The organism is Streptomyces sp. NPDC038213, from assembly GCF_055600495.1.
On the sequence record NZ_JBVJYM010000008.1, the window covers coordinates 113325 to 226234 of the forward strand.

Here is a 112910-nt window from a genome sequence, read left to right on the forward strand (position 1 = left end):
CGGTGCGCTCAAGGCTCACCGGACGGAACTCCCCCGCACCGTCGGCGAACTCCATCCGGAAGTCACCGGCCCGCAGCGCGTGCGCACTGTCGCTGAACACGACGACGGGGTGGACCGCCGTGCAGGTACCGCCGGTGGAGTTGGTCAGGTCGAGGTACCAGGTCTGCGGCCCGCCCCCGGTCCGGTACACGGCGGGCCCGCCCCGGATCCGCGCACCGAGCGGGAACTCGGCCCCTTCCCCGTCCCCACAGCGCGGCTGCACCCGGGAGGGCCGTGCGGGCGCGGGCTTCGCCCCGCCGCCCTCGCCGATGTCGGCGGGGGTCCGGGGGGCGACGACGGAAAGGGGGGAGCGGAGGGCCTGGGCGACGACGGAGGAGCCGGAGACGAGGGGGCCGACGGGAGCGGAAACGGCGAAGCCGACCGAAGCGGAACCGCCGGCAGCGGACGGCACCGCGGCGGCAGCGGCAGGCACTCCGGACCCGAGTGTGGCGACGGACGGCATCGTAGCCGCGGCGGCGGACACCGAACCGGAGGCGAAGGCGGGCGGGGCCGCGGCCACCACGGGCGCGAGCGCGGCCACGGCGGCGGAGACGGCCAGTGCTGTGCGCAGTCGCATGGAGGGCCTTCGCTGCTCGCCGGACATCGGTCGGACGAGGTGACCAGGTGACAATCACCCCGCCGTCCCCCGCACCCTCCCACGCGCGCGGACCCGCCTGTCCACACACGCCGCGGGATGACCCGGTTTACGCCCATTCGGCGGGCGGGGGTGGGGGGCGGCGGAGGTCGGGGGCGCGGCGGGCGGAGGCCGGGGGGCGGCGGAGGCCGGAGGGGGCGGCGCACGCAGGCCGGGCCTCGGCAGAGGCCGCGGCACGCCGCAGGCCCCGGCTCGGCGGTGGCCTGGGCCCGGCAGACCGAGCGGGGCACGGCGGACCGAGCGGGGTCGGGCTACGCACGGGGCAGGTTGCGCACGGGTGGGGAGCCCGGTACCCGGACTGCCGCGGCCGACCCCGGGGCTCCCCGCCCCGGTCCCCCCTGGGCGTTCCTTTTCGAGGGGCGTCCCGACAGGCAGTCATGCCGTCCGGGGCGGGGTGCCCTGTCCAGGGTGGAGCGCAGCGGAATCGCGCAGCGACGCGACGACGGAGGAGGAGCGCCCTTGACAGGGCACCCCGCCCCGGAAACACCGTCACGCATGGCGGGACGCCCCCAACCGGCCACGCAGCCGACCCGGCTACGGACAACGGCTCAGCCCCGACCCCGGCGGCTGACCCCACCCCGATCCCGGCACTGGCCCCGCCCCCAGCCCGATCCCGCCCCACAGGAACGGCTACACCGCCCGCCGCCCCGCCCCGAACACCCCGGCGAGGACGAGTTCCGCCGCCCCCGCGGCCACCGCCCCTCCGGGCGCTGCGGCCACCTGGACGGCGTACTCACCCAGGGCCCGTACGGCGAGCACCTCGCCGACACCCCGTACGAACTCCGCGGGCGCCCGCTCGACCACCCGCCCCCCGAGCACCACCCGGTCCACGTCGAGCAGCGCGACCAGGTTCGCGGTGGCCTCGCCGAGGATCCGGGCCGCGGCTGCCAGGTCCCCGCGGGCCACGGCGTCCAGGCACAGCACCTCCGCGCAGCCGCGCGCCCCGCACCGGCACCCGGGCCCGTCGAGCACCAGCACCTGGTGCCCGAACTCCCCCGCCCCGGTACGCGGCCCCCGGTGCGGCCCGCCCGCGAGGAAGATCCCGGCCCCGAGGCCCGTACCGAAGTGCACGTAGGCGAACGAACCCGCGTCGCCCCCAGCGAACCCGGCCCCCGCCGGATGGGCGGCCAGCCCCACGGCGGCAGCATTGGTGTCCTTGTCGAGCACCACGGGCACGGCACCGCCCGCCGCGGCGACACCGAGCCCGGACCCGACACCGAGCCCAGAAGAGAGCCCGAGCCCGGACGCGACACCGGGCCCAGACGCGAACCCGGACTCGGAAGCGAACCCGGATGCCGGGGCGACAGCACCCCCCACCGCCCCGAGCCGCCGCGCCAGCGCCGCGCGCAGCGGAAACCCGTCCCAGTCGGGAAACCCGGTGACGCGCCCCATCACCCCAGTCCGATGATCAAGCGGCCCGGGCGCAGCACACCCCACACCCACGAGCTGCTTGAGCACAGCCCCTGCTCCACCACCCTCACCCTCGATCCCTGCCCCTGCCCCTGCCCCAAGGAAATCGGAGACCAGCCGCCCAAGCTCAAGAGCGGCCGCGTCCACGACCGCCTCCGCTCCCCTCCCGAAGTCGATCGCGGCGCGCCGTTCGGCGACCGTGCGCCCAGCCAGGTCCACGAGTACGGCGCGCAGTTCGTCGCGGTCCAGGTGCAGCCCGGCGGCGTACCCCGCCTCCGGGACCAGCCGCAGGACGGTCCGCGGCTTGCCCCCGGTGGAGGCCTGCCGACCCGCCTCCGCCACCAGGCCCGCGGCCCGCAGGCGCGCGGTGATCTTGCTGACGGCCTGCGGGGTGAGCCCCGTACCCCCGGCGAGCTCGGGCCGGCTGGCCCCCGCGGCGCCCGCGGCACGCAGGAGCCCGAGGACGAGCCCGGAATTGTGGCTGCGTACGGCGGCCAGGCCAATCCCGGGCCCTACACCGACACCCGAACCCGAACCGGCACCCGCACCCGCACCCAGCTCGCCACCACTGCCGCTACCACCACTACCGCTACTCCTGTCCACCCACCCATCATCCCCACCACTTGCACTTACGCAACAGCGTTGCTTAAGTAATTGCATGGCCTCTACCACTCCTCCCGCCTCCACAGCCCCCACCGCAGCCCCCTCCCCGGCCCCCCTCCGCGTAGGGCTGATCGGCTACGGACTCGCCGGTTCGGTCTTCCACGCCCCGCTCGTGGCCGCCACCGAAGGCCTGGCCCTGGACACGGTCGTCACGGCCAACGAGGAGCGGCAGGCCCAGGCCCGCGCCGAGTTCCCCGACGTACGCATCGCCACGACCGCCGAGGACCTGCTCGCCCGGGCCGACGAACTCGACCTGGTCGTCATCGCCTCCCCCAATCGCACGCACGTCCCATTGGCCACCGCCGCCCTCGAAGCCGGTCTGGCCACGGTCGTGGACAAGCCGATCGCGGCCACGGCGGCGCAGGCCGGCGCCCTGGCCGCCCTCGCGGAGCGCACGGGAACCCTGCTCTCCGTCTTCCAGAACCGCCGCTGGGACAACGACTTCCTGACCCTGCGCAGCATCCTGGCCGGCGGGGAGCTGGGCGAGGTACAGCGGTTCGAGTCCCGCTACGAGCGCTGGCGGCCGCAGCTGAAGGGCGGCTGGCGCGAGTCCGGGGACCCTGACGAGGTCGGCGGACTGCTGTACGACCTGGGCAGCCACGTGGTCGACCAGGCCCTGACCCTCTTCGGCCCGGCGGTGCGCGTGTACGCGGAGGCGGACCGGCGCCGCGCCGGGGCCGAGACGGACGACGACACGTTCATCGCGCTCACGCACGCGAACGGCGTCCGCTCCCACCTGCACGTGAGCGCGACCGCCGCACAGCTCGGCCCCCGGATGCGGGTGCTGGGCTCCGCGGCCGGCTGGGTGAAGTACGGGCTGGACCCGCAGGAGGGCCACCTGCGGGAGGGCCGGCGCCCGGCGGCCGGTACGCCCTGGGGCACCGAGCCCGAGCACCTGTGGGGCCGGATCGGCTCCGGGGAGTCCCCGCTGACGGGCGGCGGGCGGCCCGTACCGACCCTGCCGGGGGACTACCCGGCGTACTACGCGGCAGTGGCGGAGGCCCTGCGCACGGGCGGGCGGCCGCCGGTGACGGCGGAGGAGGCCGCGGCCTGCCTGGAGGTCCTGGAGGCGGCGGTGCACTCCTCGCGCACGGGCAGCACGGTGGACCTGCCCACCGCCTGAAGCGCGTCCGCCCCGCGGAGGGGCGGGCCTCCATCCGGCCCGCCCCTCCCGGCCGCGAAACGACCCGCCCTCAGGCGTCCTTGAGCTGCTGCCTCTGCCGCCCCAGCCCGTCGATCTCGAGCTCGACCACATCGCCGGCCCGCAGGTACGGCTTCGGCTCCGGCTGGCCCATCGCCACACCCGCCGGCGTACCCGTGACGATCACGTCGCCGGGGTACAGGGTCATGAACTGGCTCAGGTACCGCACGACCTCGCCGACCGGGAAGATCTGGTCGGAGGTCGAACCGTCCTGCTTCTGCTCCCCGTTCACCCACAGCCGCACACCGAGCACCTGCGGGTCCGGTACCTCGTCGGCCGTGACCAGCCAGGGGCCGAGGGGGGTGAAGGTCTCGCAGTTCTTGCCCTTGTCCCAGGTGCCGCCGCGCTCGATCTGGAACTCCCGCTCCGAGATGTCGTTGACGAGGACGTACCCGCCGACGTGCGCGAGCCCCTCCTCGGCCGAGCCCAGGTAGCGGGCCGTGCTGCCGATGACGACGCCGAGCTCCGCCTCCCAGTCCGTCTTCACGCTGCCGCGCGGCACGAGGACGGTGTCGTCCGGGCCGACCACGGTGTCGGGGGCCTTCAGGAACATGATCGGCTCTTCGGGGATGGCCGCGCCGATCTCCGCCGCGTGCCCGTGGTAGTTCAGCCCGATGCCGACGACCTTGCCGATGCGGCCCACGGCCGCCCCGGTCCGCAGTCCCTCGGCGTCGAGCACGGGGAGCGACCCGGCCGCCGCGGCCTCCCGTACGCGGGACAGGGCGGTCTCGTCGGCGAGCAGCGCACCGTCGATGTCGGGGACGAGTCCGGACAGGTCCCGCAGGACACCGTCCTGGTCGAGCAGCGCGGGGCGCTCCGCCCCCACCGGTCCGACGCGCAGCAGCTTCATGGGCATTCTCCCGTGGTCGTGGCTGGTCGACCCGCGGGCATGAGGCGCACCCGGGGCCGGCCGATGGGTTGCGGCCATCGGAGGATTGGTCGATCCTCCAAGAACCTCGTCCAATCTGCAAGACCCTGTTCACAACCCGGACCACTACACAGAGCAACCCCCCACCCCTCCCCTTGCTCCCCGCCTCCTCCCCGCCCCATCCCCCCTCTTCCCGTGCCTCCCCCCTACCGCAGCGCCTCGCTCCGCTCCCAGCGCCGCTGCAGCCAGGCCCGCTCGGCAGCCGCCGAAGCCGTGGTGGCCAACAGGTACAGCCCGGCGGCGAGCGGTACGAACGCAGCGGTCACCAGGGTCCCGAAGGCCATCAACGGAGCCACCTTCATCACCCGACGCATGACCTCCTCCTCCGGCCCGGCCACCGCACCCCCCGCAGAACCACCCCGGGCCCCACCCCGCGCACCCCGGCCCCGACCCCCACCCTCAACCGCAGCGGCGGCAGAAGCAGCAGCGGCAGCCAGCGCAGCCGCCCGCCGGGCCCGGACCACCGTCCACCCGGCCACGACCGCGATCGCCGCAAACAGCCCGAGGAACACCCAGCCCTGGGCACCGAACACCCCGTCCTCCCCCAAGGCGTCGGCCCAACGCGAACCGAGCGGGGCCGCGAACAGCCGGTGCCCCAGCAGCCCGTTCACCTCGCCGCCCACGCGCCCCGAGGAGAACACCTGGTACATCACGAAGAACACCGGCAGCTGCACGAGCATCGGCAGGATGCCGGCCAGCGGCCCCACCCCCGTCTCGGCGTACAGCCGCTGCGCGGCCTCCTGAAGCCGCTGCGCGTTCCTCGGACCGGGGTACGCGCGCCTGAGCTCGGCCAGCCGCGGCGCCAGAGCCGCCCGGGCCCGCTCCCCGCGGAACGCGGCCCGGGTGAGCGGATGCAGGGCGAGCCGTACGAGGAAGGTGAACAGCACGATGGCCGCCGCGGTGGCAGAGGCCTGGAACGCCGGCTCCAGTAGCCCGGCGAGGTGGGAAACGAACATGGCGAACAGCGAAAGAACGGACACGGGGGTCCCTCCGGGCGTCTCGTCGAATCAGGTGTCTGATATCGGCGTGACGGCCCGCAAAGGGCGCACTGCTACGACGACCGGAGCGCACGAAATCTCGGCACGACACCGGCGACGAAGGAAGGCGAACGACAAGGAGCAGCAAGCAGCGGGAAGAAGAGTGCGCCCTACGCGGCCGTCGGGAGGGACCGCCCCGGCGCCCGCGGCCGCGACCGGCCGGACGCATCGGGATCGCGCTGCGGCAGGAACGCCGTGCGCTGCTCGCGGTCGCGTATCGCCGTGCGTATGAGCGTCGGCGGTACGGGCCGGGCACTGCGCGAGACGAAGACCGCACACGCCACGGCGGCGACGCCGGCGGAGGCGGTGGCAGCGAAGGCGACGGCAGCGGCGAGGCCGAGCCCCAGACCGCCCTCGCCGAGGAAGGGCTCCAGCAGCCCGAGCAGCCCGAGGAAGCCGAGCAGCAGCAGAAGCCGCGACCAAGCCTGCTTGCTCATGCCCCCACCCCCGCCCTTTCCCTCTCCTGGCCACCCAGACATCACCACCGGGGCCGGTCAACCTTCAGCCCCACCCCAGCCGTTCGCTGCTGCGTTCGATCCTAATCGCCCCCACCGACAGCGTCGTCAGACCCAAGGATGATCCAGCCGTCCACCACTGCCCCTCCCACCCGGCCCTACCTCACCGCACTGGACCGCAGCGTGCCCCACACCACCAGCCGGTACTTCGAAGTGAACTCGGGCGTGCACGTGGTCAGCGTGATGTAGGAACCCGGCTCGGAGTACCCGTACTGCGGCTTCACCACACTTCGCGGCACCGGCGCGATCACCCCGCCGTCCCGGGCCGAGGTCTGGTCCAGCCGCTTCCCGACCACGTACGTGTACCGGCGCCCGCGTACGTCGACGATCAACTCGTCGCCCGCGCGCAGCCGGTTGACGTAACGGAAGGGCTCGCCGTGGGTGTTGCGGTGGCCGGCGAGGGCGAAGTTCCCGCGCTGCCCCGGCTGTGCCGTACCGCCGTAGTGGCCGACGTACCCCTTGTCGAGCACGCCCTTCTTCGAGACCCCTTCGGCCACCGGCGCGACCACCCCGAGCCGCGGTATCCGCAACACGGCATACGCCTGGTCCCACCGAGGCCCGGACGCACTCCCGCCACCACTCCCGCCACTGCCCCGGCCCCCAGCCCGACCGTCCCCGGCGCCCTGCACCGACCGCCCCGCATCCCCCTCTTCAGCCTCCAAAACCACCCCGCCCGAGCCCACTCCCCCGTCGCCCGGACCCCCAGCCCCTCCCCCTTCGCCCAACCCCTCCCCCGGAACCACGCCCTCCGCCACTCCCCCTCCCCCCTCATCAGCCCAGCGCCGCTCCAACTCCCGTACCTCGGCCCGAGCCCCCGCCTGGGCCTCCCGGTTGGTCCACCACAACTGATGCACCACCAGCAACAGCAGCAGCACCCCCACCGTCACCGCACCCTCGGCCGCCACCCACAACCCCCGCAGCGCCCAAGGCAGCCGCCCCCGACCCCGCCGCTGCCCCTGCACCACAACCCGAGCCCGCACCGACACCCACCCCACCCACCCGCGCCCGCTCACGCCACCCACGCACCCGCACACCCACGCACGCACGCACGCACGCACGCGCCCGCACCCTAAGACCTCCCCCGCCAACTGACCAGCAGCAGTACGGTGTGGACCATGCGCCCCGACACGCCTGCCGAGCACATCGACGAAGCCGAGCGCCTCATCCGCACGGCGAACCGCTACCCCGAGGACAAGGAGCCCCTGCTCCTCCAGGCCGCGGCCCACCTCGAACTCGCCGAAGAGCGCGAACGGGCCAGCGCGCTCTACGACCAGCTCCTCGCGGGCGAGCCCGCAAGCCCGCACCTCATCAAGGCCCTCCAGGCGGCCAACCTCTGGGAGTACGGCCACGAGCCCGAGGCCCGCGCCCTGATCGACGGCATCCGGGCCGCCGCCCCCCTCGACGCCGCGCCCTGGGAGGTCGTCTCGGAGACCCTCGAGGCCCACGACGAACTCGACGCGGCCCTGGCCTCCTTCACCGAGGCGGCCCGCCTGCTCATCCCGGACGACGAGGCCCCCCTCACCACGGCCACCATCGCCCTGCTCACCGGCCGCCACCGGGTCCGCCGGCTGCTGGGTCTGCCGCACGACGACTGGGACATGGTGGCCGACACCCGCCACACCGGCCCGGTCCCCCTGGACGAGCTCCACGACCCCAAGCGCATCTGGGCCCTCGGCTCCGACGACCCGGCCGAACTGCGCGCCGAGATCGCCCGCCTGCGCGCCGAACTCGGCGACCGCCGGGCCGCGCTCTCCCGCCCGTTCCCGGTGGCGGTCCTCCACTGGCCGGCCGAGGAGCTGACCGAACTCCTCGCCTCCTATCCGGCCCTGGCCCCGGAGTACCCCTCCCACCCGGTCCACCTGGCCGCCATCGAATCGGCCCTGCGCTCCCTGTCGGCCTCGGGCACGAAGAACCTGGGCATCGTCACGGGCACGGTCCCCTCGTACGAGGCCTTCGCCGCCTCGGAGCGCACCAGCCCCGCCTCCCCGCCCCTCCTCGCCGAATACGCCACCACCCTGGCCGCCCGAGGCAAAGCCACCCCCTGGCCCCCCACCCCCACCTCCCCCTGCTGGTGCACCTCGGGCAACCCCTACGGGGACTGCCACGGCCAGTCCTGAACCTGCCCGGCCCGGTCGGACCGGCCGACCGGCCGGGCCCCGGACTCAGGCCTTCCCGGCTCGGCGCGAGGTGACCGCCGTCCACACCCGCGCGGCGCACTCCGCCGCGCCTTCGTGCTCCCAAAACCGCATGACGAGCCAGCCCTCCGCTGCGAGCCTGGCGTCCGTGTCTCGGTCCCGCTGGATGTTCCCGTTGATCTTCTCTCTCCAGAAGTCCGCATTGGTCTTCGGTGCTACGAAGTGCTGGGGGCAGCCGTGCCAGAAGCAGCCGTCGACGAAGACTGCGACCTTCGTCGGGCGGAACAGCAGGTCCGCTGTCCGGCGCATGCCGGGCAGCGGTTTGGCGGAGACCCGGTAGCGGAGTCCGCGGGCGTGGAGGAGGGACCGCAGCGCCCGCTCCGGCGACGTGTCGCGGCTGCGGTTGCCGACCATGCTCCGCCTGTTGCCGGGGGACGACGCCCAGGAGCCGGGTGGCGGAGTCCACGACTCCTCGCGCGGTGAGTTGCTACTGCCCATGGGTGCGGGAGTGTAGCCGCGCGACGGCGCTCCCCCGGCAGCCCCGCCGGCCTGCGCCACCCCGCCTAGAGCGGCAGCTCCAGTTGGGCGTGGCCCCGGACGTGGACCGGTGGGGGTGTGGGGCGGGTGGTGGCGAGGGTGAGGAGGGTGTGGAGGGCTTCGGTGACCTCCGTGGGGGTGGTGCGGATGATCGACGGGGTGGTGCTGGCGACCAGGATTCCGTGGGCCTCCAGGCGGAGGCGGCGGCGGAGGGTGGCGTGCCAGGAGTCGCGCGTGAAGTGGTACTCCGCCGAGTCGATCTCCAGGGCCACGCCCTCGTCGGGCCAGTAGGCGTCCGGGGAGGCCAGGAAGGTGCCGTCGGGGGTGTAGAGGCGGGCGTTCCAGAGCGGGGGCGGGAGGTCGGCCGGGGCCAGGGCCTCGCGGGCGTGGGCCTCCGCGATCGAGCGGACACCGACGAGGAGTTCGCGGGCCGCCGCGCGGGCGGCGGGGCGGTTCAGGGTGCGGGCCGCGCGGAGTTCCTCGTACAGGTCCTGGGGGTGGCACCAGCCGGACTGGACGGTGTTGGCGAGGACCGAGCGCACGAGGTCCGGGTCCTCGGTGCGGGCCGCGAAGTCGGCGGCGGCGCGGACCGGGCGGGCGCTGGGTACGCCGGAGAGGGCGATGGTGGAGGGCCAGCGGGAGGTGGGGAGGGGGCACACCCCGGGTGCGGGGGCGAGGCGGCGGGGGCTGCGGACCAGGACGTGGGCCGGTTCCGGTGGGGCCTCGCGGATGCCGAGGAGGGCCAGGGCCGCGCCGCCGGTGAGGGCCGCGGTGGCCCCGGAGAGGGGGTCGGAGTCGGGCCGGGCGGCGTAGAGGACTGCGGACAGGGCCCGTTGGCGGTGGTCCGGGGGCCCGGTCTGGAGCAGGTGGACGCGGGGCAGCAGCCGCTGCCAGGGGCCGCCGGGGCGGGAGCGGCGGGCGATGGTCGCGGCGGGGATGCCGGCCTGTTTGAGCTGGTGGGTGGTGGCCAGGCGGTGCTGGCGGTGGAGAGGAGGGGGAGGGGAGCTAGGGGGCTGAGGCGTTGGGGGGTGGGGGTAGGGGTGGGAGTTGGTGTGCGGGTGCGGGTGCTGGTTCCGGGGAGTGATCATGCCGGGGGTATGCCCGGGGGTGCAGGGGCGACTCCGGTGGGTGCGGGTGAATTCCGGGGTGTGCGGTTCTGGGGCTGGTGGTTCCGGGGTGCGGTGGGTGCGGGGCCGCGGCGCGGAGTCAGGCCGACGGGTGGTTCGGGGAGAGGAAGACCACCACGCCGTTCTCCGTGCCGGGGAGCGGGGGCTGTTCGTGCCAGCCCAGGCGGCGGTAGGTGGCGACCGTGTCGGTGGCGCGGCGGGCCGTGAGGAGCCAGGCGCGGGAGTCGGGGGCGTCGGCCGCGATCTCGGCGAGCAGGGCCCGGCCGGTGCCGTGGCCCCGGGCGTGGGGGCGTACGGCCAGTTCGTCTATCTCCAGGGCGCCCGCGAGGCATTCGGTGACCCGGTTGCGGCCGAGCTGGGCGAGCACGTGCCCGTAGGAGCGGCCCCTGGGGAGGGTGCTGCCGGTGAGCCAGGCCGTCGCGAACCCGTCGATGCCGGCCGGGGACTGGGCGAGTGCGGTGCGGAAGCCGGGGCGCCGGGTGTCGCCCTGGAACCGGGGCCAGAACTGGCGAATGGTTTCTTCGTCCTCGTTCCAAGGCGGGGCGGAGAAGACCTCGGCGTAGGCGTCGACCAGTTCCTCCGCGAGGTCGAGGACGGCCGGTCCGTAACAGATCACGATTGCGGGCTCCTGGGAGGGTTCTGGGGGTTGCGCGTGATTTCACATCAGGAGACCGAATCTACGCCTGGCGGGTTCCCTCGGGGAGCCGGTGCACAGAAGCGGAGGGTGTGCGACAAATCCGGCCACGGCGCAGGCCGTGTCGCCTGTCGGCGGGAGGCGTTGAACGGATGTCCGGGTGCGCGATCCCGGGCCGGCCCGAACACCCTTCCCAGGAGGCCCACTTGTCCAGACTGCTGCTCGGCGCGGGCGGTTGTGCGGTCGCCTTCCTCCTCGTCCTGGGCGTCATGGCCCTGCTGCCGCGCTCCGTGCAGGAGTCGCTCCCCGACGGCGTGGTCGGCGGGGCCGTGCTGCTGCTGGGGCTGGTGGGCTCGGCCCGGCTGGTACGGCGGTCGCGTTAGCCTCGTCGCAGGGATACCGACATACGGACATACGGACATACGGGCAGACAGGCGTACGGGCACATCACCGTATGGGCGTCCGATCAGGACACAGGGATCGCAACACGAGGAGGAGAACATGGCCGGGATTACGGGGACGGCTCGGGTGCCTTCGGCGGCGGTGGCCGCAGCCGGGCTGGTCGGCGGGTACGCCGTCGCCCGCTATACGGGCAAGCGGCCGCTGGGCGGGGTCGTCCTGGGCGCCGCGGGCGCGGTGGCGGTACGGGAGTGGAACCGGCGGGCCGGGGCCCCGGCCGCGGCCGCCCTCGGCGGTCTGTACGTGGCCGGCTTCGCCGGCGCCCACCCGCTGGCGAAGAAGATCGGCGCCTGGCCGGCCGTCCTCGGCATGGCGGGCCTGGTCGCGGGCACGGCGTACGCCGTCTCCGACCGGACCTGAGGGGTCCCCGGGACCGAGGGCCCCGGGGCCCAAGGCCCCGGACCCCTCCCCTCACCCCCCCAGCGCCCGCGACGCCGAGTAGATCGCGAGGCCCGCCAGGGCGCCGACCACCGTGCCGTTGATGCGGATGAACTGGAGGTCGCGGCCGATGTGGGCCTCGATCTTGCGGGAGGTGTGCTCCGCGTCCCAGCCCGCGACCGTTTCCGTGATCAGCGAGGTGATCTCGGCGCGGTACGTCGTGACCACGTACACCACCGCGCCCTCCGTCCAGCCCTCGACCTTCGCCTGGAGCCGGCCGTCCGTCGCCAGGCGGGCGCCCAGCGACATCAGCGAGGAGCGCACCCGCATCCGCAGCTCGCTGCGCTCGTCCTCCGCCGCCGAGAGGATCATCGACCGCACCGCCGACCAGGCCGAGGCGATCACGTCCTGCACCTCCCCGCGCGCGAGGATCTCGGACTTCAGCCGCTCGACCCGCGCCCGCGTCTCCGTGTCGGACTGGAGGTCCGCGGCGAAGTCCGCGAGGAAGCGGTCGACCGCGCCGCGCGCCGGGTGCTCCGGCATGTCCCGCATCTCCGTGACGAAGCGCAGCAGCTCCTTGTAGACCCGCTCGCCGACCTTGCGGTCCACGAACCGCGGGGTCCACCCCGGCGCCCCGCCCTGGACGGCGTCCATCACCGAGTCCCCGTGCAGCACCAGCCAGTCGTGCGCCTTCGTGCACACCAGGTCCACCACGCGGCGGTGCCCGCCGTCCGAGACGATCTTCTCCAGGGCCTTGCCGGCCCCCGGCGCGATCTCGGCCGTCTCGGCCCGCCGCGTGATCGCCTCGCCGACCACGGCCTGCACGTCCGCGTCGCGCAGCACCGTCAGCGCCCCGCGCAGGGCCGTCGCCAGCTCCTCCGTCACCCGGTCCGCGTGCTGCGGCTCCGCGAGCCAGGCGCCCAGCCGGCCGCCGATGCCCAGCGCCCGCAGCCGCGTGCTCACCACGTCCGAGGACAGGAAGTTCTCTCCGACGAACTCCCCGAGGGAGACCCCCAGCTGGTCCTTCTTCGTCGGGATGATCGCCGTGTGCGGAATCGGCAGGCCGAGGGGGCGGCGGAACAGCGCCGTGACCGCGAACCAGTCGGCCAGCGCGCCGACCATGCCGGCCTCCGCCGCGGCCGCCACGTACCCGGCCCAGCCCCCGGCGCCCGACTGCTGCGCCCACTTGGCCAGTACGTACACCACGGCGACCAGGACGAGCAGTCCCGTCGCCGTCGCCTTCATGCGGCGGACGCCCCGACGCCTCTCCTCATCGGCCGCAGAGTACGCAAAAGCACCCACTCCGGCCCTCGCACGGTCCGTTGTACGTCCCACCTGTCCTGCCCTTCCCCCCTGTCACGTAGCGTTCTTGCCACTGTCGCCTACTTGACCGACTCCCGGGACGCGCCACGAGTTCCCGGCGTCCCCCATTCCGGCGAACCGCTACCGGAGGAGAGACTTCCGCCATGACCGCCCGCAGCACCGTGAGCCACCGCCCGCCCGCCAGGAGCCACCGCCCGATCCTCGGCGTCCTGGCGGCCGCGGCCACGCTGCTCACCAGCGGCTGCGCGGCCTCCGAGGCGGACTCGCGCACGGGCGCGGAGCGCCGCCCCAGCGCGGCGCCCGGGGAGGGCAGAACCGGCGGCGCGGACTGGGTCGGCACCTGGGCCGCACCCCCCGTCGACGCCGAACCGGACACCTACCTCCGCGGCCACGCCGGCCGCACCTTCCGCAACGTCGTCCACACCACCGTCGGCGGCACCAAGGTCCGGATCACCCTCTCCAACCTGTACGGCAAGAGCCCGCTGCGCATCGCCCGCACCACCGTCGGCCCCGCCGCCGGCCCCGACGCCGCCCTCTCGCGCGCGGGCTCGGCCACCGGCGCCGCGACCACGCTCGCCGCTGCCATCCCCGGCTCGCTCGTCCCGCTCACCTTCGGCGGCGCGCAGGGGGTCACGATCCCGCCGGGCGACGAGGTCACCAGCGACCCCGCCGAGCTGGCGGTGCCCGCCGGCTCCGACATGCTGGTCAGCACGTACGCCCCGCCCACCGAGGACCCCAGCGGCCCGGTCACCCGCCACCCGCAGGCCCGCCAGACCTCGTACGCGGCCGAGGGCGACAGCACCGACGACGAGACGGGGACCACCTTCACCGAGGAGACCCGCTCCTGGCGGCAGCTGGTCGCCATGGACGTGCTCACCGACACCGTCCGCGGGACGATCGTCACCCTCGGCGACTCCATCACGGACGGCTTCGGCTCCACCCCCGACACCAACCGCCGCTGGCCCGACGTCCTCGCCGCCCGCATCCGCGAGGCCGGCACCCCGCGCCTCGGCGTCGTCAACGCCGGCATCAGCGGCAACCGCCTGCTGCTCGACGGCACGGGGCCCAACGCCCTGGAACGCTTCGAGCGCGACGTCCTCTCCCGCGCGGGCGTCCGCGTGGTCATCGTGCAGCTCGGCACGAACGACATCCTCAAGGCGAACCGCGTCATCGACCCCGACCGCATCACGAACGCCCTGGCCGACCTCCGCAAGCGCGCCGCCGCGCAGGGCATCCGCGTCATCGGCGCCACCCTGCCGCCCTTCCGCGGCCACCGCGGGTACGAAGCCGAGCGCGAATCCGTCCGCCGCACCGTCAACGCCCGCATCCGCGAGGGCGGGGTCTTCGACCACGTCGTCGACTTCGACCGGATCCTGCGCGACCCGGACTCCCCCAGCCGGCTGCGCCCCGCGTACGACTCGGGGGACCACCTCCACCCCAACGACGAGGGCTACGAGGCGATGGGCAGCCGCTTCGAACTCGCCCTGCTCACCGCCCCGGCCTGAGCCGCCTCCGCCGGATCCGGCAGGGACGGCTCAGGGCCACCGCACCGCTACGGCAGCTCCCGGGCCCGCGGCGCCTTCCGCTTGATCTCCACGCCGCCCCAGAAGGCCAGCCCCGTCACCACCACGCGCGGCGCGGCCGGGTCGACCGGTTCGGAGGCGGCCCCCGAGCCGTACCGCTGGTCGAACGCGCCCATGATGCCGACCCCGCGGACCTGGACGTCCACGCCCGGCGGAACGACGATCTCGATCCCGCCCATGACGGCCACGCAGTTGATCACGACCTCGCGCTCCTCGAACTGCGCCTCGCGCAGGTCGAGTGTTCCGCCGCCCCAGAAGGCCACCGCCGTCAGCCGCCGCGCGACCGTCCAGCGGCCCTTCCAGTCGAAGCCGCCCATGACCGCGATCGCCGTCGACGAGGGGCTCCCGGCCCCGGCGGCCCCGATCCGCGCGGGCCAGTCGGGCGCGGAGGCGGCCGGGAGGCGGCCCGCCGCGGGGGCCGGATCCCGCTTGTACAGGGAGACGGGCGCCCCGGCGGAAGCGGACGCGGAGGGTCCGCCCGGGTGCGCGCCGGCGGGTCCCGTCGTGGGCCCGGGGCCGCCGGGCAGGTCGCGGGTGAGCGGGGACAGGTCCGCATACGTACGGGACTTGTACGCCGCGTCCATCCGCTCCTCGAACTCGTCCATGTCAAGCCGGCCCTCGGCCACGGCTTCGCGCAGGCGCTCCACCACCCGCTCCCGGTCGGCATCCGAAGCCCGCAGCTCGGGCAGCTCCTCGCTCATGCCCCCACCCTAGGGACCAGGCGCGCGCACCGACACCCGTTCACGCCCCCTCCCCCGATTCCCCGCCCGCACCGGCACCCGTACCCGCACCGCCACCGCCATCCGCCCCCGCGTACATGCGCGCGATCACGTCCTCGATGTCCGGCTCCCGCACCGACAGGTCCACCAGCGGGTACCGGGCCGCCACCGCCGCCACCAGCGGGGCCGCCGAGGCCGTCGCCGGGAAGGCGATCCACTGCCGCGGCCCCTCCGCCTTCACCACCCGTACGCCCGACAGCCCCGGCCCCGCGCCCGGACCCAGGTCCAGCGGCGGCAGCTCCCGCTCCAGGTCGACCACGAGGATCCGCTCGCCCTCCCCCGCCGCCCTCAGTCCGGCCAGACCCCCGTCGTACACGAGCCGCCCGTGGTCGATGACCATCACCCGCTCGCAGAGCTGCTCGATGTCCTGGAGGTCGTGCGTGGTCAGCAGCACCGTGGTGCCGCGCTCCGCGTTCAGGTCGCGCAGGAAGGTCCGCACCCGCGCCTTGCTGACCACGTCGAGCCCGATCGTCGGCTCGTCCAGGTACAGCACGTCCGGATCGTGCAGCAGCGCCGCCGCGATGTCCCCGCGCATCCGCTGCCCCAGGGACAGCTGCCGCACCGGTACGTCGAGCAGCGCGCCCAGCTCCAGCAGTTCCACGCACCGGTCGAGGTTCTCCGCGTAACGGGCCGCCGGGATGCGGTACATGCGCCGCATCAGCCCGTACGAGTCCTTCAGCGGCAGGTCCCACCACAGCGTCGTGCGCTGCCCGAAGACCACGCCGATCCGCCGGGCCAGCCGGGTCCGCTCCCGCGAGGGGTCGATGCCCGCCACGCGGACCCGGCCCGCGCTCGGGGTCAGGATGCCGGTGAGCATCTTGATCGTGGTGGACTTCCCGGCCCCGTTCGGCCCGATGTAGCCCACCATCTCCCCGCGCGCGACCTCGAACCCGATCCCGTCCACCGCCCGCACCTGGCGGCGCTCGCGGCGCAGCAGCCCGGCCCGCCTGCGCACCTCGAAGACCTTCTCGACCTCTTCCAGAACGATCACGGCACTCTCCCCTCAGCTCCCCGTACTCCGGTACGCCCGCAGCCCGGCCCGCCAGGCCAGGCCCGCCGGCACCAGCAGCGCCGCCGCGACCAGCGGGCTCAGGAACGCCGTCCACCACGGCATCCCGAAGGGCTGCGGCCGCCCCAGGACGTACAGCGCGGGCACCCAGTTCACGAAGGCCAGCGGCACCACGAAGGTCACCCCGCGCACGACCTCCCGCCCGAACACCGACGGCGGGTACTGGAGCATCGTGCAGCCGCCGTACGTGAACGAGTTCTGGACCTCCGCCGCATCGCCCGCCAGGAACTGGAAGGCCGCCCCCGCCAGGAAGACCCCCGCGAAGATCGCCGTACCGGCCAGCACCATCACCGGCACCAGCAGCACCCGCCCCGCCGTCCAGTCCACGTCCACGGCCGCCACCCCCCAGGCCGTCACCGCCAGCCCCTGCACCACCCGCCCCAGCCTGCGCAGCGCGAACCGGTCCGCCGCCACCTGCGCGAACACCGGCACCGGCCGCACCAGCATCGAGTCGAGCGAACCGTCCCGGATCCGCGCGCCCAGCCGGTCGGTGTTGCCGAGCAGCAGGTCGGCCAGGCCGAGGGAGGCGGAGCAGGTGCCGTAGAGCAGGGCGATCTCGGCGAGCGAGAAGCCGCCGAGCTCGTCCACGTGCCGGAACATGATCAGGATCCCGGCGAAGTCCAGGGCGCTGGACGCCGCGCTCATGACCAGGGCCAGCAGGAAGGAGGCCCGGTACGTCATCGTGGACCGGACCCACATCGCCACGATCAGGGCGTACCCGCGCAGACCCTCCCGGGCCCGGCCCCCGGGCCCCGTGCACCCCCCGCGCCCCGCCGGCTCAGCCACCCTGCACCACCAGCCTCCGCGTGGCCGCCGCCTGCACCAGCCGGCCCGCCCCCAGCAGGACGGCCGCCCAGCCCGCCTGGAAGGCCAGCGCCCGGACCGCCGGGCCCGCACCGAGGTGCTCCCCCAGCAGCACGTCCAGCGGGACCTGGAGCATCGCGGCCCACGGCAGGGCGCGTACGAGCTCCCCGAGCTGCCCCGGGAACACGCTGAGCGGCAGCACCACCCCCGAACAGAACATCGAGACCAGCAGCTGCACCATGTTCACCCCCGACCCGTCGAGCAGCCAGAAGGCGCTCAGCGCGACCAGGTAGCGCAGTGCGAAGCCCACCACGAGCCCCAGCCACACCGACACCAGGAACAGCAGCCAGCGCCCCGGACCGGACGGCAGCGCCAGGTCGAAGGCGAGGGCCCCCGCGACCGTCGGCGGGATCCCGCGGGCCAGCAGCTGGTAGGCGGCCCGCCCCAGGTCCGCGGCGAGCCACCACAGCTGGAGGTCGGCCGGCCGGTACAGGTCCACGGCGATGTCGCCCGTGCGGATCCGCTCCTGCACCTCCTCCTGGAAGCCGCCGCCGATCAGCGCGCCCGCGGCCAGCAGGGACTGGCTGATCCACACGAAGGTCAGGGCCTGGGACTGGTCGTACCCGCCGAGCGAGGGGCGCTCGTCCCACAGCGCGATGTACGTGTACGCCACGATGAAGCCGAAGACGGTGTTCGTGAACACCCCCGCGAGCGTCGCCGTGCCGTAGGTCGCGTACCGCCGGAACCCGCTCGCGGCCACCGCCGGATACAGCCGCACGTCCACTCCGCCCCCTCCGTGATCACGAATCGGCGACAAAGTCGGCCGATGGCCTTTCGGAGGGCAACCATTCGCCGCGGTCGCCCGTCTGAACCCGTGCCGCCCACCACCGGTCCCCGGCCGCCCGGAACAGCAGACCGGGCGGGCGATCGGCGACGGAGCCAAAGCGACCGAGCGTAGTGCGGCGGGGGGCCCAGCGCGACCGATTGAGGCCGGAACGGCGCGCTACGGTGTTCCACTGGGTACAGATCAACAGATATCGCCCTATGCGGAGCGAGATCGGCCGGCCGAGGAGTCCCTGGAGAGATGAGCGACGAGTCACCCCAGCAGGGCTGGACCCCCCGGGATCCGGACCGGCAGCCGCCCCACGCGCCCCACCCGTCCCACGAGACCAACCCGAAGGCCGCCGCCAAGCAGGCTCGGCGGGAGGCCAAGCAGGCCCGGAAGCTGGAGCGCAAGCGCCGCCGCCGGGGCTGGCGCCGGCTCGTGCCCACCTGGCGCTTCCTCCTCGGCAGCTTCCTGCTCTGCGCCCTGCTCGTGGCCGGCGCACTGGCCGCCGGGTACGCGATCGTCGAGATCCCCGCCGCGAACAAGGCCGCCGTCGCCCAGAGCAACGTGTACCAGTACGCCGACGGCACCCAGCTCGCGCGCGACGGCGAGGTCAACCGGGTAAACGTTCCGCTCGCCTCCGTGCCCAAGAGCGTGCAGGAAGCCGTGCTGGCCGCCGAGGACCGCGACTTCTACAAGGAGCGGGCCGTCGACCCCAAGGCGATGATCCGCGCCGCTTACAACACCCTCACCGGCAAGGGCAAGCAGTCCGGCTCGACGATCACCCAGCAGTACGTGAAGAACTACTACCTGGGCCAGGAGCAGACCATCGAGCGGAAGGCCAAGGAGTTCTTCATCGCGATCAAGCTCGGTCGCGAGGAGTCCAAGGAGGACATCCTCGAGGGCTATCTGAACACCAGCTACTTCGGCCGCAACGCCTACGGCATCCAGGCCGCCGCCCAGGCCTACTACGGCAAGGACGTCGGCAAGCTGACCACCGGCGAGGGCGCCTACCTCGCCACCCTCCTCAACTCCCCCAGCGCCTTCGACGTGGTCGCCCACCCGCAGTCCCGCGGGCGCGCCCTGGGCCGCTGGAACTACGTGCTCGACGGCATGGTCAAGCAGGGGTGGCTGGACCCGGCCGAGCGGGCGTCCATGAAGTTCCCCGAGCCGGGCAAGGTGCGCACCCCCGCCGGGCTGAGCGGACAGCGCGGCTACCTGGTCGAGGCGGTCAAGGACTACCTGACCAGCAACAAGATCATCGACGAGAAGACCCTCGCCGCCGGCGGGTACAAGATCACCACCACCATCGACAGGAAGCGCCAGAAGGACTTCGTCGACGCCGTACAGGAGGAGGTGACGAGCAAGCTCGACCCGGAGGACAACAAGAAGGACCGCGTGGTCCGCGTCGGCGGCGCGTCCATCGACCCCGCCACCGGCAAGGTCGTCGCCCTCTACGGCGGCATCGACTACACGAAGCAGTACGTCAACAACGCCACCCGCCGCGACTACCAGGTCGGCTCCACCTTCAAGCCGCTCGTGTTCGCCGCGGCCGTGCAGAACACCTCGCACACCCAGGACGGCCGGCTGATCACCCCGAACACCGTCTACAGCGGCCAGAACAAGCGGCCCGTCACCGGCTGGGACGGCGGCTACTACGCCCCCGAGAACGAGGACCAGGTCAACTACGGGAACGTCACCGTCCGCAAGGCCACGGAGAAGTCCGTGAACTCGGTGTACGCGCAGATGGCCGTGGACGTCGGCGCCGACAAGATCCGCGAGACGGCCTTCGCCCTCGGCATCCCGGAGAACACCCCGAACCTCGGCACCGGCCCGGCCATGGCCCTGGGCACCGCCACCGCGAGCGTCCTCGACATGACGCAGGCGTACGCGACCCTGGCGGCGCACGGCGAGTACACCCCGTACACCCTGGTCGCGAAGATCACGAAGAACGGCACCGCCGTCGAGCTGCCCAAGCGCGACCCGCGCCGGGCCATCAGCCGCGAGGCCGCCGACACCACCACCTCCGTGCTGATGAGCACGGTGAACAACGGCACCGCCCGCGCCGCCCTGAACTCGGGCCACGCGGCGGCCGGCAAGACCGGCACCGGCGAGAAGGACAAGTCCGCGCTCTTCGCCGCGTACACCCCGGACCTGGCCACCGTGGTCTCGATCATGGGCCAGGACCCCGACACCGGCACCCACGAGGAGCTGTACGGCGCCCTGGGCGAGAGCCGCATCAACGGCGGCGGCTACCCGGGCCGGATCTGGGCCGAGTACACCCGGGCGGCCCTGGAGGGCAGCGAGCCGGCCGAGTTCGACCTGGAGACCATGACGGGCTCCTGGCAGGCCACCCCGCCGGACCTGGACGACAGCGCCACCGAGGACGGCGACGGGTCCACCGGGGGCGACGGCGCCGACCGGGGCCGCACGGAGGGCGGCCGCACCGAGGGCGGCACCTCCGAGGGCGGCAACCGCGGCGGCAACGGCAACGGCGGCGGTACGAACGGCGGGAACACCAACGGCGGCGGGACGAACGGCGGCGGCACCAACGGGGGCGGTACGAACGGCGGGAACACCGGCGGCACCGACACCGGCGGGAACGCCACGACCGGCGGGAACACCACCGGCGGCACCGACACCTCCGGCGGCGGCACGACGGGCAACACCACGGGCGGGAACACCACCGGGGGCGGCACCGACGGCGGGAACACCGGCGGCACCGACACCGGCGGGAACGCCACGACCGGCGGGAACACCACCGGGGACCCGGACCCCGAGGGCTGACCCCGGGTCCGGCAGCCGGGGTCCGGCAGCCGGCACAGCAGGAGGCGGGGGGCTGTTTGCCCCCCGCCTCCCCGTGTGAGAGCCTCGAAACGAGGCCGGGGAACGGCCTCCGGACGAGGGGCGCCGTACCCGGACATGACAAGACGGTGTCAGAGAGTAATCCCGTGGCCTGGCTCGTTCTCATCATCTCCGGCGTGCTCGAAGCCGTCTGGGCGACCGCACTCGGCAAATCCGAAGGCTTCAGCCGCCTCCTCCCCACCGTCGTCTTCGGCCTCGGCCTGACCCTCAGCATGGCCGGCCTCGCCTTCGCCCTGCGCACCCTGCCCGTCGGCACCGGCTACGCCGTATGGGTGGGCATCGGAGCCGTGCTGACGGTGGCCTACGCGATGGTCTTCGACGGCGAACCGGTCTCCGTGCTCAAACTCCTGCTGCTCGCCGGCATCGTCGGCTGCGTGATCGGCCTCAAGGTCCTGCACTGACCGGCCCAGGCCGGTACGGCGGAGGGCCGACGACCATCCGGTCGCCGGCCCTCCGCACACAGGTGACGCCCTACGGGTACGGCCCTACAGGTACAGCCCGGTGGAGTCCTCGGACCCCTCCAGCCGCTCCGCGGCCACGGCGTGCAGATCGCGCTCGCGCATCAGCACGTACGTCGCACCGCGCACCTCGACCTCCGCGCGGTCCTCGGGGTCGTACAGCACCCGGTCACCGGGCTCCACCGTCCGTACGTTCTGGCCGACCGCGACCACCGCGGCCCAGGCCAGGCGCTTGCCGACCGCCGCGGTCGCCGGAATGAGGATGCCGCCGCCGGAGCGCCGCTCCCCCTCGGGGGAATCGGACCGGACGAGCACGCGGTCGTGCAGCATCCGGATGGGCAGCTTGTCGTGCGTGGGGTTCTCGCTCACGCGAAGAACCTACCTGCCCGCGGCGCGCCGGTCCGCCGGTGGGGCACAACGGGCCCGGAACGCCCGCCCGTACCCCGCCCGGACACCGCCGCCTCAGCCCCGCTTGCGGCGCACCGAGACGGCCAGCAGACCGACCACGCCCACGGCGAGCAGGGCCACCGGCACCACCCGCTCGAGGCGCGGGGCGCCGTCGTCGTCCCGGAGACCCGTCTTGAGGTCCGTGATCCTGCGGTTCACCGCGGCGAAGGCCCGGCCGGCCGTCTCGTCCACGGTGGAGGCCACCCGGGCCCTGGCGTCCCCGATGATCGTCCTGGGGTGCATCCGCACGCCGAGCTCGTCGAGGGTCACCGCAAGCTGCTCGCGCCTGCGGACGATGTCCGCCTCGATCTGCGCAGGGGTCCTGACATCCGACACCGCGCTGCCTCCGTTGGTGATGTGTGTGGGCACGTCCTACGTGATCAGTCTGTCAGCTTACGCTCGTGAGGTACGGCCCCTTCGGGGGCCCGCTACGACAGAAGCGCATCGAGAACGCACTCAAGGAGACTCTGGGACATGAGCGAGCGACTCCAGCCGGGCGACACCGCACCCGCCTTCACCCTCCCCGACGCGGACGGCAACGAGATCTCGCTCGCCGCCCACAAGGGGCGCAAGGTCATCGTGTACTTCTACCCGACCGCCATGACCCCCGGCTGCACCAAGCAGGCCTGCGACTTCACGGACAACCTCGACGTCCTGGCCGGCGCCGGGTACGACGTCATCGGCGTCTCCCCCGACAAGCCGGAGAAGCTCGCGAAGTTCCGCGAGAAGGAGAGCCTGAAGGTCACCCTGGTCAGCGACCCCGAGAAGAAGGTCCTGGAGGCCTACGGCGCGTACGGCGAGAAGAAGCTGTACGGCAAGACGGTGACCGGTGTCATCCGCTCCACGGTCGTGGTGGACGAGGAGGGCCGGGTCGAGCGCGCCTTCTACAACGTCAAGGCCACCGGCCACGTAGCCAAGATCATCAAGGACCTCGGCATCTGAGTCCCCGCCCCACCGGCACCCCGGCGAAGGGCCCGCACCGAACGATCCGGTGCGGGCCCTTCCGCATACCGGGTGCAACCATCCGAAAATCCGCTCGTTACTCCACCCGAGAGCCGCACGCGCGGCCGGGGAGGGAACACGATGCCGGTCAGCCCGTACACGAAACCCCGCCTGACGGACGCGGCGCGCACGTCGCGCACGCTGACGGAGGCCCTGGAGAAACTGGGGGTGGACCCCAAGGGCCCCTCCCGCCGCTACCTGCACGACCGGATGCGGAAGCTGGGGGTGGACACCGCTCATTTCGAGCGGGAGACGGCCACGAAATGGACCCGGGAGATCCTGGCGGAGGCCGTCGCCCGGTCGACGAACATGTGCGAGGTCCTGCGGCGGCTCGGGCTCGACGTCGTGGGCGGCCACCACACGCACATCAGCCGCAGGGTGAGGGCCTTCGGAATCGACACCTCCCACTTCTCCCCGCTGCGTCGCACTCCCGCCATGCGGGACAACCGGCGCCGTCGCTCCGCGGACGAGATCCTCATAAAGAGCTCAGCATCCGATGCACCCCGCGTGAACAGCGCCCTCCTGCGGCGGGCGCTCCTGGAGTCCGGCAGCCAGGAGGAGTGCGGCGGCTGCGGGATCCAGGCCGTCTGGCGCGGCGCACCCCTCCCGCTGGAGGTCGACCACGTCAACGGCGACTGGCGCGACAACCGCCGGGAGAACCTCCGGTTCCTGTGCCCCAACTGCCACTCCACCACGGACACGTACCGCGGCCGCGCAGCGAGGCGTCGATGACCGTCTCATACACCCCCGAGCGGCTCGCCGAGGCAGCAGCCCGGTGCAGCAGCATCGACCAGGTGATCGAGTTCCTCGGCGTGAAGCCGTACGGGCGCCTGGAGAGCTACCTCGTCAGCAGGTTCCGGGCGTTCGGCATCGACATCGCCCACTTCGGCCGCAGAAGGTACCAGCGCCACCCGAAGCCCGAGCGTGAGGTGCTGAGCGCCGCCCTGGCCGCCTCGCACTCGCTGGCCGCAACCCTGCGGCGCCTGGGACTGCCGGTGTCGGGCAGCACCAGCGCCCTGCTCAAGCGGTGGATCCGCGAGGAAGGGCTTCCGACCGGCCACCTGCTCGGCCAGGGCCACCAGCGCGGCAAGCCCGGAACGGTGCCCCGAAAGAGCGCATCGGAGATCCTGGTCAAGCACGACGGACTGCGGCGGACGTCGGCAGGACTCCTGCGTCGCGCGCTGCGGGACTGCGGCGTGCCGGAGCGCTGCGAGCACTGCGGCACGGCAGCGGAGTGGCGCGGCCGGCCCATGACCCTTGAGGTCGACCACGTCAACGGCGACTGGAGCGACGACCGCCTCGAGAACCTGCGGCTGCTGTGCCCCAACTGCCATGCGGTGACGGCTACCTGGTGCCGGGGCGGGGACCGCACCGGGAGGGGCGGGCGGGCGTCGCGGCCGCTGCCCGACGCCCAGTAAGGTAGGGGCCCGAGGGCCCGTATCCCAGCTGGCAAGAGGATGCCGGTTTAGATCCGGTATGTCGTGGGTTCAAGTCCCACCGGGCCCACAGGCAGAAGAGCCCCTCTTCCTTCGATTCGAAGGGAGAGGGGCTCTCGGCTGTCAGCCCAGCAGCTCCCGCACCACCGGGACCAGGGCCCGGAAGGCCTGGCCGCGGTGGGAGATGGCGTTCTTCTCCGGCGCGGTGAGTTCGGCGCAGGTGCGGGTCTCGCCGGCCGGCTGGAGGATCGGGTCGTAGCCGAAGCCGCCGGTGCCGGCGGGGGTGTGGCGGAGGGTGCCGGGGAGGCGGCCCTCGACCACGCGCTCGGTGCCGTCCGGCAGGGCGAGGGCGGCGGCGCAGGCGAAGTGGGCCCCGCGGTGGGGGGCGTCGATGTCGGAGAGCTGGGCGAGCAGGAGGCGGAGGTTCGCCCCGTCGTCGCCGTGGGTGCCGGCCCAGCGGGCGGAGAAGATGCCGGGGGCGCCGTTCAGGACGTCGACGCACAGGCCCGAGTCGTCGGCGACGGCCGGGAGTCCGGTGGCCTGCGCGAGGGCGTGCGCCTTCAGGAGGGCGTTCTCGGCGAAGGTGACGCCGGTTTCCTTGACGTCGGGGATCTCGGGGTACGCGTCCGCGCCGACCAGCTCGTGCGGCAGGCCGGCGTCGGACAGGATGGCGCGCAGCTCGGTGATCTTTCCGGCGTTGCGGGTGGCGAGGATGAGGCGGGTCATGGGCCGATTATCCCGGGGCGGCGGTCCGCCCCGGGCCCGGGCTCCCGGCAGCGGTCAGGCCGGGGAGCAGACCTTGGTCAGCTCGCTGGCGCCGTCGGTGATCGGGGTGATGTCGGGGGTGGCGTCGCCGTTGTCGATCGCGGTGCGGACGTTCGCCACGCCTGCGGTGATCGAGTCGATGGCCTTGCCGAGGTCGGCGTCGTCCGTCTTGTCGCCGATGGACTTGAGGCTCTTGTCGATCTCGTCGAGGGAGGCCTTCGCCTGCGTCGGGTCGTTGGCCGCCGTGCCGATGGCCTGCGAGAGGTCGTTGGCCGCCTCGGTGACGGCGACGGCCGTCTGGGCGCAGCCGAGGGCCGTGTCGACCGCGGAGCAGGCGGCGAGGGCGGGGAAGGCGAGGAGTGCGGCGACTGCGACGGCGGCGGTGCGGCGGTGGCGTACGGCCATGTGGGTCCCCCCAGGGATTCGGGTGCGCGGACGGGCGCACGGCGTCGAACCGTGCGCCCGTACCAGGTGAGACGAACGGGAGTCCCCGGTGGTTTCCGGCGGGGCCGGCGGATCTTCCGGGGGGTGCGGCCCGGTCAGAGTTCGGCGGCGAGGGCGGCGCGCTGGATGGCTTCGAGGTCGGCGCAGCCGCCGGCGGCGAGGTCGAGGAGGGCGTTGAGCTCCTTGCGGTCGAAGGGCTCGCCCTCGGCGGTGCCCTGGACTTCGACGAAGCGGCCGTCGCCGGTGCAGACGACGTTCATGTCGGTCTCGGCGCGGACGTCCTCCTCGTAGCAGAGGTCGAGGAGGGGTTCGCCGTCGACGATGCCGACGCTGACGGCGGCGACGGTGCCGGTGAGGGGCTTGCGGCCGGCCTTGACCAGCTTCTTGGCCTGGCCCCAGCGGACGGCGTCGGCGAGGGCGACGTAGGCGCCGGTGATGGCGGCGGTGCGGGTGCCGCCGTCGGCCTGGAGGACGTCGCAGTCGAGGACGACGGTGTTCTCGCCGAGGGCCTTGTAGTCGATGACGGCGCGCAGGGAGCGGCCGATCAGGCGGGAGATCTCGTGGGTGCGGCCGCCGATCTTGCCGCGGACGGATTCGCGGTCGCCGCGGGTGTTGGTGGAGCGGGGGAGCATGGAGTACTCGGAGGTGACCCAGCCCTCTCCGCTGCCCTTGCGCCAGCGCGGTACGCCTTCGGTGAAGGAGGCGGTGCAGAAGACCTTGGTGTCGCCGAAGGAGACGAGGACGGATCCCTCTGCGTGCTTGCTCCATCCGCGTTCGATGGTGACCGGGCGGAGCTGATCGGGCGTACGGCCGTCAATGCGAGACATGGCTCCGAGCCTAGCCGCTGCGGGGGCGGGCCCCGGCCCGGGCGGCGGAGTGCGGCCGGTGGTGCGGGGACGGCGGAGGGGTGGTGCGGGGACGGCGCGGACCCCGGCCGGGGTGTGTCCGGGCGGGGTCCGTGTCGTGTGCTGCGGGGTGGGCGAGCGCGGGGCTCAGCTCACATCATGTCCTCGATCTCGGCGGCGATCGGGTCCGCGTCGGTGCCGATGACGACCTGGATGGCGGTGCCCATCTTGACGACTCCGTGGGCGCCGGCGGCCTTCAGTGCGGCCTCGTCGACCTTGGCGGGGTCGATGACCTCGGTGCGCAGGCGGGTGATGCAGCCCTCGACCTCTTCGATGTTCTCGATACCGCCGAGCCCGGCGACGATCTTCTCAGCCTTGGTGGCCATGTGTCAGTTCTCCCTGCGTGTCAAGGAACGAGTCTCGGCGGCCCGCCTGGCCGGCGCCGTGCCGGGGGTCCGCTTTGTCAAGGTAACCCACGGTTGGCCCATCTACGCGAGCGCAAGTCCGGCTTCTGCCGAATGATGACGATCAGCAGCAGCCTGCCCGTGAGCGGGTCGGCTGCGACCGCATGCGAGAACTGGTCTACACCAGTGTGCGGCAACCGCCAAAACGGGCCGGCCAGGGAGGACGCCGATGAGCGCGAGCAGCGCGGCAGCAGTACCCCAGCAGAAGTGGTGGAACGGCCTGTTCCAGGGTCTGCAGAAGATGGGCCGGAGCCTCCAGCTGCCGATCGCCGTCCTGCCCGCGGCCGGCATCCTGAACCGGCTCGGCCAGCCGGACGTCTTCGGCGTGGACGGCCTGAACTGGACCAGCGTCGCCAAGGTCATGGCGGGGGCGGGCGGGGCCCCGCTCGACGCCGACCTGGGCCTGCCGCTGCTGTTCTGCATCGGCGTGGCCATCGGCATGGCCAAGAAGGCGGACGGCTCTACGGCCCTGGCGGCGGTGGCCGGCTTCCTGGTCTACCGGGGGGTGCTGCACGCCTTCCCCAAGCCGTGCGCCGACGGCGCGGCCTCGGTCAGCGTCGGCTGCCAGGCCACGGACGGCACGGTCTCGGCCTTCGGCTACCAGAACCCGGGGGTCTTCGGCGGCATCGTGATGGGCCTGCTCGCCGCCTGGTTCTGGCAGCGGTACCACCGCGTGAAGCTGGTGGACTGGCTCGGCTTCTTCAACGGCCGCCGCCTGGTCCCGATCATCATGTCCTTCGTCGCGATCGCGTTCGCGGCCCTGTGCCTGTGGGTCTGGCCGCCGGTGGGCGACGCGCTGGAGAGCTTCTCCGACTGGCTGGTGGGGCTGGGCGCCTGGGGCGCGGGCATCTTCGGTGTGGCGAACCGCGCGCTGCTGGTGATCGGCCTGCACCAGTTCCTGAACGTGCCGGTGTGGTTCCAGTTCGGCAGCTACACGAAGCCGGACGGCACGGTGGTGCACGGCGACATCAACATGTTCCTGGCGGGCGACCCGAACGCCGGGCAGTTCCTGACCGGCTTCTTCCCCATCATGATGTTCGCCCTGCCGGCGGCGGCCCTGGCCATCACGCACTGCGCGAAGCCGCGGCGGCGCAAGGAGGTGGGCGGGCTGATGCTGTCGGTGGGCCTGACCTCCTTCGTCACGGGCATCACCGAACCGCTCGAGTACTCGTTCCTCTTCATCGCGCCGGTGCTGTACGCGATCCACGCGGTGCTGACCGGCGTCTCGATGGCCGTGAGCTGGGCGCTGGGGGCGAAGGACGGGTTCAGCTTCTCGGCCGGTCTGATCGACTACGTCATCAACTGGAGCCTGGCCACCAAGCCGTGGATGATCATCCCGATCGGCCTGGCCTTCGCCGTCGTCTACTACGGCATCTTCCGCTTCGCCATCACGAAGTGGGACCTGAAGACGCCGGGGCGGGAGTCGGACGAGGAGATCGACGAGATGGAGAAGGAGAACCTGAAGGCGTAGCCGGGCCGGGGCGGAGCCCCGGAATTCCGCACCTGTGAGGCACCCCGGGCCATTCGTCCCGTTCTGCAGGGCCCTCGGATCCTTTGATCCGGGGGCCTTCGCCATGCCCCGCGAGCCACGCTGGGCCGGGCTCTCCCCGGGTGCGACGCGGAGGTTCCGCTTGGGCGCGGGGCCGGAGTCCAGGGGCTTTGGACCCCCACCGCGGGATGTGGTGTAGACCACATGAAAACGAAGGTTCCTTATCTAACCCTCACCGTGTTACAACTGGTCTACACCAGCGATTGGTGTAGACCACGCACCCGGGTTCGGGACCGCGTTGACTGCTTGTCCCCCCCGTTTCTGAGACGCCGCCGTCCCCCGTTCTCCTTCCCTGGCGGCGCCTTGCCCACTGGAGGAAGTTGTGACCACGGCGAGCGCTGCCCCGGCGGCCGCGAAGAAGAAGGGCTCCGGACTGTTCCAGGGCCTGCAGAAGGTTGGGCGCAGCCTTCAGCTCCCCATTGCTGTGCTGCCTGCGGCGGGAATCCTGCTGCGCCTCGGCCAGCCCGACGTCTTCGGCAAGGACGGTCTCGGCTGGGACAAGGTGGCGGCCGTGTTCGCCACCGCCGGTGACGCGGTCTTCGCGAACCTCCCGCTGCTGTTCTGCATCGGTGTCGCGATCGGCTTCGCGAAGAAGGCCGACGGCTCGACCGCCCTCGCGGCCCTGGTGGGCTTCCTGGTCTACAAGAACGTGCTGACCGCGTTCCCGGTGACCGAGGCCGTGGTCAACACCACCGCCAACAAGGGCGTCGACGTCGCGGCGACGTACAACAACCCGGGTGTCCTCGGCGGCATCATCATGGGTCTGCTCGCCGCAGTCCTGTGGCAGCGCTACCACCGGACCAAGCTGGTGGACTGGCTCGGCTTCTTCAACGGCCGCCGCCTGGTCCCGATCATCATGGCGTTCGTCGGCGTGATCGTGGGCGTGTTCTTCGGCCTCGTCTGGGAGCCGATCGGTGAGGTCATCTCGAACTTCGGCGAGTGGATGACCGGTCTGGGCTCCATCGGTGCCGGCCTCTTCGGTGTCATCAACCGCGGTCTGATCCCGATCGGCATGCACCAGTTCGTCAACACCGTCGCGTGGTTCCAGATCGGTGACTTCACCAACGCCGCCGGCGAGGTCGTCCACGGCGACCTGAACCGCTTCTTCGCCGGTGACTCGAGCGCCGGACTCTTCATGACCGGCTTCTACCCGATCATGATGTTCGGCCTCCCGGCCGCGGCCCTCGCGATCGCGCACTCGGCCCGTCCCGAGCGCCGCAAGGCCGTCACCGGCATGATGGTCTCCCTCGCCCTGACCTCCTTCGTCACCGGCGTGACCGAGCCCATCGAGTTCTCCTTCATGTTCATCGCGCCGCTGCTGTACGCGATCCACGCGCTGCTGACGGCCGCCTCGATGGCCATCACCTGGGCCCTCGGCGTCCACGGCGGCTTCACCTTCTCGGCCGGCCTGATCGACCTGGGGCTGAGCTGGAGCAAGTCCACGAACCCCTGGATGATCATCCCCATCGGCCTCTGCTTCGCAGCGGTGTACTACGTGCTCTTCCGCTTCGCGATCACCAAGTTCAACCTGCCCACCCCGGGCCGTGAGACCGACGAGGAACTCGCCGAGATGGAAAAGCTCGACGCCAAGTAGGCAGGCCCCGCCCGGCTGACCCGAACGGGCGGCAGCAGGAAGGCCCCCGCGCTCCGGATGGAGTGCGGGGGCCTTCTGCGTTGCCGCGGGGCGGGCGCCGCCGGCCGGACGCCCGTCAGAGCTCGTACACCGCTCCCGGCCTGGCCAGTTCCACCGGACCCGCGTAGACCTCGCGCGCGTCCGCGAGGTTGCGCTCGGCGTCCGTCCACGGCGGGATGTGCGTGAGGACCAGGCGGCGGGCGCCCGCGTCGCGCGCGACCTCCCCCGCCTCGCGCCCGTTGAGGTGCAGGTCGGGGATGTCCTCCTTGCCGTGCGTGAAGGAGGCCTCGCACAGGAAGAGGTCGGTGCCCTCGGCCAGGGAGGACAGCTCCCCGCAGGTACCGGTGTCCCCGGAGTACGTCAGGGAGCGGCCGCCGTGCTCGACGCGGATGCCGAAGGCCTCCACGGGGTGGCGGACCTTCTCCGTGCGGACCCGGAACGGGCCGATCCCGAAGCTGCCGGACTCCAGGGTCCGGAAGTCGAAGACCTCGCTCATGGAGCGCTCGTCGGGGACGTCCTCGTAGGCGGTGGTCAGGCGCTTCTCCGTGCCCTCGGGCCCGTACACCGGGATGGACCCGCAGCGTCCGCCCTCGTGGCGGTAGTACCGGGCGACGAAGTACGCGCACATGTCGATGCAGTGGTCCGCGTGCAGATGGCTCAGGAAGATCGCGTCGAGGTCGTAGAGGCCGCAGTGCCGCTGCAGCTCGCCGAGGGCGCCGTTGCCCATGTCGAGGAGCAGCCGGAAGCCGTCGGCCTCGACGAGGTAGCTCGAGCAGGCCGATTCCGCGGACGGGAACGAACCCGAGCAGCCGACGACGGTGAGCTTCATGGAGCGGGAACCTCCGTGGGCGGAGACGGGCGGCGTGGGCCGTGCGTGAGGGCAGGGGGGCCGTGCGTGCGTCGAGCGTAAGGCGCGAAAGGGGCGGTCGCTCCTCCGCGGCAGGCCGTTGTGGGGGAACTCACCTGCGGAGTCACCCCAGGGGGCGACGGTCCGCACGGGTTGCCGTGCCGGGGGGCCGGTGCGCGGTTACCGTCGAGCCATGGACACGTCCTGGTGGCCCGCCCTGGCCGCGCTCGTGGCGCTGGCGGTGGTGGCGCTGGTGGCGGGGCGCCGTGGTCCGGGCGGGCCCGGGCGGCCCCCCGGGAGGCCGCCCCGCCGGGCGCCCGCCGGAAAGCGGCCCTCCGGTCAGCGGCCGGCGGGGTACGGGACCGGCCGGGCCCCGCAGCCCGCGCCGGGCGAGATCTGGTGGGCGGCGGTGCCGTACGAGGACCAGCCGGGGGCGAAGGACCGGCCCTGCCTGGTGCTGTCGGTGCACGGGTACGGCCCGGGGCACGGGACGGTGCGCGTGGTCAAGATCACCAGCAAGTACCACGGCGAGCGGCCGGGGGTGATCCCGCTGCCGCCCGGGGTGGTGGGCGACGCCCGGGGGCGGCCGAGCTTCCTGGAGACGGACGAGCTGCGCGAGGTCTCGGTGTGGGAGTTCCGGCGGCGCGTGGGGATGGTGGACCCGGTGGTCTGGGACCAGGTCCGCCATCTGGCGGGCTGAGCGGCGGGGCCGGAGGCAGCGGCGCGGTCGCGCCCGCGCGGCGCTGGTGCGCGCCGGGCACGGAAACGGGGTCCGGGGCGGGGCTCCGGTCCGGGAAGGGGCGGGGAAGGGGCGGCCCGGGCCCCCGCTTCCCCGCCCGCCCCCGCAGGGATCCGCTCAGGCCCAGAGCTGGCCTTGGAGGGTCTCGATCGCGGCCTCGGTGGTCGGGGCGGTGTAGACGCCCGTCGACAGGTACTTCCAGCCGCCGTCGGCCACGACGAACGCGATGTCGGCGCTCTCGCCGGCGGCCGCGGCCTTGCGGCCGACGCCGATCGCGGCGTGCAGCGCGGCGCCGGTGGAGACCCCCGCGAAGATGCCCTCCTGCTGGAGCAGCTCGCGGGTGCGGGTGACCGCGTCCGCGGAGCCGACCGAGAAGCGGGTGGTCAGCACCGAGGCGTCGTACAGCTCGGGTACGAAGCCCTCGTCGAGGTTGCGCAGCCCGTAGACGAGGTCGTCGTAGCGCGGCTCGGCGGCGACGATCTTGACCCCGGGCACGTGCTCGCGGAGGTAGCGGCCGACGCCCATGAGGGTGCCGGTGGTGCCGAGGCCCGCGACGAAGTGCGTGATCGACGGCAGGTCGGCGAGGATCTCGGGGCCGGTGGTGGCGTAGTGCGCACCGGCGTTGTCCGGGTTCCCGTACTGGTAGAGCATGACCCAGTCGGGGTGTTCGGCCGCGAGCTCCTTCGCGACGCGGACGGCGGTGTTCGACCCGCCCGCGGCCGGCGAGGAGACGATCTCGGCTCCCCACATGGCCAGCAGGTCCCGGCGCTCCTGGGAGGTGTTCTCCGGCATGACGCACACGATCCGGTAGCCCTTGAGCTTCGCGGCCATGGCCAGCGAGATGCCGGTGTTGCCGGAGGTGGGCTCCAGGATGGTGCAGCCGGGGAAGAGCCGGCCCGCCTTCTCGGCCTGCTCGATCATGTGGAGCGCGGGGCGGTCCTTGACCGAGCCGGTCGGGTTGCGGTCCTCCAGCTTGGCCCAGATGCGGACGTCCTCCGAGGGGGACAGCCGGGGCAGCCGGACCAGCGGGGTGTTGCCGACCGCGGCCAGCGGGGAGTCGTACCGCATTACTTCGAGCCGCCGGCGACCGCCGGGAGGATGGTGACGCTGTCGCCGTCGGTGAGCTTGGTGGCGATGCCGTCGAGGAAGCGGACGTCCTCGTCGTTGAGGTAGACGTTCACGAAGCGGCGGAGCTTGCCCTCGTCGACGATGCGGGCCTCGATGCCCTGGTGGCGGGTCTCCAGGTCCGCGAAGAGGTCCGCGAGGGTGGCGCCCTCGCCGGAGACGGCCTTCTCGCCGTCGGTGTAGGTGCGGAGGATGGTCGGGATGCGGACCTCGATGGCCATGGCGGGCTCCAGTCGTCGGGAAGGGCGTAATGCGTAAGGGGCGCGCGGCTCTGGCCCCCCGCGCGACAGGGGGTGGTACGGGGTCGGTTCGTACCCGGCGGGGCTCAGGCGGCGGTACAGATCGCGCTGGCGAGGCGGCACAGGTCGACGTGCAGGCGCGCGACCAGCAGCGGGCTGCTGTCCGTCTCGTTGCTCACGTCGTGGGAAACCATGCGGGCATCGTAACGATTCCCGGGCGGCCGAATGGAGTGTGATCTCACATATCGGACGCCTGCGGCTCACATGCTGGTCAGTAGGCGGCTACGACCTGCACTTCCTCCTCGGTGATCACGCCTTCGACGATCCGGTAGGACCGGAACTGGAACTCCCCGAGCCCGTCCTCGTCGGCCGTGGAGACGAGCACGTAGTGGGCTCCGGGCTCGTTCGCGTACGTCACGTCGGTGCGCGAGGGGTAGGCCTCGGTCGCCGTGTGCGAGTGGTAGACGATCACGGGCTCCTCGTCCCGGTCGTCCATGTCCCGGTACAGCTTGAGGAGGTCCTTGGAGTCGAACTCGTAGAACGTGGGCGAGCGGGCGGCGTTGAGCATGGGCACGAACCGCTCCGGGCGGCCCGTGCCGGCCGGTCCGGCGACGATCCCGCACGCCTCGTCGGGGTGGTCCTCGCGGGCGTGCGCGACGATCTGGTCGTACAGGGCCTGGGTGAGGGTCAGCATGAGCGACAGGATATGCAGACGGGCCCTCCCGTACCGCTATCTGGTACGGGAGGGCCCGGATGCTGGACTGGTGCCGCCTGGCGCCTGGTGGAGCGCCGGGCTCAGCGCTTGGCGAAGGCCGCGCCCTGCGGGTTGCGGTTCTTGAGGACGAGGTAGGCGACCCCGAGCAGCAGGCCCCACAGCGGGGCGCAGTACAGGGAGACGCGGGCGTCCTTGTCGGCGCCCATCATCACGATGACCATGCCGATGAAGGCGAGGGCGAACCAGCTGGTCCAGGGGGCGCCGGGGGCGCGGAAGGAGGAGGCGGGCAGTTCGCCGCGGTCGGACCTGGCCCGGTAGCGGAGCTGGCAGACCAGGATCATGATCCAGGCCCACATGCCGGAGATGGTGGCGAAGGAGACGACGTAGTCGAAGGCCTTGCCGGGGGCGACGTAGTTGATCCAGACGCCGACGAGCATGAGGGCGGCGGAGAAGGTGGTGCCGACGAGCGGGGTGCCGTTCTTCGTGAGCCTGGTGAAGAAGGCGGGGCCCTGCTGGTTGAGCGCGAGGTCGCGCAGCATCCGGCCGGTGGAGTACATGCCCGAGTTGCAGGAGGACAGGGCGGCCGTCAGGACGACGAAGTTCACGATGGCGGCGCCGACGCCGAGGCCCATCTTCTCGAAGGCGGCCACGAAGGGGCTGACCCCGGGCTGGAACTCGGACCACGGGACCACGGACAGGATCATGATCAGCGCGCCGACGTAGAAGACGGCGATCCGCCACGGCACGGTGTTCACGGCCTTGGGGAGGGTCTTCTCCGGGTCCTTGGACTCGCCGGCGGTGACGCCGACCAGCTCGACGGCGAGGAAGGCGAACATGACGATCTGGAGGGTCATCAGCGTGCCGCCGAGGCCCTTGGGGAAGAACCCGCCGTCGTTCCAGAGGTTGGCGACGGTCGCGGTGTCGCCGGCGTCGGAGAAGCCGATGGTGAGGATGCCGGCGCAGATCAGGATCATGCCGACGATCGCGGTGACCTTGACCATCGAGAACCAGAACTCGAGCTCGCCGAAGAGCTTCACGGAGATCAGGTTCGCGAGGTAGAGCACGGCGGTGAAGACGAGGGCGTAGCCCCACTGCGGGAAGCTGTCGTGCGTCCAGTACGCCATGTACTGGGCGGCGGCGGTGACTTCGGTGATGCCGGTGACCACCCAGAACAGCCAGTACGTCCAGCCGGTGACGAACCCCCAGAAGGGGCCCACGAATTCGCGGGCGTACTCCGAGAAGGAGCCCGACACCGGGCGGTACATGAGCAGTTCGCCCAGGGCCCGCATGATGAAGAAGATGACCAGCCCCGCGATGGCGTAGGCCAGGATGAGGCTGGGGCCGGCCTTGCTGATGGCCTTGCCCGCGCCCAGGAAGAGCCCGGTGCCGATGGCTCCGCCGATCGCGATCATCTGGATCTGGCGGGCGCCGAGTGCCCGGTGGTACCCCTCGCCCGTACCGTCCGCCGCCCCGTCCGGCCGGCCCTTGTCGTTCGTCTCGACCTGCACAGAGGTCATGTGTGGTGCGCCTTTCTCCACGCCGACCCGCGCCGGCGCGGAGCGCGGCTGCGGGTCGGGTTCCTCGATCCCCCCGGATACGGATGGAGTTGCACGCCGGCGGTCGGCCGGTTCAAGCACCGCCGGGAGGACAGGGGTGGCGTCGCGCCGGCGGTCCGGAAGATCTATCACGGAGTACTGGATCACCGACGAACCGGCAGAGAAGCGGAATGTGCGGTGGAGCACATGAAAAGCATGACAAATTGCCCACGGACGAAAAAATCACCGCATGGCGGTGATCTGATCGTTATCCGGATTTGAGCGTCCGCTGAGCGAACGCCCTCGCACAGGCCCGGCTACAGGGTCTCGATCAGGCTCTCCTGGAGCCCGCCGAGCCACAGGTACGCCATCACCAGCGGCTTGCGCGGGTCCTCGTCGGGCAGCCGGTAGAGCTGCTCCGCCCCGTCGTCCTCCTCGATCTCCAGCCGGGCCGCGATGGCCAGCCGCAGGTCGTTGAGGGAGCCGAGCCAGCGCAGGCACTGCTCCGGGGCGAGCTCCAGCACGGCCGCGCCGTCCCCGCCGGGGGTCAGCGCGTCGAGGCTGCGCACGAGCGCGAGGGCGTCCTCGCGCTTGCGGGTGCGCAGGTCGTTCTCGGTGAAGCGGCGGAACTCGGCCGAGCGGGACCGCAGTTCCTCCGGGTCGGTGCCCGCGTCCGTGCCCGGACCGCCGTACGCGTCGGGGAAGAGCCGGGCCAGCGCCGGGTCCGACGGGGGCTCGGTCGGCCCCTCCGCGAACAGGGCGGCGAGCGGGTCCTCGTCCTGGTCCGGCCCCTGGCCGGGGCCGATCAGCTCCAGCAGCTGGACGGCGAGCGAGCGCAGGATGGAGATCTCGACCTCGTCGAGGGGGACCGCGGCGCCCCCGCCCTTCAGGCCCTCGAAGGTGCCGGCCATCAGATGCGGTCCTGCGAGAGGGTCGCCCACAGGCCGTAGCCGTGCATGGCCTGCACGTCGCGCTCCATCTCCTCGCGGCTGCCGCTGGAGACGACCGCCCGCCCCTTGTGGTGGACGTCCAGCATCAGCTTGTGCGCCTTGTCCTTGGAGTAGCCGAAGTACGCCTGGAACACGTACGTCACGTAGCTCATGAGGTTGACCGGGTCGTTGTGCACCAGGGTCACCCAGGGGACGTCCGGTTCGGGGACCGCTTCGGTCTCTTCGGCGGACTCGGTGCGTTCGATCTCAATGGGAGCAACACTCACCCACCCCATGCTGCCACTCCGGAGGCCCTGTCGCACAAACGGCCCCCCACATCTCGTCAATCTGACGAGATGTGCAGTACAGTCGCTGACATGAACCCTGCAGACCTGGGACTGCCGGTGGACGTGCCATCGACAGCGCTCTTCACCGACCACTACGAGCTCACGATGCTCCAGGCCGCGCTGGCCAACGGCACGGCCGACCGCCGCTCGGTCTTCGAGGTCTTCACGCGCCGGCTGCCCGAGGGCCGCCGCTACGGGGTCCTGGCGGGCGTCGGGCGGGTCCTGGACGCCGTGGAGAACTTCCGCTTCGACCCGGCCGTCCTGGAGTTCCTGCGCGAGCGGAACGTGGTCGACGCCCCCACCCTGGAGTGGCTCGCCGGATACCGCTTCTCGGGTGACATCTGGGGCTACCCGGAGGGCGAGGTGTACTTCCCCGGCTCCCCCGTGCTGCGGGTGGAGGGCAGCTTCGCCGAGTGCGTGCTGCTGGAGACCGTGATCCTCTCGATCCTCAACCACGACTCGGCCATCGCCGCCGCGGCCTCCCGGATGGCCTCGGCCGCCGGGGACCGCCCGCTCATCGAGATGGGCGCCCGGCGCACCCACGAACTGGCCGCCGTCGCCGCCTCCCGCGCCGCGTACGTGGGCGGCTTCGCCTCCACCTCCGACCTGGCCGCCGGATTCCGCTACGGGATCCCCACCGTCGGCACCAGCGCCCACGCCTTCACCCTGCTCCACGACAGCGAGCGCGACGCCTTCACGGCCCAGGTGGCCTCCCTGGGCAGCGGGACCACCCTGCTCGTGGACACGTACGACGTGGCCGAGGCGGTGCGCACCGCCGTCGAGGTCGCGGGTACGGACCTGGGCGCCGTACGGATCGACTCGGGCGACCTGCTGCTCGTGGCCCACCGGGTCCGCCAGCAGCTGGACGAGCTCGGGGCCGCCGGTACGAGGATCGTCGTCACCTCCGACCTGGACGAGTACGCCATCGCCTCGCTGGCCGCGGCTCCGGTGGACGCGTACGGGGTCGGTACGCAGCTGGTCACCGGCAGCGGGCACCCGACCTGCTCCATGGTCTACAAGCTCGTCGCGCGGGCCGCCTCGGCGGACCCCAGGGCCCCGCTGGTGCCGGTCGCGAAGAAGTCCCTGGGCGGCAAGGCGTCGGTCGGGGGCCGGAAGTGGGCGGCGCGGCGGCCGGACGCGGACGGGGTCGCGGAGGCGGAGGTCGTCGGCACCGGGCCCGTCCCGGCGGGGCTCGCGGCGCACCAGCTGCTGGTCGAGCTGGTGAAGGGGGGCGAGGTCGTGGCGCGCGAGCCGCTGGAGGCGGCCCGGGCCCGTCACATCGCCGCCCGGGGGCGGCTGCCCCTGTCCGCGACGCAGCTCTCGCGGGGCGAAGCGGTCATCCCGACCGAGTACGCGTAGCCCCTCCGGGGTGGGGGTGGGTGGGTCCGGTCCGGGTCCGGGTACAGCTCCGGGTGCGGCTCCGGGTGCGGCTCCGGGTGCGGGTACGGGTACGGCTCCGGGTCCAGGTGCGGCGGCGGGCCCGGTTACGGGCTGAGTGAGTGGGCGGGCCGCTGCGCGGGGCCTGTTCCCCACCCCGCCCCTTCCCGTTCCTGGGGCTCCGCCCCAGACCCCGCGCCTCAAACTCCCCCAGACTTCGTCCGGGGGGACCCCCTGGCGAGGCTGGATGGTGCCGCGCGAGGCTGGATGTGCCGCGGCGAGGCTGGAAATTGCCGTTGAGCGGCACATTCCAGCGAACCGCAGCACAATCCAGCCCGCGCGGCGTTTGAGCGCACCGGGCGCGGAGCGCACGGAACGGGGTCCGGGGCCTGCCCCGGTTCGGGAAGGGGCGGGTAGGGGAAGGCCCCGCAGGGAAAGGGACACCCGCACCCGGCCCCACCCCCGAACGGCCTACCGCCCGCCCGCCGGCCGGAACCCCGGCCCCGAACCCCGGCCCCTCCTCCGGACCCGAACCCCGGGCCACTCCCCCGGCCCCGAACCACGGACCCGAACCCGGGACCCGAACCCCGGGCCCCTCCCCCGGCTTCGCCGGGCCGACTGTCCGCAGCCACCACTACCGAAGGACCGCACCATGCACCGCGCACTGATCGTCGTGGACGTCCAGAACGACTTCTGCGAGGGCGGCAGCCTTGCGGTCGCCGGCGGGGCGGACGTCGCCGCCGCCATCACCGAGCTGATCGCCCAGGCCACCCCCGGCTACCGGTACGTCGTCGCCACCCGCGACCACCACGTGGACCCGGGCAGCCACTTCGCCCGCCCCCCGGCCGAGCCGGACTACGAGACCTCCTGGCCCGTGCACTGCGTCGCCGGCACCGAGGGCGTCGGGTTCCACCCGAACTTCGCCCCCGCCGTCGCCTCGGGCGCCATCGCCGCGGTCTTCGACAAGGGCGCGTACGAGGCGGCGTACAGCGGTTTCGAGGGCGCCGACGAGAACGGCACCGGCATGACCGCCTGGCTGCGGGACCGCCAGGTCACCGAGGTGGACGTGGTCGGCATCGCCACCGACCACTGCGTCCGGGCCACGGCCCTGGACGCGGCCCGCGAGGGCTTCACCACGCACGTGCTGCTGGACCTGACGGCGGGCGTGGCGGCCCACACCACCGAGCGCGCCCTGACGGAGCTCCGCGCCGCGGGCGTGACCCTCAGCGGCTCCCCAACCGTCCAGGCCTAGACCGGCCCGGGAGGAGGCCCACAGGAGCCTCACAGGGCGTCCACAGGGGCCCCGGGGGCGGGGGGGCTCCCCGGGGGGCTCCGGCGGGGCGGGCGCGCCCCGCGGGGGCCCTCACGCGTTCCTCAGCAGGGCCCGTATCGGGTGCCACAGCTCGTCCGCCGCGTCCGGGGCGCACCGCCACAGCAGCCCGTCCGGGTGGTGCAGTACTGCCGTCACCTCGTCCGGTGTCGGCGGGTGGGCGTTGCCCCGCAGGTAGACGGCGCGCATGCCGAGGTTCCGCAGCCTGGTCAGGGCGCGGGCCCGGTTCGCGGCGTGCACCAGGACGCGTACCTGGCGGCCGTCGCCGCAGGGCCTGGGCAGGGTCAGGGCGACCACGACGGCGCCGTTGGGCAGCTTGACGAAACCTCCGCCGGGCATCGGGTTCATCTCCCCCGTGAGATGTGCTGTCAATAAGAACATGGCACCACGCATCTAAACGCGATCGGCCGCCGCCCGCTAGAGGGCGACGGCCGATCATGCTTTGACCTGCGGTTTTACGTGTTACTTGGTCGACGGACCCACGCGGACGACCATGGTCGAGCCGTCGGTGGCCTCTTCCAGGATCTGGATCCGAGTGTTGGTGTCAGTGACCTTGACGCTGCCGGTCGGGTTCTCGGCGTAGTAGTACTTGCCCTTGCGGTCGTCGAAGGCCGGGACGCCGACCCGCTGGCCGAAGCGCAGCGGCTTGCCGTCCTTGTGGAGGGTGAACGCGTCCGTCGGGAAGTAGCTGAAGGTCGAGTCGTACGCCTGGACCCGGTTGCGGACGAGCGCGCCGTCCGACCACTTGGCCGGCTTGGCGTTGGCGTCGATCGGAAGGATCAGGCCCTGGCCCGGGTGGACCGAGGTGTTGTTGTCCTTCTGCGAGGTGTCCCACAGCCAGACCAGCAGGCCGTTCTGGTACGGGTAGTGCTCGACCCAGTCGGGGCGGGCGGCGCCGAAGCCGAAGTTGTACGGGCCGACCTTGAGGGTCTTGTCGTACGAGACGTACTGGCGGTTCTCGGCCAGGTAGTACTGCTTGTAGTTCTTGGTGAAGCCCGCGCCGATGGCGGCGAAGCCCTTGCGCGTCCAGCCGTTGTCGCCGCTCTCGGCGCCGTCGGTGAAGAGGGCCGCGCCGTTCGCGGTCAGGGTGACGGCGTCGGCGGTGAAGCCCTTGCCGCCCGCGCCGCCGTCCGTCTGGTAGCGGAAGCGGAGGTCGAACTTCTTGCCCGCGTAGGCGTCCAGCGGGAACTTCAGGTCCTGCCAGGACTCGGAGGCGCCGGTCAGGGACGGGCTGTTGGCCGCGTCGACCGGGATGGCCCGGCCGTTGGCGGTGCCGGCCAGCGGCTTCCAGTTGGCGCCGCCGTCGGTGGACACCTCGGTGTAGAGGTAGTCGTAGCCCGACTCGATGTCCCACCAGCCCTTGAGGGTCAGGGCGGCGGAGGTCTTGCCGGTGAGGTCGACCGAGCGGGTCAGGGTGTTCTTGAGGTTGTCACCCATGCCGCTCCACCACTGCTTCGCACCCGCGGCGGGCTTGACGACGGTGGTGGTGACCTTCTTCTTCGGCAGCTCGACCACGAGGGCCTGCTTGTGCTTGGTGTTGTACTCCGACACACCGAGCTTGTGGGTGGACTTCGTGGCGGCCTTGGCCTTGTCGAAGTTCAGCCAGCCGAGCTGGAGCTTGTCCCAGGCGGTCATGTCGCCGGGCAGGTCGCCTATGGAGTCCTTACCGGTGCCGAGCCAGGAGCCGGACGACATCAGGGACCAGTAGCCGGTCGAGTTCTCCGTCGTGCTGGCAGCCGTGTCGTACAGGTCCGGCAGGCCCAGGTCGTGGCCGTACTCGTGGGCGAAGACGCCGAGGCCGCCGTTCTCGGGCTGCATGGTGTAGTCGCCGACCCAGATGCCGGTCTTGCCGATCTGGGTGCCGCCGGCCTTGTTGTGGGCGGGGCCGGTCTTGCCGGCGTCGGTGCCGTACGCGTACCAGCGGTGCGCCCAGAGGGCGTTCTCGCCCTCCTTGCCGCCGCCGGCCGACTCGTCCTCGCCCGCGTGGACGATCTGGAAGTGGTCGATGTACCCGTCGGGCTCGTTGAAGTTGCCGTCGCCGTCGAAGTCGTAGCGGTCCCACAGGTCGTACTTGGCCAGCTGCGCCTTGATCTGCGCGTCGGTCTTGCCGGCCGCCTTCTGCGCCTTCACGTACGCGGTCACACCGTCGCGGACGGTGTCCCACACGTTGTCGCAGTTCTTGTCACCGCAGTAGTTCGAGCCGTAACGGGCCTCGTTGTAGGGGACCTTGACCCAGTCGGTGACCTCGCCCTCGACCGAGTAGCGGCCGGAGGAGGTCTTCTCCATGTAGGTCTTGAGGGAGTGCTTGCCGGCGCCGGTGCCGAAGTACAGCTCCTGGAAGTACTTCTGGTTGAAGTCCTTGCGCCAGACGGTGCTGTTGTTGTTCTTGCGGTCCGGCTGCGGGATCTGGTTCCGCTGCGGGCCGGGCGTGCCGCCGTACTTGACGACCGGAGGCTTCGGGCCCTCGGCGCCGTCGGGGTCGTGCATGGTCGTGCTGTCGACCTTGTTGCCGAACTCCACGAGGATCGTGAAGATCTTGTCGGTCTTCTCGCGGCCGAGCTCGACGTACTTCTTGTCGTCGAGCTTGACGACCTTGGAGGCGCCGCGCTGCTGGACGGCGGCCTTGCCCTCGAGCACCTTCTCAAGAGCGGCCTCGCGGGCCTGCTCCTGCTGCTCGCTGAAGGGGCCCTGGAGGTTGTGCTCCTCGTGGCCCTTGCCCTGGCCGGGCGCCGGGTCGTGCTTGTCGATCGCGATCTTCGCTCCGGCGCCTTCCAGCCCGGTCGCGCCCGTCTGGGCGAAGCTGTAAGCGGAAGCGGTCGCGGCGCACGCCGCCATCGTCACGGTGACGGCTGCGAAACGGATGGCCCGCCTTCTCGGCGAGGTGTTGCTGCTCACTTGATGTCGTTCCCCTCCCGCGGCCGCCAGTACGGACCGGGAGTCAGGGGTTCCGGGGGCAGCGCGCGTCTCAAGTGACGACATTTGACCGGACGCGCGCAAGAAAAGACAGACCTTGACTTGCTCAGGTCAATTGCACTATGCGGTCAGTCCATCCCGTATTCCGGACACCCCGTCAGCCGCCCGGCGCCCGGCGGAAGCCGCCCCGAGGTGCGCCGGGACCCCGCCCCGGCGCGGGCCTTCCGCCCGTGCGCCCCCCATGCTTCGGCACCGTGGGTCAGCTCACGCTTACCGGTTGTTCCTCCGGGGCATCCCCCGTCGTAGAGTCCTTCGAAGGTGCGACCGAGTCGAGCGACTCCCCGACCGATGTCTTGAGGACGGATACCGCCATGCCGCGTCCGACTGCCGCACAGCTCGCCTACGGGTCCGCCACCGTCGTCGTGTCCACCCTCGCCATGCTGCTGCTCTCGCAGACGAGGACCGGCGTCGGGGTGGCCGTCATCACCGCATCGGCCCTCCTCCTCGGACTCCTCGTCGCCGTCACGGCGGGTATGCCGAAGAGGGCGGCCCGCCGGGCCCGTACGAGCCCGGCGCCCGCCCTCGCGCAGGAGGCAGGCGGTGCCCGGACGCCGGAACCCCGGCCGGCCGAGCACCCCGTGCACCACTAGGTACGGCCTGGGACGGTCCGGGCCGCCAGCCGCGTGCGGGTGCGAGTGCGCACCCTCATGTCGCCGTGACCACCACGGTCTTCGCCGCCTTGTCGTGCAGGCCCTGCCGGTACGGCTTGTCGCTGAGGATCGTGATCATCAGGATCAGCGGCCAGATGCAGGCGCAGCACAACAGCGTGGGCAGCCACAGCACGGCCGCGCGGGTCAGCGCCGCATTGCTCGGCGGCACACTGCCGTCGTTCAGCATGGCCACCCTCAGGCCCATCAGCCGCTTGCCGACCGTCTGACCGTCCTTCTTGGTCATGTACCAGTCGTAGCCGACGTACGCGACCACGCCGATGAGCGTCCACAGCAGACCGCCGCCGCTGTACGCCTTGGTGAAGACCTCCGTCGCGTCCTCGCCCTTGTCCGTCTCGATGACGAAGCGGTTGCGACTGGTCAGCCACTGGAGCAGGCCGAGCGGGATGCCGATCAGCAGGGCGTCCACGATGCGGGCGAGCAGGCGCTTGCCGAAGTCGGCGAGCGGCGGCATCCCGGCCAGCGGGTCGGGGGCTCCGTACCCTCCCGAACCGCCGTACGGGTCGCCCCCGTACGGCGGCGGAGGAGGCGGGTATCCGCCACCGCCCCCACCGGCTCCGCCGCCCGCGCCCCCGGCGCCCGCACCACCGTACGGGGAACCGGATCCGGGGTCCCCGTAGGGGGAACCGGAACCGGAACCCGGGCCGGTGCTTCCCCCGTACGGGGAACCGGAACCCGGCGGCGGGGGCGGCGGAGTCGGCTCCTGCGGCTTCTTGAGGAACGGGTCGTCCTCGGGCTGCTGGCCCGGCGGCTGATCGGTGCTCATGGCCGTAGTCGAACCCGGCCCCCGGCACCCCGCAACGGGACCGGGGCCGTACGGGCGAACGGCCCCGGGGAAACCCGCTCAGCGGGCGACGAAGGTACCGGCCGCCTTGTCGTGCCAGCACTGCCGCCAGGGCCGGTCCACCAGGCACCACAGGATGTTCAGGACCCCGATGCCGAGGGCGCCGAGGACCCCGTACACCAGCCAGCGGCGCAGCGCCGCCCCGAACCCGGGGGGCTGCGCGGACTGCATCCGCACCACGCGCACGCCGAAGAGCTTCTTGCCGAGGGTCCGGCCCCACCTGGCGGTCGGGAGCACCTCGTAGAGGAGGCCGAAGAGGACCAGGGCGCCGAGGACCACGGCGAGGTAGCCGCCGGTGGTGCCGTCGATCAGCCAGACGGTCACGGTCCGGCCGGCGAGGCGGGCCTCGTCCACCTTGGCCGCGATGTGCCCGGTTGCCTTCGCGACGAAGGGAACGGCCACGGCGGCCCCGACCGCGGCGGTGAGCGCCCCGTCCACCACCCGGGCGAGGAACCGCCGCCCGAGCCCGGCCGGCCGGGGCGCCTCCCCGGCCAGCCGCGCGATCGCATCGTCGACAGGCGGCTTCCGGGGGGCGGGGTGGGGGGTGGCGGGGGTCGCGGGGGCAGCGGGGGCGCCCTGCGCGGGCTGGGCGGCGGGGGTCGCGGCCGGGGATGCGGCGGCGGGCGCGGGGGCGGCGCCCTGCGCGGGCACGAGGGGGGCGGGCGCCGGGGCCTCGGCACGCGGCAGGGGCGACGCGGACGGCCTGGACGACGGGGGCGGGGAGGCTTCGGGTGCTGCGGGTGCTGCGGGTGACCGTACGGACAGGATGCCCCGACCCGCCTGCCCCTCCGGGGCCACCTGACCGACCGGAACGGGAGCGGGAGCGGGAGCGGGAACGGCAGCGGGGGCGGGAGCCTGAGTCGGCACCGGCGCGGCGGCGGAGGCGGATGCGGCCGCGGGGACGGCTTCGGACTGCTGGGGCCGCTCCTCCCCCCAGGAGACCTTGCGATCGCGATCGCCGCCGAAGCCGGTCTGGCGGGAGGCGTCGGCGCGCCAGGCGGAAGCGGGCTCCGGTTCGGCGGGGGCGGGGACCTCCGCCAGCATCTCCTCCTCCTGCGGGAGTTCGTCGAGGAAGACGGGCCCGGTCTCCTCCGCGCGCGGCGGGGCGGGGGCGGGCGGAGGGGTCGGGGCCGGGGCGGGGGCCGGGGCGGGGCGCTCGAATCCGGGAGGTGCGGGGCGGCTCGTACCGGGGACCCAGGCGGAGCCGTTCCAGTAGCGGACGAAGCCGGGAATGGAGGGGTCGGGGTAGTACCCCTCGCGGGCCGCGTATTCGCCGTCACCTGGAGAGGCCGCCAATGTCCCCAACTCCGATCGTCCGCTTGTGCCCGTTTGTGCAAGCAGACCTTAGCCAAGAGGACCCCCTCCACAGGGCCGGTCACGGCAGAAAGACCGCGTACGAGCGAACCTGCGCTCGATGTCGACTTCCGGTCAACCGACAGGATTTCGGCCAACCCTGCTTTTTCTCGCGGAACCCGCGTCATAACCGGCGCCGCACCCGCTCTCTCCGGGTGCACGCACGTCATGCGCCACGAGAGGAACCGCCATGCACCACACCGTCGTCGAACGCGAACTCGAACTGAAGCTGGTCCTGTCCGCGGACCGCAGCGTGGCCGTTCCGGCCCGTCTGGCCTACCGCACCGAGGACCCCTACGCCGTCCACGTGATCTTCCACGTGGGCTCCAGCACCCCCGTGAACTGGACTTTCGCCCGCGAGCTGCTGGTGGAGGGGGTGTTCCGGCCGTGCGGCCACGGCGATGTGCGGATCTGGCCGACCAAGGTGGAGTCGCGCAGCGTCATCTGCATCGCGCTGAGCTCCCCGGACGGGGACGCGCTGCTGGAGGCCCCGTCCGGCTCGGTCTCGGCCTGGCTGGAGCGGACGCTGCGGGCGGTGCCGCCGGGGTCGGAGAGCGAGATGCTGGGCCTGGACGAGGCCCTCGCGGAACTCCTCGCCCCGACCCCGGCGGACGACCTCTGGCTCCGCGACCCGTGGCCCTCGGACGAGTCCTCGGACGGCGGCGACCTGTGACCCGTACGGGTCCCCGCCCCCGCCCCGCCTCAGCCGCACACCTTCCGGTACGCCATCCCCTCCGGCACGTACGTCTCCCACTCCTGCGGAGTGATGTCCCGGCCGGCCCGCTTGCAGAGGGCGGTGACGAGCGCGCCCGCGTCCGTCTCCAGCGACCGGAAGGGGTGGGAGGAGTCGATGATCCTCAGGGTCCCGCCGTCGAAGGCGAGGGCGTGGATCCGCGCGCCCCCCGTTTCCAGCGGTGCACCGAGGGCGAGTCGGGAACCGACGTCCCAGAGCTGGACGGCGCTGGTCAGGTCCACCGTCCCCCAGCTGCCGGAGAGGGTCGCCGCCAGGAACCTCCCGTCGGCCGAGAAGGACGGGTTGCCGAGGTGCTGACCGAATCTCGGACTGCCCTTCGTCGCACCGCTGGGCAGGGCGCCGAGCCTGCGGGCGACCGCGCCGTCCCAGAGGTCGATCCAGCCGTCGATCTTGGTCACGGCGAGGGTCCGCCCGTCCTGCGAGAAGGCGAGGTCGGTGCCTGAGAGCCGGCCGAAGGCATCCCGCCTGTGCTTGCCGGTGCGCAGGTCGAGCACGTCCCCGGCCGCGGTGACGAGCAGGGTGCCGTCCGGGCTGAAGGCCGTCGGACCCTCCACGGTCTCGAAGCTGTGGAGACGCTTCTTCGCCGCGATGTCCCAGACGTGGACCGTTCCGGGATGGGTGATGTGGCCCGAGTTCCCGATGGACGACTCGCTCCCGCGGAAGAGCGCGAACCGGCGTGCGTCAGGGGAGAGGTACACCCTGACGATGAGCCCCTCCCTCTCACCGGGCGTCTCCGCCTTGCCCCGGAAGAGTTCCCTCTGCGCGCGTATGTCCCAGACGACGACTTCCCCCTCGACGACGAAGGCGACGACCCGCCCGTCCTGCCCCAGCCCGCCTCCGCCGACGAACGTCGACTTCTCCGCGGGCACCCGGGCGTCCAGCGCCTTGCCGGCGCGCAGGTCGGCGATCCGAAGGCCCCGTGCGTCGGGCCAGAAGATCCCGAAGCGGCCGTCCGGCGAGGCCAGCGGCTCGGACGCGTCCTCCGACAGGAGCCCCTCGGCCCCGGCGGAGACCAGGGGGAGCTCGACGGAGTCCAGCGTGCCGGTCTCGGTCCGGTGGAAGAGCAGGCGCCGCCGGGAGTCGTCGAGGGCGACCGTGAGGGCCTGCTCGTGCGCCTTCGTCCCCAGTCCGCGGACCGGGTACTTGAACGGCTCCTCGTACCGGCCGCCCACCCGGAAGACGAGCACGTTGCCGGTGTCGTAGTCGTGCCCGAGCACGTGCCGGCCCTCGCTGCTGAAGGCGACCTGCTCCAGGTCCACGGCCGTGGTGCCCGTGTAGGCGCCGTCGGACGTGTTCCAGAAGTAGAGGGACCGCTCGCCCCCTCCGGCCAGGGTCCTGCCGTCCGGGCTGAACATGAGGCGGTCCGCGGACGAGGTTCCGGTGCAGGAGGGCTGGTTGGTCCCGGGCGGGGTCTCCAGGAACCTCTGCTCCAGGTCCCCCCGGCCCACCGACCACAGGCGGACGGGTCCGCCGGTGGTGCACGTGGCCGCGAGCTTCCCGTCCGGGGAGAGGGCCAGGGACGTCCCCGCCGACCCTTCCACCACCCGCTTGCCGTCGGTGGCCCGCAGGCCCTCGTACCGGTACGGGTGGCCGCCCATCTCTCCGAGGCCCTGCTCGCCGAGGACGATTCCGCTGTCCGTCAGCAGCTGCCGGGAGAACACCCCGCCCCGGAAGGCCCCGCGGGGGCCGACCGGCTTCAGCGTGGCCGCTTCGAAGACCTGGAACCCGCCTCCTCCCGTGCCCAGGACGAGCCGGCCCCGGGGGCTGAGCGCCGAGAGCGACAGCTCGTCGAATTCCGGCTTCCCCTTGGTCGATACCAGCATCCTGCCCTTGCGCACGTCCCAGATCTGGGTCTCCCCGTCCAGTTGCAGGAGCAGCGTCCCCGCGTCGGCGGACAGCTCCCGGGACCTCGCCTCGCCGCTGGCCGTGCCCTCCGGCAGCACCAGGCGGTCCGTCTCCACCTGCATCCGCGCTCCCAGCAGCGCCGCCCTCGAGTCCTCCGTCTCGGCGATGCGCCACGACGCGACCGCGAGCAGCATCGCCGCCTTCGGGTCCGCCGCGCGGAGGCTGGACGCCGCCTGGGCCGTCGTCCGGGCGGCCGCTCTCGCCTGTTCGCGGGCCGCGGCGCGGCTCTGCTGCCAGGCCAGGCCGCCGGCGACCAGGGCCGCGACGAGGAGGACCGCGAGGCCGCCGAGGAGTTGGCGGCGGCGGCGGGCCGTGCGGGCGGCCGTGGCCCGGGCGGCGGACAGGAAGGACAGTTCGAGGGGGTTCGGGCGCAGGTGCGCGGTGGCGGTCGCGGACCAGTCGAGGGCCTCGCGCAGGGCCGTGCCCTGGGTGAGGTCCTCGGGGCGGCGGCCGTGCTGCTCCCAGGCGGCGGCGGCCCGGCCCAGCCGGTGCCGCAGGGCGATCGCCGCGCGGTCGGCCTCCGTCCAGGCCCGCAGGCGGGTCCACGCGCGCAGGAGGGCGGCGCTGACCGGCCGGACCGAGTGGTCCTCGGCGACGATGAGGGCACCGGCCGCGGCGAGGGCGGTGACGGCCGCGTGCCCGTGCTCGCGCTCGGCGTCCGTGCGGCCTTCGTACAGCTCGCGGTAGGAGGCCGTGCGCACCGAGTCCTGGCTGCCGTCGGGGGCCTCGCCGGGGACGACGAGCCGCAGCACCAGCTCGTGCGCCGCCTGGCGGGCGCCGGGGGCGAGGGCCGTGTACGCGGCTTCGGCGCGCTCCCCGAGGGCGGGGAGCTCGGCTTCGGGCCGGTGGTCCGCGGCCCGCTGGGCGCCCGCTTCGAGGAGGGCGCGGCGGGGGTCGGCGGAGGCGGGGGTCTCGCCCACGAGGCCGAGGAGGAGTTCGGCGGCCGTGGGCCGGAGTGCCGGGTCCTTGGCGAGGGCGGCGGCGACGAGGGGGCGGACGCCCGGCGGCAGGGCCGAGAGGTCGGGGTCGACGGCGGCGGTGCGGTGGGCGACCTGGGCGATGTTCTCCCCGCGGAAGGGCTCTTCGCCTGAGGCCGCGTAGAGGACCAGGGCGCCCCAGGCGAAGACGTCGGCGGCGGGGGTGGCGCGCTGGCCGCCGAGGACCTCGGGGGCCATGTAGCCGAAGGTGCCCATGATGGCGCCGTCGGCGGTCATCGACATGTCGGGGGCGCGGGCGATGCCGAAGTCGATGACGCGGGGGCCGTCGGGGCCGAGGAGCACGTTCCCCGGTTTGAGGTCGCGGTGGATGACCCCGGCCTGGTGGATGGCGGCGAGTGCGGTGGCGACGCCGGCGGCGAGGCGGATGACGGGCTCGGCGCCGAAGGTGCCCTGCCCGCGGACGGCGGCGGCCAGGGTGGGGCCGGGGATGTACTCGCTGACGATGTACGGGGCTTCGCCCGAGGCCGCGGCGTCGAGGATGCGGGCGGTGCAGAAGGGGGCGACGGCGCGGGCGGCGTCGACCTCCTTCACGAAGCGGGCGCGGACGAACTCCTGGGCGTCCCGGTGCAGGGCCTTGACCGCTACGCGGGCGCCCGCGGCGTCGTAGGCCTCGTAGACCACGCCCTGGCTGCCCGCGCCCAGCCGCGCGGCCAGCCAGTACCCCCCGAGCCGCTCCGGATCGTCCGGATGCAGCGCTGTGCTCATGTCCCGCCCCCCGTAGTGCAGTTGTCCGTGCCAGCCGACCAGTGTCCCCGATGGTGCGTCAGAAGAGCTTGCCGGGGTTCAGGATCCCCAGCGGGTCGAAGGCCTGCTTGACCGCGCGCTGTATCTCCAGTCCCACCGGGCCCAGTTCGCGGGCCAGCCAGTCCTTCTTCAGGACGCCGACGCCGTGCTCGCCGGTGATGGTTCCGCCGAGGGCGAGGCCGAGGGCCATGATCTCGTCGAAGGAGGCGCGGGCGCGCCGGGTCTCGTCCTCGTCGGCGGGGTCGAAGCAGACCACCGGGTGGGTGTTGCCGTCGCCCGCGTGGGCGCAGACGCCGATCGTCAGCCCGTGCTCCTGCGCGATGGCCGTGGTGCCGTCGAGCATCTCGGCGAGGCGGGAGCGCGGTACGCACACGTCGTCGATCATCGTGGCGGGGCGGAGGGTCTCCAGCGCCGTGAGCGCCATGCGCCGTGCCTGGAGGAGCAGTTCGGACTCGGCGGCGTCCTCTGCGGGTACGACGCGGGTGGCCCCGGCGGCCTCGCACAGGGCGGCCACGGCGGCGAGGTCCTCCGTCGCGTGCGGGGTGTCGAAGGCGGCGAGCAGGAGGGCCTCGGTGGTCTCGGGCAGGCCCATCTTGCCGAGCCGGTTGACCGCGCGGACCGTCGTGCGGTCCATCAGCTCCAGCAGGGAGGGGGTGTGCCCCGCCTCCATGACGGCGCAGACGGCGGCGCAGGCGGCCGCGGCGGAGGGGAACTCGGCGGCGAGGGCGAGCTGCCGGGGCGGCACGGGGCGCAGGGCGAGGACGGCCCGGACGACCACCCCGAGGCTGCCCTCGGAGCCGACGAACAGGCGGGTCAGGTCGTACCCGGCGACCCCCTTCGCCGTGCGGCGGCCGGTCTGCAGGAGCCGGCCGTCGGCGAGGACCACGTCCAGCCCGAGCACGTATTCGGCGGTGACCCCGTATTTGACGCAGCACAGGCCGCCGGAGGCGGTGCCGATGTTCCCCCCGATGGTGCACTGCTCCCAGCTGGAGGGGTCCGGCGGGTAGTACAGCCCCCGCTCGGCGACGGCGCGGGACAGCACGGCGTTGACCACCCCCGGCTCGACGACGGCGATGCGGTCGACCGCGCTGATCTCCAGGATCCGGTCCATCTTGACGAGGGAGAGCACGATGCAGCCGTCGGTGGCGTTGGCCGCGCCGGACAGGCCGGTGCGCGCGCCCTGCGGGACCACGGGGATCCGCAGCTCCGCCGCCGTCCGCATGACGTGCTGGACCTCGGCCGCCGTCCGGGGCAGTACGACGGCCGCCGGTATCCCCGACGCGCAGAAGCTCGCCATGTCCGTGGCGTACGAGGCGGTGGTGTCCGGGTCCGTGAGGACCGCTTCCGCGGGCAGGGCCTCGCGCAGCCGTGCGTACAGGCTGGCGGGTGCGTCCAAGGTGGCCATGGGTTCAGCCTGACAGCCGGGGCCGTTGGTGTGAACCCGGCCGCCCACGCCTGTGGACAACCCCCGATCACTCTTCATATTGACGCACAGTGAGCGCATGGATCGCATGGATCACACGGATCGCACGGAGCGTACGGCCCGCCCGGCCCGTACGGATCTCATGGACCGCATCGACTGCGAGGCGGCGGCGCAGGAGCAGCAGCCGCCCGTCACGTTCTCCGCGCGGCGCACGGCGGTGACCGCCGCGGTGGCCGTGGTCCTGATCGCCGGCGCGCTGGTCATCAGGCCCGCGTCCCCGCGGGAGGACGACGCGCGCCCGCCCGCCCCCGAGCAGCGGGCCATGGCCTCGGTGGGCCTCGGCGCCCCGGCCGCCGCCGTGGACCTCGACGCGCTGATCGCGGACCGCACCCGCTGGGTGGGCACCCACCCCGCCGACGAGGCGGCCTGGTCGGTACTCGGCTCGGCCTACCTCGAACAGGCCCGGCGGACCGCCGACGCGGCCCTCTACCCCCAGGCCGAGCGGGCCCTGAAGCGCTCCCTGGAGATCAAACCCGCCGAGCGGGGGAACCTGGAGGCGATGGTCGGCATGGGGGCCCTGGCCAATGCCCGCCGGGACTTCGCCCTGGGCCGCAAGTGGGGCGAGCTGGTACGGGCCCAGGCCCCCCGGCACTGGACGGCGTACCCCGTCCTCGTCGACGCGTACACCGGCCTCGGCGCGTACAAGCCCGCCGAGCAGGCCATGGAGAAGCTGATGGCGCTGCGCGGCGGGCTCCCCGGCCACCTGCGCGCCTCCCAGGTGTACCGGGACCGCGGCTGGCGCGAGGACGCGGCCGCGGCCATGGAGAACGCGGCGGGGGCGGCCCGCACGCCCGCGGAGAAGGCCTACTGCCTCTACCGTCTCGGCGAGCTGAACTGGGAGCGCGGCGATACGGAGCAGGCCCTGCGCTCGTACGACGGCGCGCTGCGCGCGGACCCCTCCCAGGGCCTGGCCCTGGGCGGTCGCGCCCGCGTCCTCGCGGCCCTCGGCCGCACGGACGAGGCCGTGCGCGACTACCGGACCGCCCTGGAGCGGGTGGCCCTCCCCCGCTTCGCCCTCGAACTCGGCGAGCTGCTCGACTCCCTCGACCGCGGCGAGGAGGCCGAGGAGGCGTACGGGCTGCTGCGCGCGCAGGCGGCGCGGGCGGGCACGTACGGCGTACGGGACGAGGTCACGCTCGCCCTCTACGAGGCCGACCACGCGGACCCGGTCGCCGCCGTCCGGCGGCTGCGCACGGAGTGGACCCGGCACAAGAGCGTGCAGGTCGCCGACGCCCTGGGCTGGGCGCTGTTCCGCTCCGGGGACCCCGTGGAGGCGCTCGAGTACGCGCGCAAGGCGACCGACCTGGGGCTGCGCAGTGCGGAGTTCTCGTACCACCGGGCGGTGGTGGAGGACGACCTCGGCGACGACGCGGCGGCGCGCCGCCACTTCGAGGAGGCGCTGCGCACGAACCCGAAGTTCTCCCCGCTCCACGCGCCCAAGGCCAGGGCGGCGCTGGCCGCCCTGGCCGACCCCCCGCCGGGCGGACCGGAGAACGTGCTCCCGGACACCCCGTGGGTTCCCCCGGTCATGCCGAAGCCGAAGCCGGCGGCGGCCAAGCCGGAGTCGGGTACGGGTACGGGTACGGGCTCACGTACGGGTACGGGTACGGGTACGGGCTCACGTACGGGTACGGGTACAGGTACGGGCTCCGGCACCCGCCCGGCGGCGGGGACCCCCGCCCCGGCGGACCCGAAGCCCCCGGCCCCGGCGAGACCGGCCCCCGCCGCACCGGCCCCGGCCGCGAAGCCCCCCGCGCCCCGCGCCGCACCGGCGGCCCCGGCGGCCCCCGCAGCCGCCCCGCCCCGCCCGGCGAAGCCGACGCAGGCACCGGCCCCCGCACCGCCCCGCCCGCCGGGCTCCTGACCCTTCCCCCCTGCCCCTCGCCCCCACCCCTCACCCGAACACGCGCGGACCCGGCTCCGGGGAAACCCCGGGCCGGGTCCGCGTCGCGTGCAGCGGCAGCGAACCGCCGCCGCCGTCGGCTACAGGTTGCCGCGCTTCTCCTGCTCGCGCTCGATGGCCTCGAACAGGGCCTTGAAGTTGCCCTTGCCGAAGCCCATGGAGCCGTGGCGCTCGATGATCTCGAAGAAGACCGTCGGGCGGTCCTGGACCGGCTTGGTGAAGATCTGGAGCAGGTAGCCGTCCTCGTCGCGGTCCGCGAGGATCTTCAGCTCGCGCAGCTCGTCGATCGGCACGCGGGTGTCGCCGACCCACTCGCCCAGGGTGTCGTAGTACGTGTCCGGGACGCTGAGGAACTGCACGCCCGCGGCGCGCATGGTGCGCACGGTGGCGACGATGTCGTTCGACGCCAGCGCGATGTGCTGGACGCCCGGGCCGTTGTAGAACTCGAGGTACTCGTCGATCTGCGACTTCTTCTTCGCGATCGCCGGCTCGTTGATCGGGAACTTGACCTTCTTGGTGCCGTCCGCGACCACCTTCGACATCAGCGCCGAGTACTCGGTCGCGATGTCGTCGCCCACGAACTCCTTCATGTTCGTGAAGCCCATGACCTTGTTGTAGAAGCCGACCCACTCGTTCATGCGGCCGAGCTCCACGTTGCCGACGCAGTGGTCGACGGCCTGGAAGGTCCGCTTGGCCGGGGGCTCGACGATCGGGGCGGCCGGGGCGAAGCCGGGCAGGTACGGGCCGGTGTAGCGGGAGCGGTCCACGAGGGTGTGGCGGGTCTGGCCGTACGTGGCGATCGAGGCCAGGACGACGGTGCCGTGCTCGTCGGTGATCTCGTACGGCTCCTCCAGCCCGCGCGCGCCCTGCGCGACGGCGTAGGCGTACGCGGCGCGGGCGTCCGGGACCTCGATGGAGAGGTCGACGACCCCGTCGCCGTGCTCCTCCACGTGCTCGGCGAGGAACCGGCCGTGGTCGGTCGTCGCCTTGATGACCGAGGTCAGGACGAAGCGGGCGGAGCCGTTGGTGAGGACGTAGCTCGCGGTCTCGCGGCTGCCGTTCTCCGGTCCGGAGTAGGCCACCAGCTTCATGCCGAAGGCAGTCGAGTAGTAGTGCGCCGCCTGCTTCGCATTGCCGACGGCGAAGACCACCGCGTCCATGCCCTTCACCGGGAAGGGGTCTGCCTCGCGCACGGTGGTGGGGGTGGTGTGATCCAGCGTCTCAGTCATGTGGGCAGACTCGCGCTGTTCCACAAGGTGCGCAATAGTTTCCTCATTCACTGGTCAATCTGTACAGCGGACTGACAGGATCCAGCGAGTACCTGTACAGGATGACCACCACGAGGAGGCCCCGTGGGCATCGACGAACTGGACGGCCGGCTCATCGTCCTGCTGGCCCGGGAGCCGCGCATCGGAGTGCTGGAGGCCTCGCGCCGGCTCGGGGTCGCGCGCGGCACCGTGCAGGCGCGGCTGGACCGGCTCCAGTCGGGCGGCGTGATCCGCGGCTTCGGCCCGCAGGTGGACCCGGCGGCCCTGGGCTATCCGGTCACCGCCTTCGCGACGCTGGAGATCAAGCAGGGCCAGGGCGCGGACGTACGGGCGCACCTGGCGACCGTCCCCGAGGTCCTGGAACTGCACACGACCACCGGGCACGGGGACATGCTCTGCCGGCTGGTGGCCCGGTCGAACGCGGACCTCCAGCGGGTGATCGACCGGGTGGTCGGCTTCGAGGGGATCGTGCGCGCGTCGACGGCGATCGTCATGGAGAACCCGGTGCCGCTGCGGATCATCCCGCTGGTCGAGCAGGCCGCGGAGGACCACGGTCTCTGAGCCCCGGGGGCGCCGTGTCCTGGGGCGCCGTGTCCAAATACTTCGTTGCAAAGGGCTCTTTGCACTCCTAGCCTGACGCCGCTGGTGGCGCGCCGCGCACGACTCCACGCACTTCGACGAGCAGCTCGACGTGAGCGACTACGCGCTCCGCCTGAACCCGGCCCAGCGCCGCGAACTGTCCGCGAAGGTGGACGAGTGATCCGCTCGTACCGCGATGCCGAGCCCCCCGCCGACCGCCCTGCGCACGAGGAGGAGTCCGCCGTGGACCGCCCCGCGGGACCCGCCGCCGACCGACGGCCGCTGTACGCCACGCTTGCCGCCAACACCGTCTCCATAGCCGGGAGTTCGCTGAGCCTCATCGGCGTCCCCTGGTTCGTCCTGCAGACCACCGGCAGCGCCGGCCGGGCCGGGGTCGTGGCCTTCTGCGCCACCCTCCCGGTGGTGGTCGCCGCCCTCGCGGGCGGGCCGGTCATCGACCGGATCGGGCGCCGCCGGGTGTCGGTGGTCTCCGACCTGGTCTGCGCGGCAGCCGTGGGCGCGGTCCCGCTGCTGCACCGCGCCGGGCTGCTGGAGTTCTGGATGCTCTGCGCCCTGATGGCGGTCGGCGGGCTCGTGCACACCCCGGGGATCACGGCCCGCCAGGTGCTCCTGCCGGACCTGGCCGACCGGGCGGGCACCACCCTGGCCCGGGCGGCGAGCCTGTACGACGCGGTGTCGCGGGGCGCGCGGATGGCGGGGGCGGCCCTGGCCGGCGTACTCGTCCTGTTCATGGGCGCGGAGGCGGTCCTGCTGCTGGACGCGGCGAGCTTCGCCGTCTCGGCGGCGCTGATGGCGCTCGGGGTGCGCGGGGTGCGGGCGGCCGAACCGCAGCCGGGGGCGGGGGCGGTGTCCTTCGCCTCGTACCGCAGGGAGCTCGGCGAGGGGTACGCCTTCCTGCTGCGACAGCGGCTGCTGCTCGGCATCACGGTGATGGTGATGCTCACCAACGGGCTCGACCAGGCATGGAACGCCGTCCTGCTGCCCGTACACGCCCGGGAGTCCCTCGGCGGACCGGCCCAACTCGGCCTGCTCGTCTCGCTGTTCGGCGGCTTCGCCCTGCTGGGCGCACTGCTCTACGGGGTCGTCGGCGAGCGCTTCCCGCGCCGGGCGCTGTTCGCCGCCGCCTTCCTCGTCTGCGGGCCCGCCCGCTGGGCGGTGGCGGCCTTCACGGACACCGCGCTGCCGCTCGCGGTGACGATGGCCCTGTCCGGGCTGGGCGCGGGCGTGCTCAACCCGATCCTGACCACCGCCTTCTACGAGCGGGTCCCGGACGCCCTGCGCAGCCGGGTGGCCGGGGTGAGCACGGCGGGCTGCGAGCTGGCGATGCCGGTGGGCGGGCTCGCGGCCGGGCTGCTGGTGCAGGGGTACGGGCTGCGGGCCGCGCTGCTGCTGCTCGGCGGGGTCTACCTGCTGACCGTGCTGGGGCCGCTGGTCTTCCCGGCCTGGCGGACGATGGGCCCGCCGAAACCGGCGCCGGGACGGGGCCCGGACCCGCTTACGGACCCGGCACCTGATACGGCCCCGCATACGGCTGGCGACCCGGACCCGGCCGGGCACCCGGACCCGGTCAGCAGCTCGGGACCTTCCCGCCCATCTCCAGGGCCCGCAGCGAGTCGACGGCGCCCTTCAGGTCCGTGACGGGGATCAGCCGGATCCCGGCCGGCAGGTCGGACTGGGCGTCCGCGCACTCGGCCTTCGGCACGAGGAAGACGCTGGCGCCGTCCCGCTTGGCGGCCTGGGTCTTGAGGGCCACTCCCCCGACGGCGCCGACCTCGCCCTCCGGGGTGATGGTGCCCGTACCGGCGATGGAGCGGCCGCCGGTGAGGTCTCCGCCGCTGCCGTCCCCGTCGAGCTTGTCGATGATGCCGAGGGAGAAGAGCAGTCCGGCGCTCGGGCCGCCAACGTCGGCGAGTTCGAGCCGGACCTTGACGGTCCCCGGGTCCCTGCCGAGGTAGCCGAGGGCGGCCTCGGTCGCCGCGGACTGGGACTTCGCCATCTGCTCCAGATTGTGCCGCTCGATCTCCTTGTCGCTTCCGCCGGAGGGGTAGACCCCCTCCTTCGGGAGGACCGCCCGGTCGGTGCGGAACCAGCTGTCGACCAGTCCGGGCAGCCGGACGGTGGCCGAGGGGCCGGTGGCGAGGATCGTGGTCATGAGCAGCTGCCCCGTCGTCTTGCGGACCGGCGCGCCGGTGACCGTGATGACGGGCTTGCCCTTCTGCGCGCCGAGCACGTCGGCCGTCATACCGGGCCGGGCCAGCGCGAAGGGCAGCGGGGCGAGGGCGGCCACGGCGAGCAGGGCGACGACGGGCGCCGCGCAGAGCCCGAGGGCGGCGGGACGGGACAGGCGTGTGAGGCGTGAGAGCACCCGGCCAATCTAGCTGGCCGGGTGCTCCGGGCGGGATCGGTGTACGGCTTCGGCGGCCTGGCGGATCGGCGAAGCCTGCGGGTCCCGGCTCCCGGCGGACCGGGTGCGCGCCGCTCAGCGCAGGGCGTCGGCGACCTCCCGGGCGGCGTCGACCACGCGCGGGCCGACCCGCTCGGGCACGGCGTCCGCGAGCATGACCACGCCCACGCTGCCCTCCAGGCCGGTGATCCCGACCAGGGGGGCGGCGGCTCCGCTGGCCCCGGCCTCCAGCTCGCCGTGGGTGAGCGTGTAGCCGGGGTCGGTGAGGGATCCCTGGCGGGCGGCGAGGATGGCCCGCCCGGCGGCCCCGCGGTCCAGCGGGTGGCGGAAGCCGGCCCGGTAGGCCACGTGGTAGTCGGTCCACGTCGGCTCGACGACGGCGACCGCGAGGGCCTCCGTGCCGTCGACGAGCGTGAGGTGGGCCGTCGCGCCTATGTCCTCGGCCAGCGAGCGCAGCGCGGGCAGCGCGGCCTCGCGGACCAGCGGGTGGACCTGGCGGCCGAGCCGCAGCACGCCGAGCCCCACGCGGGCGCGCCCGCCGAGGTCGCGGCGGACCAGGGCGTGCTGCTCCAGGGTGGCGAGCAGGCGGTAGACCACGGTGCGGTTCACGCCGAGCCGGTTGGAGAGCTCGGTGACGGTGAGTCCGTGGTCGGTGTCGGCAAGAAGTTTGAGGACGCGCAGTCCCCTGTCGAGCGTCTGGGAGGTTTCCGCGGTCACGACGCCTCTCCCTCTTTCGGTGAGCGGCGGTGTGCTCTCACGGGGGAAGCGCTGCCGGTCCCATCGGCGACGCACGGAGAGGCCGCCGGTAAGGCCAAATGCCCGGCTGCGCTCCGCGGCGGCGCTGCCACGGGGCGTTTCTTTGCGGGGAATGTAGCGAGCGGGTTCGCTCAGCGGAAGCCCTCGTCCAGAATCCGGGCGGTAGCGAGCAATTTGCGCCGCTTCGGGACCTAGGTCGGCACACCGCGGGACCTTTCCCGGCCGAAGCGCCTTTACCTTCTTATTACTGTTGTGCCCGTCCCCCGAACCCCGTCCCCGCGGGAAAAGCGGCGGGGCCCGTGCGTTCCTCCGCACGGGCCCCGCTCCCCTCTCGTACGACCCCACCGCACGCGGCGGCGGTCAGCGCATCCGGGTCGCCCACTCCTGGACCTTCTTGATGCGCTCGCGCAGCTGGCCGGCGGTGGCCTCGGCGCTCGGCGGGCCGCCGCAGACCCGGCGCAGCTCGGTGTGGATCACGCCGTGCGGCTTGCCGCTCTGGTGGACGTACGCGCCGACCATCGTGTTGAGCGACTTGCGCAGTTCGAGCAGTTCCTTGTGCGATACGACGGGCCGGCGCTCGGCGGGCAGCTCCAGCAGGTCGGCCTCGGCGTCCGGCTTGCGGCGGCTGTGCGCGATCTGCCGGGCCTGGCGCTTCTGCAGGAGCATCTGGACCTGGTCGGGCTCCAGCAGTCCGGGGATGCCGAGGTAGTCCTGCTCCTCCTCGCTGCCGGGGTGGGCCTGCATCCCGAATTCGGCGCCGTCGTAGAGGACGCGGTCGAACACGGCGTCGGATTCCAGCGCCTCGAAGGGCAGCATGTCCTGTTCGCCGGTGTCCTCGTCCTCCTGCTTGTTCGCCTCCTCCATCTCCTTCTCGGACTCGGCGTACGGGTCCTCCTCGCCCTGCTTCTTGGGCTTGTCGAGGGCGTGGTCGCGCTCGACCTCCATCTCGGAGGCGAAGCCGAGGAGGTAGGGGATGGTCGGCAGGAAGACGGACGCGGTCTCGCCGCGCCTGCGGGAGCGCACGAAGCGGCCGACGGCCTGGGCGAAGAAGAGCGGGGTCGAGATGGTGGTCGCGTACACGCCCACCGCGAGGCGGGGTACGTCGACCCCCTCGGACACCATCCGGACGGCGACCATCCAGCGGTCGGTACCGGCGCTGAAGTCGTCGATCCTCTTCGAGGCGCCGGTGTCGTCGGAAAGAACGAGGGTGGCCTTGGTGCCCGTGATCTCGCGGATCAGCTTGGCGTAGGCGCGGGCGGAGTCCTGGTCGGAGGCGATGACGAGCCCGCCCGCATCCGGAATGCCCTTGCGCACTTCGGTCAGCCGCTGGTCGGCGGCGCGCAGCACGTTGGGCATCCAGTCGCCGCGCGGGTCGAGGGCCGTGCGCCAGGCCTGGGAGACGGCGTCCTTGGTCATGGGCTCGCCGAGCTTGGCGGCAATCTCGTCGCCCGCCTTTGTCCGCCAGCGCATATTGCCGCTGTAGGACAGAAAAATTACGGGACGAACCACCCCATCGCCCAGAGCATTTCCATAGCCGTACGTGTAATCGGCGGACGACCTCCGGATTCCGTCATTCCCTTCTTCGTACGTGACAAAGGGAATGGGATTCGTGTCGGAGCGGAAGGGGGTGCCGGTGAGGGCCAGGCGCCGGGTCGCCGGGTCGAAGGCCTCCAGGCAGGCCTCGCCCCAGGACTTCGAGTCGCCGGCGTGGTGGATCTCGTCGAGGATCACGAGGGTCTTGCGCTGCTCGCAGCGGTTGCGGTGCAGCATCGGGCGCACGCCGACACCGGCGTACGTCACGGCGACCCCGTTGTACTCCCTGCTCAGCGGGCCGGCCGAGTACTCGGGGTCCAGCCGGATGCCTATCCGGGCGGCGGCCTCGGCCCACTGCTTCTTCAGGTGCTCGGTGGGCGCCACCACCGTGATCTGCTGCACGACGTGGTGGTGCAGCAGCCAGGAGGCGAGGGTGAGCGCGAAGGTCGTCTTGCCGGCGCCGGGCGTGGCCACCGCGAGGAAGTCGCGGGGCTGGCTCTGGATGTACCTGTCCAGCGCCCCCTGCTGCCAGGCGCGCAGCTTGCTGGCGGTGCCCCAGGGGGCGCGGCCGGGGAAGGCGGGTGAGAGGTGGTGGGAGGCGGTAGTACTCACGGTCTCCGGTTCGGGTCTCTCGCCGTACGGATCGTGCGGGTACGGGCGGCAGTCGTACGTAGGACAACCGGGCCACCTTACCGGGAGGGGCCCGGCCCCCGCGGAGGGACAGGCCCGCGACCTGGGGGCGTGCGGTGAGAGTCACATGCGCGGGTCAGCGTGCGAACGTCGGGAGCGTGGTGGCGATCTTGGGTACATCCATGGCCCCCTGGCAGGCGTCCAGGACGAACTGCTCGGCCCTGTCCACGTCGAAGGCGGGATCGAGCGGATGGCCGTTCATGTGGAGAAAGACCCAGGTCGCGTACCAGGCGATGCGCTTGTTTCCATCCACCAGCCCGTGGTTCCGGGCAAGGGACTCCATGAGCGCCGCGGCCTTATGCCACAGGTCCGGGTAGGCGTCCTGACCGAACACGCTCGCCTGCGGGCGCGCAAGGGCCGATTCGAGCAGGCCGTAGTCGCGCACTTCGTCCGCTCCGAGACGCTCCGCGAGGTTCAGCAGCTCGGGAAGCGTGAGGTAGTACGTCAAGCGAGCCTCCGGTTGAGCTCGGCGCTCGCCTTCAGTACGTGCTCCGCAGCCTCGTTGAACAGGCGCGAGTGCTCGTTTATGGCTCTGATCACAGCGTCGTGCGCGAAGGACTGCATGCTTCGGCCCTCCGCCTCGGCACGCTCGCGCAGGGCGGTGAGTTCTTCCTCGGTGAATCTGACGTTGAGAGCAGCCATGCCCCTAAAGTACCGCGTGGTACCACGTGGTGTCACGGAGTTTTCGGCAGGACCCGCAGCGACACCCACGCCCCCGCCAGGGCGACCGCCGCCATGGGGAGGAAGATCGCGACGAAGGCGCCCGGGTGCGAGGCCGCCGCCCCGCCGGCCGCGACCGCCCCGTGCCCGGCCGCGCCCACCGCCCCGCCGCCGAGCGCGGCGAACGCCGCCCCGCCCGCGGCGAGCAGGACCACGTTGGCCAGGGCGTCCGAGATCTGGAGGGCGGCGGAGTTCTGCCCGGCCTCCTCCGGCGCGGACAGCTTCAGCAGCAGCACGCTGGTGGAGGTCACCGCCAGGCCCATGCCGAAGCAGCCCAGCGCCCAGGCCACGGCCACCACCCACACCGGCACCGATTCGATCAGTACGGTCGGCACGGCCGCGATCGACAGGGCCACGAGCAGCATCCCGCCCGCCATCAGCCGCTCCCGGTACGCGTCCAGCCGCGGCCGCGCCTGCACCCAGGAGCCGAAGGCCCAGGTGGCCCCGGCCCCGGCCAGGCTCAGGCCGGCGAAGGTCGGGGTCAGACCGCGCTGGGTGACCAGCATCAGCGGGATGAAGCTCTCGGCGGCGATGAACGCGCCCCCGGCCAGCCCGCGCAGCAGCACCACCGACGGCAGTCCGCGCGCCGCCCGGTAGGTGCCGCGGGGCATCAGGCTGCGGCCGCCGGTGACGGCCGGTACAAGCAGCGCGGCGCCCGCCAGCACCGGCACCAGGGAGAGCCAGCGCAGGTCCTGCGCCCCGTACTGGAGGAGGGCCGCACCCAGCGAGATGCCGAGGGCGAGCCGGATCCGGCGCCGGTCGAAGGGGACGGCCGGGGCCCCGGGGTCGGCGGGCCCGGAGGCGGTCCGGCGGATCGCGGGGAGCGCGAGGGCCAGCGGGAAGACGACCAGCGCGGGGATGCCGACGAAGACCCAGCGCCACCCGATGTGCTCGGTGACGGTACCGGCGACCAGCGGCCCGACCACGGAGGGGACCACCCAGCTGGCGGCGAAGGCGGCCATGATCGCGGGTCGGAGCCGCTCGTCGTACGCCCGGCTGACCACGACGTACAGGGCGACGATGACCAGTCCGCCGCCGAGGCCCTGGACCGCCCGGCCCAGGACGAACATCCACATGAACCCGGCGGTGCCGGACAGCACCAGGCCGGCCGCGAAGCTCACGATGCCGACCGCGAGCGGGCGCAGCGGCCCCCGCCGGTCGGACCACTGCCCGGAGAGCACCATGCCGAACAGGCTGGTGGTGAAGTACGCGGAGAAGGCGAAGGCGTACAGGCCGACGCCGTCGAGCTCGTGCGCGGCGACCGGCATCGCGGTGCCGATGGCGGTGGCCTCGAAGGCGATGAGGAAGACGACCGTGACGATGCCGATGCTGAGCGCGCGGTGCGCCGGCCCCAGGATCCCCGCGGCGCGTTTCCCGCCCGCGGGGGCGGTGGCGGCCGGGGCCGCTGCCGCGGCCGGGTGTGCGGGGTCCTGGCTGGCTCGGTCGCGGGGGTGCGGCTTCAGATCGGTCATCGCCTCAGCGTAAGGGGCCAACTGCGGGAACGACCCTGTCGTGCGGATGATCTGCCCTCGGCCCTTGGGCCTAGGTCTGTGAACGCACCGTGGCGGTCGTGTTGCGGGGTGGCCGGGGGGCTTCCGGGGGCGGGCGGGGCGCCCGTAGCGTCTTCCACGTCACCAGGGAGGGGGCGGCGGGCCGCAGCGGACAGCGGCCCACCTGCCCGGACCCGACAAGCACGGCCGTGTGCCCGAGTGGCCCAGGGACCAGCCTGCAAAGCTGGGCACGCCGGTTCGAATCCGGCCACGGCCTCCACGACGCCGGTGGGGCGGTCTCCGTACGGGAGGCCGCCCCGCCGGCGTTTCCGCGCGCGGGCGGGGAGCCGGGTGCGCCGGTGCGCGCGGCCGGTGCGCGGGCCGCTCAGCCCCGGCCCGGCGGCGGGCGCGTACGCGGGCGGCGTCAGGGCCGGGCCGGGCGGCCTGCGGGCCGCATCCCGCCCGCGGCCGCGGGGACACCGCCCCCGGCGGCAGGCGCTGACGGGGACCGCGTCAGTCGATCACCGGCGGGAGGATGCGGCGGCCCGCCGCCCAGGTCTCCTCGTCCTCGGCCAGGTAGTCCGCGCGCCTGCCGCGGCGCTCCTCGCGCTCGCCGGGCCGGGCCGGGCGGCCCGCGGGCCGCATCCCGCCCGCGGCCGCCGGGACACCGCTGCCTGGAGCGGCGCCGGGGGCGGACGGACGGCCGGGGGCGGACGGACGGTACGCCGCTCCCCCGGCCGGTACGCCGCCGATGAGACCGGAGGAGCCCGGGAAGCCGGGGGCGCGGCCGCCCGCGGCCCGGCCGCGGGCTCCGGTCTCGCCGCCGATGACCGTGCCGCGCGGCAGGCCTGCGGCGGCCGCCGGGCCCGCAAGGATCTGGCGGCCTCCCACGATGCCGGGGTCGCGCGGCGGGACGGACTGCCCGCCGACCCGCCCGCCGGGACTCCCCGGCAGGCCGGGGACACCGGGGACACCCGGACCCCCGGGCATCGCCGGACCGCCCGGCATACCCGGAGCACCCGGCATTCCCGGACCCCCGGGCATCCCCGGACCGCCCGGCATCCCCGGACCGCCCGGCACCGGGGCCGGGGCAGGGGACGGCCGGGCCCCGCCCGCGGGCGGCACGCTGCCGCCGCCCCCGGGCCGGCCCGGGCCGGGCGGCAGCGGCAGGGGCGGGGCGACCCCCACGGGCGGGAGCCCGCCGGGGGGCACCGCGCCCGGTCCGGGACCCCCGCCGGGACCCGGGCCCGGCGCGGGGACGGGCGCGGGCCCGCCCGCGGCCGGGGGTGCGGTCCGCTCCGGCAGGGTGCCGACGGTGTCGATGCCGATCTCCACGTCGAAGTCCGGTACGGGCACGGGCCCGCCGCCCGGGGGCACCCGGCCCGGGGGCTGCGCGCCGGGTCCCGCCGGGCCGCCGCCCGTACCGGGCCCGGTGGAGCCGCCGTCCCCGCCGCCGGACCCGCCGCCCGTACCGGGTGCGTAGCCGCCGATCGCCGCACCGCCGCCGCCACCGGCGGCGCCTCCCCCGGCGCCGGGGCCGTCGGTCGTGCCCGGGTCCGCCGCCGGGGCGTCCGGTACGAACGCCGCCGGGGGCGGCGGGAAGGTGGGCGGCTGCGCGCGGTTCATCTGGAAGCTCGACGCCTCGTAGGACTGGGCCAGCTTCGTCATCTGCTGGACGGCCCGGTCGCGGTCGCCGTTCAGCTTCGCCACGGCCTCGCGCTCCGCCGCTGCCGCGTCCGGGTCGTTGTGCGCCGCGCGGGCCGCGTCGCGGTCGGCGGCCGCCGAGGCGTCGTACGCCGGCATGTTGGCCTTGACTTCGACGATCGTCTGGGCCGCGCGCTGCATCCAGTCCCCGCCGGTCCGGCTGTAGTCGCCCAGCGACAGCGTGGCGTTGCCCGTGCGGTTGACCCACTCCTCGTACGCGTCGGCGGCCTCGCCCTCCCAGCCGTCGACGCGGTAGTGCTTGAGGTCGGCGCCGATCTCGCGGATGGTCTCGGCGGCGTCGAGCAGCTGGGTGGCGCGGTCCCGGACCGTTTCCGGGTTCACCGAAGCGATCATCGCGAGCAGTTCGCGGTGCGAGCGGGCCTCGAAGTCCGTTGCCATCAGAAGGGCCCTCCCGCCGTGCTGCCGCCCCCGCCCGGGCGCTCCCGCCCGTAGGGGTCGCGGTCCGGGGCGTAGCTCTTCTCGGCGTCGGAGTGCAGCCGCCGCATGCGCGCCTTGGCCTCGTCGTCCATGTTCTGGTAGCCGACGCGCGAGGACTCGACGGCGATGCCCAGGGCCTCGATCTGGCCGGCGAGGGCCTTCGAGAGGTTCTTGAGCTCGCCGTGGACGGTGTCGTACGCGCCCGACAGGAGGTCCGCCTCCGCGAATCCGCTGCCGAGGTCCCCGGCGGGCAGCGTGCCGTCCGCGAGCCGCTTCGGGGCGGCCTGGGAGCTCTCCAGCCGCGCCAGCAGCGCGTCCACCCGCCGCTTGTACGTCGCCATGGACTCGGCCTCGACCGCCAGCACCCCGGCGGACGCGCCCCCCACCGCCCCTGTGTCCCCTGCCACTTCGGATCCCCGTCCCCCCGGTGTCCCCGTCGTACACCGGGCGATCACTTTAGCAACGGCAACCGGGGCCGCCGGGTCAGGAGTTGGGCTCGGCTACGGCGGCGGAGGGCCTGATCGGAAGCCTGTTGACGGGTCGTCCGGTCGCGGCGCGCACCGCCGAGGCGATGGCCGCCGGGGAGGTGACCACGGGGACGGCGCTGGCCGCCTTCGCGCCGAACGGGGCGACAACGTCCCGCTCCTCGACCAGTTTGACGATCCGGATGTCCGGGGCGTCGAGGGCGGTCGGCAGGGCGTACCCGGTGAGGTCGGGGTGGCGGACGATGCCGCCCGCGGTGCGGAGGTTCTCGGTGAGGGCCGCGCCGACGCCCTGGCTGATGCCGGCCTCGATGCGGGCGGCCAGCTGGCGGGGGTTGAGGACCCGGCCGACGTCCTGGGCCACCGCCATCTCGACCACGCGCACCGAGCCGAGCTCCACGTCCACGTCCACGATCGCGCGGATGGCGCAGAACGCCAGGCCGACGAAGGCGTCGCCCTGGCCGGCGGCGTCGAGGGGCTCGGTGGGGTGCGGGCGGCACTGGGCGGTCGCCCACAGCTCCTTGCCCGCCACCGCCTCGGCCACGGTGGCCGTGAAGGCCCCGTCGTACGAGGTGACCTTGCCGTCGGCGATCTGGAGGAGCTCGGTGGACATGCCGAGCTTGTGGGCCATGGGCTGGAGCAGCTGGGTGCGGACCATCTTCGCGGCCCGCTCCACGGCCCCGCCCGAGACCCAGGTGTGGCGGCCGTGGGCGGCGGCCCCGGCCGGTGGCTGGTCGGTGTCCGCGGGGGCCACGGTGACCTCGTCGATGCCCAGGACCTCCTGGACGATCTGGCGGGCGAGGGTCGCGAAGCCCTGGCCGGTGTCGACGGCCGCGCAGATGACCGTGGCGGCTCCGCCGTGGACCTTGACGGTGGCGGTGGACACCTCGTCGGTGCCCTCGGCGCCGAGCATGTGGACCATGCCGACGCCGTACCCGACCCCGCGCCGGATGGCGCCCGGTTCGCCCGCGCCCTCGGGTCCGCCGGGCAGCAGCCAGTCCTCCTCGGGGGTGTCCTTGGGGAGTCCGGGCAGCGGGAAGTCCCTTACGGCGCGCAGCAGTTCCGCGACCGGCGCCGGGCAGGTGACGGTCTGCCCGGTGGGCAGCAGGTCGCCGGTGGCGAGCACGTTGCGGAGCCTCAACTCGGCCCCGTCGATACCGAGTCTGGCGGCGAGCTTGTCCATCTGGCCCTCGTACGCGGCGCAGACCTGCATCGCGCCCTCGCCGCGGACGTGTCCGGAGGGCGGGTTGTTGGTGCGGACGGCCCAGCCCTCGACGAAGGCGTGCGGGACGACGTACGGGCCGCAGGCGAAGGCCACGGCGGCGGCGAGGGATTCGGAGGAGGAGTCGGCGTAGGCGCCGGCGTCCATGAGGATCTGCGCCTCGACCTTGACCAGCCGGCCCTCGGCGTCCGCGTGGTGGCGGTAGCGCAGCAGGGTGGGGTGGCGGTGGGAGTGGCCGAGGAAGGACTCCTCGCGGGTGGCGGCGAGTTTGACGGGGCAGCCGGTGCGCAGGGCGAGCAGGCCCAGGGGCAGCTGGAAGCCGGAGTCCTCGCGGTCGCCGGTGGCGCCCGGGACGCCGGTGACGACGACCTTGACCCGCTCGGGTTCGAGGCCGAAGCAGGCGGCGGCGAGGTCGCGGTCGGCGTGCGGGTCGGTGGAGGCGGTGTAGATCTCGACCCCGCCGTCGGGGCGCGGTACGGCGAGCCCGGCCTCGGCGCCGATGGGCGCGGGGTCCTGGCGGCCGATCCGGTAGAGGCCCTCGACGACGATCTCGCCGGTGGCCTCGGGGTCGCCGTAGCTGAGGGGGATGTGGCGGATCAGGTTGCCGTCGGGGTGCAGCGGCGGGGCGCCGAAGGCCTGTTCCGGGTCGGTGACCGGGTCGAGGAGCTCGTAGTCGACGGCGATGGCCGCGGCGGCGAGACGGGCGGTGTCGGGGTGGTCGGCGGCGACGGCGGCGATGGGCTCGCCGTGGTGGCGCACGAGTTCGCGGGCGAAGACGGGCCGGTCGGCGATCCGGCGGCCGTGGGTGGGGGCGCCGGGCACGTCGGCGTGGGTGACCACGGCGCGGACGCCGGGCATGGCGGCGGCCGCGGAGGTGTCGATGGAGCGGATCCGGGCGTGGGCGTGCGGGGAGCGGAGCACGGCGGCCCACAGCAGCCCCTCGGCCCACAGGTCGGCCGCGTAGGGGTAGGTGCCCTCGGTCTTGGCACGGGCGTCGGCGGAGGCGACGGAGACCCCGAGGCCCCGGGGCTCGGCCGCGGCCGTGGCCGATGCCTCGGCCGTCGCGGTGGCGGCGTCGTTGGTCACGCCATGCCTCCCATGCCTCCGTGCTCGTGGTGGACTCCGCCCGCGCCGGGCGGCGCCTGGTGCGGGATGCGGGCCTCGGGTGCGGGGTCCGGGTAGCCGCCGGTCCCCTCCGGGTGGCCCGCGGGCTGGCGGCCGTCCGGGGCGCCCTGCGCGGACTCGCGTTCGGTGACGACCTCGCGGACGGCTTCGAGGACCCCGCGGTAGCCGGAGCAGCGGCAGAGGTTGCCGCACAGGGCCTGGCGGGTCTCCAGCTCGCTGGGGGCGTGGTTGCCCTCCAGCAGGTCGTGGATGGTCATGGCCATGCCGGGTACGCAGAAACCGCACTGGACGGCTCCCGAGCGGCACAGGGCCTGCTGGACGTCGGACAGTTCGCCGTCCGCGGCGAGCCCTTCGACCGTGCGCACCTCGCTGCCGGCCGCGGTGGCCGCGGGCACCAGGCAGGAGGCGACCAGCCGGCCGTCCACCTGGACGGAGCAGGCCCCGCACTCGCCCTGGGAGCAGCCGTCCTTGGCCCCGGCGAGCCCGAGCCGCTCGCGCAGCACGTACAGCAGCGACTCGCCGATCCAGGCCTGGGTGACGGGCCGGTCGGCGCCGTTCACCCGGAGCACGTAGGAGGCGTACGGGCGCTCGTCGTGCGGGTCGGCGACGGTCCGCGCCACCGGTACGGCGGCCTCGCCGGGTCCGGCGTGCACGGGGCCGTCCACGGCCCCGTCGCCGTCCCCGGCCGGATCGGCGGCCGCACCTGACGGTACGGGCGCCTCCGAAGCGCCTTCGCCGCCCTCGGCGTCCTGCGGCCCCCCGGAGGCGGCCGGGGCGCCGGCACCGGGTGCGGACCCTCCCGTGTCCCCGGAGCCGTCGGCCCCGCGCGGGGACACCTCGCCGGCGGGTACGCCGTCGAACCCGCCGGAACCGGGCCCGGAACCACCGTCGGCCGCACCCGGGCCCCCGGCCGAACCGGCCGCCGAACCGTCTGCGCCGCCCGGTACGCCGTCGCCCGAGGCGGCGAAGTCCTGGGACTGCTGGGCCTGCTGGGGCTGCTGAGACGGCTGGGCTTCCTGGGACGCCCCGTCCGGAGCATCCACGCCGACTGCCGCATCCGGCTGACCGCCCGGCTCCGCAACTCCCCGGCCCCCGTCGGCCGCGGTCTCCCGGGCTTCCTCGGCCGGGTCTCCGTGGACCCCGTCCACACCGCCACCGACCCCGGACCCGACCGGGTCCGGAGAAGCCCCGGCACCCCCGTGGTCTCCGTCGGCCCCGTGGTCCGCACCCGCTGCGGCGACAGCCCAGGACGGCGTGCTGCCCTGCACGGCCCCGCCCGCGGACGACGCACCCGGCGGACCGCCGGACTCGCGGTCTCCGCCAGCCCCGTGGTCCGCACCCGCTGCGGCGACGGCCCAGGACGGCGTGCCGGCCCGGGCAGCCCCGTCCGCGGGGCGGGCGTCCAGCGGAGCGGCTGGCGCGGTGGCCGTAGCCGTGGCCGCCGCGGTCGGTCGGCCGGTTTCCGACTCGAAATCTTCGGTGCGGGACGCGGACCGCCCGTCGGCCGGGAGCGTGCCCCCCGGCTCCGCCGGGCCGTCGGCCGCTGCACCGGATGCTCCGGCTCCGCCGTCGCCCGCACCCTCGGCGGGGTCGGCCCCCGTCAGGGCCTGCCCGCCGGGAACCTCGTCCGCGGCCGCGAGCCGGACCCCGGCCGCGCCCCCGGCGCCGAAAGCGTCTTGCGCGCCCCCGGGCGCTTCGGCGGCGAGGGCCTGGGCCCCGCCCCCGTGCCCGGCGCTCCGGGCCTCCCCGGTCTCCTCGGCTGCTTCGGGCCCGCCCGACGCGCCCGACCCGCCGGGTCCCTCGGCAACGTCCGCAGCGGCGCCGCGGCCGGTGGGCAGCCCGCCGTCCTGCGCGTCCCCGGCCCCGCGGGCCCCGGCGCGCGCGGGCTCGGCCGCGGAGTCGGCGTACGGGGTCCCGTCGGTGCCCGGTACCGGTCCGGCACCGGCGAACGCGTCGGGTCCGGGCGGCAGGACGAAGCCGCCGGAGGTGTCGTGTGCGCCCGCGCCGGGCGCCGTCGGCCAGGTGCCGTCCGTCCCGGCCGCGTACGCGGTGCCCGCACCGTCGGTGCCGTGGGGAAGGGTGCCGTGGGGCCCGTCGTGTGCGGGCGCGCCTGCGTAGCCGTCCTGCGGGGCCGCCGGGTCCGCCGGGGCGGGCCAGCCGCGGCCGTCGGAGGCCGGGTAGGCCGCGGGGGCCGGGCCCGCGGGGTCGGTGGGCTCCTGCGGGAGGGCGAAGGCCCCCGAGGCCTCGTGGGCTGCGGGGCCGGCCTGAGCCGCGGGCCAGCCGTGCTCCGCCGGGGCCTGCTGTACGTCCCGGTGCAGGTCCTGGTGCAGGTCCCGGTGGCCGTCGGGGTCCGGGTGGGGGTGGGCCGTCGCGAGGGCCGCGTCCGCCAGGCCCGCGAAGGACCCGGTGAGGTAGTCGGGGGCGGGGCCGGGGTCGGCCACCAGCTCGGCGGGCAGGCGCACCGAGGTGCCGGTGTAGTCGGCGGGCGGGGCCACGTAGCCGCGTACGCCGTCGAATTCCCGGTCCTGCGGCTCCCCGCCGGGCCCGGGGTACTCGGCGTGCTCCGGGCGGTCCGCGGGCGCGGCGTACCCGCCCTCCGCGAGGTGTCCGGGGTAGTCCGGGTAGCCGGTGTAGCCGGCCTGCGCGGCGTACTCCGCCTGTCCGGGGGGCTCCGGCGCGGCCTCGCGCGCGGTCTCGGCATCGGCGGCCAGCGCCTCGGCCCACGGGGCCACGGCCCCGCCGGGCAGGGTGGCCGGCGCCTGGCTGGCCCACTCGGGGCGCAGGGCGGTACGGGCGTACTCCCCCGACTCCTCGGGGAGCTCGCCGCGGGCGACCGGGACGGACCACTCGCCGGTGAGGGCGTGCTCGGCGGTCTCGTCCGCGAAGTTCCACTCGGCGGTGGCGCCGGAATCCCCGCCGCCGCCCGCCGCGCCCACGGCGCCCGCCCCCGCGCCGGCTCCCGCCGGGGCCGCCGCGGCCGCCGCCGGCCAGGCCGCCGCGTCCCCCGTGCCCACGGGGAACGTCCAGGTGCCGGTGGCCGCCGGATCGGTGCTCGCCGCCGCGAGCGGAACGATCACCGGCGGGACGTACCCGTGTCCGGGCGCGGCCAGCGGCTCGCCCGTACCGGTCCCGCCGAGCATCTCGTCGGGGAGCTTCACGAAGGCCGTGACGTCCGAGTCGTACTCGCCGCCGTGCGGCACGGGCTGCCAGCCCCACGCGCCGTTGACCTGGCCGCCGGCCTGGCCCGCGTACCCGGCCTGGCCTGCGTAGCCCGCATCCTCTTCGGGCTGCCCGTTCCCACTCACGTGCCCGTCCCCGCGTCCGGTCAGGTTCTCGTTGCCACTCATGAACTCAGGGCCCTTCCCAGTGCGCGCCGGGCCAGTACGGCCACGGTCCGGCGCAGCTGCAGCACCGCGGGCGGCACCGGGTCCCCCTGGTCGGGTACGCAGGCCATGGCCACGTACTCGCCGAAGGCCTGGAGGGCCTCCGGGGCGAGGGTCCGCTCCCCGTCCCAGTCGATCAGCGAGGCCACCCACTGCTCGGCCTCCAGCGGCCGCAGCGGCATCGGCGCGACCGCGCCCACCGCGCAGCGCACGCCCCGGCGCGCGGGGTCGAGCACCAGGCCCACGGAGGCGGTCGCGCGGCCGGGACCGGTGCGGCCGGTGGCCTTGAGGAAGACCTGCGGGGCGTGCAGCAGCGGCACCCGTACGAAGCCGATCAGCTCGCCGGGGCTCAGCATCTCGCGCCCGGCGAGCAGGTGGGACACCGGGATCTCGCGGCGGGAGCCGCCCGGTCCGGCGATGACGAGGAAGGCTTCGAGGGCGGCCAGCACGGGGAGGGTGTCCCCGCTGGGCGCGGCGGTGGCGATGTTCCCGCCGAGGGTGCCCGCGTTGCGGATCTGCGGGGGCCCGGCGGCGCGCGCGGCGGCGGCCAGGGCCGGGATGAGCGCCGCGAAGTCCGGGCGGCCCATCCGCGCGTGGGTGAGGCCGGCGCCGAGCAGGGCGTGCCCGTCCTGGTACTGCCAGCCGCGGATCTCGCTGATCCGGCCGAGGCCCACGAGGGCGGCGGGTCGCAGCAGTCCGGAGTTCACGGCGGCCATGAGGTCGGTGCCGCCGGCCACGGGCACGGCGGCGGGCATGGCGGCGAGTGCCGCCACGGCCTCGTCGAGCGAGGCAGGCAGCGTCACGGACTGCTCCGCCTGCGGTGCGTGCGTGGTCAACCCAGCTGCCCCTTCCCGATGTCCCGGTCCCGGCGCTCACGCCTGTCCGCCGTACGGTACGTGCTCACCGCCGGGACGTGGCAACTCTGGCACATGTTCCGGGCCGTCCGGCGCGAGGGGCAGCCTGGTCCACTTCGCCCTTGAACTCACGAATCGTCCGGTTCGCCAGATTGGGCGGGTATTACCGTTTGGGCCCCACCAGTGCTCTTGGCCCTGCTTCAGGGCTTATTGACGGTGTTTCGCCGGTGTTCCGCCCGTCCTCCGCGGCGCCCCGGCCGCGTCCTGGCGAAGCCCCGCCGACGTCCTGCCCGCACCCGCACCCGCCCGCCGGGCCGACGGCCCTCCGGCCCGCCCCTCGGGCCCGGCCGTCCGGAACCGGAAGCGGAAGCACCGGACCCCACGCGGTCCGCGGGCGCGCGCCCTTCGGCGCACACCGGCCCCCGCACGCCCGCCGCCCGGGCGGGAGCCGGGCCCACCGGACCGGACCCACCGGACCGGACCCGCAGGCCCCGCCCACTCATCCCGCCGGCGGCACCCCGTCCCTCGGCCGCCCCAGGACCCCCGGCCGCCGCTGCCAGGGCTTCGGCCCGCCGGGCGGCCGGTAGTCGACCCCCAGGGCGTCGAGGCGTCCGTAATGGGCCGTCATACGGGCCTCGAAACCGGCCCAGTCCCGCGCGGCGGGCTCCGGGAGCGCCGACCACACCACCTCCGCGAAGGCGGCCAGCCGCGGGAACACCTGGTAGTCGACGCGGGCCTGGTTCTCCATCACCTCGGTCCAGACGTTGGCCTGGGCGCCGAGCACGTGGGCCGCCGCCTCCTCCCCCAGCTCCGGCGGCACCGGCTCGAAGCGGTAGACGTCCTCCAGCGTGCGCACGTACGCGATCGGCACCGGCTCGTCCGGACCGGCGTCCTGACGGTAGTCCAGGTACACCTGCTGCTCGGGGCACATCACCACGTCGTGCCCGGCCTCGGCGGCCGCGATGCCGCCCGCGTACCCGCGCCAGGAGGACACGGCCGCGCCGGGGGCGAGCCCGCCCTCGAGGATCTCGTCCCAGCCGATGAGCCGGCGGCCGCGGTCGGCGAGCCAGCCGTCGAAGTGCCGGACGAACCAGGACTGGAGGCCGTCCTCGCCGTCGACGCCCAGCTCGCGGATGCGCTCCTGCGCGGCGGGCGACTGCCGCCACTGGTCCTTGGGGCACTCGTCCCCGCCGATGTGCACGAACGGCGAGACGGCGGCGGGGAAGAGCTCCAGCACCTCCTCGAAGACCCCCTCGTAGAAGCGCAGGACGTGCTCGGCGGGGGCGAGGACGTTCGTGCTGACGCCCCAGTCGTCCCAGACCCCGAGGGCGGCGGTGTCGACCGCGTCGGTGTTGCCGAGCTCCGGGTACGCGGCGATGGCGGCCTGCGAGTGGCCGGGGATGTCGATCTCCGGAACGATCCTGATGTGCCGTTCGGCGGCGTAGGCGACGATCTCGCGGATGTCGTCCTGCGTGTAGAAGCCGCCATGGGGGGTCTCGCTCCACAGCGGGGAGGCCCGGTGGCCCCAGCGGCTGCGGGGGCGCCAGGAGCCGACCCCGGTGAGGCGGGGGTGGCGCCGGATCTCGATCCGCCAGCCCTGGTCGTCCGTCAGGTGCAGGTGCAGGACGTTGAGCTTGTGGGCGGCCAGCAGGTCGAGGTGGCGCAGCACCCCGTCCTTGGGGGTGAAGTGCCGGGCCACGTCGAGCATCATGCCGCGCCAGCCGAAGCGGGGGGCGTCCTCGATGACGGTCTGCGGCAGGGTCCAGGTGCGGCCGGGCTCCAGGGGTGCGCGCCGGTGCGCCTGCGGGCCGAGGAGCTGGCGGAGGGTCTGGGCGGCCCAGAACAGGCCCGCGGGGTCGGCCCCGTCCAGGCAGACCTCCTCGGCGCCGACGGTCAGCACGTACGACTCGGGGGGCGCCGCCCGGCCGTCCTCCTGCACACGGGGCCGCCCCTGGCTCAGGAGGACGGCTCCCCGCCCCGGCTCGCGGGGCCCGTCGAGGGGGCGTACGGGCAGCAGCCAGCCGGTGGCAGCGCCGAGTTCGCGCTGGAGCCAGCGGACGGTGGACCCGGTGCCCGGACCGGCGTACAGGTACGGGTCCGCGAGCTCGTGGAGGTGACCGGGTCCGCGGGGGACCACGCGTCGGGGTGCCGGAATCAGATCCATCGGGCCAGCCCTTCACCGCTGAGGACATCGGTGCGTTGCGTTCTGCGCAACGCCCGTTTCGCTAGGTGCTCGTGGCGGTGACCCTACCGGCCCTCCCGGCAAACGGAAGGCCCCCGGGGCACAGCCGATCGCTCGGTGCGCCCCGGGGGCCTCCGGGCGGCTTCCGGGTCCTGCGGACGGGACCCGGGAGCCGCCGGCGGAGCCGGACTACTTGTCCTTGCCGCCCTTGTCCTTGTCGCCGCCCGGTCCCATGGAGTCGTAGATCTCCTTGCACATGGGACAGACGGGGTACTTCTTCGGGTCCCGGCCCGGGACCCACACCTTGCCGCAGAGCGCGACGACGGGGGTGCCGTCGAGCGCGCTCGCCATGATCTTGTCCTTCTGGACGTAGTGGGCGAAGCGCTCGTGGTCGCCATCGCCGTGGGACACCTGAGGCGTCGGCTCTACCAGGGTCCCCGTGCCAGTCCCGCGGTCGGGCTCAAGAGTGCTCATGGAAGCCAGGGTACTGGCCCGCGCGCCGCTCAGTTGAGCGACGGGTCGTCCGGGTAGGTGGCGACCATCGCGAGCTCGCTGCGCTGCCGCCGCAGGACCGCCCGCCAGAGCCGCTCGGGATCGGGCGCGGAGACGTCCCCGGGCTCGGACTCGACGACGTACCAGGCCCCGCCGGTCAGCTCCTCCTCCAGCTGTCCGGGCCCCCAGCCGGCGTAGCCCGCGAAGATGCGGAGGCTGCCGAGGGCGCTGGCGAGCAGCTCGGGCGGGGTCTCCAGGTCGACCAGTCCGATCGCGCCGTGCACCCGGCGCCAGCCCAGGGGGCCGTCCTCGCCGGGGATCACGGCGATGCCGAGGGCGGAGTCGAGGGAGACGGGCCCGCCCTGGAAGACCACCCCGGGCTCGCCGGCGAGGGCGGCCCACGGCAGCAGGACCTCGCCGACCCCGACGGGGGTGGGCCGGTTGAGGACCACGCCGAGGGAGCCCGCCTCGTCGTGGTCGAGCAGCAGGACCACCGCGCGGTCGAAGTTCGGGTCCGCGAGGGCGGGGGTGGCGACGAGCAGCCGCCCTGTGAGCGAGGACACCTCGGTCATGCGGACATGATCCCGCACATTCGCCCTCCGGGGGGAGCGGGGACCCCTTCCGGCCCGTGAGCAGCGCGGGGCGCACGGCAGCAGTGGGGAGCGCGCGACCGGAGTACGCCGTCCGGGGCCGCGGAGGACGACCCTCCGCTATATCACCGGTACACAGGGTGCTGTGGCGAATTCATGACGTTCCCGTGGCCCCGTGAGCCTTACGGAACGCGGGCTCCTGGCGCTTACCCTGTTCCCTGGCCCCTGCCCACCCCTCCTCCGGAACGCGAGATTCATGACCGGCACAGTCAGTGACGACGTATTGCTTGTCCACGGCGGCACCCCGCTCGAGGGCGAGATCCGAGTCCGCGGCGCGAAGAACCTCGTGCCGAAGGCCATGGTCGCCGCGCTGCTCGGCAGTGGACCGAGCCGGCTGCGCAACGTCCCGGACATCCGCGACGTCCGCGTGGTCCGCGGTCTGCTCCAGCTGCACGGGGTGACGGTCCGTCCCGGCGACGAGCCGGGCGAGCTCGTGCTCGACCCGACCCACGTCGAGAGCGCGAACGTCGCCGACATCGATGCGCACGCGGGCTCCTCGCGCATCCCGATCCTCTTCTGCGGCCCCCTGCTGCACCGCCTCGGCCACGCCTTCATCCCGGGTCTGGGCGGCTGCGACATCGGCGGCCGGCCGATCGACTTCCACTTCGACGTGCTCCGCCAGTTCGGCGCGACCATCGAGAAGCGCGAGGGCGGCCAGTACCTGGAGGCCCCGCAGCGCCTGCGCGGCTGCAAGATCCGCCTGCCGTACCCGTCGGTCGGCTCGACCGAGCAGGTGCTCCTGACGGCCGTCCTGGCCGAGGGCGTCACCGAGCTGTCGAACGCCGCGGTGGAGCCGGAGATCGAGGACCTCATCTGCGTGCTGCAGAAGATGGGCGCCATCATCTCCATGGACACCGACCGCACCATCCGGATCACCGGTGTGGAGCGGCTCGGCGGCTACAACCACAAGGCGCTCCCGGACCGCCTGGAGGCGGCCTCCTGGGCCTCCGCGGCCCTGGCGACCGGCGGCAACATCTACGTGCGCGGCGCCCAGCAGCGCTCGATGATGACCTTCCTGAACACGTACCGGAAGGTCGGCGGCGCCTTCGAGATCGACGACGACGGCATCCGCTTCTGGCACCCGGGCGGCCCGCTGAAGGCCATCGCGCTGGAGACGGACGTGCACCCCGGCTTCCAGACCGACTGGCAGCAGCCGCTGGTCGTGGCCCTGACCCAGGCCTCCGGGCTGTCCATCGTCCACGAGACGGTGTACGAGTCCCGGCTGGGCTTCACCTCGGCCCTGAACCAGATGGGCGCGCACATCCAGCTGTACCGCGAGTGCCTGGGCGGCGGCGACTGCCGCTTCGGCCAGCGCAACTTCCTGCACTCGGCGGTCGTCTCCGGCCCCACCAAGCTGCAGGGCGCCGACCTGGTCATCCCCGACCTGCGCGGCGGCTTCTCGTACCTGATCGCGGCCCTGGCGGCCGAGGGGACCTCGCGGGTCCACGGCATCGACCTGATCAACCGCGGCTACGAGAACTTCATGGAGAAGCTCGTGGAGCTCGGCGCCAAGGTCGAGCTGCCCGGCGGGGACCTCGTCTGAGCCGGACCCGCCCGGAGGCGGCCTGACCGCCTCCCTGCACGCCGAAGGGCGGCCGCCCGTGACCGGGTGGCCGCCCTTCGGTTTTCACGGCGCCTGGCGCCGTGCTACGAGGTGCTACGCGGCCCCGGCCGCGGTACGCGACCGCGGCGGGGCCTTGGAGCCGTCGTACAAGGACTTACTTGCCCTTGGCGGCTTCCTTGAGCTTGGAGCCCGCGGAGACCTTCACGCTGTAGCCGGCCGGGATCTGGATGGGGTCGCCGGTCTGCGGGTTACGCGCGGTGCGAGCGGCACGGTGGGTGCGCTCGAAGGTCAGGAAGCCGGGGATGGTGACCTTCTCGTCGCCCTTGGCGACGACCTCGCCGATGGTCTCGGCGAGGGCGGCCAGAACGGCGTCGGCGTCCTTGCGGGTCACCTCGGCGCGCTCGGACAGAGCGGCCACCAGCTCACTGCGGTTCATGTTGTACTCCCGTGTTCAACTTGCCTTTGAGGCGTGAGATCGAAGCCGATGCTGCCAGGGCCCTAGGACAGTCCCCGGACCCGGGTCTGACGTCAGACCCTCTCGCCCGAATACGCATCCTGCCCCCACCAGCGGCGGGAAAGCCAATCCGGCACCCGCCAGGGTCACACGAAAAGCGCCACCGTCACGCCTCGGTGACACTCCGTCCGCGCCCGGCGGGACCCGGGGTCCGGCGCCGGCCGGATCCCCGCCACGGGCCGCGGAACGCGCCCGCGGAGCCCGGGGCGTCCCCGCAAACCCTAGAGGCGGTCCGGCGGGCCCGCATCCCGCGACGCGCCGGGGATCAGGCCGACGCGGGGCCCGCCGCCACGGCTCCGGCGGCCTTGGCGGCCTCGCGGACGGCACCGGCGACGGCGCCCGCGACCTTGTCGTTGAAGACCGAGGGAATGATGTAGTTCGGGTTCAGTTCGCCCTCGGTGACCACGTCGGCCAGCGCGCTCGCGGCCGCCAGCATCATGTCCGTGTTCACCGTCCGGGACTGGGCGTCGAGCAGTCCGCGGAACACGCCCGGGAAGACCAGGACGTTGTTGATCTGGTTCGGGAAGTCCGAGCGCCCGGTGGCCACAACTGCCGCCGTCTGGCGGGCGATCGCGGGCTCCACCTCGGGGTCCGGGTTCGCGAGCGCGAAGACGATGGCGCCCTCGGCCATGGCGGCCACGTCGTCGCCGTTGAGCACGTTCGGGGCCGAGACGCCGATGAACACGTCGGCGCCGACGACGGCCTCCTTGAGGGTGCCGGTGAAGCCCTCGGGGTTGGTGTTGTCGGCGATCCAGCGCAGCGGGGAGTCGGGGGCCGCGTCCACCAGGTCCTCGCGGCCGGCGTGCACGACGCCGTGGATGTCGGCGGAGACCACGTGCTTCACGCCCGCCGCCAGGAGCAGCTTCAGGATGGCCGTACCGGCGGCGCCGGCCCCGGACATGACCACCTTGACGTCCCCGATGCCCTTGCCCACCACGCGCAGGGCGTTGGTGAGGGCGGCCAGGACCACGATGGCGGTGCCGTGCTGGTCGTCGTGGAAGACGGGGATGTCGAGGGCCTCGCGCAGCCGCGCCTCGATCTCGAAGCAGCGGGGTGCGGAGATGTCCTCGAGGTTGATGCCCGCGAAGCCGGGGGCGATGGCCTTGACGATCGCGACGATCTCGTCGCTGTCCTGGGTGTCCAGGCAGATCGGCCAGGCGTCGATGCCCGCGAAGCGCTTGAAGAGGGCCGCCTTGCCCTCCATGACGGGCAGGGCGGCCATCGGGCCGATGTTGCCCAGGCCGAGCACGGCGGAGCCATCCGTCACGACTGCGACGGAGTTGCGCTTGATGGTGAGGCGGCGCGCGTCCTCGGGGTTCTCGGCGATGGCCATGCACACGCGGGCCACGCCCGGGGTGTAGATCATCGAGAGGTCGTCGCGGTTGCGGATGGGGTGCTTGGACGCCATCTCGATCTTGCCGCCGAGGTGCATGAGGAAGGTCCGGTCGGAGACCTTCCCCAGGACGACCCCGTCGATCTCGCGGAGCTGCTGGACGATCTCGTCCGCGTGCGAGGTGGAGGTCGCGGCGATGGTGACGTCGATACGGAGCTTCTCGTGACCGGATGCGGTCACGTCGAGGCCGGTGACCGAGCCACCGGAGGACTCCACGGCGGTGGTGAGCTGGGATACCGCGGTTCCGCTCGCGGGCACCTCCAGGCGGACCGTCATCGAGTACGAGACGCTGGGCGCCGTTGCCATGGCCGTGTTCCTCTTTCCCTGAACTTTTCGCTGCGCACGTTCCGGCGCGGCAGGCGCGGCGGGACGCGTTGTCCGATCGTCCCACCTACCAGCCGGTATTACGTAACCAGCTCCAAATTTCGGAAAGACTCTTCCACCATACGAGATTTCAGGAGGGGGAGGAAGGGTGCGCAGGCACAAAAAAGGTCCGCGCCCCTCCCGGAGGAGGGGCGCGGACCTGTATCAACGCCTATGACACCGACCCGCCATGCTCGCCTCGCGGCAAGTGGTCGCTCTAAGCGACGAAGGTTGGGCCCGGGGGCTTGGATCGAGCCGGTGCCGTAACCAGGCTAACAAAGGTTCGCCGGAAGCGGTCCCGTGTCCCGCCACTCGGCCAGGTCACCAGCCGGTCGGCTCAGTCCCGCAGCAGCTCCGGCACCCCGTCCGCGTCCGGCCGGTCGCGGTCCGCGGAGACCACCGTCAGCTGCTGGGTGGCGCGCGTCAGGGCCACGTACAGCACCCGCAGGCCCGCCGGGGACTCGTCCGCGATCTCCGCCGGGGAGACCACGACCGTGGCGTCGTACTCCAGGCCCTTGGCCTCCAGGCTGCCCAGGGCCACCGCCCGCGCGCCCAGGTCCGCCAGCCAGCCGGCGGCCTCCTCGCGCCGGTCCATGGCCACCACCACGCCGACCGTGCCGTCGACCTGCTCCAGCAGCCGGGCCGTCTCGGCGCGCACGGCCTCGCCGAGTCCGCCCTGCGCCGCCGTGAACCGCGGGCGCAGCCCGGTGGAGCGCACGGCCCGCGGGGACTCGGCGCCCGGCATGGCCAGGGCGAGCACCTTCGCGGCCAGCTCGGCGATCTCGGCGGGGTTGCGGTAGTTCACGGTCAGGGTGAAGCGGCGGCGGGGGCGGGTGCCCAGGGCCTCGTCCCGGGCGGCCGCGGCCTCCTGGGGGTCGGTCCACGAGGACTGGGCGGGGTCGCCCACCACGGTCCAGGTGCCGTGCCGGCCGCGGCGGCCCACCATCCGCCACTGCATCGGGGTGAGGTCCTGGGCCTCGTCCACGATCACGTGCGCGTAGTCCGTGCGCTCCGCCGCCAGCCGCTCGGCGCGCTCCCGGCGGCTCTCCTCGCGCTGCGGCATCAGCTCCTCCAGCCCGGTGAGCTGGTCCAGCGGGTCGAGCTCCCGCTTGCGCTTGGGCCGGGCGGGGGCGCCCAGCAGCATCTGGAGCTCGTCGAGCAGGGCCACGTCGTGCACGGACAGGGGGCCCTCGGCCCGGGGGCCGGCCCGGCGCAGCGAGCGGGCCAGCTGCCGGGTCTCGCGGGGGTTGAGCACCCGGCGGGACCAGCGGCCGAGCCGGCGCTCGTCGGCCATCGCGGCGAGCACCCCGCGCGGGGTGAGCTCGGGCCACCAGGCGTTCAGGAACTCGAGGAAGGAGTCCTCGGTGGAGACGTCCTCGTCGAATCCGGAGCGCAGCTCGGCGGCGAGCTCGGGGTCGGTGTGCCGGTTCGCCCCGCCGGACTTGGCCCACAGGGCGTCCAGGAGCAGCCTGCGGGCGCGCGGGCGCAGCAGGTTCACGGGGGCGGTGCCGCCGAGGACGGTCTGCCGGATCCGGTCGAGCTCGGGGGCCTCCAGCTCCTGGCGGCGGCCGAAGGCGACCACGCGCAGGGTCTCGGGGGCCGCGCCGAGCTCCAGGGCCCCGCGGACGGCCTTGCGCAGGACCTTGAGCATCCGGGAGGAGCCCTTGACGCGGGCCACGGCGGGCTCGTCGTACGCGGTGGCCTCGGCGCCGTCGACCAGGGAGCCGAGGGCGCGGATGGCGACCTGGCCCTCCTCGCCGAGGGAGGGCAGCACGCCCTCGGTGTAGGCGACGAGCAGAGGGGTGGGCGAGACGATCAGGATGCCGCCGGCGTAGCGGCGGCGGTCCTGGTAGAGGAGGTAGGCGGCGCGGTGCAGGGCGACGGCGGTCTTGCCGGTGCCGGGTCCGCCGGAGACCTCGGCGACGGAGGCGGCGGGGGCCCGGATGACGAGGTCCTGCTCGGCCTGGATGGAGGAGACGATGTCGCGCATGGTGTGGGTGCGGGCCCGGCCCAGCGCGGCCATGAGGGCGCCGTCGCCGACGGCGGGCAGCTCGGCGCCGTCGAGGTAGGCGGTGACCTCGGGGCGCATCAGGTCGTCCTCGACACCGAGCACCCTGCGCCCCTTGGAACGGATCACGCGGCGGCGCACGACGCGGCCGGGCTCCTTGGGCGTGGAGCGGTAGAAGGGGGCCGCGGCCGGCGCCCGCCAGTCGATGACGAGCGGGGAGTAGTCGGCGTCGAGGACGCCGATGCGCCCGATGCGCAGGGTCTCGGCGATATCGGCGACCGGTCCGGAGGCGCTCTCGCGGATGGCGTCCTCGGCCGGGGAGACGGAGGTGTACGCGCCGTCGGCGCCGCGCTCGCCGTCCTTGCCGAGGACGAGGTCGATGCGGCCGAAGAGGAAGTCCTCGAACTCGTTGTTGAGGCGGTTGAGGTGGATGCCGGCGCGGAAGACCTGGGCGTCGCGCTCGGCGAGCGCGCCCGGGGTCCCGACCTGGCCCCGCTGGGCCGCGTCGTTCATCAGGAACTCGGCCTCGTGGATCTTCTCCTCGAGACGCCGGTACACCTGGTCCAGATGCGCCTGCTCCACCGCGATCTCGCGATCGCGGACGGAATCTTCCGTATCTGCCGAATCTGCCGTGGTTGCGACCGTGCGATCGACGGCATCCTGCGCGGCCACCGGGGCCCCCTTCTGACGTGCATGGGCGACCGTCAACCGTACGCGACCGGAACCCGTCCCCGCACCCGCCTTACCGGCGGGCCGCGACGGCGCGCCGCCGGTGGCGGGCCACCCGCTCGCGGTTGCCGCACAGCTCGCTGGAGCACCAGCGGCGGCGCCGGCCCCGGGAGGTGTCGAGGTAGACGCGGGTGCAGCCCTCCCCCTCGCAGGAGCGCAGCAGGTCGTACTCGCCCGGGTCGGTGAGGAGTTCGACGGCGTCGCGGGCGACGGCGGCGAGCAGGGCCGCGCAGTCGGGCCCGCCGGGCAGCTCCCGTACGAGGGCCCCGTCGGCGGCCCGTACGGCGCACAGCCGCGGGGGTGCCCCGGCGGCCAGGGCGTTGACACGGGCGAGCGCGGCCTCGGCGGGGACGGCGGCGGGGGCGGTGGCCGCGGCGGGCGGGCCGGGGCGGACGAGGGCGCCGATGTCGGTGCGCAGGGTGTGGAAGCGGGGCAGCCAGCCGCCGTCCACGCGGGTGAGGGGGGTGCCGGCGGGGACGAGTCCGGCGCCGAGGAGCCAGCACCGCAGTTCGCCGGTCCCGCAGAGCCGCTCGCGCGGCCCGCCGGTCGCCAGGAGGTCCAGGCAGATGCGCCCGGAGTCGAACCACAGCCCGTACGAGCCGCTCATGCCCGCCACCGCCTCAGGGGTCCGGAGAGTGCCGTAACGCTTCTCCAGAGTGCCCCCGCGGGGCCGCGACCGGAACCCCGCCGACCGCAAGCCGCGGCGGACCGGCTGCGGATGGGCCCCCTACCGCCCGTACGCGTCCTCCGCCGGCGCGTCCAGGGAGAGCCGGTACCCGCGTTTGACCACGGTCTGGATCAGCCGGGGTGCGCCGAGGGCCGCGCGCAGCCGGGTCATGGCGGTCTCCACGGCGTGCTCGTCGCGGCCCGCGCCGGGCAGGGCCCGCAGCAGTTCGGAGCGGGGCACCACCCAGCCGGGCCGCCGGGCCAGCGCGCGCAGCAGGGCCATCCCGGCGGGCGGTACGGGCCGCAGGGCGCCGTCGACGAGGACGGCGTGCCCGCGGATCTCCATCCGGTGCCCGGCGACCGGCAGCACCCGGGTGCGGCCGGGCAGTTCGGTGCACAGCAGCGAGACCAGCGGTCCGAGCCGGAAGCGCTCCGGCTGGACGGTGGCGATCCCGTGCGCCTGGAGCGGCAGGGCGGTGACCGGGCCGACGCAGGCGGCGAGGACGTCTCCGTGCAGGGCGTCGAGCACGGCCGTCAGCAGGCCGCGCTCCCCGGCGCGGGCGAGCAGGGAGGCGGCGGCGGGGGCGGAGGTGAAGCTGACGGCGTCGAGGGCGCGGCCGGCGACGGCGTCGATCAGCCGGTCCAGCGGGGCCTGGTCCAGCGGCGGCAGCCAGCGGTAGACGGGGACGACGACGACCCCGGCGCCGGCCGCCTCCAGGGCTTCGACGAATCCGGGCAGCGGCTCCCCGTGGAGCTGGAGGGCGATGCGGCGGCCTGCGACGCCGACGGCGAGCAGCCGGTCCAGTACCTCGGCGAGGGATTCGGAGTCGGGGGACCAGGCCTCGACCAGTCCGGCGGCGCGGATGGCGCCCTTCACCTTCGGTCCGCGGGCGAGGAGTTCGGATCCGCGGAGCCGGGCGAGGAGGTCGTCGCCGATGCCCCAGCCGTCGGCGGCCTCGATCCAGCCGCGGAAGCCGATGGCGGTGGTGGCGACGACGGTGTCGGGGGCGCAGTCGATGAGCTCCTTGGTGGCGGCGAGGAGTTCGCTGTCGTCGGCGAGGGGCACGATCCGCAGCGCGGGGGCGTGCTGGACGGCGGCCCCGCGGCGCTGGAGGAGGGTGGCGAGCTCCTCCGCCCGGCGGGCCGCGGTGATGCCGACGGTGAATCCGGCCAGCGGTCCGGTGGCGGGGGCCCCGGCCGGGGCGGTCTGCGGGGCGGGCGTCCGGGCGGCGCTCCCGCCGGTGCCTGCGGTGCCGTCAGTCTCTGCCATCGTGACCTGCCTTGCGCGTGGGGGCGGTACGCCGCAGCCGAGCCTGCCAACGGGGCGTGACAGGCTCGGTTCGGCCGTATTTCGCGGCCGTTACACGTGGTCCCGGCCGGTGCGGGTGCTCACACCTCGGCGTAGCTGAGCTGCGGCTTCGCCGCGCTGTCGGGCCCCTCGGCGGGGGCGGCCACCGGCCGCCGGAGGTATACGGCCCAGGTGACCGCGCAGCAGGCGGCGTAGAAGCCGAGGAAGGTGACGAAGGCGGCGGTTCCGCTGCCGGTGCTGAGGAAGGCCTCGCGGAAGACCAGGTTGATGCCGAGTCCGCCGAGGGCGCCGACGGCCCCGATGAGGCCCATCGCGGCCCCGGACAGCCGCCGCCCGTAGGCCGCCGCGGCCTCGCCGGCCATGCCGCGGGCCACGGCCTTGGCCTGGAAGATGCCGGGGATCATCTTGTACGTGGAGCCGTTGCCGATCCCGCTGAGGACGAAGAGGGCGATGAAGCCGACGAGGAAGACCGGGAGCGACTCGCGCAGGGAGGCGGCGACGACCACGCCGGTGGCGCCCGCCATGGCCGTGAAGGTGCCGAGGGTGATCCTGGCGCCGCCGTACCGGTCGGCGAGCGAGCCGCCGACGGGCCGGATGAGCGAGCCGAGCAGCGGTCCGATGAAGGTGAGCGAGGCGGCCTGCAGCGGGGTGCGCCCGAACTGGGTCTGGAGCACGAGCCCGAAGGCGAAGCTGTAGCCGATGAAGGAGCCGAAGGTGCCGGTGTAGAGGAAGGCCATGATCCAGGTGTGGCCGTCGCGCAGGGCCTCCCTGACGGCTCCGGTGTCGTTGCGGACGGGGGCCAGGTTGTCCATCCGTACGGCGGCCAGGACGGCCGCGACCACGACGAGCGGGATGTAGGCGGCGATCAGGAGCCGCGGGTGGGCGGCGCCCGCGGTGCCGATGACGAGGAGTCCGGCGAGCTGGACCACCGGCACGCCGATGTTGCCGCCGCCTGCGTTGAGTCCGAGGGCCCAGCCCTTCTTCCGCAGCGGGAAGAAGGCGTTGATGTTGGTCATGGAGGAGGCGAAGTTGCCTCCGCCGACCCCGGTGAGGGCCGCGACCAGCAGGAAGGTCGGGTACGAGGTGCCCGGTTCCATGACCGCGAAGGCGGCCAGGCTGGGGGCGAGGAGGAGGACGGCGGCGATGACCGTCCAGTTCCGGCCGCCGAACTTGGCGACGGCGAAGGTGTAGGGGACCCGGACGAGGGCGCCGACGAAGGTCGCCGTGGCGATGAGGGTGAACTTACCGGCCGGGTCGATGCCGTACTCCGGCCCCATGAAGAGGACCATCACGGACCACAGGGACCAGATGGAGAAGCCGATGTGCTCGGAGAAGACCGAGTAGACGAGGTTGCGCCGCGCTGTCTTCGCGCCGGTCTCCGCCCAGAAGGCCTCGTCCTCGGGGTCCCACCGCTCGATCCAGCGGCCCCCCTTGCGCGCTGCGGCGGTGGTGCTCGGGGCAGTCATCTCGCGCCTCCACAGGTGTCGGGTCCGTGGAGCCCGACGCTAGGGAGCGCGCGTTTCCGGCCCGGTCCCCGGCGGGTGACCGGGGCGGAACGGTCCTCTCACCCGCCGCCGGGACCGGCTGTGAGCGGCTCGGGGGTCCAGGAGTCCCCGGGGCGGTCCAGCCAGCCGTGTGCGGCGGCCAGGGCGGCCGCGGCACGGCGCAGGGCGTCGAGCCCGGGGTGGCGCAGTCCGCGGCGCCAGACCATGGACAGCGGGGAGAGCGGGACCGGGCCGATCAGGGGGCGTTTGACGGTGGCGGGCATGTCCAGGAAGCCGACGGCGGCGAGGACGGGCTTGCCGTTCTTGGTCATGACCCGGCGGAACTCCTCCTTGCCGATGGCCAGCGGCTCGGGCGGGGCGATCCGGATGCCCCGGCCCTCGAAGAGCCGGCGGGCCAGGTCGGTCCACTCCAGGGTCCGCGGGTTCCCGGCGCCCGCGTACACGTCCTGCCCGGCGAGGGCGTCCAGGGGCACGGCCGGCTCCGCGGCCAGGGGGTGGCTCTCGGGCAGCAGCACGGCAAGCGGCTCGTACCGTACGGGCTGCCAGTCCAGCCGGGCGCGCAGGGCCGGCGCCAGCCCGCCGACCCGTCCGAAGGACACGTCGAGGCGGCCGGCGGCGATCTCGGCGGCGGCGTGGGTGAGTCCGCTCTCGAAGCGGGCCATCAGCTCCTGGTCGGGGACCAGGGTGCGGGCGTGGTCGAGGACCGTGCGGGCGGTGCCGGGGCCGTCGGTGTTGAGGTCGACGAGCAGGGCGCGGCGGGTGTCGGGGCCGCAGGCGGCGGCGAGTTCCTCGTAGGCGCGCAGCACCCGCAGGGCGTGCGGCAGCAGCCGCTCGCCGTCGGCGGTGAGCTCGACCTGGCGGGTGGTCCGGTTGAACAGCTCGGCGCCCAGCTGCCGTTCGAGGCGGCGCACATCGCGGCTGAGGGCCTGCTGGGCGACGTAGAGGCGGTGGGCGGCCCGGGTGAAGTGCAGTTCCTCGGCGACGGCGACGAACCCGCGCAGCAGGCGGGGTTCGATGTCGGGGTGCACGGAGCGCATCGGGCGAGGCTAGCAGGACTCACAACAGGGGTGCGTGAATGGGGGCGGATCAGGTGTTGGACCGGCCGGGCGGGGCGGGGCGAGGCTGGCCCCATGCCGCCGCTCCTCGCCGTCACCGGCTCCACCCTCGTGATCGCCCACACCTCCCCCGCCCCCTCCGTCTCCCCTGCCCCGCCCGCCGCTTGTCCCGCCGACGACTCCGCCGCACCGGCCGGGCCCGGAGGGCGGAGCGGGCCCTCCGGCGGGCCGGCGCGGGCGGCGCGGGTCCGGGCCCCCGGCCCGTACCGGCGCCTGTTCTCGGTCCCCGGGACCCGGGCCTTCACCGCGGGCAACCTCGTCGCCCGGCTGCCCATGGGCATGTTCGGGGTCGGCGCGGTGATGATGATCGCCGGGCAGCGGGGCTCGTACGCCCTGGCCGGGGCGGTCACCGCCACGGGCCTGGCCGCCACCGCGGTGGCCGCGCCGTGGACCGCGCGGCTGGTGGACCGGTACGGGCAGGCCAGGGTCGCGCTCCCGGCCACCGTGCTGGCGGTGCTCGGCTCCCTCTCTCTGGTGCTGTGCGTACGCACGGGGGCCCCCGACTGGACCCTCTTCGCCTCGTACGCGGCCACGGCGACCACCCCCAACATCGGCGGCCTGTCCCGGGCCCGCTGGGCCCACCTGCTGCGCGGCCGGCCGGCGTCCCTGCACACCGCCAACTCCTTCGAACAGGCCGCCGACGAGCTGTGCTTCATGCTGGGCCCGGTCGTGGCCGCCTTCCTGTGCACGGCGCTCTTCCCCGAGGCCGCCACCCTCGCCGGGGCCGTCCTGCTGCTCACGGGCATGGCCGTGTTCACCGCGCAGCGCGCCACCGAACCGCCGCCCGCACCCGGCGGAGGCCGCGGCCCGGCCCCCCTGCGGGCCCCCGGGATGCCCGGTTTGCTGGTGCTCTTCCTCGCCATGGGCATGATCTTCGGCTCGATGGAGGTGGTCTCCCTCGCCTGGCTCGACTCCCGCGGGCTGGGCGCGGGCGCGGGCCCGGTCCTGGCCCTCCAGGCCTTCGGCTCCTGCCTGGCCGGACTGCTGTACGGCACGCTGCCCCCGGCCGCCGGGCCGCAGCGGCGGCTGCTGCTGTGCGTGGCCGCGATGGCGGGGCTGATGTGCCTGCCGTACGCGGCGGCCGCCTCGGACTCGCTGCCGCTGCTGGCGGCCGCCCTGCTCGCGGCGGGCATGGCCACCGCGCCGACGCTGGTCACCGGCATGGCACTGCTCCAGCGGATGACCCCGGAGGGCCGGCTCAACGAGGGGATGACCCTGGCCGTGACGGCCCTGCTCGCCGGAGTCGCGGCCGGGGCGGCGAGCGGCGGCTGGAGCGTGGAGCACGCCGGGCCCGCGGCCGCGTACGCCCTGCCCGCGGCGGCCGGACTCCTCGCCCTCCTCGCCGCCTGCGCCCGCCTCCTGCCCCGGGGCCGCCGCACCCCGCAGCCCTCGGGCGCGCGGTAGCGCGGACGGACAGGGGTGCGGGCGCACGGACGTACGGCTTCCCGAACGCCCGCACCCCCGGCCCGGCGCACACCTGTCGCAGACACGGACGGCCGTCCGCACTCCTCCGCCCCGGCGGAGCGCACCGCGGCCCCTTCCGCACCTTCTGCTGCGCCGTGCGGACCCCGGTCACCCGCCTGCCGAGTGACCGCCCCGGCGTCGCGCCCGGCACCTCATCCCACGATCCGCTTTAACTGGTGGTGACCACCCCCGCCTTCCTCGTGGAGGAACCCCCTTGTCGTCTTTCCGCTGCGCCCCCGCGGCCCTGGTCGTCGCGGCCGTCACCGCGAGCTTCCTGGTGCCCGCCGCCCCCGCGCTCGCCGACGAGTCCAACATCCGCTTCTCCCAGCCGTACGTCCCCTCCATCGCACCCGGCACGTCCGGCCGCGTGGTGATCGTGGCGGACAACGGCTCGGGCCAGGCCCTGAGCTCCACCTTCCGGATCACCGCCCCGGAGCGGACCACCTTCCCCGAGGCCGGGGTGTCCTGGGACGGGGGCGGTGACCGCTCGGCCGTGCCCTGCACCCTCTCCCCCGACCAGCGCGCCATGACCTGCGAGGCCGCCACCCGCGCCGGGTTCGCCTTCGCCTCGGACACGCGCACCCGGCTCGGCGTGACCGTGCAGGTGGACGCGGCCGCCCCGCAGGGCACGACCCTCGGCGAGGGCGAATGGGAGACGGGGGCGGGCGCTCCGGTCCTCTTCGCGGTGTCCACCCCGGTCACCGGCCCCAAGGGCGAGGACGGCAAGGAGGGCAAGCCGGGCCACCACGGGAAGCCCGGCAAGGACGGCCAGCACGGGAAGCCGGGCAAGGAGGGGAAGCCGGGCAAGCCCGGCAAGCCCGGACCCAAGGGCGACAAGGGCGACAAGGGCGACCGCGGAGACCGCGGCGAGGCCGGGCCCCAGGGCCCGCAGGGACCGCAGGGCGACCGCGGACCGGCCGGACCGCAGGGCGACCGCGGACCGCGCGGACCCGAAGGCCCGTCCGGCGGACCGAAGGGCGACAAGGGCGACACCGGTGACCGCGGACCCGCCGGACCGCAGGGCGACCGGGGTCCGGCCGGCCCCCAGGGCGACCGCGGACCGTCCGGACCGCGCGGACCCGAGGGCCCGCAGGGCCCGGCGGGCGGCCCCAAGGGGGACAAGGGCGACAAGGGGGACAAGGGCGACCGCGGGGACACCGGCCCCCGCGGACCGCAGGGCGACCGCGGACCGCGCGGCCCGGAGGGCCCGAAGGGCCACAAGGGCGACACGGGCCCCAAGGGACACAAGGGTGACAAGGGCGACGCCGGCCCCAAGGGCCCGAAGGGCCACCCCGGTGCGAAGGGACCGAAGGGCGACACCGGCCCGAAGGGCCCGAAGGGGCACCCCGGCCCGCAGGGGCCGAAGGGCCACAAGGGTCCGAAGGGCGACACGGGCCCGCGCGGACCGCAGGGCCCCCAGGGTCCGAAGGGACCGAAGGGCGACACCGGCAAGCCCGGCGTCTGCAAGAAGTGCGGGACGGACCACAAGCCCAAGCCCCCGAAGGACTCCAAGCCGGGCAAGCCGTCGAAGCCGGCGGACAAGGCCCTGAAGGCCCGGATCACCGCCTCCGGCCACGGCCTGAACGTCCGCTCCGGCCCCGGCACCGACCACACCAGCCTGGGCAGGATCGCCCACAACACCGTGGTCCCGGTCCAGTGCAAGATCAACGGTGAGTCCGTCCAGGGCAACACCGTCTGGTACAAGCTCGCCGGCACCTCGGGCTGGATCTCGGCCCGCTACGCCGACAACCTCCACCAGATCCCGTTCTGCTGACCACCCCCCGCACATGACGAAGGCCCCGCCCCCGGAAACCGGGTGGCGGGGCCTTCGCCCACATGGGATGAGTGGAGATGGCGGGAATCGAACCCGCGTCCAACGGTGCGGAAAAAGGACTTCTCCGAGCGCAGTCCGCTATGAGTTTCTCAGCCCCGGAGATCACGCGGACAAGTCTCCGACGGGCTCAGTCACTGTTTGATTTCCCCCCTGCCCCCGTGACCGGGGCAAGGGGTTTAGATCCCTAGATGACGCCAGGATCCGGGTCGGGACCATCCCCGGGCTGACGCTCCTCACAGAGGCTTCTGTTCGTTACCTAAAAATTAGGCAGCGAGGGCGAAGCGGGAGTTATCGCTCTTGGTGTTGGCGATTATTGGTTGCGACACGTGGTTAACGAGATCATTGCCGCTTCCTCGGCTCGCTTCTCCTGTTTCGACAGCCGCTGTCGAAACCGATCATCCCCATGTTGATTTTTCAAGCTGCGCCGCTCACCAGGCGGTGCTGTGCACATCGTACGCGACGCGGACCGTGCGATGCCAAGCCCTTTTACGCGGCGCGCTGCCGGCGCCGGGCCGCGGAGATGGCGCGGTTCGTCTCACGGGTGTCCTGCTTCTCCCGCAGGGCCTGCCGCTTGTCGTACTCCTTCTTGCCCTTCGCCAGCGCGATCTCGACCTTGGCCCGGCCGTCCTTGAAGTACAGGGCGAGGGGCACGATCGTGTGGCCCGACTCCTGCGCCTTGGACTCCAGCTTGTCGATCTCGGCCCGGTGCATGAGCAGCTTGCGCTTGCGCCGCGCGCTGTGGTTCGTCCAGGTGCCCTGGGAGTACTCCGGCACGTGCACCTGGTGCAGCCAGGCCTCGTGCCCGTCGATCTGCACGAAGCCGTCGACCAGCGAGGCCCGGCCCTGCCGCAGCGACTTGACCTCGGTGCCGGTCAGCACGAGCCCGCACTCGTACGTGTCCATGATCGTGTAGTCGTGCCGCGCCTTCTTGTTCTGCGCGATCAGCTTGCGCCCTTTTTCCTTAGCCATAGTGCGGTCATTTTCGCACTACGACCCCGCCCCGAGGCCACTCAATACCGAGCGGGCCCGCTCCTCGGCCCGCTCGGCCACCGACAGGTCCGGGGCGATGCCGCTGCCGTCCAGACTGCGGCCCGCCGGGGTCCGGTACTGGCCGACCGTCAGCTCGGCCACCGAGCCGTCCGGCAGCTCCGTCGGCATCTGCACCGCCCCCTTGCCGAAGGTCCGGGTGCCGACCGTGACGGCCCGGCCGCGATCCTGGAGGGCGCCGGTGACCAGCTCGGCCGCGCTCATCGTGCCGCCGTCCACGAGGGCGACCAGCGGCCGGCCGGTGTCCCCGCCGCGCTGCGCGTACAGCGCCCGCTGGGCCCCGCGCACGTCGTACGTGGCCACCAGGCCCCCGTCGAGGAAGGCCGACGCGGCCGCGACGGCCTCGCTGACCAGCCCGCCCGGATTGCCGCGCAGGTCCAGCAGCAGCCCGCCGCCCGCCGGGGCCCGGCGCACGGCCTCGCGCACCCGCTCCCCCGAGCCCCGCGTGAAGGAGGCCACCTTGATCAGGGTCACCCCGCCGGGGAGGCTGCGGACGGTCACGGCCTCGACGCTGAGCCGCTCGCGCCGCAGGGTCTCGGTGAGGGCCCGGCCCGCCCGCTCCAGCCCGAGGACCACCGGGGTGCCCGCCTCGGCCCGCCGGGGGTCGCCGCGCAGCAGGGCCACGACGTCGGCGGGCCGCAGTCCGGCCACCCGCCGGCCGTCCACCGTGTGGAGCCGGTCCCCAGGCCGTACGCCCGCCCGGTCGGCGGGCCCGCGGGGCCGGACCTGGGCCACGGCGATCCGCCCGTCGGGGCGGGGCTCGACCCGGATCCCGACGCCGGTGTAGCTGCCGTCGAGGGCCTGCTCGAACTCGGCGTACTCGGCGGGCGCGTACACCGCGCCCCACCGGTCCCCGCTGCGGCTGACCACGTCCTGCGCGGCCTGCGTCCCCGACTTGCCGTCCGCCGCGGCCGCGGCGGCGGCGCGGGCGACGGCGGCCCGGTCGGCCGTGCGCGGGGCGCGGGGAGCGGACGGGGCGGGGAGCGAGGCGGACCCGGCGGCGGCGCTTGACGCCCCGGCGGGTGCGGCGGCCCCGGCCTGGTCCTGGCGCTCCCAGCAGCCGGTGACGGCCGCGGTGGCCAGCGTCCCGAGGAAGACGAACGTGAGAACGGCCCCGCGACGCAGATCACGGGGCCGGAGTGGAGGAGCGGGGGGACCCGGCATGGCGCCGAGTCTAGGACAAGGCCCGGCGCGGCACGGGGGGTTGCCCGTACCGCCACCGGGGTGCTTGTCACACCTTCAGGTACTTGCGCAATGCGATGAACGCGGCGACGGCCGGCATCAGCAGGCCGATCGCGAGGACCAGCGGGAGCTTGGTGACCACCGAGTCCCAGCCGATGAAGTTGATCAGCTCCAGCTTGTCCTTGAGGGCCACGCCGTTGTCGATCACGAAGTACTGGCCCGTGATCAGCATCCCGCAGGCGACGACCGCGCCGATGAGCCCGGCGAGGGCGGCCTCCATGATGAACGGCATCTGGATGTAGAAGCTGGAGGCGCCGACCAGGCGCATGATCCCGGTCTCACGCCGACGGCTGAACGCCGAGACCCGCACCGTGTTGACGATCAGCAGCAGGGCCACCACCAGCATGATCAGCATCACGACGAGCGCCGCCTTGTTCAGCACGTCGAGCAGCCCGAAGAGGTTGTCGAGGACGCTGCGCTGGTCCTGGACCGACTGCACCCCGTCGCGCCCCGCGAAGGCGGTGGTGATGACCTTGTACTTCTCCGGGTCCTTGAGCTTGACCCGGAAGGACTCCTGCATCTGGTCGGGGGTGATGGAGGCGGCCAGCGGGGTGTCGCCGAACTGCTCCTTGTAGTGCTTGTACGCCTCGTCGGCCGATTCGTACGTGACCTTCTCGACCAGGTCCATCTTCTTGAGCTCGGACTCGATCTGCTGCTTCTGCTCGGCGGTGACCGCACCCTTGGCGCAGGTGGCGCCGCCGCCCGCCTTGGCCCCGGCCTCCGCCTCGTTCTTGTTGCAGAGGTAGATCGAGACGTTGACCTTGTCGTACCAGTAGCCCTTCATCTGGCTCACCTGGTCGCGCATGAGCAGGGAGCCGCCGAACAGGGCCAGGGAAAGGGCGACGGAGATGACGACCGCGAAGGTCATGGTGAGGTTGCGGCGGAGACCGACGCCGACCTCCGACAGGACGAACTGCGCGCGCATGGCGTCTCTTCAGGCCTTTCAGTGCTGGTAGCCGTAGACGCCGCGCGACTGGTCGCGCACGAGACGGCCCTGTTCGAGTTCGATGACGCGCTTGCGCATCTGGTCGACGATCTGCTGGTCGTGGGTCGCCATGATCACCGTGGTGCCGGTCCGGTTGATCCGGTCCAGCAGCTTCATGATGCCGCCCGAGGTCTGCGGGTCGAGGTTGCCGGTGGGCTCGTCGGCGATCAGCAGGGCGGGCCGGTTGACGAAGGCGCGCGCGATGGCCACGCGCTGCTGCTCGCCGCCGGAGAGCTCGCCCGGCATCCGGTCCTCCTTGCCGCCGAGGCCGACGAGGTCCAGCACCTGGGGGACGGCCTTGCGGATCTCCCCGCGGGGTTTGCCGATCACCTCCTGGGCGAAGGCGACGTTCTGGGCGACCGTCTTGTTGGGCAGCAGGCGGAAGTCCTGGAAGACCGTGCCCAGCTGGCGCCGCATCTGCGGGACCTTCCAGTTGGAGAGTCTCGCCAGGTCCTTGCCGAGGACGTGCACCTGGCCGTGGCTCGCGCGCTCCTCGCGCAGCAGCAGCCGCAGGAAGGTGGACTTCCCGGAGCCGGAGGAGCCGACCAGGAAGACGAACTCCCCCTTGGCGATCTCCAGCGAGACGTCCCTGAGGGCGGGCCGGTTCTGCTTCGGATAGGACTTGGACACGTTGTCGAATCGGATCACGGGTGCACCACGGTCGCCGGGGATAGGTGTGCGTGACCCTACGCGAACCCGCGCGAGTAAGGCAGCCGCCGTCCACACTTGACCGATATGTCCGCGTTCCCGTACGGATCGTCCGCCGGGCCGCGCCGAATGCCCCCGAAGCTGGCACAGTGGTAGGGGGAACGGTCAGGTTCCCCCAGGCGTTGTTCCCAGGGGACGAGAGGAGGAGAGCGCATGACATATGACCGGCTCGTGTGCGCGAACTGCGCGGCACCCGTCGCCCAGGGCCGCTGCCCGGTGTGCCGGGCGAACCGGGAGCGCCTCCAGCAGGAGAGCCCCTTCGCCGGCCTGAACCCGATGGCGCTCGTTGCGCTCCTGGCGGTGCTGGTGGCCGCACTGGCCCTGGTAGCGCGGTAGGTCCGCCCGTCCGCAGGCACGCAAACCGATCGTATGGACCACAGGAAAGGGCCCGGAGCGTGAAGCTCCGGGCCCTTTCCCCTTGTCTGCGGCGGCTGCGGGGACCGCGGCGGCTGCCGGGACCGCCCTACTGGGCGGTCTCCTGCTGCTTGCGCCAGCGGATGCCCGCCTCCAGGAACCCGTCGATCTCGCCGTCGAGGACGGCCTGCGGGTTGCCGACCTCGAACTCCGTCCGCAGGTCCTTGACCATCTGGTACGGGTGCAGGACGTAGGAGCGCATCTGGTTGCCCCAGGAGCTGCCGCCGTCCTTGAGGGCGTCCATCTTGGCCTGCTCCTCCTGGCGGCGCCGCTCCAGCAGCTTGGCCTGGAGGACGTTCATGGCGCTCGCCTTGTTCTGGATCTGGGAGCGCTCGTTCTGGCAGGAGACCACGATGCCGGTCGGCAGGTGCGTGATGCGGACGGCCGAGTCCGTGGTGTTGACGCCCTGGCCGCCGGGGCCGGAGGCGCGGTACACGTCGATGCGCAGCTCGGACTCGTCGATCTCGACGTGGTCGCTGGTCTCGACGACGGGGAGCACCTCGACGCCCGCGAAGGAGGTCTGGCGGCGGCCCTGGTTGTCGAAGGGGGAGATGCGCACCAGGCGGTGCGTGCCCTGCTCGACGGAGAGGGTGCCGTAGGCGTACGGGGCCTTGACCACGAAGGTCGTGGACTTGATGCCGGCCTCTTCGGCGTACGAGGTCTCGTACACCTCGGTCGGGTAGCCGTGCCGCTCGGCCCAGCGCAGGTACATGCGCTGCAGGCGCTCGGCGAAGTCGGAGGCGTCGACGCCGCCGGCCTCGGCGCGGATGTTGACCAGCGCCTCGCGCTCGGCGTACTCGCCGGAGAGCAGGGTGCGGACCTCCATCTCGTCCAGCGCCTTGCGGACGGCGGTCAGCTCGGCCTCGGCCTCGACACGGGTGTCCGCGTCGTCCATCTCCTCGGCCAGCTCGAACATGACCCCGAGGTCGTCGATGCGGCCGCGCAGGGTCTCGGCCTTGCGGACCTCGGCCTGGAGGTGGGAAAGCTTGCTCGTGATCTTCTGGGCAGCGTCCGGGTCGTCCCACAGGGACGGGGCCGCGGCCTGCTCCTCGAGCACGGCAATGTCTGCCCTCATCTTTTCGAGGTCCAGAACGGCCTCGATCGACCCCATGGTCGAGGAGAGGGACTTCAGCTCTTCGGAAACGTCGACGACTGCCACGCCCCCAGCCTAGCTGGTCACCCGGGCGCCCCGGCCGTCACGTCCGGATCGGGGGTTGGGGGGACCGGCCCGGCGGGGCGTACCCTCGGGCTATGACCATTGCTCTCGTCAGGCGACGCCATGTGGATTTCATGCGCGTCACTGCCATGGGCTGTCTGCCGCCGGACTAGAACCAAGCGCTCTCACCACGCCTAGTTCCCACGGTCCTGTCGCGGTACCCGCGGCCCCGGCACCACCCCTGCCCAGGCCCCTCCCCTCCGCTTCCCCGACACCTCCGGGGACCAGGACCCCGTGACATCCGAAACGGAGCCGTCATGCCGTCCGCGCACCCTTCCTCCTCCGCCACCGCCGCTCCCGCCGCGCCTGAAGAAACGTCCCTGCCCGCCGCTCCCGTCCTCCCCCTGCTGGACCTCTCCCGCGCCGACGACCCGGCCCAGCGCGAGGCCTTCCGCAGGGACCTGCACGCGGCCGCCCGCGACACCGGCTTCCTCTACCTGACCGGGCACGGGGTCACCCCGGCCGAGACCGCCCGGATCCTGGACGTGACCAGGCAGTTCTTCGCCCTCCCCGAAGCCGACCGGCTCGCCGTGAGCAATCTGAACTCCCCGCACTTCCGCGGCTACACCCGCATCGGCCACGAGCTGACCGGCGGGGCCTCGGACTGGCGCGACCAGCTGGACGTGGGCGCCGAGCGGCCCGCGCCGCAGCTCGGCCCGGACGACCCGGCGTACCTGTGGCTGGAGGGCCCGAACCAGTGGCCGGAGGCGCTGCCCGAGCTGCGCACGGTGGTCCTGGACTGGCAGCAGCGGCTGGCGGCGGTCACGCACCGGCTGCTGCGGGAGCTGCTCGCCTCCATCGGGGCACCGGAGGACTTCTTCGACGCGGCCTTCGCGGACCGGCCGCACCTGCACACCAAGCTGATCCGCTACCCCGGGTCCGCCCCGACCGGCGGGGGGCAGGGCGTGGGCGCGCACAAGGACTACGGGTTCCTGACCCTGCTGCTCCAGGACTCGGTGGGCGGGCTCCAGGTGGTGAAGGACGGCGGTTTCCTCGACGTACCTCCGCTGGACGGCGCCTTCGTGGTGAACCTGGGCGAGCTGCTGGAGATCGCGACCGAGGGGTACCTGGTCGCCACGGACCACCGGGTGGTGAGCCCGCCCGGGGCCGTGGAGCGGTTCTCCGTGCCGTTCTTCTACAACCCGCGGCTGGACGCCGTCATCGAGACGGTCCCCGGGGAGTACCTGGAGCGCGCGCCCGGCGTGGCCCACGACGCCTCCAACCCGCTGCACGCGGAGTACGGGCGCAACGAGCTCAAGGGCTGGGTACGGGCCCACCCCGGCGTGGCCCGCCGCCACCACCCGGAGCTGCTGGCCCCGTAGCCGGGCGCGGGCCGCCCCGCGGCCGGGCGCGCCGGACGGGCCGGGGCTGCGGGGCGGTGCCGGGCCTACGGGGTGGTGTCGGGTACGGACTGCTTGCTGTCCTGCGGGGGCGCCTCCTCGGAGCCGCCGGAGCCCCCGGCCGCCCACAGGCCGAGGCCGACGGCCCCCGCCAGGGCGGCCGCGGCCGTACCCAGCACCAGGCGCCGCTTGCGCACCGCCTCCGCGCGGTGCCGGGCGGACCCGGGCCGCGGCGCCCCGGCGGACCGGGGCACGCGGGCGGTGCCGAGGGCCCCGCCGGCCAGCTCCTCGGGCCCGGGGACCCGCATCGAGGTGTGGGTGTCGCGGTTGGAGTCCAGGGCGCCGCCGGGCACCAGCGGGACCGCCCCGCGCCGGCGCACCGGCTCGTCGGGGGCCGCGGCCTCGGACGGGGCCTCCGCGGCCGCGGCGCCCCCGTCCTCCAGGTCGTCGGGCTCGTCCACATCCAGCGGCGGCATGCCCGCGAGCAGCGGGAGCAGCTCGCGCAGCCGGGCGGACAGCTCGGAGGCGCGCAGCCGCGAGGCCGGGGCCTTGGCCAGGCACTGCACGATCAGCTGCCACAGCTCGTCCGGAATGCCGGGGAGCGGGACCACGGTCTCGGTCACGTGCCGGCGCAGGACCGCGCCCGGGTGGCCCCCGCCGAAGGGGGTGAACCCGGCCAGCAGCTCGTACAGGACGGTGGCGAGGGCGTAGATGTCCACGGCCGCGCGCGGGGGCAGGCCCTCGACGATCTCGGGCGCGAGGTAGTCGGGGGTGCCGATGATGCGGGTGCGGGTGCCGGAGGCGTGCGCCCCGGTGCGGCGCGGCGAGTCGATGAGCTTGGCGACGCCGAAGTCGGTGAGGAGCGCGGGGTGGGCGCCGCCGGGGCCGATCGGGCCCTGCATGTCCAGGAGCACGTTCTCGGGTTTGACATCGCGGTGGACCACTCCGGCCGCGTGCGCGGCGGCCAGGGCCTCGGCCACGTCGGCGGTGATCGCCACGGCGGCCTCGGGGGCGAGGCGGCGCTCGCGGTCGAGCCGGGTGCGCAGGTCGGTGCCGCGGACGAGGTCCATGACGAGGGCGAGGTCGTTGCCGTCCACGACGAGGTCGCGGACCCCGACCACGCTGGGGTGTTCCAGGCCGAGCAGGGCACTGCGCTCCTGGACGAACCGTCCCACCAGCTCCTGGTCGGACGCGAGGTCCTCCCGCAGCAGCTTGATGGCGACGGGGCCGTCCGGCCCGTCCCCCAGCCACACCGTGCCTGCGCTGCCGCGCCCCAGGATCTGGTGAGCGGTGTACCGGCTGCCGATCTTCCGTGCCACGACTGCTCCCTCAACCGCTGGCCTACGGCACCCAAACTACGCGGCCGGGAGGGGCTTGGGCGCCATTAGGGGGCCGAGTTCGCGGCGACCTTCACTTCTGCGGGCGAAAACATGCCCCAGAAGTCGACAAATCCATGAAGTCGGCGCTATCGGCCGCCTGCGGGGCGACGCAGACGCCCCCGGGGAGAACCCCCGGGGGCGTCTGCGGGCGCCCGCCGGACCCGCCGGGATCCGGAAGGGACAGTCCTAGAGCTTGGTCCCGGACACGCTGTCGCTGATGTCGGAGATCCAGGTGCCGAGCTGGTCCCACCAGCCCTTGGTGGTGCCGATCCACTCCTGGAGCGGGGTCAGCTCCCAGATGAGCCAGCCGCCCACGAAGAACAGCATGACCATGAACAGGCAGCCCTTGAGGCAGCCCAGGCCGGGGATCCGCATCGGGTTGGCGCTGCGGCGGCGCGGCTCGCGCGGCTCCCGCGGGGCGGGGGGCTGCGGCCTCTGGGGCTGCTGCGGCTGCTGGTGCTGCGGCGGGGCCGCGTAGGGCTGCGGCTGGTGCTGCTGCTGGGGCTGCCGGTACTGCTGCGGCGGCGGGGGCGCCATGTACGGCTGCGGCTGGTGGTGGGGCTGGTGCTGCGGCTGCTGGTACTGCTGCGGCGGGTACGCGTAGCCGCCCTGCGGCTGCTGGTGCGGGGCCTGCCGGTACGGCTGCTGCTGCGGCGGGGGCGGCGCCTGGCGCTGCGGGGGCTGCTGCGGGGGCCGGCCCTGCGGCGGGTGCGGGGGCTGCTGGGGCTGCTGCGGCCGGCGCTGGGGGCGGCGGCGCAGCGGGTCCTCGCTCGGGTCGAGGTAGTGCATCTGCGTCTGCTCGTTGCGGTCGCGCACGCCCTGGAGCTGGGACTGCCACGGGTGCGGGGCGTCCGGCTGCTGCACGGGCGGCATGACCGAGGTGGCATCGGCGGGGCCGCCGGAGCTCGGCAGGACCGAGGTGGCGTCGTTCGCGCCGACGGGCGGCAGGACGGACGTGGCGTCGTTCGCCCCCACCGGCGGCAGCACGCTGGTCATGGCGTTCGGGTCGTACCCAGCCGGGCCCTGGGCCGGGCCCGCGGCCAGGACCTGGGTCGGGGCGGCGGCGCCGGGGGTCTCGGGGACCGGGGCCGGGGAGGGGTCCGGGGCCAGCAGGGCGCCGACGCCGAGGGCGGCCTCGACCTCGGTCGGGGAGGAGTGCACGCCGATGCCGGCGGCGACCACGCGCAGCCCGCGGGCCAGGCTGAGGGCGCTCGGGCGCTCGGAGGGCTCCTTGCGCAGGCAGCGCTCGATGACCGTCCAGAGCGGCTCCGGCATGGTCGGCGGGCGCTGCGGGTCCTCGCTGAGGTGGCGGTGGAGCACCTCCAGCGCGGTGCCCCCCGCGAACGGCGGGCGGCCCGTGACCAGCTCGTACAGCAGGATGCCGGCGCCGTAGATGTCCACGGCCGAGGTCTGCGGGCGGCCCTCGGCGGACTCGGGGGCCACGTAGGCGGGGGTGCCGACGAACTCGTGGGTGCGGGTCAGGCCCGGGGAGTCGGCGAGGCGCGCGATGCCGAAGTCCGTGAGCATCGGCTTCATGCTGCCGCCGCTCTCGTCCAGGAGCACGTTGGCGGGCTTGAGGTCGCGGTGGACCACCCCGTCCGCGTGGCTGGCGGCGAGCGCGTCCGCGATCTGGGCGGTCAGCAGGCTGGCCGCGACCGGGGTGAAGGGCCCGTTCTCGCGGATGTACTTGTAGAGGTCGGGGCCGTCGACCAGGTCCATGACCAGGGCGAGCAGGTCGCCCTCGACCACGAGGTCCCGGGTGCGCACGATGTTCGGGTGGGTCAGGCGCAGCAGGACGGAGCGCTCCCGCAGGAAGCGCATCACGATGTCGGGGTCGTTCGCGAGCTCTTCCTTGAGCACCTTGATGGCGAGGGTCTCGCCCGGCTGCCCCGGAACGGCCGCCTCGGCGCCGGCCGTCTCGCGCTGGCGCGCACGCCAGACGGTGCCCGTGGCGCCGCGGCCGAGCGGCTCCTCGAGGAGGTACTTGCTGCCGACTGGCCGCACGACATGCGCTCCCTGGTCCGTAAATTCTTGTCCGACCACTGTAGGGGGTGGCCCCCCGGAAGACGCGGGAGCGGGACGGTTGGTTGCCGCACATGCGTGCGGCGGGTGAAGCCGCGGGGGATTCCCCGGGTCGGTTTATGTCCGGATGTGCACCCTTGGGTGACCGATCAAGATCACTTTTGGGTGGCTGGCGGGCGTGTTGTCGGTGGCAAGTGCGAGGATGCACCCAGCCGGATCCACGGGGGCGGGAGCCCCGCGTCCGGCAGACCTGACCGGACGACGCGTCCGCGCCGGGTGGGGGCGGTCCGCGGGCGTGCTGCCGCGGTTCCCCTGCCGGGCGCACCGCGCAGAAGGGACCGCTGACGGCGATGCAGATCCGGCTGACCGTCCTCGGGCCGCGCAGCGGCCACCCGAGCGGGAGCGCGCGCAGCGACGTGCTCGTCACCGCGCCGGCCGGCACCCCGCTCGCCGCGGTGGCCTCCGGCCTGGCCTCGACCGTCGGCGGTCCGGACACGGGCGGGACGGTCCTGCTGTACGCGGGCCGCGAGCGGCTCGACCCCCAGCGCCACACGCTGGGCGAGCCCCCGCTGATCGACGGCGCCGTCCTGTCCCTGCACCTGCCGGTGGCCGGGGAGTCCCCCGCCGCCGGCCCCGCCGCCCGGCTGCACGTGGTCGCGGGCCCGGACGCGGGCGGGGTGCACCTGCTGCACGGGGGCGCGGTGCGCATCGGCCGCTCGGCCGATGCGGACGTCCCGCTGGACGATCCGGACGTCTCCCGGCTGCACTGCGTGGTCACCCTGGCCGAGGACGGCCGGGTCTCGGTGGCCGACATGGACTCGACGAACGGCACCGCCCTGGACGGCCGCCCGGTCGGGCGGACCCCGGTGCCGCTGCGCCCCGGTGCGGTCCTGACGGTCGGCGAGTCCGCGCTGTGCCTGGTCCCGGCCGGGTCCCCGGCCCCGGCCCTCGCGCTCACCCCGGACCTGGAGGGGCACCTCAGACTGGCCAAACCAGGCGCCGCTCCGGCACCGGCGTCCGCCTCCATCCCCGTACCGCGGACCGGTACGGCCCATGCGCCCGCGGCCCCGGCAGTGCCGGCAGCAGCAGCGCCCGGAGCCGCAGCCCCCGCCGGACCGCCCCGCGCGGCGGGTACGGTCCTCCCGCCCGCCCCCGCCGCTCCCCCGGCCCCCCTCGCCGCGGACCCGGCCGGCGCCCCGGCACCCGGGCGGCGCGGGCTCGGTGCCTGGGCCCGCCGTCGCTTCGGCCGCGACGAGACGTACGGCGGCTCCCCGGCAGATCCCGCGCGGGCCGCCGGACCCGAGCCGGAGCCCGGTCCCGCCGGGGCCGTTCCCGACGGGCGGCCCGATCCGGCCGCCCTGCTGCTGGCCGCCCTCGGCCCCGGCCCGCTGCTGTGGGAGCGCGGCCCGGAGCACCCGGACGCCCTGCTGGTGCGGCTGGGGAACGGCAGCGCGGTGCCGCTGCGCGCGTGCGGCGCGCTCGGCCTGGCCGGCCCGCGCCCCCGGCTCGCCGGACTCGCCCGCTCCGTCGTCGCCCAGCTCGCCGCCCTGCACGCGCCGCAGGACCTGGAGCTCGTACTCGTCAGCACGGACCGGGCCCGGCCCGCGGCCGAGCGGCGGGCGGAGTGGTCCTGGCTGGGCTGGCTCCCGCACACGCGCCCCGCGCACGGCCAGGACTGCCGGCTGCTGCTCGCCTTCGACAAGGAGCAGGCCGCCGCCCGCACCGCCGAGCTGACCCGGCGGCTGGACGACAGCCCGCTCGGGCCCGGCTGGGCCGCCGCGGACCGCCGGGCGGTGGCCGAGGCGGCCGCCGCGTACCGCGGCCCGCGCACCGTGCTCGTCCTCGACGGGGACCCCGGTCCGGGTCCGCTGCGCGAGGCCGCGGCCCGGCTGGCGGGGCACGGCCCGGCCGCCGGGGTGCACGTGCTGTGCCTGGCGGAGGCCCCGGCCGCCTCCCCGGCCTCCCCGGTCTCCGACACCTTCGAGGCGGCCTGCGCGGCTTCCCCCGCCTTCCGCGACTGCGGTACGGCCGCCCTGCTCAGCGGGGACGTGGCCACCTCCCTGCGGGTGCTCCCGGTCTCCGGCGGCCGCCCCGCGGGGCACGGGACGACGGTCGTGGCGGACGCCGTGTCGGCCGCCTGGGCCGAGCGGTTCGCCCGCGCGCTGGCCCCGCTGCGCTCCGAGGCCGCGGGCTCCGCGCCCCGGCAGGGCTCCGCCGCGGCCCTCCCGGCCACGGCCCGGCTCCTCGACGAGCTGGGGCTGGCCCGGGCCACCCCGGCCTCCCTGATGGCCCGCTGGGCCGCGGCGACGGACCAGGGGCAGGCCGTGGGCGGGCTGGCCGAGGTGGTGCTCGGCAGCGGACTGCGCGGCCCGGTGGGCCTGGAGCTGGTCGCCGAGGGCCCGCACCTGCTGATCGAGGGCCCCGCGGGCAGCGGCCGCACGGAGCTGCTGCGCTCGGTCGCCGCCTCCCTGAGCTCGGCCGCGCGCCCGGACCGGCTCGGCCTGCTCCTGCTCGACGGGGCGGGCGGGGAGCGCGGGGAGGGCCTGCTGCCCTGCACCGAGCTGCCGCACGTGTCGGCCCACCTGGTCGCCAGCGACCCGCTGCGGATGCGGGAGTTCGCGCAGGCGCTGGGCGCCGAGCTCAAGCGCCGCGCGGAGCTCCTCGACGGGGCCGCCTTCGCGGACTGGCACGCGCAGCGCGAGCTGGCCGGCCGGCTGGTCTCGCCGCGCCAGCCGAGCGCGGCGGAGCTGCGCGGGGACCTGGAGCCGCAGCGCTCGGGCACGCTGCGGCTGCGGTCGGGCACGGCGAAGGCCGAGCTGTCCGGGCCCACCCCGCTGCCGCGGCTGGTGGTCCTGGTCGACGATTTCGACGCGCTGGTGGCGCCGGCCCTGGGCAGTCCGGGGCGGCCCGCGGCCGGTTCGGTGGTCCGGGCGCTGGAGGCCGTGGCCCGCGACGGCGGCCGCCTCGGCGTGCACCTGGTCGCGACGACGGCCCGCCCGGAGCGCACGGCCGACACCGAGCTGGGCCGGGTGGCCTGCCTGCGGGTGGAGCTGACGGCCGGCGAGGGCCCGGAACCGGGTCCGGCCCCGGACGGCCGGGACCGCCCGCCGGCCGGCCGGGGGGTGCTGCACCGGACGGACGGGCGCTCGGTGCCCTTCCAGGGCGGCCGGGTGACCGGCCGGATCCCGCGCACGGCGACGCAGCGGCCGACGGTCGTCCCGCTGGAGTGGGAGCGGGTCGGCGATCCGCCGGCCCGCCGCCCGGTCCGGGAGCTGGGCAACGGGCCGACGGACCTGGCGCTGCTGGCGAGCGCCCTGGACCGGGCATCGCACCTGGTCTCGGCCGTGCCGGTGCTCTTCCCGCCCGCCCCCTGACCCGCCCCCGGCCCGCCCCTCGTGCCGACCGGTCCAGGGCCCGCCCCCAAGTCCCGGTCCCGCAGGCGGTATTGCGGCCGCCGGACGGTCGGCGTATCCCTGAGGGACCGGACTCGGCCACAGATGCGGGGGCAGTCATGGGTACGAACAGGCAGCGCGCAGGCGGTCGGCGGGCGTACGCACGGGGAGCCAGGGCCCGGATCTGGGCTGCGCCCGCCCTGGTCGGCGTACTCGCGCTGAACGCCTGCGGGGGCGACGGCGGGGACGGGGCGCAGCAGCCCGCGCCCGGCCCCTCGAAGTCGGCCCCGGGCGTGGCCCTGCCCCGGCTGGCCGGGGAGAAGGTCTCGGTGGCCGCGGTGTGGACCGGCCCGGAGCAGGAGAACTTCACCAGGGTCCTGGAGGAGTTCGAGGAGCGCACGGGCGCCTCGGTGTCCTTCGTCCCGGCCCAGGACCCGATCGTGAACTTCCTCGGTACGAAGATCGCCGGCGGCGAGCCCCCGGACGTGGCCCTGCTCCCCCAGGTCGGCGCCCTGGTGCAGGCCGTGGGGAAGAAGTGGGTGCAGCCGCTGGGCCCGGAGGCGAAGGCGCAGCTGGCGGCGGGGTACTCGGCGGGCTGGCGGGAGCTGGGCTCGGTCGGCGGGACGGCGTACGGCGTGTACTTCAAGGCCGCCAACAAGTCCCTGGTCTGGTACAACTCCGCCGCGTTCGAGAACGCGGGCGCGAAGGTCCCGGCCACGTGGAAGGAGTTCCTGGCCACGGCGGACACGGTGTCGGCCTCGGGTACGGCCCCGGTGTCGGTGGGCGGCGCGGACGGCTGGACCCTCACGGACTGGTTCGAGAACGTCTACCTGTCGCAGGCGGGCCCCGAGAAGTACGACAAGCTGGCGAAGCACGAGATCAAGTGGACGGATCCGAGCGTGGCGGCGGCGCTGGAGACCCTGGCGCAGCTGTGGGGCCGCGAGGACTTCCTGGCGGGCGGCCGCAGCGGGGCGCTGGCCACGGAGTTCCCGAAGTCGGTGACGCAGACCTTCACCGGCGGGGACCGGCCGGCCGCGGCGATGGTCTTCGAGGGGGACTTCGTCGCGGTGAACATCGCGCAGACCGAGGCGGAGATCGGCAAGGACGCCAAGGTGTTCCCGTTCCCGGCGGTCGGGGCGAAGCCCCCGGTGGTCTCGGGCGGTGACGTGGCGGTGGCCCTCAGGCCCTCGAAGGGCGCCCAGGCGCTGCTGACCTTCCTGGCCTCGCCGGACGCGGCGGCGGTCTGGGCGAAGGAGGGCGGCTTCCTGTCCCCGAACCGGCTCCTGGACCCGGCGGTCTACCCGAACTCCATCCAGCGGCGGATCGCGGAGGCGCTGGTCGCGGCGGGCGACGACTTCCGCTTCGACATGTCGGACCAGGCCCCGGCGGCCTTCGGCGGCACCCCGGGCGCGGGCGAGTGGAAGGCGCTCCAGGACTTCCTGAAGGATCCGAAGGACATCGCGGGCACCCAGCGCAGGCTGGAGGCCGAGGCGGCCAAGGCGTACGGGCGCTGAGCCGGTGGGCTCCCGTCCCGTACGCGGGCGCGGGCGCCGGCAGGCCGTAGCGGCGGCCTTCCTGCTGCCCTCGCTGGTGCTGCTCGGCGCCCTGGTCGTGCACCCCATCGGCTATTCGGTGCACCGCAGCCTGTACGACCGCTCCGGGGACTCCTTCGCCGGACTGGACAACTACGCCCGGCTGTTCACGGACGGCGCGATCCGCACCGCGCTGCAGAACACCGCCGTGTGGGTGGTGGCGGCCCCGGTCACGGCCACCGTGCTCGGGCTGCTCTTCGCGGTGCTGACCGAGCGGATCCGCTGGGGTACGGCGTTCAAGCTGGTGGTCTTCATGCCGATGGCGGTCTCGATGCTGGCCGCGGGGATCGTCTTCCGGCTGGTGTACGAGCAGGATCCGGACCGCGGGGTGGCCAATGCCGTCTGGGTGGGGGTGCACGACACCTTCGCCCCGGCCTCGGCCTTCCCCCGGGCCCGCCCGGGCCGGGACGCGCCGCTGGTCGCGGACGGGGCGGGCGGGTACGTGACGCGGGAGCCGGTACGGGCGGGGGTGCCGGCGCTGCTGCCGCTGGTCGGGGTGGCGCCGGACGCGCTGCCTGACGGGACCCGCCCGGCGGCCGCGGCGGCCGCCCGCCCGGACCGGGTGACCGGGACGGCCTGGCAGGACTTCGCGCGGGGCGGCGGCGGCCGCCCGAACACCGTGGACCCGCGGGAGCCGGGGTACGCGGGGATGCGGGTCGAGGCGGTGCGGGAGGGCCGGGTGGTGGCCTCGGTCCGGGCGGGCCAGGACGGCTCCTTCAGCCTGCCGGCGGCGGCCGACGGGGCCCTGCTGCGGCTGCCCGCGTCGAATTTCGCGGCCCCGTACGCGGGGGTGGAGTGGCTGGGTCCGGCGCTGGTGACCCCGGCCGTGATCGGTGCGTACGTGTGGATGTGGGCGGGGTTCGCGATGGTGCTGATCGGGGCGGGGCTGGCGGCCGTACCGCGGGAGCTGCTGGAGGCGGCGCGGGTGGACGGGGCGAACGAGTGGCAGGTGTTCCGGCGGATCACGGTGCCGGTGCTGGCCCCGGTGCTGGCGGTGGTGCTGGTCACACTCGTGATCAACGTGATGAAGATCTTCGACCTGGTGTACGTCATCGCGCCGGGCTCGGTGCAGGACGACGCGAACGTGCTCGCGCTGCAGCTGTACCGGACCTCCTTCGGCACGGACGCCGACCAGGGGGTCGGCTCGGCCATCGCGGTACTCCTGCTGCTGCTGGTGCTGCCGGTGATGGTCTACAACATCCGCCGGATGCGGAAGGAGGGGTCCCGGTGACGGCCGGCCGCGACCGCGCCCCGGGCCGGGCCCGCCGTACGGGAGCCCGTACCGGAGGCCGGACCGCCGCCCGGATCGCCGCGCGCGCCGCCGGCGGGGCGCTGCGGCTCTTCCTGCTGCTGTGCGCGCTGTTCTGGCTGCTGCCGACCACCGGCCTGCTGCTGTCCTCCTTCCTGTCCCCCGCCGACCTCAACTCGGGCGGCTGGTGGCAGGTGCTGACCGCCCCCTCCCGGCTGACCGCTGGGAACTACGCGGACCTGCTGGCGAACGACGCGATCACCGGCTCGCTGCTGAGCACCGTGCTGATCACGGTCCCGGCCACCCTGCTGGTCCTGGTCCTCGGGGCCTTCGCCGGATACGCCTTCGCCTGGCTGGAGTTCCCCGGCCGGGACTGGCTCTTCCTGGCCGTGGTGGCCCTGTTGGTGGTGCCGGTGCAGGTGGCGCTGATCCCGGTGTCCGAACTCTTCGGCACGCTCGGGCTGTTCGAGACCACGGCCGGGGTGGTGCTCTTCCACACCGCCTTCGGGCTGCCCTTCGCGGTCTTCCTGCTGCGGAACTTCTTCGCGGAGATCCCGCGGGAGCTGCTGGAGGCGGCGCGGCTGGACGGAGCGGGCGAACTGCGGCTGTTCGCACGGGTGGTGCTGCCGCTGGGCGCCCCGGCCCTGGCCTCGCTCGGGATCTTCCAGTTCCTGTGGGTGTGGAACGACATGCTGGTGGCCCTGGTCTTCGCGGACTCCTCGTCCCCGCCGGTCACGGTCGCCCTCCAGCAGCAGGTAAGACAGTTCGGGAACAACATCGACGTCCTCGCCCCCGGCGCCTTCCTGTCGATGCTCGTCCCACTCGTCGTGTTCTTCGCCTTCCAGCGGCAGTTCGCCACGGGGGTGATGGCCGGGGCGGTGAAATGACGCTCCGTAACCCGGATGGCGGCACGCTGCGTAACCGAAGGAGGTCCGAGGGGGTTCCTGGGCAATATGCCCGCGCCCGACCCCTGGATGTGACGTGCCCCGGTTCAGCGTGATCGTGCCCGCGTACAAGGTCCAGGCGTACCTGCAGGAGAGTCTGGACTCGGTCCTGTCCCAGTCGTACGCGGACTTCGAACTGATCGCCGTAGACGACTGCTCCCCCGACGCCTGCGGTTCGATCATCGACGAGTACGCGGCCCGCGACCCCCGGGTCACCGCGGTCCACCTGCCGCACAACTCCGGCCTGGGCCCCGCCCGCAACGCGGGCATGGCCCGGGCGGCCGGCGACTACCTGGTCTTCCTCGACGGCGACGACGTCCTGGCCCCCGGCGCCCTGCGGGCCATGGACGACCGGCTGAAGGCCGCGGGCGGCCCCGACGTCCTGGTCTACGACTACGCACGGGCTTACTGGACGGGCGAGTTCGTCCGCAACCGGCTCGCGCACCGCCTCCACGAGGACGGACCGGCGAGCTTCCGCATCGAGGACCGGCCCGCCCTGCTGGGGCTGCTGATGGTGTCCTGGAACAAGGCCTGCCGCCGCGAGTTCGTCGAGCGCGAGGGCTTCACCTTCCCGCCCGGGGCCTACGAGGACACCCCGTGGACCGCGCCGGTCCTGCTGACCGCCGAGTCGATCGCGGTCCTCGACCGGATCTGCGTCCACTACCGCCAGCGCCGCGCGGCCACCGCCCCCGCGGCAACCTCCCGCAGCCGGCTCGACGCCTTCGCCCAGTACGACCGGCTGTTCGCGTTCCTCGACGGGCGGCCCGGCCTCGACCGCTGGCGCCCGCTGCTGTACCGGCGGATGGCCGACCACCACGGCCGGATCCTCGCCGCGCCCGGCCGGCTGCCGCGCGCCGCCCGCGCCGAGTACTTCCGCCGGGCCCGCGCCCAGCTGCGCCGCTACCGCGCCCGCGGCGGCTCCCCCGCCCCCCGCACCCCCGCCACGGCCCGGATCCGGCACGCCCTGATGCGGCTGGGCACCCACCGCACCTACCGGGCGCTGGGCGGAGCCCGCGCAGCCGCCCTGGCCGCCGTCCGCGGGCTGCGGAGCACCGGCAGGGCCCTCAAGACCGGGCTGCTGCTCCTGCACTACCGGCTCCAGCGCCTGCTGCCGCTCCGCTCCGACCTCGCGGTCTTCAGCGCGTACTGGCACGGCGGCTACGCCTGCAACCCGGCCGCGATCGAAGCCAAGGTCCGCGAACTGGCCCCCGGGGTGCGCACCGCCTGGATCTGCGACCCCGCGCACGCGGCGACCGTCCCCGCGGAGACGGCCCGGCTGCGCCCCGGGTCGCGCGCGTACTGGTCCGCCCTCGCCCGCGCCACGTACCTGGTCTCGAACGTCAACTTCGACCGGGCGCTGCACAAGCGGCCCGGCCAGGTGCTGGTGCAGACCCAGCACGGCACCCCGCTCAAGCGGGTGGGCCTCGACCTGCTGGACCGGCCCGCCGCCACCCCGACCGCCGATTTCGGCGCCCTGCTGCGCGGCGCCGACCAGTGGGACTACCTGCTCTCCGCCAACCGGCACTCCACCCTCGTGTGGGAGAAGGCCCTGCCCTCCTCGTACACGACCCTGGAGTACGGCTACCCGCGCAACGACGTCTTCCAGCGGGCCGGCGCCACCGAGGTACTGGAGCTGCGCGAGCGCCTCGGCATCGCCCCGGGCACCACCGCGATCCTGTACGCGCCCACGCACCGCGACTACCGGCGCAGCCGCCCCGAACACCTGGACTTCGAGCGGGTGCTGCGCGACCTCGGCCCCCGCTTCACGGTGCTGGCCCGCTCCCACCTGACGTACGGCACCGGCCCGCTGAGCCGCGACTCCCACCCGCGGCTGGTCGACGTCTCGGCGTACCCGTCGGTCGAGGAGCTCTGCCTGGCCTCCGACGCGCTGGTGACGGACTACTCCTCGCTGATGTTCGACTACGCGGCCCTGGACCGGCCGATCGTGATCCACGCCGACGACTGGGAGGCGTACGAGGCGGCCCGCGGGACCTACTTCGACCTGCGCGCGGCGCCCCCCGGGGCGATCGCCCGGACCGAGGACGAGCTGGTCGACATCTTCGCCACCGGCCACTGGCAGGGCTCGCGCTCGGCGCAGCTGCGGGCGGCCTTCCGGTCCCGGTTCTGCCAGGTCGACGACGGGAACGCGGCGGAGCGGGTGGTGCGCCGGGTGTTCCTCGGGCAGACGTCGGGGCTGCCGGCGTTCGTGCCGCTGGAGGAGCGCCGCCCGGCCCCGGCCGCCCCGGCGGCGGGGGTGACCGCCCCCGGGCAGCAGCGGCGGGGGCTGCGCGGGTTCGACCGGCTCAGCCTGGACTGAGCCGCTGCGCGCCCCGGAGCCCGCGCCCGTGCGGTGGGCGCCCCGGGGCGCTCCTGTGCGCGGGCCGCTCCTCAGGCCCGCGGGGCGGCCAGGCCGGCGGCCACCGAGCGGGCCAGCTCGTCGAGGTAGCCGGCGGGCAGCTCGCCCCGGACGACGACGAGCCGCCAGTACAGGGGGCCGATGGCGAGGTCGAGGGCGCGCTCGGGGTCGGTGCCCGCGGGCAGTTCCCCCCGCTCGACGGCCGCCCGGACCACCTCGCCGGCGATCTCGGTCTCACTGGTCAGCAGGACCCTGCGGACGGCCTCGGCGATCTCGGGGTTGCGGGCCGCCTCCACCAGCAGGTCCGGGACCACCTGCGAGGCGACCGGGTGGCGCAGCAGCTGGTCCATGACCTCCAGCAGGGCGCGCAGGTCCCCGTAGAGGGAGCCGGTGGCGGGGGCGGGCAGGCCCTGTACGGCGAAGGCCGAGACCAGGTCGAGCACCAGGTGGAGCTTGGAGCGCCAGCGGCGGTAGACCGCGGTCTTGCCCACCCCGGCGCGCCGGGCGATCGCCTCGATGGACATCTTCGAGAAGCCGACGGCGGCCAGTTCCTCGAAGACCGCCGTGCGGATGGCCTCGGTGACGTCCTCGCGCAGGACGGCCGCCCCCGCGGGGGCGCGGCGCGGGCCGGGCGGAGGGGCGGAGGGGGTGGTCATGGGCAGAGCATACCGGGGTCCGGCGTTACGACGATACGGTTGCGTTCCGACGTACGACCGGCCTAGTCTCGGCGTAGCGACGATACGGACCCGTCCCGTCGTCAGTGCCGGGGTGCGCCCGCAGCCCGGCGCGTCCGACCCGTGCCCCCGTCGAAAGCGACCTCCGTGAGCGTGCCGACCGCGACCGCACCCGTCCCGCCGCCACCCGCGCCCCCCGCCGGAGCCGACTCCGGCGCCCCCGGTCCGGCAGCGCCCACCGGCGCGGCGGCCGCCCGTCTCGCCGCCGCCCACGGGCTGCGGATCAGCGGGGCCCGGCCCTCCCTGGCCGCGTACGGGCGGGAGCTGTGGGGGCGCAGGCAGTTCGTCACCACCTTCGCCACCGCCCGGATGAGCGCCACGTACAGCACCGCACGGCTGGGGCAGGTGTGGCACCTGATGACCCCGCTGCTGAACGCGGCGGTCTACTACTTCATCTTCGGCGTGATCCTCAACCAGACCCGGCACACCCCGCAGTTCGTCCCGTACCTCGTCATCGGCGTGTTCGTCTGGGACTTCTTCAGCAGCGCCTTCAACGCCGGCACCCGGGCCGTCTCCGGCAACCTCGGGCTGGTCCGGGCCCTGCAGTTCCCGCGCGCGGCGCTGCCGCTGTCGACGGTCGTCCAGCTCTTCCAGCAGCTCCTGGTCACCATGGGCGCACTGGTCCTGATCCTCGTCGCCTTCGGGCAGCGGCCCCGGCCCTCCTGGCTGCTGGCCCTGCCCGCCCTGCTGCTCCTCGCCGTCTTCTGCGCGGGCTGCGCGATGGCCATGGCCCGGATCGGCAGCCGGACCCCGGACGTCAGCCAGCTGATGCCCTTCGTGCTGCGGACCTGGATGTACTTCTCCGGCGTGATGTGGAACATCTCCAAGACCCTGGAGAGCCACGACCTGCCGCACTGGGTCATGCTCGCCTTCGAAGGGAACCCGGCGGCCCTCTACATCGACCTCATGCGCTTCGCGCTCCTCGACAGCTACCCCGCCCACCAGCTCCCGCACCACGCGTGGCTCCTGGCCGCGGGCTGGGCCCTGCTGGCGGGACTCGGCGGATTCGTCTACTTCTGGAAGGCGGAGGAGGAGTACGGCCGTGGCTGACCACCCGCACACCAACCGGCACACGCATCCCACCGCGGGCCCCGGGGACCCCGGCGCGGACCGCAGCGCGGAGCGCGTCCCCACCGTCATCGCCGACGGGGTCCACGTCGTCTACAAGGTCCAGGGCGCGGCGGGCGGCCGGGGCAGCGCCACCTCGGCCCTGAGCCGGATCTTCTCCCGCCGGGCCGCGCCCGCGGCCCGGGAGGTGCACGCGGTCAAGGGCGTGAGCTTCACGGCGTACCGCGGGGAGGCCATCGGGCTCATCGGGAGCAACGGCTCCGGCAAGTCCACCCTGCTCAAGGCCATCGCCGGCCTGCTGCCCACCCGCGGGGGCCGGATCTACACCGACGGCCAGCCCTCGCTGCTCGGGGTCAACGCGGCCCTGATGAACGACCTCACCGGGGAGCGGAACGTCCTGCTCGGCGGGCTGGCGATGGGCATGTCGAAGCAGGAGGTCAGGGAGCGGTACGAGGACATCGTGGAGTTCTCGGGGATCAACGAGAAGGGGGATTTCATCTCCCTGCCGATGCGGACGTACTCCTCCGGCATGGCCGCCCGGCTGCGGTTCTCCATCGCCGCGGCGAAGAAGCACGACGTCCTGATGATCGACGAGGCCCTGGCCACCGGGGACGCGCGCTTCCAGCGCCGCAGCCAGGAGCGGATCGCCGAACTCCGCAAGGAGGCCGGCACCGTCTTCCTGGTCAGCCACGGGCTGGGCACAATCCGGGAGACCTGCGACCGGGTGATCTGGCTGGAGTCGGGGGTGCTGCGGATGGACGGCCCGACCCGGGAGGTCTGCGACGCGTACGAGGCCTTCGGCCGCACGTGAGCCGGCAGCGGCGCACGGCGGGGCGTCGGGGTGCGGACGCGGGCAGGGGCCCGGACCGGTGGACGGTCCGGGCCCCTGCCCGTGGGTACTGCGCCCGCCGGCGCGCCGCGGTCGGCGCGCCGGGGGTCCCGCTAGCTGTGCGTGCGCAGCAGGGTCCGCATCGTCCGCATGGCCACGGAGAGGTTGGCCAGGTCGAAGTCGTCCGAGCCCTGGATCTCCTCCAGCGTGGTCCGCGCACGGCCGATGATCGCGGCGTTGCGCTCCTCCCAGGCCTCGAAGCGCTGCTCCGGGGTGGAGGTGCCGTTGCCCACGGACAGCACCTCGGCCGTCAGGCCGGCGTGCGCCGCGAACAGGTCCTCGCGGATCGAGGCCCGGGCCATGGACTGCCAGCGGTCGGCGCGCGGCAGCTCGATGATCCGGTCCATCAGCTGCGTGATGCTCAGCCGGTCGGCGAGGTCGTAGTACACCTCGGCGACGTCCAGCGGGTCCTTGTCCGTCCGGTCGGCGATCGCGACGATGTCGAGGGTCGGGAAGGCCGAGGAGAAGCCGGCCACCTTGGCCGCCAGCTCGTCGGGGACGCCCGCCTCGGTCAGCTCGTCCAGGACCAGCTGGTACCACTCCAGGTCCGCGCCGCGCACGAGCTTGGGCAGCTCCGCCCAGACCCGGGTCACGCGCTCGCCGAAGAAGGCGATGGTCTCGGTGATCTCCAGGGGCTGCGGGCGGTTGTTGAGCAGCCAGCGGGTGCCGCGCTCGACCAGGCGCCGCGAGTGCAGGCGGATCCGGGTCTGGACGTCGGCGGCGACGCGGTTGTCCAGGCTCTCCACGGCGTCCCAGACCTCGGCCATGCCGAAGATCTCGCGGGCCGCCAGCTGGGCGCGGACGATCTCCTCCAGGGAGGCGCCCGTCTCCTCGCGCAGCCGGTGCAGCAGGGTGGAGCCGCCGGTGTTGACGGTGTCGTTCACCAGGATCGTGGTGATGATCTCCCGGCGCAGGGCGTGCGCCTCGATCTGCTCGGGGAAGCGCTCGCGCAGGGCCTGCGGGAAGTACTCGAAGAGCAGGCGGCGCAGGTACGGGTCGTCCGGCAGGCCGGTGGTGATCAGCTCGTCCGCCGTGGTGATCTTCGTGTAGGCGAAGAG

Annotated in this window: 96 protein-coding genes, 2 tRNA genes, 1 other RNA gene, 1 pseudogene and 1 riboswitch (2 of these 101 cut by a window edge); of the genes and pseudogenes, 34 read left to right on the forward strand and 66 right to left on the reverse strand. The window is 73.8% G+C overall.

All coding sequences use genetic code 11. From position 1 onward, the window contains the following. Both ACZ7JZ_RS14945 and ACZ7JZ_RS14950 read right to left on the reverse strand, forming a co-directional pair. Positions 1 to 616, reverse strand: the 5' portion of a protein-coding gene (locus ACZ7JZ_RS14945) for a hypothetical protein (RefSeq protein ID WP_470938368.1). Its footprint begins 485 nt before the window's first position; only the first 616 of its 1101 coding nucleotides appear in the window; its start codon is at positions 614 to 616; its stop codon lies beyond the left edge, outside the window. A gap of 708 nt (positions 617 to 1324) precedes the next feature. Then, positions 1325 to 2707 carry an ROK family transcriptional regulator gene (locus ACZ7JZ_RS14950; RefSeq protein ID WP_470938371.1) on the reverse strand — a complete coding sequence of 461 codons (1383 nt, stop codon included), beginning with the start codon at positions 2705 to 2707 and terminating at the stop codon, positions 1325 to 1327. 55 nt (positions 2708 to 2762) lie between these two features. Here ACZ7JZ_RS14950 and ACZ7JZ_RS14955 point away from each other — a divergent pair, with 55 nt between their 5' ends. After that, complete coding sequence (locus tag ACZ7JZ_RS14955; RefSeq protein WP_470938373.1) at positions 2763 to 3890, forward strand: Gfo/Idh/MocA family oxidoreductase; 1128 nt, start codon at positions 2763 to 2765, stop codon at positions 3888 to 3890. 70 nt (positions 3891 to 3960) lie between these two features. Here the strand turns inward: ACZ7JZ_RS14955 and ACZ7JZ_RS14960 are convergent, their stop codons facing one another. The 4 genes from ACZ7JZ_RS14960 to ACZ7JZ_RS14975 form a co-directional block, all read right to left on the reverse strand. Continuing rightward, the gene (locus ACZ7JZ_RS14960) at positions 3961 to 4818 is read right to left on the reverse strand and encodes a fumarylacetoacetate hydrolase family protein (protein WP_470938677.1); all 858 of its coding nucleotides are present in this window, start codon (positions 4816 to 4818) and stop codon (positions 3961 to 3963) included. Between the two features lie 224 nt (positions 4819 to 5042). Continuing rightward, positions 5043 to 5852 (reverse strand): membrane protein insertase YidC, encoded by an 810-nt coding sequence (yidC, locus tag ACZ7JZ_RS14965; RefSeq protein WP_470938376.1) that lies wholly within the window; start codon positions 5850 to 5852, stop codon positions 5043 to 5045. A 191-nt stretch (positions 5853 to 6043) separates the two neighbouring features. Further along, positions 6044 to 6370: a DUF6412 domain-containing protein gene (locus ACZ7JZ_RS14970; protein ID WP_470938379.1), complete on the reverse strand. Its 327-nt coding sequence runs from the start codon at positions 6368 to 6370 to the stop codon at positions 6044 to 6046. 176 nt (positions 6371 to 6546) lie between these two features. Next, positions 6547 to 6981: a class E sortase gene (locus tag ACZ7JZ_RS14975; RefSeq protein WP_470938382.1), complete on the reverse strand. Its 435-nt coding sequence runs from the start codon at positions 6979 to 6981 to the stop codon at positions 6547 to 6549. 582 nt (positions 6982 to 7563) lie between these two features. Between ACZ7JZ_RS14975 and ACZ7JZ_RS14980 the strand changes: the two genes are divergently transcribed. Further along, a complete protein-coding gene (locus ACZ7JZ_RS14980) occupies positions 7564 to 8565 on the forward strand; it encodes a tetratricopeptide repeat protein (RefSeq protein ID WP_470938385.1) in 1002 nt (333 codons plus the stop codon). A 45-nt stretch (positions 8566 to 8610) separates the two neighbouring features. Here ACZ7JZ_RS14980 and ACZ7JZ_RS14985 read toward each other — a convergent pair whose 3' ends face one another. From ACZ7JZ_RS14985 to ACZ7JZ_RS14995, 3 genes are all read right to left on the reverse strand, one after another. Beyond that, positions 8611 to 9081 carry a very short patch repair endonuclease gene (locus ACZ7JZ_RS14985; RefSeq protein WP_470938388.1) on the reverse strand — a complete coding sequence of 157 codons (471 nt, stop codon included), beginning with the start codon at positions 9079 to 9081 and terminating at the stop codon, positions 8611 to 8613. Positions 9082 to 9146: 65 nt separating this feature from the next. Beyond that, positions 9147 to 10208, reverse strand: coding sequence for a hypothetical protein (locus tag ACZ7JZ_RS14990; RefSeq protein ID WP_470938391.1), 1062 nt, complete (start codon positions 10206 to 10208; stop codon positions 9147 to 9149). Positions 10209 to 10326: 118 nt separating this feature from the next. Beyond that, the gene (locus tag ACZ7JZ_RS14995; protein WP_470938393.1) at positions 10327 to 10863 is read right to left on the reverse strand and encodes a GNAT family N-acetyltransferase; all 537 of its coding nucleotides are present in this window, start codon (positions 10861 to 10863) and stop codon (positions 10327 to 10329) included. 224 nt (positions 10864 to 11087) lie between these two features. Between ACZ7JZ_RS14995 and ACZ7JZ_RS15000 the strand changes: the two genes are divergently transcribed. Together ACZ7JZ_RS15000 and ACZ7JZ_RS15005 are read left to right on the forward strand one after the other, a co-directional pair. Then, positions 11088 to 11264 (forward strand): hypothetical protein, encoded by a 177-nt coding sequence (locus ACZ7JZ_RS15000; RefSeq protein WP_470938396.1) that lies wholly within the window; start codon positions 11088 to 11090, stop codon positions 11262 to 11264. Positions 11265 to 11382: 118 nt separating this feature from the next. Next, positions 11383 to 11700 (forward strand): hypothetical protein, encoded by a 318-nt coding sequence (locus ACZ7JZ_RS15005; protein ID WP_470938399.1) that lies wholly within the window; start codon positions 11383 to 11385, stop codon positions 11698 to 11700. Between the two features lie 51 nt (positions 11701 to 11751). On the opposite strand, the gene ACZ7JZ_RS15010 is transcribed toward ACZ7JZ_RS15005, so the two are convergent. Beyond that, a complete protein-coding gene (locus ACZ7JZ_RS15010) occupies positions 11752 to 13053 on the reverse strand; it encodes a DUF445 domain-containing protein (protein WP_470938402.1) in 1302 nt (433 codons plus the stop codon). A 131-nt stretch (positions 13054 to 13184) separates the two neighbouring features. On the opposite strand from ACZ7JZ_RS15010, the gene ACZ7JZ_RS15015 reads away from it, so the two are divergent. Next, the gene (locus ACZ7JZ_RS15015) at positions 13185 to 14546 is read left to right on the forward strand and encodes an SGNH/GDSL hydrolase family protein (protein WP_470938405.1); all 1362 of its coding nucleotides are present in this window, start codon (positions 13185 to 13187) and stop codon (positions 14544 to 14546) included. 47 nt (positions 14547 to 14593) lie between these two features. On the opposite strand, the gene ACZ7JZ_RS15020 is transcribed toward ACZ7JZ_RS15015, so the two are convergent. From ACZ7JZ_RS15020 to ACZ7JZ_RS15035, 4 genes are all read right to left on the reverse strand, one after another. Continuing rightward, positions 14594 to 15325: a DUF1707 SHOCT-like domain-containing protein gene (locus tag ACZ7JZ_RS15020; RefSeq protein ID WP_470938408.1), complete on the reverse strand. Its 732-nt coding sequence runs from the start codon at positions 15323 to 15325 to the stop codon at positions 14594 to 14596. Positions 15326 to 15365: 40 nt separating this feature from the next. After that, the gene (locus tag ACZ7JZ_RS15025; RefSeq protein ID WP_470938411.1) at positions 15366 to 16394 is read right to left on the reverse strand and encodes an ABC transporter ATP-binding protein; all 1029 of its coding nucleotides are present in this window, start codon (positions 16392 to 16394) and stop codon (positions 15366 to 15368) included. Between the two features lie 12 nt (positions 16395 to 16406). Further along, complete coding sequence (locus ACZ7JZ_RS15030; RefSeq protein WP_470938680.1) at positions 16407 to 17171, reverse strand: ABC transporter permease; 765 nt, start codon at positions 17169 to 17171, stop codon at positions 16407 to 16409. A gap of 79 nt (positions 17172 to 17250) precedes the next feature. Next, positions 17251 to 18054 (reverse strand): ABC transporter permease, encoded by an 804-nt coding sequence (locus ACZ7JZ_RS15035; protein WP_470938683.1) that lies wholly within the window; start codon positions 18052 to 18054, stop codon positions 17251 to 17253. 306 nt (positions 18055 to 18360) lie between these two features. On the opposite strand from ACZ7JZ_RS15035, the gene ACZ7JZ_RS15040 reads away from it, so the two are divergent. Next, on the forward strand, positions 18361 to 20889 hold the full coding sequence (locus ACZ7JZ_RS15040) for a transglycosylase domain-containing protein (RefSeq protein WP_470938414.1): 2529 nt from the start codon (positions 18361 to 18363) through the stop codon (positions 20887 to 20889). A gap of 88 nt (positions 20890 to 20977) precedes the next feature. Further along, positions 20978 to 21042: riboswitch (guanidine-III (ykkC-III) riboswitch) on the forward strand. An 11-nt stretch (positions 21043 to 21053) separates the two neighbouring features. Continuing rightward, positions 21054 to 21368, forward strand: a complete 315-nt coding sequence (locus ACZ7JZ_RS15045) for a DMT family transporter (RefSeq protein WP_470938417.1) — start codon at positions 21054 to 21056, stop codon at positions 21366 to 21368. An 84-nt stretch (positions 21369 to 21452) separates the two neighbouring features. Here ACZ7JZ_RS15045 and ACZ7JZ_RS15050 read toward each other — a convergent pair whose 3' ends face one another. After that, complete coding sequence (locus tag ACZ7JZ_RS15050) at positions 21453 to 21794, reverse strand: GroES family chaperonin (protein WP_468907744.1); 342 nt, start codon at positions 21792 to 21794, stop codon at positions 21453 to 21455. A gap of 93 nt (positions 21795 to 21887) precedes the next feature. After that, positions 21888 to 22208 carry a DUF3618 domain-containing protein gene (locus ACZ7JZ_RS15055; protein ID WP_470938420.1) on the reverse strand — a complete coding sequence of 107 codons (321 nt, stop codon included), beginning with the start codon at positions 22206 to 22208 and terminating at the stop codon, positions 21888 to 21890. A 138-nt stretch (positions 22209 to 22346) separates the two neighbouring features. Between ACZ7JZ_RS15055 and bcp the strand changes: the two genes are divergently transcribed. The 4 genes from bcp to ACZ7JZ_RS15075 all read left to right on the forward strand — a co-directional run bounded on the left by bcp (position 22347) and on the right by ACZ7JZ_RS15075 (position 24380). Next, positions 22347 to 22814 carry a thioredoxin-dependent thiol peroxidase gene (gene bcp, locus ACZ7JZ_RS15060; RefSeq protein WP_470938424.1) on the forward strand — a complete coding sequence of 156 codons (468 nt, stop codon included), beginning with the start codon at positions 22347 to 22349 and terminating at the stop codon, positions 22812 to 22814. A 141-nt stretch (positions 22815 to 22955) separates the two neighbouring features. Beyond that, positions 22956 to 23606, forward strand: coding sequence for an HNH endonuclease signature motif containing protein (locus ACZ7JZ_RS15065; protein ID WP_470938427.1), 651 nt, complete (start codon positions 22956 to 22958; stop codon positions 23604 to 23606). Continuing rightward, positions 23603 to 24292, forward strand: a complete 690-nt coding sequence (locus ACZ7JZ_RS15070; RefSeq protein WP_470938430.1) for an HNH endonuclease — start codon at positions 23603 to 23605, stop codon at positions 24290 to 24292. Before ACZ7JZ_RS15065 ends, ACZ7JZ_RS15070 begins: the two co-directional genes overlap by 4 nt. A gap of 13 nt (positions 24293 to 24305) precedes the next feature. Next, a tRNA-Leu gene (locus ACZ7JZ_RS15075) sits at positions 24306 to 24380 on the forward strand. A 53-nt stretch (positions 24381 to 24433) separates the two neighbouring features. Here ACZ7JZ_RS15075 and rdgB read toward each other — a convergent pair. From rdgB to ACZ7JZ_RS15095, 4 genes are all read right to left on the reverse strand, one after another. Then, positions 24434 to 25036, reverse strand: a complete 603-nt coding sequence (rdgB, locus tag ACZ7JZ_RS15080) for an RdgB/HAM1 family non-canonical purine NTP pyrophosphatase (protein WP_470938433.1) — start codon at positions 25034 to 25036, stop codon at positions 24434 to 24436. Positions 25037 to 25090: 54 nt separating this feature from the next. Next, on the reverse strand, positions 25091 to 25480 hold the full coding sequence (locus tag ACZ7JZ_RS15085) for a hypothetical protein (protein WP_470938436.1): 390 nt from the start codon (positions 25478 to 25480) through the stop codon (positions 25091 to 25093). Positions 25481 to 25614: 134 nt separating this feature from the next. After that, a complete protein-coding gene (gene rph, locus ACZ7JZ_RS15090; protein WP_470938438.1) occupies positions 25615 to 26346 on the reverse strand; it encodes a ribonuclease PH in 732 nt (243 codons plus the stop codon). A 170-nt stretch (positions 26347 to 26516) separates the two neighbouring features. Further along, on the reverse strand, positions 26517 to 26750 hold the full coding sequence (locus ACZ7JZ_RS15095) for a PTS sugar transporter subunit IIB (protein ID WP_470938441.1): 234 nt from the start codon (positions 26748 to 26750) through the stop codon (positions 26517 to 26519). Between the two features lie 247 nt (positions 26751 to 26997). On the opposite strand from ACZ7JZ_RS15095, the gene ACZ7JZ_RS15100 reads away from it, so the two are divergent. Next, complete coding sequence (locus ACZ7JZ_RS15100; RefSeq protein WP_470938444.1) at positions 26998 to 28299, forward strand: PTS transporter subunit EIIC; 1302 nt, start codon at positions 26998 to 27000, stop codon at positions 28297 to 28299. Positions 28300 to 28699: 400 nt separating this feature from the next. After that, entirely contained in the window at positions 28700 to 29971 is a 1272-nt protein-coding gene (locus tag ACZ7JZ_RS15105) for a PTS transporter subunit EIIC (RefSeq protein WP_470938447.1), read from the forward strand. A gap of 115 nt (positions 29972 to 30086) precedes the next feature. Here the strand turns inward: ACZ7JZ_RS15105 and ACZ7JZ_RS15110 are convergent, their stop codons facing one another. After that, positions 30087 to 30839, reverse strand: a complete 753-nt coding sequence (locus tag ACZ7JZ_RS15110; RefSeq protein ID WP_470938449.1) for an MBL fold metallo-hydrolase — start codon at positions 30837 to 30839, stop codon at positions 30087 to 30089. A gap of 211 nt (positions 30840 to 31050) precedes the next feature. Here ACZ7JZ_RS15110 and ACZ7JZ_RS15115 point away from each other — a divergent pair, with 211 nt between their 5' ends. Further along, a complete protein-coding gene (locus ACZ7JZ_RS15115; protein ID WP_470938452.1) occupies positions 31051 to 31557 on the forward strand; it encodes a type II toxin-antitoxin system PemK/MazF family toxin in 507 nt (168 codons plus the stop codon). Positions 31558 to 31713: 156 nt separating this feature from the next. On the opposite strand, the gene ACZ7JZ_RS15120 is transcribed toward ACZ7JZ_RS15115, so the two are convergent. The 7 genes from ACZ7JZ_RS15120 to clpS form a co-directional block, all read right to left on the reverse strand. Beyond that, positions 31714 to 32664, reverse strand: a complete 951-nt coding sequence (locus ACZ7JZ_RS15120; RefSeq protein ID WP_470938455.1) for a PLP-dependent cysteine synthase family protein — start codon at positions 32662 to 32664, stop codon at positions 31714 to 31716. Next, positions 32664 to 32942, reverse strand: a complete 279-nt coding sequence (locus tag ACZ7JZ_RS15125) for a MoaD/ThiS family protein (RefSeq protein ID WP_470938458.1) — start codon at positions 32940 to 32942, stop codon at positions 32664 to 32666. The genes ACZ7JZ_RS15120 and ACZ7JZ_RS15125 overlap by 1 nt, the downstream gene beginning before the upstream one ends. Before the next feature lie 104 nt (positions 32943 to 33046). Beyond that, positions 33047 to 33154, reverse strand: a complete 108-nt coding sequence (locus ACZ7JZ_RS15130) for a putative leader peptide (RefSeq protein WP_470938461.1) — start codon at positions 33152 to 33154, stop codon at positions 33047 to 33049. A gap of 77 nt (positions 33155 to 33231) precedes the next feature. Then, positions 33232 to 33654, reverse strand: a complete 423-nt coding sequence (locus ACZ7JZ_RS15135; RefSeq protein ID WP_470938464.1) for a M67 family metallopeptidase — start codon at positions 33652 to 33654, stop codon at positions 33232 to 33234. Positions 33655 to 33755: 101 nt separating this feature from the next. Next, complete coding sequence (locus ACZ7JZ_RS15140; RefSeq protein ID WP_470938467.1) at positions 33756 to 35192, reverse strand: amino acid permease; 1437 nt, start codon at positions 35190 to 35192, stop codon at positions 33756 to 33758. A gap of 335 nt (positions 35193 to 35527) precedes the next feature. Beyond that, positions 35528 to 36121, reverse strand: coding sequence for a DUF2017 domain-containing protein (locus ACZ7JZ_RS15145; protein ID WP_470938470.1), 594 nt, complete (start codon positions 36119 to 36121; stop codon positions 35528 to 35530). Continuing rightward, positions 36121 to 36435 (reverse strand): ATP-dependent Clp protease adapter ClpS, encoded by a 315-nt coding sequence (gene clpS, locus ACZ7JZ_RS15150; RefSeq protein ID WP_470938473.1) that lies wholly within the window; start codon positions 36433 to 36435, stop codon positions 36121 to 36123. Before clpS ends, ACZ7JZ_RS15145 begins: the two co-directional genes overlap by 1 nt. An 81-nt stretch (positions 36436 to 36516) precedes the next feature. Between clpS and ACZ7JZ_RS15155 the strand changes: the two genes are divergently transcribed. Both ACZ7JZ_RS15155 and ACZ7JZ_RS15160 read left to right on the forward strand, forming a co-directional pair. Further along, positions 36517 to 37845: a nicotinate phosphoribosyltransferase gene (locus ACZ7JZ_RS15155; protein WP_470938476.1), complete on the forward strand. Its 1329-nt coding sequence runs from the start codon at positions 36517 to 36519 to the stop codon at positions 37843 to 37845. Positions 37846 to 38515: 670 nt separating this feature from the next. After that, positions 38516 to 39115: an isochorismatase family protein gene (locus tag ACZ7JZ_RS15160; RefSeq protein WP_470938478.1), complete on the forward strand. Its 600-nt coding sequence runs from the start codon at positions 38516 to 38518 to the stop codon at positions 39113 to 39115. 111 nt (positions 39116 to 39226) lie between these two features. On the opposite strand, the gene ACZ7JZ_RS15165 is transcribed toward ACZ7JZ_RS15160, so the two are convergent. Both ACZ7JZ_RS15165 and ACZ7JZ_RS15170 read right to left on the reverse strand, forming a co-directional pair. Next, positions 39227 to 39532 carry a hypothetical protein gene (locus ACZ7JZ_RS15165; RefSeq protein WP_470938686.1) on the reverse strand — a complete coding sequence of 102 codons (306 nt, stop codon included), beginning with the start codon at positions 39530 to 39532 and terminating at the stop codon, positions 39227 to 39229. 123 nt (positions 39533 to 39655) lie between these two features. Beyond that, positions 39656 to 42028: an immune inhibitor A domain-containing protein gene (locus ACZ7JZ_RS15170; RefSeq protein ID WP_470938689.1), complete on the reverse strand. Its 2373-nt coding sequence runs from the start codon at positions 42026 to 42028 to the stop codon at positions 39656 to 39658. A gap of 449 nt (positions 42029 to 42477) precedes the next feature. On the opposite strand from ACZ7JZ_RS15170, the gene ACZ7JZ_RS15175 reads away from it, so the two are divergent. Next, complete coding sequence (locus ACZ7JZ_RS15175; protein ID WP_470938481.1) at positions 42478 to 42756, forward strand: hypothetical protein; 279 nt, start codon at positions 42478 to 42480, stop codon at positions 42754 to 42756. 55 nt (positions 42757 to 42811) lie between these two features. On the opposite strand, the gene ACZ7JZ_RS15180 is transcribed toward ACZ7JZ_RS15175, so the two are convergent. Beyond that, on the reverse strand, positions 42812 to 43600 hold the full coding sequence (locus tag ACZ7JZ_RS15180; protein ID WP_470938484.1) for an RDD family protein: 789 nt from the start codon (positions 43598 to 43600) through the stop codon (positions 42812 to 42814). 78 nt (positions 43601 to 43678) lie between these two features. Then, entirely contained in the window at positions 43679 to 44974 is a 1296-nt protein-coding gene (locus ACZ7JZ_RS15185; protein WP_470938487.1) for an RDD family protein, read from the reverse strand. A 247-nt stretch (positions 44975 to 45221) separates the two neighbouring features. On the opposite strand from ACZ7JZ_RS15185, the gene ACZ7JZ_RS15190 reads away from it, so the two are divergent. Beyond that, the gene (locus ACZ7JZ_RS15190; RefSeq protein ID WP_470938490.1) at positions 45222 to 45704 is read left to right on the forward strand and encodes an SsgA family sporulation/cell division regulator; all 483 of its coding nucleotides are present in this window, start codon (positions 45222 to 45224) and stop codon (positions 45702 to 45704) included. Positions 45705 to 45733: 29 nt separating this feature from the next. On the opposite strand, the gene ACZ7JZ_RS15195 is transcribed toward ACZ7JZ_RS15190, so the two are convergent. Then, positions 45734 to 49393, reverse strand: coding sequence for a protein kinase domain-containing protein (locus ACZ7JZ_RS15195; RefSeq protein WP_470938493.1), 3660 nt, complete (start codon positions 49391 to 49393; stop codon positions 45734 to 45736). Positions 49394 to 49451: 58 nt separating this feature from the next. Then, positions 49452 to 50837 (reverse strand): FAD-binding oxidoreductase, encoded by a 1386-nt coding sequence (locus tag ACZ7JZ_RS15200; RefSeq protein WP_470938496.1) that lies wholly within the window; start codon positions 50835 to 50837, stop codon positions 49452 to 49454. A gap of 97 nt (positions 50838 to 50934) precedes the next feature. On the opposite strand from ACZ7JZ_RS15200, the gene ACZ7JZ_RS15205 reads away from it, so the two are divergent. Next, a complete protein-coding gene (locus tag ACZ7JZ_RS15205) occupies positions 50935 to 52779 on the forward strand; it encodes a tetratricopeptide repeat protein (RefSeq protein WP_470938499.1) in 1845 nt (614 codons plus the stop codon). A 119-nt stretch (positions 52780 to 52898) separates the two neighbouring features. Here the strand turns inward: ACZ7JZ_RS15205 and hppD are convergent, their stop codons facing one another. After that, positions 52899 to 54047 carry a 4-hydroxyphenylpyruvate dioxygenase gene (gene hppD / locus ACZ7JZ_RS15210; RefSeq protein WP_470938502.1) on the reverse strand — a complete coding sequence of 383 codons (1149 nt, stop codon included), beginning with the start codon at positions 54045 to 54047 and terminating at the stop codon, positions 52899 to 52901. Between the two features lie 123 nt (positions 54048 to 54170). Between hppD and ACZ7JZ_RS15215 the strand changes: the two genes are divergently transcribed. Together ACZ7JZ_RS15215 and ACZ7JZ_RS15220 are read left to right on the forward strand one after the other, a co-directional pair. Further along, positions 54171 to 54647, forward strand: a complete 477-nt coding sequence (locus ACZ7JZ_RS15215) for an Lrp/AsnC family transcriptional regulator (RefSeq protein WP_470938505.1) — start codon at positions 54171 to 54173, stop codon at positions 54645 to 54647. 261 nt (positions 54648 to 54908) lie between these two features. Then, the gene (locus tag ACZ7JZ_RS15220; protein ID WP_470938692.1) at positions 54909 to 56324 is read left to right on the forward strand and encodes an MFS transporter; all 1416 of its coding nucleotides are present in this window, start codon (positions 54909 to 54911) and stop codon (positions 56322 to 56324) included. On the opposite strand, the gene ACZ7JZ_RS15225 is transcribed toward ACZ7JZ_RS15220, so the two are convergent. The 6 genes from ACZ7JZ_RS15225 to ACZ7JZ_RS15250 all read right to left on the reverse strand — a co-directional run bounded on the left by ACZ7JZ_RS15225 (position 56254) and on the right by ACZ7JZ_RS15250 (position 62261). Then, on the reverse strand, positions 56254 to 57060 hold the full coding sequence (locus ACZ7JZ_RS15225; RefSeq protein WP_470938695.1) for a S16 family serine protease: 807 nt from the start codon (positions 57058 to 57060) through the stop codon (positions 56254 to 56256). The two genes, ACZ7JZ_RS15220 and ACZ7JZ_RS15225, sit on opposite strands and share 71 nt — an antisense overlap. A gap of 105 nt (positions 57061 to 57165) precedes the next feature. Next, positions 57166 to 57807 carry an IclR family transcriptional regulator gene (locus ACZ7JZ_RS15230; RefSeq protein ID WP_329195594.1) on the reverse strand — a complete coding sequence of 214 codons (642 nt, stop codon included), beginning with the start codon at positions 57805 to 57807 and terminating at the stop codon, positions 57166 to 57168. A 399-nt stretch (positions 57808 to 58206) separates the two neighbouring features. Beyond that, positions 58207 to 59991 (reverse strand): DEAD/DEAH box helicase, encoded by a 1785-nt coding sequence (locus ACZ7JZ_RS15235; RefSeq protein ID WP_470938508.1) that lies wholly within the window; start codon positions 59989 to 59991, stop codon positions 58207 to 58209. 154 nt (positions 59992 to 60145) lie between these two features. Next, the gene (locus tag ACZ7JZ_RS15240; RefSeq protein ID WP_470938511.1) at positions 60146 to 60517 is read right to left on the reverse strand and encodes a type II toxin-antitoxin system death-on-curing family toxin; all 372 of its coding nucleotides are present in this window, start codon (positions 60515 to 60517) and stop codon (positions 60146 to 60148) included. Beyond that, positions 60514 to 60711: an Arc family DNA-binding protein gene (locus ACZ7JZ_RS15245; RefSeq protein ID WP_470938514.1), complete on the reverse strand. Its 198-nt coding sequence runs from the start codon at positions 60709 to 60711 to the stop codon at positions 60514 to 60516. Before ACZ7JZ_RS15245 ends, ACZ7JZ_RS15240 begins: the two co-directional genes overlap by 4 nt. A gap of 32 nt (positions 60712 to 60743) precedes the next feature. Beyond that, on the reverse strand, positions 60744 to 62261 hold the full coding sequence (locus ACZ7JZ_RS15250; RefSeq protein WP_470938517.1) for an MFS transporter: 1518 nt from the start codon (positions 62259 to 62261) through the stop codon (positions 60744 to 60746). A gap of 223 nt (positions 62262 to 62484) precedes the next feature. On the opposite strand from ACZ7JZ_RS15250, the gene ACZ7JZ_RS15255 reads away from it, so the two are divergent. Then, positions 62485 to 62559 (forward strand) — tRNA-Cys (locus tag ACZ7JZ_RS15255). Between the two features lie 233 nt (positions 62560 to 62792). Here ACZ7JZ_RS15255 and ACZ7JZ_RS15260 read toward each other — a convergent pair. From ACZ7JZ_RS15260 to ACZ7JZ_RS15295, 8 genes and pseudogenes are all read right to left on the reverse strand, one after another. Then, positions 62793 to 64382, reverse strand: coding sequence for a WXG100 family type VII secretion target (locus tag ACZ7JZ_RS15260; protein ID WP_470938520.1), 1590 nt, complete (start codon positions 64380 to 64382; stop codon positions 62793 to 62795). Continuing rightward, positions 64382 to 64828 (reverse strand): hypothetical protein, encoded by a 447-nt coding sequence (locus ACZ7JZ_RS15265; RefSeq protein ID WP_470938523.1) that lies wholly within the window; start codon positions 64826 to 64828, stop codon positions 64382 to 64384. The genes ACZ7JZ_RS15260 and ACZ7JZ_RS15265 overlap by 1 nt, the downstream gene beginning before the upstream one ends. A 76-nt stretch (positions 64829 to 64904) precedes the next feature. Continuing rightward, the gene (locus tag ACZ7JZ_RS15270; RefSeq protein WP_470938526.1) at positions 64905 to 67211 is read right to left on the reverse strand and encodes a xanthine dehydrogenase family protein molybdopterin-binding subunit; all 2307 of its coding nucleotides are present in this window, start codon (positions 67209 to 67211) and stop codon (positions 64905 to 64907) included. Continuing rightward, positions 67208 to 68041, reverse strand: a pseudogene (locus ACZ7JZ_RS15275) ((2Fe-2S)-binding protein); the annotation flags it as partial. The gene ACZ7JZ_RS15270 and the pseudogene ACZ7JZ_RS15275, both read right to left, overlap by 4 nt. Positions 68042 to 70593: 2552 nt before the next feature. Beyond that, the gene (locus ACZ7JZ_RS15280) at positions 70594 to 71469 is read right to left on the reverse strand and encodes an FAD binding domain-containing protein (protein WP_470938529.1); all 876 of its coding nucleotides are present in this window, start codon (positions 71467 to 71469) and stop codon (positions 70594 to 70596) included. A 517-nt stretch (positions 71470 to 71986) separates the two neighbouring features. Further along, positions 71987 to 73651 carry a beta-N-acetylhexosaminidase gene (locus ACZ7JZ_RS15285; RefSeq protein ID WP_470938532.1) on the reverse strand — a complete coding sequence of 555 codons (1665 nt, stop codon included), beginning with the start codon at positions 73649 to 73651 and terminating at the stop codon, positions 71987 to 71989. A 207-nt stretch (positions 73652 to 73858) separates the two neighbouring features. Then, the gene (locus ACZ7JZ_RS15290) at positions 73859 to 74143 is read right to left on the reverse strand and encodes a DUF3039 domain-containing protein (protein ID WP_470938535.1); all 285 of its coding nucleotides are present in this window, start codon (positions 74141 to 74143) and stop codon (positions 73859 to 73861) included. A 29-nt stretch (positions 74144 to 74172) separates the two neighbouring features. Further along, a complete protein-coding gene (locus ACZ7JZ_RS15295; RefSeq protein WP_470938538.1) occupies positions 74173 to 74733 on the reverse strand; it encodes a YqgE/AlgH family protein in 561 nt (186 codons plus the stop codon). 274 nt (positions 74734 to 75007) lie between these two features. Between ACZ7JZ_RS15295 and murA the strand changes: the two genes are divergently transcribed. Then, the gene (gene murA / locus ACZ7JZ_RS15300) at positions 75008 to 76354 is read left to right on the forward strand and encodes a UDP-N-acetylglucosamine 1-carboxyvinyltransferase (protein ID WP_470938541.1); all 1347 of its coding nucleotides are present in this window, start codon (positions 75008 to 75010) and stop codon (positions 76352 to 76354) included. A gap of 175 nt (positions 76355 to 76529) precedes the next feature. Here murA and ACZ7JZ_RS15305 read toward each other — a convergent pair whose 3' ends face one another. The 7 genes from ACZ7JZ_RS15305 to ACZ7JZ_RS15335 all read right to left on the reverse strand — a co-directional run bounded on the left by ACZ7JZ_RS15305 (position 76530) and on the right by ACZ7JZ_RS15335 (position 85899). Beyond that, on the reverse strand, positions 76530 to 76811 hold the full coding sequence (locus ACZ7JZ_RS15305; protein WP_030875040.1) for an HU family DNA-binding protein: 282 nt from the start codon (positions 76809 to 76811) through the stop codon (positions 76530 to 76532). A gap of 343 nt (positions 76812 to 77154) precedes the next feature. Further along, positions 77155 to 78588 carry an NAD-dependent malic enzyme gene (locus ACZ7JZ_RS15310; protein WP_470938544.1) on the reverse strand — a complete coding sequence of 478 codons (1434 nt, stop codon included), beginning with the start codon at positions 78586 to 78588 and terminating at the stop codon, positions 77155 to 77157. A gap of 394 nt (positions 78589 to 78982) precedes the next feature. Continuing rightward, the gene (locus ACZ7JZ_RS15315) at positions 78983 to 81241 is read right to left on the reverse strand and encodes a HelD family protein (RefSeq protein ID WP_470938698.1); all 2259 of its coding nucleotides are present in this window, start codon (positions 81239 to 81241) and stop codon (positions 78983 to 78985) included. A 154-nt stretch (positions 81242 to 81395) separates the two neighbouring features. Continuing rightward, entirely contained in the window at positions 81396 to 81989 is a 594-nt protein-coding gene (locus tag ACZ7JZ_RS15320; RefSeq protein ID WP_470938547.1) for a CGNR zinc finger domain-containing protein, read from the reverse strand. 120 nt (positions 81990 to 82109) lie between these two features. Continuing rightward, the gene (locus ACZ7JZ_RS15325) at positions 82110 to 83318 is read right to left on the reverse strand and encodes a uroporphyrinogen-III synthase (RefSeq protein WP_470938550.1); all 1209 of its coding nucleotides are present in this window, start codon (positions 83316 to 83318) and stop codon (positions 82110 to 82112) included. Positions 83319 to 83437: 119 nt separating this feature from the next. Beyond that, positions 83438 to 84823, reverse strand: a complete 1386-nt coding sequence (locus ACZ7JZ_RS15330; RefSeq protein ID WP_470938553.1) for an MFS transporter — start codon at positions 84821 to 84823, stop codon at positions 83438 to 83440. A 98-nt stretch (positions 84824 to 84921) separates the two neighbouring features. After that, positions 84922 to 85899 carry a LysR family transcriptional regulator gene (locus ACZ7JZ_RS15335; RefSeq protein WP_470938556.1) on the reverse strand — a complete coding sequence of 326 codons (978 nt, stop codon included), beginning with the start codon at positions 85897 to 85899 and terminating at the stop codon, positions 84922 to 84924. A 93-nt stretch (positions 85900 to 85992) separates the two neighbouring features. Between ACZ7JZ_RS15335 and ACZ7JZ_RS15340 the strand changes: the two genes are divergently transcribed. Further along, the gene (locus tag ACZ7JZ_RS15340; protein WP_470938559.1) at positions 85993 to 87381 is read left to right on the forward strand and encodes an MFS transporter; all 1389 of its coding nucleotides are present in this window, start codon (positions 85993 to 85995) and stop codon (positions 87379 to 87381) included. Positions 87382 to 87655: 274 nt separating this feature from the next. Continuing rightward, a complete protein-coding gene (locus ACZ7JZ_RS15345) occupies positions 87656 to 89215 on the forward strand; it encodes an SH3 domain-containing protein (protein WP_470938562.1) in 1560 nt (519 codons plus the stop codon). 69 nt (positions 89216 to 89284) lie between these two features. On the opposite strand, the gene ssrA is transcribed toward ACZ7JZ_RS15345, so the two are convergent. From ssrA to ftsE, 5 genes are all read right to left on the reverse strand, one after another. After that, positions 89285 to 89678, reverse strand: a transfer-messenger RNA (tmRNA) gene (gene ssrA / locus ACZ7JZ_RS15350). Positions 89679 to 89761: 83 nt separating this feature from the next. Then, positions 89762 to 90244 (reverse strand): SsrA-binding protein SmpB, encoded by a 483-nt coding sequence (gene smpB / locus ACZ7JZ_RS15355; RefSeq protein WP_470938565.1) that lies wholly within the window; start codon positions 90242 to 90244, stop codon positions 89762 to 89764. Between the two features lie 18 nt (positions 90245 to 90262). Beyond that, positions 90263 to 91486 (reverse strand): S41 family peptidase, encoded by a 1224-nt coding sequence (locus tag ACZ7JZ_RS15360; protein WP_470938568.1) that lies wholly within the window; start codon positions 91484 to 91486, stop codon positions 90263 to 90265. A 67-nt stretch (positions 91487 to 91553) separates the two neighbouring features. Continuing rightward, positions 91554 to 92489, reverse strand: a complete 936-nt coding sequence (gene ftsX, locus ACZ7JZ_RS15365) for a permease-like cell division protein FtsX (protein ID WP_470938571.1) — start codon at positions 92487 to 92489, stop codon at positions 91554 to 91556. Between the two features lie 18 nt (positions 92490 to 92507). Next, complete coding sequence (gene ftsE / locus ACZ7JZ_RS15370) at positions 92508 to 93197, reverse strand: cell division ATP-binding protein FtsE (protein ID WP_470938574.1); 690 nt, start codon at positions 93195 to 93197, stop codon at positions 92508 to 92510. Positions 93198 to 93410: 213 nt separating this feature from the next. On the opposite strand from ftsE, the gene ACZ7JZ_RS15375 reads away from it, so the two are divergent. Next, positions 93411 to 93593, forward strand: coding sequence for a hypothetical protein (locus tag ACZ7JZ_RS15375; protein WP_470938577.1), 183 nt, complete (start codon positions 93411 to 93413; stop codon positions 93591 to 93593). Between the two features lie 127 nt (positions 93594 to 93720). Here ACZ7JZ_RS15375 and prfB read toward each other — a convergent pair whose 3' ends face one another. Beyond that, entirely contained in the window at positions 93721 to 94830 is a 1110-nt protein-coding gene (prfB, locus tag ACZ7JZ_RS15380) for a peptide chain release factor 2 (RefSeq protein WP_470938580.1), read from the reverse strand. Positions 94831 to 95144: 314 nt separating this feature from the next. Between prfB and ACZ7JZ_RS15385 the strand changes: the two genes are divergently transcribed. Continuing rightward, positions 95145 to 96209, forward strand: a complete 1065-nt coding sequence (locus ACZ7JZ_RS15385; protein ID WP_470938583.1) for an isopenicillin N synthase family dioxygenase — start codon at positions 95145 to 95147, stop codon at positions 96207 to 96209. Between the two features lie 65 nt (positions 96210 to 96274). Here ACZ7JZ_RS15385 and ACZ7JZ_RS15390 read toward each other — a convergent pair whose 3' ends face one another. Both ACZ7JZ_RS15390 and ACZ7JZ_RS15395 read right to left on the reverse strand, forming a co-directional pair. Continuing rightward, positions 96275 to 97546, reverse strand: a complete 1272-nt coding sequence (locus ACZ7JZ_RS15390) for a serine/threonine-protein kinase (RefSeq protein WP_470938586.1) — start codon at positions 97544 to 97546, stop codon at positions 96275 to 96277. A gap of 246 nt (positions 97547 to 97792) precedes the next feature. Continuing rightward, entirely contained in the window at positions 97793 to 99610 is a 1818-nt protein-coding gene (locus ACZ7JZ_RS15395) for a serine/threonine-protein kinase (RefSeq protein WP_470938589.1), read from the reverse strand. Between the two features lie 368 nt (positions 99611 to 99978). On the opposite strand from ACZ7JZ_RS15395, the gene ACZ7JZ_RS15400 reads away from it, so the two are divergent. The 5 genes from ACZ7JZ_RS15400 (at position 99979) to ACZ7JZ_RS15420 (ending at position 109122) form a co-directional block, all read left to right on the forward strand. Next, positions 99979 to 103002, forward strand: a complete 3024-nt coding sequence (locus ACZ7JZ_RS15400; protein ID WP_470938592.1) for an FHA domain-containing protein — start codon at positions 99979 to 99981, stop codon at positions 103000 to 103002. Between the two features lie 137 nt (positions 103003 to 103139). Further along, positions 103140 to 104534, forward strand: coding sequence for an ABC transporter substrate-binding protein (locus tag ACZ7JZ_RS15405; protein ID WP_470938595.1), 1395 nt, complete (start codon positions 103140 to 103142; stop codon positions 104532 to 104534). A gap of 4 nt (positions 104535 to 104538) precedes the next feature. Next, positions 104539 to 105843, forward strand: a complete 1305-nt coding sequence (locus ACZ7JZ_RS15410) for a carbohydrate ABC transporter permease (protein WP_470938598.1) — start codon at positions 104539 to 104541, stop codon at positions 105841 to 105843. After that, the gene (locus ACZ7JZ_RS15415; protein ID WP_470938601.1) at positions 105840 to 106748 is read left to right on the forward strand and encodes a carbohydrate ABC transporter permease; all 909 of its coding nucleotides are present in this window, start codon (positions 105840 to 105842) and stop codon (positions 106746 to 106748) included. Before ACZ7JZ_RS15410 ends, ACZ7JZ_RS15415 begins: the two co-directional genes overlap by 4 nt. A 94-nt stretch (positions 106749 to 106842) precedes the next feature. After that, a complete protein-coding gene (locus ACZ7JZ_RS15420; protein ID WP_470938604.1) occupies positions 106843 to 109122 on the forward strand; it encodes a bifunctional glycosyltransferase/CDP-glycerol:glycerophosphate glycerophosphotransferase in 2280 nt (759 codons plus the stop codon). Positions 109123 to 109193: 71 nt separating this feature from the next. Here ACZ7JZ_RS15420 and ACZ7JZ_RS15425 read toward each other — a convergent pair whose 3' ends face one another. Then, positions 109194 to 109817 (reverse strand): TetR/AcrR family transcriptional regulator, encoded by a 624-nt coding sequence (locus tag ACZ7JZ_RS15425; RefSeq protein ID WP_470938607.1) that lies wholly within the window; start codon positions 109815 to 109817, stop codon positions 109194 to 109196. Positions 109818 to 109982: 165 nt separating this feature from the next. Between ACZ7JZ_RS15425 and ACZ7JZ_RS15430 the strand changes: the two genes are divergently transcribed. Together ACZ7JZ_RS15430 and ACZ7JZ_RS15435 are read left to right on the forward strand one after the other, a co-directional pair. Next, the gene (locus tag ACZ7JZ_RS15430; RefSeq protein ID WP_470938610.1) at positions 109983 to 110945 is read left to right on the forward strand and encodes an ABC transporter permease; all 963 of its coding nucleotides are present in this window, start codon (positions 109983 to 109985) and stop codon (positions 110943 to 110945) included. A gap of 88 nt (positions 110946 to 111033) precedes the next feature. Beyond that, positions 111034 to 111774, forward strand: coding sequence for an ABC transporter ATP-binding protein (locus tag ACZ7JZ_RS15435; protein ID WP_470938701.1), 741 nt, complete (start codon positions 111034 to 111036; stop codon positions 111772 to 111774). 131 nt (positions 111775 to 111905) lie between these two features. Here ACZ7JZ_RS15435 and ACZ7JZ_RS15440 read toward each other — a convergent pair whose 3' ends face one another. Further along, positions 111906 to 112910, reverse strand: partial view of an NAD-glutamate dehydrogenase gene (locus tag ACZ7JZ_RS15440; protein ID WP_470938613.1) — the end only. 4002 nt of this gene lie beyond the right edge of the window; the window shows 1005 of its 5007 coding nt (coding positions 4003–5007); its start codon lies beyond the right edge, outside the window — the gene reads right to left on this strand; the stop codon is at positions 111906 to 111908.

Excerpts from the sequence above, each read along its gene's own strand:
- ACZ7JZ_RS15130 (WP_470938461.1), bottom strand. The coding sequence starts at position 33,154 with ATGGTTTCCCACGACGTGAGCAACGAGACGGACAGCAGCCCGCTGCTG.
- ACZ7JZ_RS15145 (WP_470938470.1), bottom strand. The coding sequence starts at position 36,121 with ATGGCCGGCACCTTCGAGGGCCTGAAGGGCGGGGGCGCCGCGGTCCCC.
- ACZ7JZ_RS14955 (WP_470938373.1), top strand. The coding sequence starts at position 2,763 with ATGGCCTCTACCACTCCTCCCGCCTCCACAGCCCCCACCGCAGCCCCC.
- ACZ7JZ_RS15110 (WP_470938449.1), bottom strand. The coding sequence starts at position 30,839 with ATGAAGCTCACCGTCGTCGGCTGCTCGGGTTCGTTCCCGTCCGCGGAA.
- ACZ7JZ_RS15155 (WP_470938476.1), top strand. The coding sequence starts at position 36,517 with ATGAACCCTGCAGACCTGGGACTGCCGGTGGACGTGCCATCGACAGCG.
- ACZ7JZ_RS15245 (WP_470938514.1), bottom strand. The coding sequence starts at position 60,711 with ATGGCTGCTCTCAACGTCAGATTCACCGAGGAAGAACTCACCGCCCTG.
- rdgB (WP_470938433.1), bottom strand. The coding sequence starts at position 25,036 with ATGACCCGCCTCATCCTCGCCACCCGCAACGCCGGAAAGATCACCGAG.
- ACZ7JZ_RS15310 (WP_470938544.1), bottom strand. The coding sequence starts at position 78,588 with ATGGCAACGGCGCCCAGCGTCTCGTACTCGATGACGGTCCGCCTGGAG.
- ACZ7JZ_RS14970 (WP_470938379.1), bottom strand. The coding sequence starts at position 6,370 with ATGAGCAAGCAGGCTTGGTCGCGGCTTCTGCTGCTGCTCGGCTTCCTC.
- ACZ7JZ_RS15260 (WP_470938520.1), bottom strand. The coding sequence starts at position 64,382 with ATGGCAACGGACTTCGAGGCCCGCTCGCACCGCGAACTGCTCGCGATG.
- ACZ7JZ_RS15085 (WP_470938436.1), bottom strand. The coding sequence starts at position 25,480 with ATGGCCGTACGCCACCGCCGCACCGCCGCCGTCGCAGTCGCCGCACTC.
- ACZ7JZ_RS15125 (WP_470938458.1), bottom strand. The coding sequence starts at position 32,942 with ATGGCCATCGAGGTCCGCATCCCGACCATCCTCCGCACCTACACCGAC.
- ACZ7JZ_RS15170 (WP_470938689.1), bottom strand. The coding sequence starts at position 42,028 with ATGGCGGCGTGCGCCGCGACCGCTTCCGCTTACAGCTTCGCCCAGACG.
- ACZ7JZ_RS15160 (WP_470938478.1), top strand. The coding sequence starts at position 38,516 with ATGCACCGCGCACTGATCGTCGTGGACGTCCAGAACGACTTCTGCGAG.
- rph (WP_470938438.1), bottom strand. The coding sequence starts at position 26,346 with ATGTCTCGCATTGACGGCCGTACGCCCGATCAGCTCCGCCCGGTCACC.
- ACZ7JZ_RS15195 (WP_470938493.1), bottom strand. The coding sequence starts at position 49,393 with ATGAGCACAGCGCTGCATCCGGACGATCCGGAGCGGCTCGGGGGGTAC.
- ACZ7JZ_RS15335 (WP_470938556.1), bottom strand. The coding sequence starts at position 85,899 with ATGCGCTCCGTGCACCCCGACATCGAACCCCGCCTGCTGCGCGGGTTC.
- ACZ7JZ_RS15375 (WP_470938577.1), top strand. The coding sequence starts at position 93,411 with ATGACATATGACCGGCTCGTGTGCGCGAACTGCGCGGCACCCGTCGCC.
- ACZ7JZ_RS15040 (WP_470938414.1), top strand. The coding sequence starts at position 18,361 with ATGAGCGACGAGTCACCCCAGCAGGGCTGGACCCCCCGGGATCCGGAC.
- ACZ7JZ_RS15250 (WP_470938517.1), bottom strand. The coding sequence starts at position 62,261 with ATGACCGATCTGAAGCCGCACCCCCGCGACCGAGCCAGCCAGGACCCC.
- ACZ7JZ_RS15385 (WP_470938583.1), top strand. The coding sequence starts at position 95,145 with ATGCCGTCCGCGCACCCTTCCTCCTCCGCCACCGCCGCTCCCGCCGCG.
- ACZ7JZ_RS15180 (WP_470938484.1), bottom strand. The coding sequence starts at position 43,600 with ATGAGCACCGATCAGCCGCCGGGCCAGCAGCCCGAGGACGACCCGTTC.
- ACZ7JZ_RS15015 (WP_470938405.1), top strand. The coding sequence starts at position 13,185 with ATGACCGCCCGCAGCACCGTGAGCCACCGCCCGCCCGCCAGGAGCCAC.
- murA (WP_470938541.1), top strand. The coding sequence starts at position 75,008 with ATGACCGGCACAGTCAGTGACGACGTATTGCTTGTCCACGGCGGCACC.
- ACZ7JZ_RS15320 (WP_470938547.1), bottom strand. The coding sequence starts at position 81,989 with ATGAGCGGCTCGTACGGGCTGTGGTTCGACTCCGGGCGCATCTGCCTG.
- ACZ7JZ_RS15405 (WP_470938595.1), top strand. The coding sequence starts at position 103,140 with ATGGGTACGAACAGGCAGCGCGCAGGCGGTCGGCGGGCGTACGCACGG.
- bcp (WP_470938424.1), top strand. The coding sequence starts at position 22,347 with ATGAGCGAGCGACTCCAGCCGGGCGACACCGCACCCGCCTTCACCCTC.
- ACZ7JZ_RS15135 (WP_470938464.1), bottom strand. The coding sequence starts at position 33,654 with ATGCTGACCCTCACCCAGGCCCTGTACGACCAGATCGTCGCGCACGCC.
- ACZ7JZ_RS15095 (WP_470938441.1), bottom strand. The coding sequence starts at position 26,750 with ATGGCCACCAAGGCTGAGAAGATCGTCGCCGGGCTCGGCGGTATCGAG.
- ACZ7JZ_RS15115 (WP_470938452.1), top strand. The coding sequence starts at position 31,051 with ATGGACACGTCCTGGTGGCCCGCCCTGGCCGCGCTCGTGGCGCTGGCG.
- ACZ7JZ_RS15295 (WP_470938538.1), bottom strand. The coding sequence starts at position 74,733 with ATGACCGAGGTGTCCTCGCTCACAGGGCGGCTGCTCGTCGCCACCCCC.
- ACZ7JZ_RS15360 (WP_470938568.1), bottom strand. The coding sequence starts at position 91,486 with ATGCCGGGTCCCCCCGCTCCTCCACTCCGGCCCCGTGATCTGCGTCGC.
- ACZ7JZ_RS15140 (WP_470938467.1), bottom strand. The coding sequence starts at position 35,192 with ATGACCTCTGTGCAGGTCGAGACGAACGACAAGGGCCGGCCGGACGGG.
- ACZ7JZ_RS15200 (WP_470938496.1), bottom strand. The coding sequence starts at position 50,837 with ATGGCCACCTTGGACGCACCCGCCAGCCTGTACGCACGGCTGCGCGAG.
- ACZ7JZ_RS15175 (WP_470938481.1), top strand. The coding sequence starts at position 42,478 with ATGCCGCGTCCGACTGCCGCACAGCTCGCCTACGGGTCCGCCACCGTC.
- ACZ7JZ_RS15065 (WP_470938427.1), top strand. The coding sequence starts at position 22,956 with ATGCCGGTCAGCCCGTACACGAAACCCCGCCTGACGGACGCGGCGCGC.
- clpS (WP_470938473.1), bottom strand. The coding sequence starts at position 36,435 with ATGGGGTGGGTGAGTGTTGCTCCCATTGAGATCGAACGCACCGAGTCC.
- ftsX (WP_470938571.1), bottom strand. The coding sequence starts at position 92,489 with ATGCGCGCGCAGTTCGTCCTGTCGGAGGTCGGCGTCGGTCTCCGCCGC.
- ACZ7JZ_RS15305 (WP_030875040.1), bottom strand. The coding sequence starts at position 76,811 with ATGAACCGCAGTGAGCTGGTGGCCGCTCTGTCCGAGCGCGCCGAGGTG.
- ACZ7JZ_RS15285 (WP_470938532.1), bottom strand. The coding sequence starts at position 73,651 with ATGGATCTGATTCCGGCACCCCGACGCGTGGTCCCCCGCGGACCCGGT.
- ACZ7JZ_RS15020 (WP_470938408.1), bottom strand. The coding sequence starts at position 15,325 with ATGAGCGAGGAGCTGCCCGAGCTGCGGGCTTCGGATGCCGACCGGGAG.
- ACZ7JZ_RS15340 (WP_470938559.1), top strand. The coding sequence starts at position 85,993 with ATGCCGCCGCTCCTCGCCGTCACCGGCTCCACCCTCGTGATCGCCCAC.
- yidC (WP_470938376.1), bottom strand. The coding sequence starts at position 5,852 with ATGTTCGTTTCCCACCTCGCCGGGCTACTGGAGCCGGCGTTCCAGGCC.
- ACZ7JZ_RS15030 (WP_470938680.1), bottom strand. The coding sequence starts at position 17,171 with ATGTGGGTCCGGTCCACGATGACGTACCGGGCCTCCTTCCTGCTGGCC.
- ACZ7JZ_RS15165 (WP_470938686.1), bottom strand. The coding sequence starts at position 39,532 with ATGCCCGGCGGAGGTTTCGTCAAGCTGCCCAACGGCGCCGTCGTGGTC.
- ACZ7JZ_RS15190 (WP_470938490.1), top strand. The coding sequence starts at position 45,222 with ATGCACCACACCGTCGTCGAACGCGAACTCGAACTGAAGCTGGTCCTG.
- ACZ7JZ_RS15205 (WP_470938499.1), top strand. The coding sequence starts at position 50,935 with ATGGATCGCATGGATCACACGGATCGCACGGAGCGTACGGCCCGCCCG.
- ACZ7JZ_RS15325 (WP_470938550.1), bottom strand. The coding sequence starts at position 83,318 with ATGGCAGAGACTGACGGCACCGCAGGCACCGGCGGGAGCGCCGCCCGG.
- ACZ7JZ_RS15100 (WP_470938444.1), top strand. The coding sequence starts at position 26,998 with ATGAGCGCGAGCAGCGCGGCAGCAGTACCCCAGCAGAAGTGGTGGAAC.
- ACZ7JZ_RS14990 (WP_470938391.1), bottom strand. The coding sequence starts at position 10,208 with ATGATCACTCCCCGGAACCAGCACCCGCACCCGCACACCAACTCCCAC.
- smpB (WP_470938565.1), bottom strand. The coding sequence starts at position 90,244 with ATGGCTAAGGAAAAAGGGCGCAAGCTGATCGCGCAGAACAAGAAGGCG.
- ACZ7JZ_RS15120 (WP_470938455.1), bottom strand. The coding sequence starts at position 32,664 with ATGCGGTACGACTCCCCGCTGGCCGCGGTCGGCAACACCCCGCTGGTC.
- ACZ7JZ_RS15425 (WP_470938607.1), bottom strand. The coding sequence starts at position 109,817 with ATGACCACCCCCTCCGCCCCTCCGCCCGGCCCGCGCCGCGCCCCCGCG.
- ACZ7JZ_RS15330 (WP_470938553.1), bottom strand. The coding sequence starts at position 84,823 with ATGACTGCCCCGAGCACCACCGCCGCAGCGCGCAAGGGGGGCCGCTGG.
- ACZ7JZ_RS15005 (WP_470938399.1), top strand. The coding sequence starts at position 11,383 with ATGGCCGGGATTACGGGGACGGCTCGGGTGCCTTCGGCGGCGGTGGCC.
- ACZ7JZ_RS15400 (WP_470938592.1), top strand. The coding sequence starts at position 99,979 with ATGCAGATCCGGCTGACCGTCCTCGGGCCGCGCAGCGGCCACCCGAGC.
- ACZ7JZ_RS15290 (WP_470938535.1), bottom strand. The coding sequence starts at position 74,143 with ATGAGCACTCTTGAGCCCGACCGCGGGACTGGCACGGGGACCCTGGTA.
- ACZ7JZ_RS14985 (WP_470938388.1), bottom strand. The coding sequence starts at position 9,081 with ATGGGCAGTAGCAACTCACCGCGCGAGGAGTCGTGGACTCCGCCACCC.
- ACZ7JZ_RS14960 (WP_470938677.1), bottom strand. The coding sequence starts at position 4,818 with ATGAAGCTGCTGCGCGTCGGACCGGTGGGGGCGGAGCGCCCCGCGCTG.
- ACZ7JZ_RS15070 (WP_470938430.1), top strand. The coding sequence starts at position 23,603 with ATGACCGTCTCATACACCCCCGAGCGGCTCGCCGAGGCAGCAGCCCGG.
- hppD (WP_470938502.1), bottom strand. The coding sequence starts at position 54,047 with ATGACTGAGACGCTGGATCACACCACCCCCACCACCGTGCGCGAGGCA.
- ACZ7JZ_RS14980 (WP_470938385.1), top strand. The coding sequence starts at position 7,564 with ATGCGCCCCGACACGCCTGCCGAGCACATCGACGAAGCCGAGCGCCTC.